Source organism: Polynucleobacter sp. AM-7D1 (assembly GCF_018688455.1).
In the GTDB taxonomy this organism is placed as follows: domain Bacteria; phylum Pseudomonadota; class Gammaproteobacteria; order Burkholderiales; family Burkholderiaceae; genus Polynucleobacter.
Window position 1 is genome coordinate 111754 of sequence record NZ_CP061319.1, and the last position, 115343, is coordinate 227096.

Consider the following 115343-nt stretch of genomic DNA (forward strand, 5'->3'; position numbering starts at 1 on the left):
TCGTGGTTCGCGACCAAATATATTTTCCAACAGGTGCGCACCCATACAGGTCAGTTATTTGGGTTATCCAGGCACTATGGGTGCTAAATATATTGATTACTTGGTTGCCGATAAAGTTTTAGTTCTGGATTGTTTTCAAGAATTTTATAGTGAAAAATTAATATACATGCCTTGTAGTTATCAGGTTAATGACTCACAAAAAAAAGTTTCTTCTAAAAAATTTACTAGGGGTGAGGCTGGCTTACCAAATGACGCTTTTGTGTTTTGTTGTTTTAATAATAGCTATAAGATCACCCCAGAAATTTTTTCTGCATGGATGAAAATTTTGCTTTCAGTTGATGGTAGCGTTCTTTGGTTGCTTCGAGATAACCATACTGCCTCTGATAATCTTAGGCGGGAGGCAAAAAAGTGGGGGGTTCTTGAAAGTCGGTTGATATTTGCCCCAAAACTTCCCATGGATCAACATCTAGCGCGGCACCAATTGGCAGATTTATTTCTGGACACATTTCCATACAACGCTCATACAACGGCCAGCGATGCTCTTTGGGTTGGGCTGCCGGTTCTTACTTATATTGGAAAATCTTTCGCAAGCCGAGTATCTGCTAGCTTATTACATGAACTGCAATTGGACGAATTGGTTGCGGATACGCTTGAGGAGTATCAGAATAAGGCTGTACAGTTAGCAAAAGACCCTAAGTTACTAAGTAAAATTGAGCAAAAACTAAAGCAAAATAGGCATATAAGTAATCTTTTTGATGCTGATTATTTTGCACGACACATCGAATCAGCGTATAAAAAAATTTATGCGAATTACATTTCAGATTTAAAACCTGAAAATATTGAAGTTCAATAGCACAAAAAGTTGCTGGCATCAATAATAATTAATCATTAATCCGTAGTTATCTTAGGTTTTTTTGCCCTTTAGGCTATCCCGAATTTCCCTCAATAAGACTATATCTTCTGGTGTGGGCGGTACAGGTGGCGCATCAATGGTGCGAATTCTATTGACCACTTTCACCATTTGGAAGATTGCAAAAGCCAGCAAGATAAAGTTAATTGAGATGGTGATAAAGTTGCCATAGGCAAATATGGGTACTCCAGCCTTCTTGAGGGCATCAAAGGTTCTTGGAACGCCCTCTGGAATCTTGCCCAACACCAAAAATAGGTTGGTAAAGTCAATATGACCCCCAAGTATGGTTGAAATAAAAGGCATGATGATGTCATTTACTAGGGAGTCCACGATCTTCCCAAACGCCCCACCGATAATCACACCAACCGCTAAATCAATGACGTTACCCTTGACGGCAAAGTCCCGAAATTCCTTTAAAACAGCCATAAATCCCTCTCATTTCAAATTGATTGGGATTATCTCAAGATTAACCACATAACTTTCTTGCATACCCCACTTTTTACTTTAAAATCTTATCTTTAAGCAATTTCCACCTATAAATGCTCTTCCGAGGAATTTTGTAAATGAGTGACAAGCCCTGTATGGACAAAGATCGCCGCAATTGGTTGATCGCTACTTCAGCGGTTGGCGGCGTTGGTGCAGCCACAGCCCTTTACCCTTTTGTTAATAGTTTTGAGCCTTCTGAGCGTGCCAAAGCCGCTGGAGCTGCTGTTGAGATCGATATTGCTGGGATGCAGCCAGACGAGATGCGAATGGTTGAGTGGCGCGGTAAGCCGGTCTGGGTGGTGCGTCGTACACCTGAGCAAGTTGCCGAGCTGTCTAAAATTGATTCTGAGCTCGCAGACCCTGATTCTTTAAGGGATCCAGCCCAATTTACCCCTCCTTACGCCCAGAACCAATGGCGTTCAATTAAGCCTGAATACCTTGTTGTAGTTGGTATTTGCACCCATTTAGGCTGCTCTCCAACAGCGAAATTTGAGTCAGGCCCACAACCTTCTTTACCAAATACTTGGCCAGGCGGCTTCTTGTGCCCATGCCATGGCTCTACATTTGATATGGCAGGCCGTGTATTTAAGAATAAACCAGCCCCAGACAATATGGAAGTGCCGCCACATATGTATTTGAGCGATACCAAGATTCTGGTTGGCGAAGACAAGAAGGCCTAAGGAGAGATAAATGGCATTTCACGAAAAAGAAGTCCCAGCAGATGCTTCTGGAGCACAGAAGCTAATGGCCTGGGTGGATTCACGCCTACCAGTAACAGAAGCGTTCAAGCGTCACATGAGCGAGTATTACGCTCCTAAAAACCTGAATTTCTTCTATATTTTTGGTGCGCTAGCTATCGTTGTTTTAGCAATTCAAATCGTTACCGGTATTTTCTTGGTAATGAACTACAAGCCTGATGCTGCTAAGGCATTTGAGTCTGTTGAATACATCATGCGTGAAGTTCCATGGGGCTGGTTGATTCGCTACATGCACTCCACTGGAGCATCCATGTTTTTTGTGGTGGTTTACATGCACATGTTCCGTGGCTTGATCTACGGTTCATATCGCAAGCCACGCGAGTTGATTTGGATTTTCGGTTGCGCGATTTTCTTGTGCTTGATGGGTGAGGCGTTCTTTGGATATTTGCTCCCGTGGGGTCAAATGTCCTACTGGGGTGCCCAAGTGATTGTGAACTTGTTCTCCGCCATTCCATTAATTGGCCCAGACCTATCTTTGTGGTTACGTGGTGACTATGTCGTTGGTGATGCAACCCTAAATCGCTTTTTTGCATTTCATGTAATCGCTATTCCATTGGTATTGATTGGACTAGTTGCAGCCCACATCCTTGCATTGCATGAAGTTGGCTCAAATAACCCAGATGGTATTGAGATTAAAGATAATCTTGATGCTAATGGACATCCTATCGATGGTATTCCATTCCACCCTTATTACAGCGTTCACGACGTCATGTACTTGGGCGGATTCCTGATGGTATTTGCTTGCATCGTGTTCTTTGCGCCAGAGATGGGTGGTTACTTCCTAGAAGCAAATAACTTTATTCCTGCAAACCCACTTGAGACACCAACGCATATTGCGCCAGTCTGGTACTTCACACCGTTCTACTCTATGCTTCGTGCAACAACAACTAACTTCCTATTGCCGCTGTGGATTTTCTTGGCAGTAATTTTGGGAATGTTTGCACTCAAGTCGAACAACATCAAACTTAAGGGTGCTTGTGCTGCAATTGCTCTGGTATTGGCTGTTGGCTTCTATGCATTCGATGCGAAATTCTGGGGCGTGGTGATTATGGGTGGTTCAGTAGTAATACTGTTCTTCTTGCCATGGTTAGATCACTCACCAGTGAAATCTATTCGCTATCGCCCACAATTCCATAAGTACATCTACGGTGTATTTATTGTGAGTTTTATAATTTTGGGTTACTTGGGTATCGAGCCACCATCACCTGTATTTGAAAAGATTTCTCAGATTTGTACTATTTATTATCTGGGCTTCTTCTTAGCAATGCCGTTCTGGAGCAAGCTTGGCACATTTAAGCCGGTTCCAACTCGCGTTACTTTTAAGTCCCATTAATTTAAGCCTGAGATATCAGTAAAGAGAAATTAGGAACTAGTATGAAACGAATTCTGCAAACTTTGATGGGCATCTGCCAGGCTACGGTTTTAGTTGCTGCGCTGGGTTTCGGTGTAGCGGCTAATGCCAGTGAAGGCGGCTTTCCTTTGGACGCAGCTCCAAACCGCGTAAGCAACAATGCATCATTGCAAAATGGTGCCAAGATATTTGTGAACTATTGTTTGAACTGCCATGCAGCTTCAAGCATGCGTTACAACCGCTTGCGTGACATTGGCTTGACCGACCAGCAAATCAAGGACAACTTGATTTTGAATGACGCTAAGGTTGGCGATCTGATGACGATCTCCATGACGCCGAAAGAAGGTAAAGCATTCTTTGGTAAGACCCCTCCTGACCTATCGGTAGAAGCTCGTGCACGTGGCACGGATTGGCTGTATACCTATTTCCGTACTTTCTACAAAGACGATACTACCCAGACTGGCTGGAATAATTTGGTTTATCCAAACGTTGGAATGCCCCATGTTCTCTGGGAGTTACAAGGTGAGCGCGCAGCAAAGTTTGAAGAACGTCCAGATCCACATGATGCAAGCCGTGTAGAGAAAAAGTTTGTTGGATTTGAGCAGTTGACTCCGGGCATTATGAAGCCGCAAGAGTATGACGACAATATTGCTGATTTAGTTGCGTTCATGTCTTGGATGGCTGAGCCAGTTCAACTTGAACGTAAGCGTCTAGGTGTTATTGTGCTGATCTTCTTGGCAATCTTCACTTTATTGGCATGGCGTTTGAATAAGGCTTATTGGAAAGATATTCATTAATCCAAGTACTTAGAGATTTAAAGTCGCAGTTGTATGTGCGTTTGTTGCATTGAAGTAGATATTTAAGGAAATAAATTTATGATGGTGTTGTACTCGGGTACTAATTGCCCATTCTCGCAACGCTGCCGTTTGGTGCTTTTTGAAAAAGGCATGGACTTTGAGATCCGTGATGTCGACTTGTTTAACAAGCCAGAAGACATTTCGGTCATGAACCCTTATGGCCAAGTTCCAATCTTGGTTGAACGCGATTTGATTTTGTATGAGTCAAACATTATTAATGAATATATTGATGAGCGTTTTCCACATCCACAATTGATGCCGCCTGATCCAGTTGCTCGCGCACGTGCGCGCCTCTTTCTCTTCAATTTTGAGAAAGAGTTATTTGTGCACGTCGCAGCTCTGGAGAACGAAAAAGGCAAAGCTGCTGAAAAGGTTCATGAAAAAGCGCGTTTAGCTATTCGCGATCGCTTAACTCAGCTTGCACCTATTTTTGTGAAGAACAAGTACATGTTGGGCGAAGAGTTTTCAATGCTGGATGTAGCTATTGCCCCGTTATTGTGGCGTTTAGAGCATTACGGCATCGACCTCTCACGTAATGCGGCCCCACTCTTGAAGTACGCTGAGCGTATTTTCAGCAGACCTGCTTACATTGAGGCTTTAACGCCTTCAGAAAAGGTAATGCGTCGCTAAGCGGCTCATTGTCCATGCTGGCAAGATAAGCATGTCTGATATCCCAAGTAATAAACCCTACCTAATCCGTGCCCTACATCAGTGGTGCACGGATTTTGGTTTTACGCCCTTCATGGCGGTCTTTGTGGACTCTAGCGTTGAAGTGCCTATGGAGTTTGTGAAGAAAGATGAAATCGTTTTAAACCTCTCTCTAGAGGCCTGCCATCAACTGAACCTAGACAATGACTGGATTAGTTTTCAGGCAAGATTTGGTGGGGTTCCAAGAAAAATTATGGTCCCCGTAAGCCATGTTTTGGCAATCTATGCCCGAGAAAATGGCCAAGGAATGTCCTTTCCTTTTGATGCTAGCCAATCCAATAAACCCAGAGATATCGATCCTGGGAAGGTTGAAAAGCCAAAGGCCGGCAGACCTTCCTTGACCATTGTGAAATAGGTTAAAATGTTATCCGTTGCCCCTTTAGCTCATCTGGTAGAGCAACTGATTTGTAATCAGTAGGTGGTCTGTTCGAGTCGGACAAGGGGCACCAACAATTTAAAACCTAGATTCTCGCGAATTTAGGTTTTTTCTATTTCTGACTTATATTTTCCAACGTTAGCTACTTTAATTGAGTAGGTTCGCTTTTCTAGTTTCCGGTAAATACAGTACTGCGGCTACCGCACCACTCGCCAAGAAAATAGTTGGATACCATAATCCTGCAACACTGCTTGCCCAGTGCTGATTAAGCCAGGTGACGATAAGAGGAAGAAGGCCACCAATCCAGCCTGCTGCCAAGTTGTGCGGAAGAGTGGCTGCACTATTTCTGGTCTTGGCAGGAAAGAGTTCGGCAAGTAGTGCTGTTTGTGGGCCAACTACCAGCGCCAGAATTCCGGACAAGCCAATAAGAACCATAGCTATTAATGCTGTTGAGTTTCCATCGCTCTGTAACAGATGAAATGCTGGCAATATGAATATAGCTCCAAGAGCTAGACCAGTGACAACCACTGGCTTTCTGCCAACTTTGTCTGATAGCCATCCAGCAAAGATAGTTAGTGGAAGTAGTGCGACTGTTGCATAAACACTTAATTGATCTACTAATTGCGGTGCAAGCTTGACCGAAGTTTTGAGAAAAATCGAGGTGTAAACCTGGACGCAAAAAAATAAGACTGCACCACCAGCAGAGATGCAAAAGAAAAGTAGGAACATTCTTTTTCTAGTTTCGGGGTCTTTGAAGTTGTCTCGAAGAGGGCTCTTTGATTGAGTCTCTGTTTGGCTTAGCTTTAAATAAATCGGCGTTTCCTCTAAAGCCATGCGAGCTTTAAATGCAATCAATAAAAGAATGAGTGAAATCCAAAATGGAACTCGCCAGCCCCAAGATAGAAATTCTTCTGGAGTGAGGTAGCTTTGAAGTAAGGCAATTTGCAGGGTGGATACCAGGATTCCTAGTGGCCCCATGAGCTGCAGGAAGCTAGTCTTAAAGCCGCGATTGGAGTCACCAGCATGCTCAGTTAGGTAGACTGCACTTCCTCCAATTTCACCGCCTGCGGAAAGGCCCTGAAGCAATCTTAGACCAACAAGCATGATGGGCGCCCAGATCCCAGCCTGGGCATAGGTCGGTAAAAATCCTACGCATACGGTGGCAATTCCCATAAGGGTAATGGTGATCATAAAGACAGGGCGCCTGCCAATGCGATCGCCGATACTGCCAAAAATAGCCGCCCCTATAGGCCTCACTACCATCCCAACTCCAAAGGTTGCTAGGCTAGCCAAAAGTGCTGTGCTGGGATCGCTAGAGGGAAAGAAGAGGGGGGCAAATACAACTGCAAGAGTTGCAAAGGTCAAAAAGTCATACCACTCCAGAAATGTTCCAAAGCAGGCAGCAATAGCTACTTTTCTATAGGAATGCGATGATGCTTGAGAGTCTGATGCGGTATTAGTCAATTTCAATTCTGCGTTTATTCTGTATCTGTTGACGATTCAATTAGGGGTGCAGAGATATTCTTGCTAGGCTTAACACCCAATTCGCGTACCTTTTCAGCAGCCCGAATGAGATTACCTTTACCTGATTTCAGCTTATTGAATGCATCGTGATAACTTGTTTGGGCTTGATCTAAACGCTGACCTAGTTTTTCAAGATCATCCACAAAGCCGACAAATTTATCGTAGAGCGTGCCACATTGCTTAGCAATTTCCAGTGCATTACGATTTTGTGAATCTTGACGCCATAGGTGCGCAACAGTCCTCAGGGTTGCCATCAAAGTACTTGGGCATACCAACACAATATTTTTGGCTAAAGCTTCTTGGTAAAGATTTGGCGCAGTTTTCAGTGCTAATAAGAAGGCAGGCTCAATCGGAACAAACATCAAGACAAAGTCTACTGAGCCAATGCCATACAAAGAACTGTAGTTCTTGCTCGAAAGCCCCTGAATATGTTGCCTTAGAGACTGAATATGGGCTGCCAACTCTTGTTCTGAGGCTGTCGGATCAGTTGCTTCAGCATGGCGTGAATACGCAGTGATAGAAACCTTACTATCGACTACCAGGCTTCTACCCTCTGGAAGTTTTACGACAACGTCTGGCTGCAGACGTGAACCATCCATTTGAGTATGGCTATCTTGTACAAGGTATTCCTCACCCTTGCGAAGACCTGAAGACTCTAGAATGGATTCGAGCACTAACTCACCCCAATTACCCTGTACCTTGGAGTCACCTTTTAGTGCTTGGGTGAGTGATCGGGTCTCATCTGACATACGCAGATTCAGATTGGCAAGACGTTCGATCTCGCTCTTGAGCGCAAAGCGCTCACGAGCTTCATTGCCGTAAGAGGTATTTACCTGCTCTTTAAATTCTGAAAGCTTGGTTTGGAGTGGTTTCAGTAGAGCATCTAGATTGGCGACATTCTGCTCAGTGAAGCGCTTAGACTTATCTTCCAGAATTTCATTGGCTAAATTTTTGAACTGATTAGTCAAAGCCTCTTTAGCCTCATTGAGGGATTCAATTCTGCCAAGGCCTTGTTTTCGCTCTGAATCCAATTCAGCTTCTAGACGAATTGCATTTTGTAAGGCTTGGTCTCTTTCAGTGCGCAAGCTGATAGTGAGTGCGGCTTCGGTCTGCGCTTGCTGTTCGCTTCGCTGAAGTGCGGATCTCAGATTAAGCGCATAAACCAAAAGGCCTGCGCATAAACCCAATGGCAGGCCAAACAGGAGAAGAGAGCTTAGGTCAAAAGTCACAAATGCAATCTATGCAAGCTATTGAATCTTAGCCTTGAACTAACTTTTGTAATTCACCACTTTGAAACATTTCAGTCATGATGTCTGAGCCGCCAATGAATTCACCATTGATGTAGAGCTGTGGAATGGTTGGCCAGTTGGCAAATTCTTTAATGCCCTGACGAATTTCTGCATCCTCCAATACGTTCACTGTATGCAATTTGTCTACGCCACAAGTGCGCAAAATATTGACTGCATTTCCAGAAAATCCGCATTGTGGAAATTGGGCATTGCCCTTCATGAACAATACAACGGGATGGCTGCTAACGATTTCTTGAATTCTTGCTTGGGTGTCCATAATTTTCTTCCTGAAGTGGCGCTATAAGATGATCTTGAATTGCAACTAACAATGGGGTAATTTTAAGGCTATCTGCAGAAAAGGGTTAATTCCCTATGCTGGTTCTAGAGCCTTTTTCGACCAGAAGCTGCTCGGTAGTGGCCCGCTAAATCGAGGTGAGCTTGCACATCGATTAGGGCCGCCTCCTTCATTATCCCCACCACTGCTTCGGATTGATCAAAGCCATGCTCTACAGCAATCAGCCCGCCAGGTTTCAGGTGCTTATCTGCCCCGGCAATAATGATCTCTAGGCAGCTTAAGCCGCTGGCATAGTCGGTTAGTGCTGAAGGCGGCTCAAATCGGAGGTCCCCTTGAGTGAGGTGAGGATCCTGGTCAGCAATATAGGGTGGGTTGCTAACAATCACATCAAACTGGTTTTTTGGGCTCAATGCCTCATACCAATTGCCTTGTGCAAACTGGACTTGCTCTGTCAGATTCAGAAAGTGGGCATTGTGCTTAGCGATTGCTAGAGCCTCAGCTGATCGATCTGTTGCAAGCAGTGACACCAGGGGTGCGGCACTGGCGATCGAAAGGGCGATAGCGCCGGAGCCAGTACCTAGATCTAACACTTTGGTGGGTTTATTGAGTTTGGCGATTTCACTAAGGGCAATCTCTACAAGAAGCTCAGTTTCTGGGCGAGGAATCAGTACTCCAGGCCCTACCTGTAGCTCAATATTATGAAAACCCTTCTTACCCAAGATGTAGGCAATGGGTTCTCCAAGAGCTCTTCTGGAGACGAGACTTTCCCACTCCTGAAAAGCTAGCGCATTCAAAATCATGTCATCACGGGAAAGCAGGGCGGAGCGTGGGAGTTTGTAGTGCTTCTCTAGTAGGTGGGCTAGCAATATCCGCGCTTCATTGGCTGGCAATGCACAGTTCTGAATTAATTCACGCAAAGACTGGCTGATACTCATCCTGCTTGTATTAACTATCACCAAGTGCTGCTAGAAGCTCGGCTTGATGTTCTGATGCCAAAGCATTGCACAGATCATCTAAATCGCCATCCATCATGGCATCAATCTTATAGAGTGTGAGATTAATACGGTGATCAGTAATCCGACCTTGAGGGAAGTTATATGTACGAATACGATCGCTGCGATCACCAGAGCCAATGAGGGATTTACGTGTTTGCGCTTCAAGTTGATGTTTTTCACGTTCGCGCGCATCCATGATGCGTGAGACTAGCACCTTCATCGCTTGTTCACGGTTGCGATGTTGGCTACGATCATCTTGACACTCAACTACTGTGCCGGTTGGCAGATGGGTAATACGCACTGCAGAATCGGTTTTATTAATATGCTGACCACCTGCACCTGAAGCCCTAAAAGTATCAATTCGTAATTCGGCAGGATTTATTTTGACTGCTTCTAGTTCATCTGCTTCTGGCATCACTGCGACCGTGCAGGCCGAAGTATGAATACGGCCCTGAGTTTCTGTTTGGGGGACGCGTTGTACGCGGTGACCACCAGATTCAAACTTGAGGCGCGAGTAAACAGATTGGCCTACTAAGCGGAGAACAACTTCCTTATATCCACCCAGGTCAGATTCAGCAGCATTGACCACTTCAACCTTCCAGCCTTGGCGTTCAGCAAAGCGCGTATACATTCGGAGTAAGTCACCAGCAAAAAGTGCACTCTCATCACCACCCGTACCCGCACGAATTTCTAAGAAGACATTGCGTTCATCATTGACATCTTTGGGTAGTAAGAGTTTTTGTAGAACGCCCTCAAGCTCCTCCATAGTGGCTTGTGCTTGTTTTTGTTCTTCGTCGGCAAAGTCCCTCATCTCTGGATCTTTGCGCATCTCTTCAGCTGCTTGAGCATCAGCCTCAGCTTGTTTGTATAAACCAAATTGCTCAACTACCATCGCAATATCAGAATGCTCGCGTGTGAGCTTCCGATAGTTGTCCATGTCTTTCGTGGACTCTTCGGTAGTTAATAGGGAATTGAGTTCGGCTAAGCGCGTGTCTAGGTGGTCTAGCTTAGCCCGCATGCTGGGCTTCATCTAATGGTCTTCTGGCTTGGAGTGTGAGGCGAATAGTTTGGGAAGCAACTTAATCAGGGCGTCACGCTCAGCGCCATTGGAGTGTTGTAAAGCATGCAATGAGCCGTGCAAGAACTTATTGGTTAAGCCTTGAGCCATTGCATTGAGAACTTCTTGGGGATCTTCACCACGCATCAATCGCTTCATTGCGCGGTCGAGCTCAAGTTGTCTGAGGTGTTCGCCTTGTTGCTGAATATCCTGAATCAACGGCACAGTCTTGCGACCTTGCATCCAATGCATAAAGTTACCAACGCGATCTTCAATAATCGCTTCGGCTTGGCTTACTGCAGCCTGACGAAGAGAGGCGCCTGTTTGAATCATCACACCTAAATCATCTACCGTATAAAGATAGATATCATTTAAACGAGCAATCTCAGGCTCAAAGTCACGAGGTACTGCTAAGTCAACCATCACCATCGGTTTATGGCGACGTTGCTTCAAAGCGCTCTCTACCATTCCTAAGCCGATGATCGGAAGCGAGGATGCTGTACTTGAAACAATGATGTCAAATTCATGCAATCGTGAGGGGAGTTCGGAGAGCTTGAATGATTCAGCTTCAATATCTTGAATCGAAATCGAGTCTGCTAATTCTTGGCCGCGTTCAATTGTTCGATTGGCGATTGCAACTGCTTTAGGTTTACGCGCTACAAAATGCGTTGCGCATAAGGTGATCATGTCGCCAGCGCCAATAAATAAAACACGTTGGTCGGTAATACTTTCAAAAATACGTTCGGCTAAGCGAACTGAGGCTGCTGCCATCGAGATTGAGTGAGCACCAATTTCTGTGGAGCCACGAACTTCTTTTGCAACTGCAAAGGTTTTCTGAAAGAGTTGATTGAGATACGTGCCTAGAACGCCTGCATCATTTGCAGTGCGCACAGCATCTTTCATCTGACCCAAGATTTGGGTTTCACCAATCACCATGGAGTCTAATCCACAGGCAACTCTAAAGGCGTGACGAACTGCATCGGATTGCGGCAATGAATAAATATGCGGCTCTAAACTACTTGGAGCGAGCTGTTGAGTTTTTGCCAACCAATCAAAAGTGGCTTCATGCAAAAGACTCGCTGCATCTGCATCATTAGCAGCGCAATACACCTCAGTGCGATTGCAGGTCGACAAAATTGTGGCTTCAGGTAGCCCAACCTGATTCGCGCCAACGAGATGTTGGCGAAGATCGTGCAACGCTTCTTGAAGAAACTCAGGGTCGAAGGCGACCTTCTCCCGAATGGCGACCGGCGCTGTGTGATGATTGATGCCGAGTGTCAACAACTTCATAATGGTGATTATAGATTTGATGGCAGCAACAATGGGGGTGGTAATGGGGTTTTTAGCTTTTCTAGTGATCGGCGGCTTAACGGGCCTATTTGCCCTGCTTTTTTATCCAGGACAACGCCGAACTAAGCCCAAAGCTAAGAAATTTCTTATTGCAGCCTTAATTGGCTTCTTGGCCGCTCTAGTCAGCTCCTATATCGGCCAATTTTCGGGCTTATTTCAATCGGGTCAGATGCTGGAATGGCTGAGCACGATAGTGGCTTCTTGCCTTGCAGGTTGCCTCTATGCGACAGTTAATAGTTAGTTAAATAGGGTGCTCTGAGGGCCAGTATCGATGTTTTCCTCATTTCGGGCAGTCCAGCTAATAGGGGTTTCATGGTGCTCTACCAGCCATTCATTAGCTTTAGTGAAATGCCCGCAACTTACCTTTGCGCCAGGCTGTAGAAATGGCTGATCTGTTTTGTAGACCCCCAGTCCAGAAGGGTGGGAGGATTGCAGAATCGATTGGTTTGGGGCGGTCTCAATCAGGGGCAACTTAGATTGAGCATGCCCACCCCAAAGCATCCAGACTAGATATGGCTTTTGGAGCGCTAAATTCTCGATAAGTCGATCAATAAGGGATTTCCACCCAAGATTAACATGGCTGCCCGCTTCACCCAATCTCACGCTAAGAGCCGTATTGAGGAGTAGCACTCCTTGCTCAGCCCACCCGTGGAGATCTCCATTGGGAATAGCACCAAAACCCTCGAGCGCCAGGGCTTTACTGATATTGCGTAAGGAGCTTGGAAATTGCCTGGAATTGATCGGAATATTGGCGGGAATCGAAAAAGCCAAGCCCTGGGCCAGTCCAGGGGAGTGATACGGATCCTGCCCCAAGACGACGACCTTGACCTGAGTAAGCGGGGTTAATGTCAGCGCTTTAAAAAAATTCTGGGGCTCAGGGCAAATTTTTTCTGCATCTTTATTTAGTTCAGACCGCAGATTGGTCTGCAGCATTTGCCACTCTATGGACTCAAAATAATCCCCGAGTAGGGTACGCCAGTCCTCTGGAATGTCAGCCGCAGAAAACGAATGCATTACTCAGCAGGTGTCAGGGTGTATTGAGTTGGAATTTGATCATCCTCAAGAACGGTCATGCACTCATGCTCTAAATCATCTCGGTAAAAGCAAATCTGGATGACTTGCCCTGTGATCAAACTAGATAGCACCTTATCCCAGCGGGCGGCAGTAATGCGTTCACCGTTGATGCTGGCCAATAGATCTCCAGGAGCTAGACCTGCTAATTGTGCAGCTCCACCATCAAGAATATGCGTCACCTTTAGCCAACCATTGCTATCACTATGACGCAATCCCAATTGCAGTTTGATCTTCTCAAGCTTGGAATGGGTTTTCTGTTTAACCGAAATCGTTTTTGGATCAATCCATTTTTGAATTGGAATATCTTGAGCGCCAAAAATATAACGAGACTTAAATTCATTCCAGGTTTTGGAGAATTCTGTCCCAAGCAATTTCAATATCAAGTCATCCAAACCATCTTCAGCAATGCCATCTAGCGTGACTCCATGAGTTTGCCAGATGAGGCGCATTAAATCATCCAAGGATTGACGGTTGCCTGTAAATGCGCGGATCTTGAGATCTAAGCCTAGGGCGACCAAGGCGCCTTTGCCGTAATAACTTACGACCGCATTTGGTGTGTTTTCATCAGCTTGATAGTACTTAGTCCAAGCATCAAAAGAGCTATCTGCAAGGCTTTGCTTTAGTCTTCCTGGGCCACGCAAAATACCATTCCAATTATTCGCAACTAGCTTGAGGTAAGCCTTTAGATCAATACGTTTGCTGCGGAATAATTGCAAGTCATCGTAGTAGCTAGTAAAGCCCTCGAACAACCAGAGTAATCGAGTATGGTTTCTGCGATCGAGTTGATAGGGTTGGAATGCGTTAGGCTGAATGCGTTTGACTAGCCAGGCATGAAAATACTCATGACTACAGAGACCCAAAAACTCACGATAGGATACTTCATCTAAGGGGGTATTTACTTGAGGAATTTGATCTCGACGACATAGTAGGGCAGTGCTATTACGATGCTCAAGTCCACCGTATCCAGAAAGAACGGCGTTAACTAAAAATAAATAATTCTGGAAGGGGGCTTTTTTAGTCTTGGGTTCAAAGAGGTTGATGGTGCAAGTACAGATAGCCTGAAGATCTGAGGCCAAGCGCTCAAGATCAACTTCATGAATACATCCTTGTATCGCCATGCTGTGTGATACACCATTGGATTTCCAATGGGCAATCTGAAACTCACCCATGGCAATTGGATGATCAAGTAAGTCATCATAGTTTTTGGCGAGATAAAAGCCGTAACCTTGACTATCAACCTTGGCAGGCTGCAAGCCTGTCTGAACGGCCCATGAGTTTGCACAAGCATCTTTTGGTGGAATCAACACGAAAGCGCAGGGTAAAGATTCTTGACCTTTGACTGCCAAACATAAGCTGCTTGGATTAATAAACGCACGTTCAGAATCTAGATAGGCTGCGCGCACAGAAGAATCAAATGCATAAACGGTTGTGAGGATTTCTACTGCACCAGCCACTTTGGGCAAACGCCACTGATCATTGTCAATCCGTTCTAACGGTAGCGCTTCATTTGGGTTATCAAGTGCGAATGCTTCAATCGTTTCAATTTGCTTGCTAAAGTCCCGAATCAAATAGCTACCTGGAATCCAGGCGGGCATTTGCAGAATTTGTCCATTGGGTAATGGGTTTTCAATATGCAACTTCACATGAAAGCGGTGGCCATGTAGATCAGCTGCCCAAATGGTGTATTGAATTACAGGTAGATCAGAGTTATTTAATTTGCTCATCAGTATTGCCTACAACTTAAGACTGCTAAATTTCTTTTCAATATCGGTAATTTGAACAGCACCTGGGAAGCGACTTCCATCAGTAAAGAAAATAGTTGGGGTCCCTGTTATTCCATAGGTTTTGGCAAAGGCCATATTCTTATCTAAAGGAGTGGCACAGTCGCTTTTGCCGCTGGGCGCAACACCATTAATCATCCAATCAACATAAGCTTTCTGGGGGTCAGCAGCGCACCAAATTTGTTTAGATTTCTGTGCAGAGTCGGCTGACAGAATTGGAATTAAGTAAGTGTAGATAGTCACGTTATCTAGTTGCTGCAACGATTTATCCAAACGCTTGCAGTAGCCGCAATTTGGATCGGAGAAAATGGCCAGCTGCCTACTGCCATTACCACGCACTACTTTTAATGCATTTGCTGGATTGAGCTCAGACCACTTAATGCGATTCAGATCTGCTTGCTTTTGTTCGGTAATATTTTTTCCTGTGGCTATCTCAATGATTTCACCCTGGATTAAGTATTTGCTGTTTGCATCGGTATAAAACACATCATTTCCAACCAAGACCTCATATATTCCCGGAATGGGTGATTGAGAGACGCCTTTGATTTTCGTGTTTGGGCCAATCTTTTTTTGTAACTCAGATCGGACTTGTTGCTCTGATTGTGCGTTGACTACTCCCGCTAAAAAAGTAAGAGAGCAAACTAAGGCAATAGTAGAAAATAATTTATTCAAAATCAGTATCTCCAAGAGCGCGTTCAATAAGGCGCCGTTTAATAAAGTGACTACGATTGACCATACCCAGTCCCCAATTGCGTAATTGCTTTTCAGTGCTGCTACTTGCTGAAAATAGCTTCTTCAGTTTGTCTGTCACCCAGAGCAGAGCGCTGGTATCGCCTTGACGTTGGCGCTCGTAGCGACGCAATAAAACTCTATCGTTTGGTAGTCGGAAGGATTCGCGTTGACTCAAGATGTGGAGCAGGGTTGCCACATCCCTTAATCCCAGGTTCAAGCCTTGACCAGCCAGGGGATGCATCACATGGGCAGCATCACCAATCAGCACAACCTTAGGATTTTCATCTGGGCCAATAAATCGACTTGCCCGAATTCTTTTAAGTGGAAAGGCAGCTGGCGTTGAATTAAGACTAAGAGCCCCAAGTTGAGCAAGAATTGCTCCGTGAGCAATTGAAGCAAACCGATCATTCCATGCTGCTTGATCTAGCTTTAAAAGGTCAGCGGCATTTTCTGGCGAAGTTGACCATACCATTGAGGCTTGCTTATTTGGTAAAGGCAGCATAGCCACAATATCGCCCCCAGGTAAAAACCACTGATAGGCAGTTTCGAGATGCGCGTTACTGCAAGTCCAATTAGCCACCACAGCGCTTTGTGAGTAGCTTTCTTCTTTTATAGAAATGCCCAGCCCAGTGCGAATTGGTGATTTAGCTCCATCAGCCGCAATGATGAGTTGAGCACGTAAGGCAGATCCATTTGTGATGTGAAGTGTTGCCCCATCGGAATCTACTTCAATACTTTCGACTGCATCGCTGATGCGCTCTAATTTATTTTGGAAGCGTGAGGCTTGATCTAGAGTGTGCTCGATCACATTCGATTCGCCAATCCAGGCTAATTGGGGTGTACCAGCCTCAAAAGCGGATAGGTGCAGTTGATCCTGTTTTTCTCCGCGATCGCCAAAAATCCGCATATCTCGAACGGGTTGCATGCGGCTGTGATCAATCGCATCCCAAATCTGTAGATGGGCAAGTAATTTTTGGGTACTGGGAGAAAAGGCGTAAATACGTTGCCCCCATTGATTACCCTGGGGTGTGGGAACCGCTTGCCCCAGGTCGGGGGCAATTTGAATGGTTTGAAATCCAAGCTGGGCTAGACCCAATGCGCAGGCCTTGCCTGCTATGCCTCCACCTACCACGACGACATCAACCCCCCGGATTTGGGAGGTATTTTTAGGCAACTTAGCGGAGGAATTTTGTTGAACTTCTGACATATCTCGATGATATCGAAACTAGCCCTTTACAATACGGCTATGTCTTTGAAATGTGGCATCGTCGGCCTGCCTAACGTCGGCAAATCTACCCTCTTTAACGCGCTTACCAAAGCTGGAATCGCGGCGGAAAACTATCCTTTCTGCACGATCGAGCCTAATGTGGGTGTGGTTGAGGTTCCTGACCCCCGTCTTGCCGCTTTGGCTGAGATCGTCAAGCCTGAGCGCATCCTGCCTGCTGCTGTCGAATTTGTCGATATTGCAGGTTTGGTGGCTGGAGCCTCTAAGGGTGAGGGCCTGGGAAACCAATTCCTGGCCAACATCCGTGAAACAGACGCAATCACCCATGTGGTCCGTTGTTTTGAGGATGCCAACGTGATCCACGTGGCTGGCAAGATTGACCCGATCTCCGATATCGCAGTGATCGACACTGAGCTAGCCTTATCCGACTTAACAACCGTTGAAAAAACCCTTCAACGCTCCAGTAAAGCTGCTAAGTCAGGGAATGACAAAGAGGCGGCAGCTCTCGTGGCTGTACTGACTAAGGTGCAAGCCCATTTAGATCAAGCTCAGCCTGTCCGCAGCTTGAAACTGACTGACGAAGAAAATTTGCTTTTAAAGCCACTGTGCTTAATTACCGCAAAGCCAGCAATGTATATCGCTAACGTCAAAGAAGACGGCTTTGACAATAATCCGCATTTAGAGGCAGTGATTCAGCATGCAGCTAAAGAGGGTGCGCCAGTGGTTGCAGTGTGTGCCGCAATCGAAGCCGAGATCGCTGATTTAGATGACGCTGACAAAGCTGAGTTCTTGGCAGACCTCGGTATGGAAGAGTCTGGATTGGATCGCGTGATTCGTGCAGGCTATAAGTTATTGGGCCTGCAGACCTACTTTACAGCTGGTGTTAAAGAAGTTCGCGCCTGGACAATTCATCAAGGTGATACTGCCCCACAGGCTGCCGGAGTGATTCATACAGATTTTGAGCGCGGCTTTATTCGTGCACAAACCATTGCTTTTGAGGACTTTATTCAATTCAAGGGTGAGTCTGGTGCCAAGGAAGCTGGAAAGATGCGTGCCGAGGGTAAGGAGTATGTTGTTAAAGATGGTGATGTTTTGAACTTCCTCTTTAACGTTTAAAAACAGTGCCTCTAAATGTAAAAAGCCCTTAGTGATAAGGGCTTTTTTATATTCTTGGGCTTGAATTAGCTTTCTTTAACAGCCCTTGCAAGGCACTTGGAAATTTCTTCATAGCGCTTGATGGCAATCTTGCTAGGAACTACTTCTTTTTTGCGTCCATCTTCATTCGCAGCCATCTTGATATAGCCCATAGCGCTGAGATTCTTGAGTCGCCCATGAAGCGTTGCTTGGGAGCCTAGCTCGGATAGGGAAATCAGGTCTCCCACCAAAATGGGCTTCTTGGCATCAAAGCTCAAAATAATTTTGTCGAGTAGACCTTCTTCAATTGAGTCGAGCTTTTTCCCAGGGTTGATGCGGTCAAGGACATCAATCAGGTTTAAAAATCGAATGTAGCAAGAAGATTTAACAGTGGACATATTTTTGTATCAATGGTGTTTAAGTCTATTGGCTTTAGGGTTAATCTTAGTATATTCCCTAATGCTTGGCTGGTAGTATGAACCGATATTTCACTAATAGCCATGCTGACAGTCATGAAAAGAATATTCTCGGAATCGACTACAGGCTTCCTGGTTAGCATTTTCTCTTATTCAGCCCTGTTTTATTTGAATGATTGGCTTACAAGTCATCTCGCTTATGGCCTGGGTGTAAATTGGATTTATCTTCCTGCTGGCTTACGTTTATTTCTGACGCTCATTTTTGGTTTACCAGGCGCCATTGGAATTGCACTCGCATCTTTCATGATTTGTTATTTTGGGCAATTTCCACCAGAGCTCATCACCTGCATCGGCATTGGATTGATATCTGGATTTGCGCCTTATTTAGCAAGAGTTTTTGTATTAAGGAATGTCAATATCTTGCCTGACTTGAGTAACCTGACCATACAGAACTTAGTGGTCTGCATCTTGATTTTCGCAGCTCTCAGTGCGGGTCTACATCAATGGTGGTTTGCGCTCAGAGGGCTTGATGAGGCTGGAAGCCTTAATCACTTCTTGGTAATGATGATTGGGGATGTTTTGGGAACAGTGCTGCTAATTGGCCTTATTAAATATGGCCTTGATCTACTTAAGGGCTTTAGGCTTGCTTAGTTAAATAGTTCGCTTAAAGCTGCGCCTGGATCATTTGCGCGCATGAAGGCTTCGCCGACCAAAAATGCGTTGACATGGTGATCGCGCATTAGCTGGACATCTGCTCGGCTCATGATTCCGGATTCAGTAACCAATGTTTTACCTGTTGGCACCATTGATAGTAAGGATAGGGTGGTTTGCAGGGTAACTTCAAAAGTCTTCAAGTTACGATTATTAATGCCGAGCAATCGGGTTTTCAATTCGAGGGCTTGCTCTAGTTCAGGTGCGTTATGTACCTCAACAAGCACATCTAGGCCCAGCTCATGTGCACAAGCTTCCAACTCTTTCATTTGATTGAGTTCAAGGCAGGCCACGATCAATAAAATCGCATCAGCACCAATCGCTCTTGCTTCGTAGACTTGGTATGGATCAATCGTAAAGTCTTTACGTAATACAGGAATACCGCATGCAGCTCTTGCTGCTTGAAGATAATCATTAGAGCCTTGGAAATAATCTTTATCTGTGAGAACGGATAGGCAGGCTGCACCATTGTTTTCATAGGACTGAGCAATCTCAGCAGGTTGAAAATTTTCGCGCAAGATTCCTTTGCTAGGACTCGCCTTCTTAATTTCAGTAATCACACCCGCTTTGCCTGCCGCAATCTTATTTTCGATAGATTGAATAAAGCCGCGTGGTTTTAAAAGAGCATCACGATTATTTTCTTCGGCCTGATCGCGTTGATTGCCTAAAGAGATTTTTTTTGAATCGGCAGCTACCTCAATCTTCTTGGTGGCAACAATTTTGTCGAGGATATCGCTCATGAAGATCTTAATTAGTTTTGGGTTGCGGCTACAAATTGGTCCAGCTTATGGCGGGCAGCGCCAGATGCAATAGCTGCTTGGGCCATCTGAATGCCACTAGCAATGCTTGGGGCTACATCCGCTACATACAGCACTGCTCCAGCGTTGAGACAAACAATGTCGCTCGCTGGGCCAGGAGTTTTATTGAGTACATCTAAAACAATGGCCTTAGACTCTTCAGCATCAGCCACCTTAAAGCCATTAGTCAGCGCAGTGTTCAAACCAAAGTCTTTTGGATGAATCTCATATTCACGAACCTGGCCATCTTTGAGTTCACCCACGAGCGTAGGACCTTCTAAAGAAATCTCATCTAAACCATCGCGTCCATAGACGACGAGTGCATGGTCCATACCCATGGCTTGCAATACACGTGCTTGGATGCCGACTAAGTCAGCATGAAAGACACCCATCAGAATACGCTTGGCATCTGCCGGGTTCGTGAGTGGACCTAGGATATTGAATATCGTGCGCACACCCAAATCTTTACGAATCGGTACGACGTTTTTCATTGCGGGGTGATGATTCGGAGCAAACATAAATCCAGCTCCTACTTCTGAAATACATTTCGCTACTTGTTCTGGGGAAAGCGATAGCTTCACGCCTAGCGACTCCAAAATATCTGCACTGCCAGATTTGCTGCTGACGCTGCGATTGCCGTGCTTAGCAATTTTGGCTCCGGCAGCTGCCGCCACAAACATGGCAGCAGTAGAAATGTTGAAGGTGTGAGCTCCGTCGCCACCAGTGCCCACCACATCCACTAAATTTTTTCTATCCTCAACAATTACTGGGGTGGCAAATTCCCGCATGACTTGAGCAGCTGCGGCAATTTCACCAACGGTCTCTTTCTTGGTGCGTAGGGCAACGAGCAGTCCTGCAACTAAAGTTGGCGGCATCTCACCACTCATAATCAGACGCATCATGGCAGTCATCTCATCATGAAAGAGCTCGCGATGTTCAATGCAACGTTGCAATGCTTGCTGAGGAGTAATAGACATAGAGCTTCTTAGAATACTTTTGGTTATTTTGCTTGGAGAAAATTCTTCAGCAGCGCATGGCCATGCTCAGAAAGAATGGACTCAGGATGAAATTGCACGCCTTCTACTGCAAGTTCCTTGTGGCGCACACCCATGATCTCGCCATCGGATGAGGTGGCTGTTATTTCAAGCATTGCTGGCAGCATACTCTTTTCAATAGCCAATGAGTGATAACGCGTCACCTTAAATGGGTTTGGTAAGTCTTTGAAAACGCCAACACCAGTGTGATGAATATCATCTGTTTTGCCATGCATTACTTTTTGGGCGCGAATAATCTTGCCGCCGAATGCTTCACCAATCGCTTGGTGTCCAAGGCAGACTCCCAAAATCGGAATTTGTCCAGCATAGCGTTGAATCGTCGCTACAGAAATTCCCGCTTCAGCTGGACTGCATGGCCCAGGTGAAATGCAAATACGCGCAGGATTAATTTTGGCAATCTCTTCAACCGAAATTTCATCATTACGAAAAACTTTTACTTCTTCACCTAGTTCTGCAAAATACTGAACGAGGTTATAGGTAAATGAATCGTAGTTATCAATCATGAGGAGCATCGAGTCCTCCTTGTACTAAATCAGCTGCCATTAATACTGCCCGGGCTTTGGCTTCGGTTTCTTTCCACTCAGCGGTGGGGTCAGAGTCTGCAACTACACCAGCACCAGCCTGGGAGTGCAATACACCATCACGAATCACGCCAGTGCGAATAGCGATGGCCACATCCATATCACCAGAGAAGGAAAGATAGCCAACTGCGCCTCCATAGACACCGCGTTTCACAATTTCCATCTCGTCAATAATTTCCATCGCCCGAATCTTTGGGGCGCCCGATAAGGTACCAGCAGGGAAGGTGGCGCGTAAAACATCCATATTGCTCATATTGTCTAGCAATTCACCTTCAACTGAGCTGACAATGTGTTGGACATGGGAATATTTTTCGATTGACATCGAGTCAGTCACTTTGACAGTGCCTGTCTTTGCAATGCGACCCACATCATTACGAGCTAGGTCAATCAACATGACATGCTCAGCAATCTCTTTTGGGTCGGCAAGTAATTCTGTAGCAAGACGCTCATCTTCTTCGGGTGTTGCGCCACGAGGGCGTGTGCCCGCTAGAGGGCGAATTGTCACAATCTTCTGACTCTCGCGCTGCTCTTGGCGCACCAAGATCTCTGGTGATGAGCCCACTACCTGTAAATCACCAAAGTCATAGAAGTACATATAAGGCGATGGATTCAGAGAACGTAATGCTCGATAGAGGGCGAGAGGTGAATCTGTGAATGGCTTGCTAATGCGCTGGCCGATGACGACCTGCATGCAATCGCCAGCCAAAATATATTCTTTAGTTTTGAGAACGGCATTTTCAAAATCAGCTGCTTTGAACTTACGGATCAACTCTGTTTTGGTGCTCGGCAATGAAGCAGGCATGCTTACAGGTTTGCTTAAGCAAGCAAGCAATTCTTTTAATCGAGCTTGAGCCTTTTCAAAGCTATCTGTGTCGCTGGTGTCTGCGTAGACAATTAAATAAATACGACCTGCAACGTTATCAATTACTGCCAACTCTTCAGTTAGCATCAATTGAATGTCGGGCACACCCAATTCATCTGGCAACTTGTGTTTTGCTAAGCGAGATTCAATATAGCGAACTGTGTCATAACCAAAGTAGCCTGCAAGTCCGCCACAGAAGCGTGGGAGCCCAGGTTGAACCGCCACCTTGAAGCGCTTGAAATAAGCATCAACAAAGTCGAGTGGATTGTCGTGATTGGTTTCAATGACTTTGTCATTGAATAAAACTTCAGTCAGTGGTGCCGTTGGTGTGCCAACTGTTCTTAAAACAGTTTTAGCGGGAAGGCCAATGAATGAGAAGCGACCAAAGCGCTCGCCACCTAAGACAGACTCAAGTAGGTAAGTATTCTTTTGTCCAAATGCTTGAGTGAGCTTGACGTATAGTGAGAGCGGAGTCTCTAAGTCGGCTAAAACTTCTTTGACCAATGGAATGCGATTGAAACCCTGTTTTGCTAGGGCTAAAAATTCTTCGTGCTGCATTACGCTTTTCCTGACGTCGCTAGTTCTGCGCGCATTTCTTTAATCACGTCAGCATAATTTTCTTTGCCAAAGATTGCGGAGCCAGCAACAAAAGTGTCTGCACCAGCCTTAGCTACTTCTGCAATGTTTTCGACTTTAATCCCGCCATCTACCTCTAGGCGAATGTGTCGACCAGTTTCTTGTTGATGGCGATCTAGTCGTGCACGAACTTGAGCAATCTTACTCAGAGTGCTTGGAATAAATGACTGCCCACCAAAGCCTGGATTCACAGACATTAGCAAAACAAGATCGAGTAATTCTAAGGTGTGATCTAAATGATGCAGTGGTGTTGCAGGATTTAACACTAGCCCTGCCTGACATCCTTGATCACGAATTAAATTAATAGTGCGATCCACATGAGGGCTCGCCTCTGGGTGAAAGCTAATGAGGTTTGCTCCTGCTTTTGCAAAATCAGGAATGAGGCGGTCAACCGGTTCAACCATTAAGTGGACGTCGATCATGGCTGGTTTGCCATTTTTTGTGGCGTGTGGACGAATTGCCTCGCACACCAAGGGTCCAATAGTGAGGTTTGGAACGTAATGGTTGTCCATCACATCAAAGTGAATCCAGTCTGCTCCAGCCAAGAGAACATCTTGCACTTCTTTGCCCAGGCAAGCAAAGTCAGCCGACAAAATGGAGGGTGCGATGACAAACTGGCTATCTGAGAGTGATTTCTGGCTATCCATCCCTAGATTCTAGCTTGCAGTTGGCCTTAGTATGGAGCAGAATTCGAGCATGAATCCTCACGAAATCAGCATTACGGTCAAAACCCAGTATTTGCCCGACCAGTCTGACCCCGATAACCGCCAGTTTGCGTTCGCGTATACCGTCACTATTCGCAATACCGGTACGGCCAGTATTCAGCTCATTGCCCGCCATTGGTTCATTACTGATGGGGATAATGATGTTCAGGAGGTCCGTGGCCTGGGGGTTGTAGGGCAACAGCCACTTCTGCGGGCGGGTGAGCAGTTTGAATACACCAGCTGGGCAACTTTACCGACGCCGGCAGGCACGATGCGCGGAGAGTACTTCTGCGTAACTGAGGAGGCTCAGTTTTTCCAGGCCCCCATCCCCGAGTTTGCCCTAGTGATGCCGAGAACCTTGCACTAGGCTCTCAAAAAATACTATTTTTTGCCCTTGCCGGTCCAAAGGACAATAAAGAGCAGGAGGGCTAAAGCAATGCCTCCCTCCACAGCAAACAAGATCATGGGGTATTCATCGAGTAAATTGGCAATCATGATTTCTATATCCAAATTAATAAGTCGCAAGAAAACCCCGCGAATCCTTGCTTGCAGTGTATTCGTTCTAGCAATTGCTGGTTTGTTGTCAGCTTGTTCTACGCCTTCAACTAGGGGGTCTGGTTACCGTACTAGTGGCAACGTCCCATCTCCTTATAGCTCTCCGATCGCTAGCTTTCAATCGGTCTCATGGCAAGACTTGCCTGGTTGGCAGGGGGATGATTTAACCCAGGCTTGGCCTGCTTGGCTCAAGAGTTGTGATGCCTTACGCAAACGCAATAGCGAGATTAACTGGCGTCAGGTATGCGCTCAAGCGAGCAGCATTTCAGGTCGTGATGGGCGCGCAATTCGCCAATATTTTGAGGGGAATTTTCAGGTATATGAAGTGCGTAACAGCACTACTGGCAAAGATTCTGGCTTGATAACGGGATATTACGAGCCTGTCATGAATGGCTCGCAGACTCGAACCGCTACTTATACCGTTCCCTTATACGGTCTTCCAAAGGTTTGGAGAGGTTCTAAGCCAGATCCTGCACCAGCGCGTGCAGAGCTGATGAGCTCTGGAGTTCTGAAGGGTTCTGAAATTGCCTGGGTACAAGATCCTGTTGCCGCCGCATTCATGCAAATCCAAGGCTCTGGAAAAATTCGTTTAGAAGACGGGCGCGTATTACGACTCGGTTATGCCGGTACCAATGACCAGCCCTTTAAGTCTTTTGCGCAGTGGTTGTTAGACCGTAAAGAAATTAATCGTAGTCAGGCCACTATGCAGGGCATTAGTGCATGGGCTAAACGTAATCCAGGCCAAGTAGAGGAAATGCTCAATGCCAATCCTCGCTTTGTATTCTTTAAAGAGTTGCCAGGTAATGTTAGTGCTGATCTGGGCCCTAATGGCGCATTGGGCGTGCCTTTAACAGCGGAGCGCAGCATTGCTATTGATTTGAAAGCGATGCCTTTGGGTGCCCCGGTATTTTTGAGTACGACTAGACCCTTGAGTACTCAAACCTTACAAAAATTAGTGATGGCACAAGATACAGGTAAAGCCATTGTAGGTGGGGTACGAGCGGATTACTATTGGGGATCAGGGGATGCTGCAGGTGAGTTAGCAGGACGCATGAAGCAAGATGGCAAGATGTGGTTATTGTTGCCGCGCTGAACAAATCATTTTTGAAAGAGATCGATGACTTACAACACCATATTGACTGAAGTGGATGGCAAGGTTGCCATCATTACCCTCAATCGCCCGCAAGTATTAAATGCTCTGAACGATGAGTTAATGGATGAGTTAGGTGCAGCGCTATTGAGCTTTGATGCGGATGACAATATTGGATGCATCATTGTGACTGGTAGTGAAAAGGCATTTGCTGCTGGTGCAGATATCGCGACGATGGCGAAGTATGGATTTGCGGATGTCTATCGCGGTGACTTTATTTCTCGCAATTGGGAAGAGATTAGAAAAGTACGTAAGCCAGTGATTGCAGCGGTATCTGGCTATGCCCTTGGAGGTGGATGTGAGTTGGCGATGATGTGCGACACCATCATGGCCGCTGACAGCGCTAAGTTTGCACAACCGGAAGTGAAATTGGGAATCATTCCTGGCGCTGGTGGGACCCAGCGTTTGCCACGTGCAGTTTCAAAAGCAAAAGCGATGGATTTGGCTTTAACGGGTCGCATGATGGATGCTGCTGAGGCTGAGCGCTCTGGCCTAGTTGCTCGCATTTTCCCCCAAGCCGATTTACTAAAAGAAGTCAAAGCAATTGCCAAGACGATTGCAGACATGCCATTACTAACTGCAATGATGGTGAAAGAAGCAATTAATACCGCTTACGAAACTACGCTCTCAGAAGGCATTCATTTTGAGCGTCGTTTGTTCCACTCTTGCTTTGCAACAAACGATCAAAAAGAAGGTATGGCAGCTTTTATAGAAAAGCGCCCAGCAAAATTTACGAACTCGTAAAAAAATTACTGCCAGGCTGAATTATTTTTCTAGGTAACGTTGCGCTAGCTTGACCCAGTAGCTGACGCCCACTGGGATCAGCGCATCATTGAAGTCATAAGAAGGGTTGTGAAGATGGCATGGGCCCATGCCATGACCTATCGCACGGTGATCACCATCACCATTGCCTAGGAATACATAGCAACCTGGTTTCTCCAGCAGCATAAATGCAAAGTCCTCTGCGCCCATCGTGGGGTCGATTGAGGTATTGACGTTTTGTGCACCAACTAAGTCGCTCATCACTTCACTGGCAAATTCAACTTCCTTGCTATGATTAATGAGCGGAGGGTAGTTTCGAGCAAAACTAATTTCTGCTTGGCAGTCAAATGCACTTGCTACGTTCTGAGAGATTTCTCGTAAACGTTGTTCAATTAAATCAAGCACCTCGATAGTGAATGTGCGAACGGTTCCGCCGATAAATGCACTATCCGGAATGACATTGCTCGTCTCACCCGCATGGAACTGTGTGACTGACAATACTGCGGCATCCACTGGACGTTTATTACGCGTAATGATGCTTTGTAATGCTTGTACAACTTGAGCGCCTGCAAGCACTGGATCAGCGCTGTTATGTGGCAAGGCAGCGTGACCACCTTTGCCACGAACGATGATTTCAAAGGAATTGCTGGAAGCCATCATCGGGCCAGAGGTCACGCCAAAATGTCCTTCAGCAAGCCCTGGCCAGTTATGTAGACCAAAAACAGCATCACAAGGAAATTGTTTAAATAGTCCATCGTTAATCATTTCTTGCGCGCCAGCACCACCTTCTTCTGCTGGCTGAAAAATGAAAATGACTGTGCCTTTGAATTCGCGATGATTGGAAAGGTATTGGGCTGCACCCAAGAGCATTGCTGTATGACCATCATGCCCGCAGGCATGCATCTTGCCGGGATTCTTTGAAGTGTGTTCAAAGGTGTTGTGTTCTTGTAGTGGCAGTGCATCCATGTCGGCTCGTAAGCCAATCATCTTGCCTTGACCTAAGTCACCATCAAGTTTGCCAACCACTCCTGTTTTGCCAAGGCCACGATAAACCGTGATTCCCCAACTCGAAAGTGCTTCAGCTACAAGATCAGATGTGCGGTTTTCTTCAAAGCGTAATTCTGGATGCGCGTGAATATTGCGACGAATTTCTTGGATGGCTGATGCGGAGTCGATGATTTCTGGAAGTAATCGCATAGCTTCATCTTATCTGAATTTACTCGGGCAGTTTTATATGCTCCGCAGCAAATCGTAATGACTCTATGGAGTAGGGGGCATTTTCCGGCTTCTGAATCTGCTGAGGAATGGTGGGAATAACACCTAAAAATGGTGCAAAAATCCGGTCTTTAAGTGTTTGAATATTTTCTTCCAGAAGAGGCATCTCCTCTGAAAGCGTATTCGCTACCCAGCCGGCAATCGTTAACTGGCGAGACTGAATTGCTTCACAAGTGAGTAGAGCGTGATTAATGCAGCCCAAACGCATGCCTACAACGAGGATGACTGGTAAATCAATTGCCTGAGCGAGATCGCCTAAATCTTCTTGTTCATTTAAAGGAACTAAAAATCCACCCGCCCCCTCAACAACAACCGCCTCAAATTTTTGATTTAGTGAATGCAAATCAGCCAAGATGATGGTGGAATCTAGGTAGACATCAGTTTCCTTAGCAACAAGATGGGGTGCTGCTGCTTGATCGAGAATGTAAGGACAAAGACTTTGTACTTGAGCATTTAATCCTGAAGCAATACGTAATGTCTCTAAGTCCTCATTGAATTTTTGACCGCTAGCATCCACATAAGTTCCGGCAACGACAGGTTTAAAGCCGACTGCGCTAATACCTGTTTCTCTCAGCTTCAGAATAAGTGCGCCGGCAACTAAAGTTTTACCAACTTCAGTATCCGTACCTGTTACAAAAAAACCAGTAGAAGCATTGATCGTCATGAATAACTTTCTACGTGTTTCTCAATAGACTTCAATGTCTTAATCAGTTCACGTAAATCATTAGCGCTGTGGTTTGCGGAAAAGGTAATGCGTAATCGAGAGCTACCAACTGGGACGGTGGGTGGGCGGATTGCGGGGATCCAATAACCTGCTTCATCTAAGAGTTTGGCTGCCGCTAATGCGTTGGCATTGCTTCCTAAAATCACCGGCTGAATAGGGGTAGATGAAGGAGTTTTCTCCCACCCTGAGAAAGTCATCTCCTCATTCCAAATCTGAATCAACTTATGAAGTTGTTTACGACGCGCAATGCCTTCATCACCTTCGATCAATTCAAGGCTGCTCAGTAAGGTATGGGCAATTGCTGGTGGTGTAGCCGTGCTGTAGATATAAGGACGTCCCTTTTGGATAAGCCACTCAATAAACGGTGCAGCTGCACAAATAAAAGCACCACTCACACCGGCTGCCTTGCCAAGTGTGCCGACATAAATAATTCTTTCTGAATGTACGTCGGCTTGCTCCAAAATACCGTGGCCTTTTTCGCCAAGCACGCCAAATCCGTGGGCATCATCGACCATTAAGAGTGCATCACATTGTTCGGCGATATGGAGCAGTTTTTCTACGGGTGCAATATCCCCATCCATGCTGAAGACACCATCAACCACAATTAATTTCAGTGGCAGAGTGTCTTGCTTTAATCCTTCTTCTAGCAAGTCAAGATTTTGGTGATCAAATAAAGTTATCTTGGCTTTCGTTTGTGCGCTAGCTAGGCGTACGCCATCAATCAAAGAGGCATGATTGAGTTTGGCAGAATAAATGCTGGCTTGACCTTGCTCAGCAAGCCTAGAAATTCCAGTAATGGCGTTGATGTTTGCAAGATAGCCGGTGCTGAAGAATAGCGCCCTCGCACTAGGGATATGTTTACTCTCACAGGCAGCTAATTTTTTTTCAAGCAAGTCATGTGCAATGCTATGGCCGCTAATTAAATGTGATGCGCCGCTACCAACCCCGTATAGTTTTGCGCCTTCTGTAAGTGCAGAAACTAATTCCGGATGATTTGCTAGCCCTAAGTAGTCATTGCTGCAAAATGCTTTCAGTTCTCGCTGACCAACGCGAGCCTTGGTGTCACAGGGTGACTCGGTGGTACGCAGTTTGCGTCTCAGCAATTGCTCATCTAGAGCGGCAATCTGTTGAGCCACCATCTCTCGAGCGGTAAATTTTGCACTCATGCCAGCACCTGATTAAGAGCTCTTTGCACAGAAGCGCCCATTTGCATGGCTTCCTTAGCGGTGAGGATGTAGGGTGGCATCACATAAATCGTATTGCCAATTGGCCTAATGAGGATACCCTCCGCCATGCTTGCTGAAAACATCTCTCGTGAAAACGTAGCAGGATTTTTTAGTGATTCAGGTTTGATATCAAAGGCTAAGATCATTCCCTGCTGGCGCCAATGTTCAATGCGAGGATCTACTTTTGCCCAGGCAAATGCCTTGGCAAGATATTGACTGCGTTCAAGATTTTTTTCGAGAACAGAGTCAGCTTCAAAAATCTCTAGACACGCAAGTGCTGCAGCGCATGCCAATGGATTGCCTGTGTAGGAGTGTGAGTGCAAGAAACCTTGTTGCATTTGATCGCCATAGAACGCACGATAAATCTTATCAGTCGTCATAGAAAGTGATAGGGGAAGATAGCCACCACTAATGCCTTTAGATAGTGTCAAGAAGTCCGGCCAAATTCCTGCGTGCTCACAAGCAAAAAACTTTCCTGATCGACCGCAACCTACTGCGATCTCATCGGCGATCAGATGAATGTTGTAACGGTCACAAAGTGATCGCACTAAGCATAAATATTCTGGAGAGTACATCGCCATCTGCCCGGCACATTGAACGAGTGGTTCCACAATGATGGCGGCAATATGCTGATGCTCTGCCTCTAGTAACCCTTCTAATATTTTTGCTGCGTGTTTGGCAACATCATCAGCGCTCTCACCAGACTTTGCTTTGCGCGCATCAGGTGATGGGACAGTGAAAACATCTTGTAAAAGTGAGCCGTATGATTCGCGAAAGATTGCAACATCTGTTACCGCAAGTGCACCTAAGGTTTCTCCGTGGTAACCATTCTCAAGGCAGACAAATTTTTTCTTTTGAGGCTGATTGTTGAGTCGCCAGTAGTGATGACTCATCTTTAAGGCGATCTCTACTGCTGAGGCGCCATCGGATGCAAAAAATACATGACCCAAATGACCTTGAGTTAAAGCTGATAATTTTTCGGAGAGAGCAACTACTGGCGCATGGGTAAATCCGGCGAGCATGACATGCTCAATTTTTTCCAGTTGACTCGTAATGGCTTGATTAATGCGTGGATTGGAGTGCCCAAAGAGATTGGTCCACCACGAGCTAATGCAATCGAGTAAGGCATTTCCCTGATCATCAAAGAGCCAAGCACCCTTACCCTTGGTAATGGCAATTAATGGCAATGATTCATGATGTTTCATCTGAGTGCAGGGATGCCATACGGCGTCTAGGCTGCGCTCAACCAGAGAGCTTTGAATAGGATCAGAAATAAGCTTCATGTTTGGTATTTGACCACTAGTTTTTCCTAATTTAGGCCTGTATCTGTTATGTTTATGCCTTGAATTAATCTATTTTCTGGAATTCGACCATGCAGGCCACCCAAACTACTGAAAAACCCCTTACCCAAGTCAAGTCTCAAAAGGATTTGCATAAGGAGGTCGATGCTTCGGGTGCTTGGTCAGTTGTCGAGATTGAGGCTTTATTTGCCCTCCCATTTAGTGAATTGATGTTCAAGGCGCAAGAAACCCATCGTGCTAACTTCCCTGATGGTGATGTGGAATTAGCTACCCTCTTGTCAATCAAGACTGGTGGCTGTCCTGAGGATTGTGGCTATTGCCCACAGGCAGCTCGTTATGACACTGACGTCAAAGCCAATAAGTTGATGGATCTAGATGAGGTTTTGGAGGCAGCTAAAGCAGCGAAAGCTGCTGGATCGAATCGTTTTTGTATGGGCGCTGCTTGGCGGGAGCCTAAGGACCGTGATATTGAAAAAGTCACTGCCATGATTAAGGGTGTCAAAGCCTTGGGCTTAGAAACCTGCGCCACTCTGGGGATGCTGGAAGCCAATCAGGCTCAAGCGCTTCAGGAGGCTGGCTTAGACTTCTATAACCACAATTTGGATACTAGTGAGGACTTCTATCGCTCAGTCATTTCCACCCGTGGGTACCAAGACCGTTTAGATACGATTTCTAATGTACGTGCTGCAGGCATGTCAGTGTGCTGCGGTGGCATTGTGGGCATGGGTGAATCCCGTGAACAGCGTGCAGCTTTCTTGGCCCGCTTGGCCAATTTAAGCCCATATCCAGAATCAGTTCCGATCAATCATCTGGTTCCTGTAGCAGGAACCCCATTGGCAGATCAGAAGCCATTGGATCCTTTGGAGTTTGTCAGAACTATTGCTGTAGCCCGCATCACTATGCCGCGTGCACGCGTGCGTTTGTCAGCCGGTCGCCAAGAGCTCGGCAGGGCGGTTCAGGCCATGTGCTTCCAAGCTGGCGCCAATTCTATTTTCTATGGTGAGCAATTACTCACTACCGGTAATCCGGAAGCAGAACAAGACCGTGAACTGTTGGCCGAGCTAGGTTTAAAGACCAAACAAAGCTGTAAAGCCGAGGTTCTAGTCTAGTTTAAATCCCCTCATGGCTCTAATTGATCGCGTCATTATTGAGTTTGATACAGCCTTACGCTCGGTAGTGGGGGGTGCTCATGCCCATCGCCTAACCCCGGGTTTAGATAAGCAATCTACCGCTTTATTGGACGCAAAAGATCGGGAGCATGCCGCTGGATTGATGCGTGTAAATCATGTGGGTGAGGTTTGCGCCCAAGCCCTGTATCAATCTCAAAAATTAGTAGCTCGCAACCCTGAAATTCGTCAGATGCTGGATCACTCTGGTCAAGAGGAAATGGATCATTTAGCTTGGTGCGAAACGCGTCTTCAAGAGTTGGGTTCGCACACGAGTTATCTCAATCCAATTTGGTATGCAGGATCCTTTGCAATCGGCTTGGCTGCTGGCTTAGCGGGTGATAAGTGGAGTTTGGGATTTGTTGCTGAAACCGAAAAGCAGGTTGAAAATCATCTGGAGAGTCACATCCAAAAATTACCCGCAGAAGATGAGCGTTCTCGTGCCATAGTTGATCAAATGCGTATTGATGAAATTGAGCATGGACAGGCAGCAATTTCAGCGGGTGGAGCGGTCTTGCCGGAACCGATTCAGAAGCTAATGCAGGCGATGTCCAAAGTTATGACAAGCACTGCTTACAAAATCTAGTCATAAATTAATCATTCCACATATTTTTATTAAGAACACTGTTTATTAATACAGTATATTTATCTATTATTAGGTTAAATAGCTAAGACCTATTCTTAAGTATATTTTCCAAGCCCTTGTTTCAAGTAGTAATTTTATAAGCACCATTTTATTAACAGATAACGCTAAGTGTTTGTAATCACTAGGAAATTTCCTAAAAAATTACCCAAAAACACTTGACCCTCTTATTACGATCCTCTAAAGTGGGAGGAAGTGTGAAAAAGTGGGGTAAATGGTGTTTCAGGGTGCTTCAGCTCTCAATTTAGATGCAAAAGGCCGCATGTCTGTGCCGGCAAAGCATCGTGACGCCTTGTTGGTTCAAGGTGAGGGTCGTATCACGCTCACAAAACACCCGGATGGATGTCTATTGTTATTCCCCCGTCCCGAGTGGGAAACTTTCCGTTCACGTGTCGCGCAATTACCCATGGATGCCCATTGGTGGCGTCGAATCTTCCTTGGCAATGCTGCAGAAGTTGATTTGGACAGTGCTGGAAGAATTCTGGTGAGCCCAGAGCTGCGATCAGCTGCTGGTATTGAAAAGGAAGTGATGCTACTCGGCATGGGTAGTCATCTAGAGTTGTGGGACGCCGCTACTTACGCTACAAAAGAACAGGCTGCCATTGCACAAGGTATGCCTGAAGCCCTGAAGCAATTTAATTTTTGATGACAGGGTGCCATGAACATAACTCATCGCCCAGTATTACTGGCCGAGGCGGTGACGGCGCTGATCAGTGGTCCACGCATCAACTCTCCCGAGGCTTCACAAAACCTGCTCCTGATCGATGGAACATTTGGGCGCGGTGGTCACACGCAAGCGCTACTCTCGCAATTGCCTCAAGGCGCGCGAATGATTTCTTTCGACAAAGATTTAGATGCGATTGCAGTCGCGGAAAAAATCAACGACTCTCGTTTGAGAATTGTGCACGACAGTTTTGCGCAGATGGATCAATACGCGGAGTCAGAATCTGTCGACGGTATTTTGTTAGACCTGGGTATCAGCTCTCCACAGGTGGACGAAGCGCATCGTGGCTTTTCCTTTCGCAAGGATGGTCCACTCGATATGCGCATGAACACGGATCAAGGTTTGACGGCAGCGGAATGGTTGGAGCAAGCATCACAAGAGGACATCACGCGCGTGATTAAGACTTATGGTGAGGAACGTTTTGCATTTCAGATCGCTAAGGCTATTGTGGCAAAGCGAGAGGAAGGCTTGCCCCCAAAAACAACCTTGCAATTAGCAAGCTTAGTAGCCAGCGTAGTTCGTACAAGAGAAGTAGGTCAAGATCCAGCTACTCGCACTTTTCAAGCGCTCCGTATTTTTATTAATCGTGAATTAGAAGATCTAGAGCTTGGATTAAAAGCGGCGTTAAGTTTGTTAAAGCCAGGCGCACGTTTGGCAGTGATTAGTTTTCATTCGCTCGAAGATCGCATCGTGAAGCAATTCATGCAGTCGCATGCGAAGGTTGAAGTACCACGCGGTTTACCTGTCCGCGATCGAGATTTGCCACAAAGCGCCTTAGAGATTATTGGGCGCGTTAAACCTAGTGATGAGGAGATTCGAGAGAACCCTCGCGCTCGTTCGGCCATCATGCGTGTTGCTGAAAAGCGCACAGGAGTATTCGCTTGAATCGAGCCACGCTAACTTTACTCGTTTTATTGTTGATCTGTGCCCTATCGCTGGTCGCAGCCCAGCAGCGTGCGCGTAAATTATTTATCGCTTTAGACCGTGCGCAAATTGAAGAGCGTAAGCTAAATCAAGACTGGCTACGTCTAGAGTACGAGCAGCGGAATCTATCGAAGTCTGCACGGATACGAGATGTTGCTCGCAATCAGTTACGAATGGTTCCTATATCTCCAGAGCGTACTTTGTATCTGAAGGAGACTAGATGAGGACGGTAGGCTTCTCTACTACGCCGAATTTAGTGTTGCGTCTGCCTATGTGGCGGTCGCGCCTCATGCTGTTCATACTTTTTTTTGTATTCATGCTGCTGCTGATTCGTGCGTTTTGGATTCAAGGCCCAGGGAATGCATTCTATGAAGCAAAGGGTGTGCGCGGTACACAACGTGAGTTGGAGCTACCTGCTTCCCGCGGAAAAATATTGGATCGTAATGGCCAAGTGATTGCTACGAGCTTGGAGGCAAAGTCAGTGATCGCCTATAACGACACTGTACCGGATGACTTGGCTGCAGATAAAGTGCAAAAGTTAGCAAGACTATTGCAGATTAGCGAAGCAGATTTACGTAAAAAGTTAAAAGAAGATCGTAAGCAAATTTTCTTAAAGCGCCAAGTAGATCCAGAAGTGGCGCAAAAAATTAGGCAATTAGAAATCCCAGGTATTGGTTTAAATAATGAGTACCGTCGCTTTTATCCAGAGGGCGAGGCGATGGCACACGTAGTTGGCTTTACTAACGTGGAAGATCGTGGCCAAGAGGGCATGGAGCTCTCGAGAGAAAAAGACTTGGCTGGACATCCAGGTGCACGTCGAGTAGTTGTGGATCGTCTCGGGCGTGTTGTTGAAGAAGTTTCGATTTTGCAGTTACCGCAAAATGGGAAGGATTTGCAGCTCTCGATTGATAGCAAGATTCAGTTTTTGGCTTATAACGCCGTCAAGAGTGCGGTTGAGCAACATCGAGCAAGTGCTGGTGGTGCAGTCGTCTTGGATACCCATACTGGGGAGATCTTGGCATTGGCGAATTACCCAAGCTATAACCCCAACGATCGCAAGAAGTTAACTGGTGAGCAACTGCGTAATCGTGTATTAACTGACACCTTTGAGCCTGGCTCAACAATGAAGCCATTGACCGTGGCGATTGCATTGGAAAAAGGTGTTATTTCTCCGAATACCAATATGGTGATTGGTGCAAAATATTTGGTTGGTCCCAAGCCGATAACAGATACACATCCTTATGGAAATTTGACGGTATCTCAAATCATTCAAAAATCAAGCAATATTGGTACGGCTAAAATTGCGATGAATGATTTAACCGCTGAAGAGATGTGGAATTTTTATACATCTGTCGGTCTGGGTCAGGCACCGAAGATTGGCTTTCCGGGTGCTGTAGCCGGTACGGTACACCCCTATAAAAAATGGATGCCAACTGATCAGGCGCGAATTGCATTTGGTTATGGCATTTCAGGTTCACTCTTTCAGGTGGCTCGTGCTTACACCATCTTTGCTCGTGACGGCGAATTGGTCCCGCTCACGATTGAGCGTAGTCCAGAGTTCAAATCTGGTACACACATTATTTCTGCTAAAACAGCGCTCGAGATGCGCAGCATGATGGAATCTGTTACAGAGCCTGGCGGTACTGCAATCAAAGCGCAGGCTGAAGGTTATCGCGTTGGTGGAAAAACAGGTACAGCTCATAAATTAGTGGGTAAGGGCTACGGCAATAAATACCGCGCTTACTTCGCTGGTCTCGCACCAATCAGTGCGCCACGCATTGTGGTTGCTGTGATGATTGATGAGCCTACTGGCGGCAGTCACTATGGTGGTGATGTTGCCGCACCAGTGTTTTCTACTATTGTGAGTGAGACTTTGCGCACACTCAATGTTGCTCCTGATAGCAATATGAATCAGGCAGTATTGGAAAATAAAAATAGTGCAGAGATTCAAAGTGCTGCAGTCAAAACAAATGCAGCGGTTTTGAAGAGATGATGACAATGGTCAATATTGAGCCCCATCTCTTGATCTCGCATTTACGCGATCTCACATCTGTGCATGCAAAAGTTACTGCAGATAGTCGTCAAATTGAATCTGGCGATATCTTCTTTGCATATCCTGTTGGTCATGGGAATGCTTTGCGGGATGGTCGTGATTACATTGCCGCTGCCTTGGCAAATGGTGCTGCGGCAGTTGTATTTGATCCTGTAGATGGTGTTGCTAATGAATACCTAGATCGCCCAGAATGTTTTGCTATTGATAATTTATCTAGCTTAGCTGGAGAGTTGTGTGCAGAGTGGTACGGTTACCCTAGTAAGCAGTTGAATATTATCGGCGTTACCGGTACCAATGGAAAAACTAGTATTACCCAGTGGGTCGCACAAGCTTTGGATGAGTCAAGTCATCGAACAGCAGTATTGGGCACTTTAGGCACTGGATTTCCAGGAGCATTAGTTCGGACTGGTTACACCACGCCTGATGCTCCGAGATTGCAAACAGAATTAAAAGAATTACTTGATGCAGGTGCGCAGCAGGTGGCCATAGAGATTTCTTCTCATGCACTCGATCAGGGTCGGGTTGCTGGCTTGGATGTACGTACTGCCGTATTTACCAATTTGACTCAAGATCACTTGGATTATCACGGCACGATGGGTGAGTACGCTGAGGCCAAGGCAAAGCTGTTCCAACTGCCCCAGCTTGAAAATGCCATTATTAATTTTGATGATCCTTTTGGTCGCGAATTAGCCATCAAGCTTCTCGCTGGAGATGGACCAAGTGTGTGGGGCTATGCACTAAGCAGTAATGCATTTGCTGGATTTGAAAAATTTGGCGATCGTCTGAAACGGAACTACGCAAAAGACACGGTATTTGCAACAGCGGGTTATGAATCTGAATTTAGCTGTGATACATCCAGCTCGAACACTGTTCAGCTTGCAGTATTGGGTGAATTCAATCTCAGTAATTGTCTTGCGGTTTGGACAGTTCTATTGGCTCAAGGATTGAATCCAACCGAGGCCTCCAAACGTATGAGCAAATTGAGCTCTGTTCCAGGCCGAATGGAATTGATTCGCGTGCAAAAAACTCAAAGAACTGAGGGCCCCTTGGTAGTTGTGGACTATGCACATACACCAGATGCTCTCACTAAAGTATTGAATGCCTTGCGCCCTATTGCAAATCAACGCGATGGAAAAGTTTGGTGTGTCTTTGGTTGTGGTGGTGATCGAGATTCAGGTAAACGCTCGCAAATGGGTAAGCTTGCTCAGGAGTTTGCCGATTACATTGTCATTACAAGTGATAACCCAAGATCTGAAGATCCAGAATCCATCATTGCCATGATTCAATCTGGCATGACTGGCAGCTTGGCAAATGTGCAAGTACTGCCTGATAGAGCTGCTGCCATCATGGCTGCAGTTCGACATGCTGATATAAAAGATATTGTTTTGGTTGCAGGCAAGGGACATGAGTCCACTCAAGAAATCAACGGCAAGAAATTTGATTTTTCTGATCAAGAGCATATTCGTTTAGCAGCAGGGGGTGGTTTATGACTACTTTGGTTGCTACCCCAATGACCACGCTTGCTCAGGTACATGCTATGTTGCCAGGCAGTCAGTTGATTCATGCTGATTTGCAGTCTGCGTCATCGATTTCTATTGATCATGTGGGTAGTGATAGTCGTCAGGTTCAGCCCGGTGAATTATTTATTGCCTTGTCGGGCGAACGTTTTGATGCACATCATTTCTTGGGGGAGGTGGCCACAGCAGGAGCAAGTGGGGCGCTCATTAGTGATAAAGCAGCATGCCCAGAAAATTTAGCGGCAGTTTGTGTCAAGGATGTTAAACAATCTTTGGGTGAGCTAGCAAAGGCATGGCGTGCACAGTTCTCTATTCCGGTGGCTTTAGTAACAGGATCCAATGGTAAGACCACTGTAAAAGAAATGATTGCCTCCATCTTTAAAGCTGCTGTTGGTGAGAAATGCACTCTAGTTACTAAAGGTAATTTCAATAACGATATTGGACTGCCTTTAACTTTGTTACGCATGCGCTCGACTGATCGTTTGGCAGTAATTGAGTTAGGCATGAACCATCCCGGCGAAACAGCAGAGTTAGCTGTCATTGCTCAAGCCAATATTGGGCTGATTAATAATGCTCAGCGCGAGCATCAAGAATTTATGGCAACCGTAGAAGCTGTTGCACAAGAACATGCAACTGCCTTGAGCTCACTTCCTGCGGACGGAGTCGCAGTATTTTCGGCGGATTCTGAATTTTCTAAAGTTTGGTATCAAGCTGCGGCAGGACGTAAGGTGATTGATTTTGCTTTGTCTACAGATACTGCTTCAACTAAAGCCTCTGTAGTTGGTAAGTTATTGCCCAGCGGGCGAATTGAGATTTCAACTGATCGTGGCAAGCTTGAGGTTCAACTGAATACATTAGGAGCCCACAATGTTCGCAATGCATTAGCGGCTAGCGCAGTCGCATTGGGTGCTGGCTTAAGTTTGGAGCAGATAAAGACTGGCCTGGAATCTTTTGTTCCAGTAAATGGACGCATGCAATCAAAGCCTTTAAGTGTTGGACGCACTTTGATCGATGATAGTTACAACGCCAACCCGGATTCGGTTAGAGCTGCTATTGATGCACTCAAACAGTCTGGAAATAATTCTTGGTTAGTGTTGGGCGATATGGGTGAGGTAGGTGATCAAGGTCCTGCGTTTCATGAAGAAGTCGGTGCCTATGCTGCTGAGCAGGGCATTAGTAAGTTATTCGCCTTAGGAGAACAGTGCAAATTTACTGTTCAGGGATTTAACGAATCAGAGAAGGTCTTAGCTACAAGCAGGGCCACTCACTTCACAACTTTAGATCGCTTGCTCGAAGAGCTCAATTTGGCACTAGCAGACCACGAGTCGAGCAAGCAAATGCATTTAGATATTTTGGTTAAGGGATCGCGTTTTATGCGTATGGAGCGGGTAGTACAGGCCTTATTAGAGGAGGCTAAAACATGCTCTTAATATTGGCGCAATGGTTACAGGATGATTTTGGATTTTTCCGAGTCTTTAACTACATCACCTTTAGGGCGGTGATGGCAACGGTGACAGCTTTGCTAATCGGGTTAGCAGCTGGCCCGTGGGTTATTCGGAAGTTGACTGCATTAAAGATGGGTCAAGCAGTTCGTACAGATGGCCCACAAACCCATTTAGTGAAATCAGGCACACCAACCATGGGTGGTGTATTGATTCTTTTGGGTATTTTTATTTCCTGCATGCTGTGGGCTGATCTGAGCAATCGCTTTATATGGATTGTGATGATTGTGACTTTCGGATTTGGCTTGGTAGGCTGGGTTGACGATTACCGTAAGGTTGCACGTAAAGATCCTAAGGGAATGGCTTCAAGAGAAAAATTCTTTTGGCAGACTTTGATCGGATTATTCGCTGCTATTTACTTAGCCTTCTCTGTATCGGAAGTGAATAATTTCAAAGTGTTACAGCTATTCTTCGATTGGCTTAAAAGTGGCTTTGCTTTAGATCTGCCAGCTAAATCGAACTTACTGATTCCCTTTATGAAAGAAGTGAGCTATCCCTTGGGTGTGATGGGGTTCATCATTTTGAGTTACTTAGTAATTGTTGGCAGTAGTAATGCTGTGAACTTAACCGATGGTCTTGATGGTTTAGTCATCATGCCGGTGATATTGGTTGGTGCCGCTCTAGGCGCTTTTGCTTATGTGATGGGTAATGCAATTTACGCAAAGTATTTGTTATTCCCCTACATTCCTGGTGCAGGTGAGCTCATGATCTTCTGTGGTGCCATGGGTGGTGCGGGATTAGCATTCCTTTGGTACAACACACATCCTGCCCAAGTATTTATGGGCGATGTTGGCGCACTTGCTTTGGGTGGCGCACTTGGAACTATTGCCGTGATTGTTCGCCAAGAAATCGTGCTCTTTGTCATGGGCGGAATCTTTGTGGCAGAAACACTGTCAGTAATGCTGCAAGTGTTTTGGTTCAAATTTACCAAGAAGCGTTTTGGCGAAGGCCGTCGCATTTTTAGGATGGCCCCACTGCATCACCATTTCGAATTGGGTGGCTGGCGCGAAACACAAGTAGTAGTTCGCTTCTGGATCATCACCATTTTATTAGTACTCATTGGCCTCTCCAGCCTGAAATTAAGGTAAGCCAAAGAATATGCATAACTTAGACCAAGCCTTCGCTAACCCAGCTCTCATCGCAGAAGAGGGCTATCAAGCGCCTCAGCATTTCTTAATTCTAGGATTGGGAGAGTCTGGTTATGCTATGGCTAAGTGGTGCTTGAGGAATGCCGCAAAAGTCAGCTTGGCCGATACACGTGATCGTGAGCAATTAAATGAGCGCCAAAAAGCATGGTTGGCGGATCTTGAATTTGCGGGACTCGAAGAGGCTTACTTTGGACCTCTTGATGACGCTCATTTAAAGGGTGTCGATGTCATCGGAATCAGTCCTGGCCTATCACCACTGCAAGAGCCAATAGCTTCTTTCTTGGCTAAGGTGCAAGAATCTAATATTGATATCTGGGGAGAGTTGGAGTTCTTTGCGAGAGCGATTGCTGCATTGGATCGTATGGCTCAGGTTGAAGAATCTCAATATAAGCCAGCTCTATTGGCTATCACTGGAACTAATGGAAAGACAACAACGACTGCGCTAACAGGCCAGTTATGTGAGCGTGCTGGCAAGCGTGTTGCGGTAGCTGGAAATATCAGCCCAGCCGCTTTAGACAAATTAATGTCTTGCTTGGATGAGTCTGATCAAGTTGCCGATATGCCGGAGATTTGGGTGCTTGAACTCTCCAGCTTCCAACTGGTGTATACGAGCACTTTCAATGCAACGGCAGCTACTGTATTAAATATTACGCAAGATCATTTGGATTGGCATGGGGATATGCAGGCCTATGTTGATGCAAAAGCTAATATCTTTGGACAAGACACAATCTGTATCTTGAATCGTGACGATTCACTAGTCATGAATCTACTCACTGATGAGCAAAAAGCCAATAAATCAGTCATTACTTTTGGCGCTAGTCGTCCTGATGAACAGGGCGCTTTTGGCATAGAGCATGATCTGCGTGCTGGTGGAATTGATTGGCTGGTCTGGGCCGAGGTGGATGAAGATGTTGAGCCACAGCCAAAACGCCGTCGTAAAGTGGCCGTTATAGAAGACGAGCCATTAAGACTAAAGCGTTTAATCCCTGCTGATGCCTTACGCATTCGTGGTCGTCATAACGCTTTGAATGCACTGGCCGCACTAGCCTTAGCGCGAGCAGCTGGTTTGCCGATGAATATGCTCTTGCATGGATTGCGTGATTACCAAGGTGAGCCTCATCGCGTTCAAAGTGTGTCCATTGTGTCCAATGTTGAATATGTGGACGATAGTAAGGGCACCAATGTAGGAGCAACAGTAGCTGCATTAAATGGCTTAAGCGCCAATGAGTCTGGCAAGCGGATCTGGTTAATTGCTGGTGGAGAAGGCAAGGGCCAAGACTTTAGTCCCTTACGCGATCCTGCACTACGTTTTGTAAAAGGTGTTTTCCTAATTGGCAAGGACGCTCCAATTATTGCTGAGGCTTTGACCGACTCAGTCCCCTGTGTGATGAGTGAGACTTTACAAAATGCAGTGACTGCAGCTGCACAACAAGCTCAGTCTGGCGATATTGTTTTGCTCTCACCGGCTTGCGCCAGCTTTGACCAGTTTAGTGATTACGTAGAACGCGCAGAGGCGTTTGTTGCTGAAGTTGAAGAGTTGGGAATGCAATTCCAAGGAGCGGATGCATGAGTTTGAAGGAAAAACTTTTTCCTGAGAATAGGTTGGGCCTTGGCCGCTTCTGGAATTTCTCCAGAGGTGGGATAGACAATTTCCGAAGCGGCTTGAGAGACGCAGTTTCTGGTGTTGAGCAAACTCGCTCACGCATGATGGACTATGACCAGTTGTTAGTTTGGGCGGTATTGTCACTAGCCTTAATTGGTTTAGTGATGGTCTACTCGGCTTCGATTACTTTGGCTGATGGCCCTAAGTATGCAAACTACAGCAGCAATTATTTCTTGATTCGCCATTGCATTTCATTAGCCATTGCCATTGGTGTTGCTATTTGGGTATTCAAAATCCCAACCCATGTTTGGGATCGTTATTCCCCAATTATTTTCGGCTTTACGGTTCTCCTGTTAATTGCCGTACTTATTCCTGGCGTTGGAAAAGGAGTAAATGGTGCTAAGCGTTGGATCCCATTGGGTCTCATGAATTTCCAGCCATCTGAATTAATGAAATTTGCTGCAGTGATTTTTGCTGCAAGTTATACGGTACAGCGCCAAGAGTATCTCCACTCATTTGTCAAAGGCATGTTGCCAATGGGTATTGCGGTTGCCTTGGTTGGTGGCTTGCTCATGGCTGAACCCGATATGGGTGCATTTGTTGTGGTTGCCTTAATTGCCTTTGGAATTTTGTTCTTGGGTGGCATTAATGCCAAGTTATTTGGTGGTTTGATTTTGGTTGGTCTCATGAGTGGCGCCATCATGATTGCACTCTCACCATTCCGTCGCGGCCGCATGTTGGCATTTATGGATCCATGGCAAGTCGATAACGCAGCAAATAAGGGCTATCAATTAACGCACTCACTTATGGCATTTGGTCGTGGTGAATGGTTTGGTGTAGGTCTAGGCGGAAGTGTTGAAAAGTTACATTACCTTCCCGAGGCGCATACCGATTTCATCATGGCGGTGATTGGTGAAGAGCTTGGTTTTGTTGGTGTAGTGGTAATGATTTTCTTGTTCTACTGGATCGTACGCCGCGCATTCCTCATCGGCCGCACTGCCTTGCAATTGGATCGCAGCTTTGCTGGTCTCGCCGCTAAAGGTGTGGCGATATGGATTGGTTGGCAGGCATTTATCAATATGGGTGTGAACTTGGGCTTACTTCCAACCAAAGGCTTAACTCTTCCTTTAGTCAGTTATGGTGGCTCAGGGATTTTGATGAATGCAGTCGCAGTAGCAATGCTGCTTCGTATTGATTATGAAAACCGAATCTTGATGCGGGGAGGTAAGTTATGACCAAACCATCCATCTTGATCATGGCTGGAGGTACTGGCGGACATATTTTCCCAGGTCTAGCAGTGGCTGAATATTTGCGCGTTTGTGGATGGAATGTATCTTGGCTTGGTAATCAGAGCGGTATGGAGTATCGACTAGTCAAAGCTTGTGATTTTCCATTTGAAGCCGTTGATTTTGGTGGCTTGCGTGGCAAAGGCATCAAAGCCAAACTGATGCTGCCATTTAACCTGGCAAGGGCCAGCTTCCAGAGTTTGAAGATCATGCGCCGCATTAAGCCAAATGTGGTGTTGGGTATGGGTGGATACATTACATTTCCTGGCGGCTTGATGACTAAGCTTTTGAAGAGGCCGCTGGTTTTACATGAAGCCAATTCTGTGGCGGGAAGTGCGAATCGCGCTTTAGCCAAAATTGCTATGCGTACCTTGACTGGTTTCCCAGATACGATGGCTCATGCTGAGTGGGTCGGAAATCCAATCCGTGAAGAATTCGACGCTATGGCTGCGCCAGCAAAACGTTATGAAGAGCGCACGGGACCTCTGCGCATTTTGGTGGTTGGTGGAAGTTTAGGTGCGGCTGCCTTAAATGAAGCAATTCCATCAGCCTTGGCATTGATGGATAAAGATGCGCGTCCATATGTGATGCACCAGGCTGGAGAGAAGCATCTCGCAGATCTACAGCAGCGATATGCTGACTTAGGTGTTACTGCCGATATCCGTTCCTTTATTGATGATATGCCAACCGCCTACGGTCAAGCAGATCTTGTCATTTGTCGCTCGGGCGCAATGACTGTTTCAGAAATTGCAGCATGTGGTGTAGCTTCTTGTTTAATCCCATTTCCATATGCGATTGATGATCACCAAACTGCCAATGCACGATTTTTATCAGATGCAGATGCCGCCATTTTGTTACCGCAACAAGATCTCAATCCACAAGATCTTGCATCCATGATTCAAAATTTCAATCGTCAAGATTTACAAGTGATGGCTGAGCGTGCTCATGCTTTGGCTAAGCCTCATGCTACTCAACGTGTAGCTGAAGTATGTGCAGACTGTGCAGGAGTAGGTATATGAAACATATCGTTCAGCAAATCCATTTTGTTGGTATCGGTGGCGCAGGCATGAGCGGTATTGCCGAGGTGCTTCTGAATCTGGGATATCAGGTGTCTGGATCTGATTTAGCTGAAGGCGCAGTAACGAAGCGCCTTACAGATTTGGGTGCTGTAATTCATATTGGGCATGATCCTAAAAATATTGGTACTGCAGAGGCAGTGGTAATTTCTACAGCAGTTGCAGGTAATAACCCAGAGGTTCTGGCTGCTCGTGCAGCCAAAGTGCCTGTGATTCAGCGCGCTGTAATGCTTGGTGAGCTCATGCGTTTAAAGCAGGGTATAGCGATTGCAGGAACTCATGGCAAAACAACGACCACCAGTTTGGTTGCCTCAGTCTTGGCTGAGGGCGGTTTAGACCCAACCTTTGTAATTGGTGGGAAGTTAAATTCTGCTGGCGCCAATGCCCGCCTAGGTCGGGGCGATTTCATTGTGGTCGAGGCAGACGAGTCTGATGCTTCTTTCTTGCAACTATTTCCAGCGATGGAAGTAGTTACTAATATTGATGCTGATCATATGGATACCTACCAGCATGACATGGCAAGGTTAAAGCAAGCATTTGTTCAGTTTATTCAGCGTATGCCTTTTTATGGTGTGGCAGTGCTCTGTATTGATGATGCCAACGTTCGAGACATTATTCCGTTCGTATCTCAGCCGGTATTGCGTTACGGCTTGTCTGAAGATGCAGATATTCGTGCAAGTAATGTACGTGCTGACGGTACACGTATGCACTTTACGGTGGATCGTAAAACAGTACGTCGCCATGGCAATAAGCCGGGTCGTCTTGAGGTGCAACTCAATTTACCTGGTTTACACAATGTACGAAATGCATTAGCAGCAATTGGTATTGCTACGGAATTAGGTGTTGGTGATGAAGCCATAGTGAAAGCTTTATCTGAATTTAGTGGTGTTGGCCGTCGCTTCCAAAGATATGGAGAGATTCCGCTGGCATCTGGTGGAAGTTTCACCTTGATAGATGATTACGGACACCACCCTGTTGAGATGGCGGCTACTTTATCTGCAGCGCGTGGTGCTTACCCAGATCGTCGATTGGTACTAGCGTTTCAACCACATCGCTTCACAAGAACTCGCGATTGTTTTGGTGAATTTGTGCAAGTCCTGAAAAACTTCGATGCACTTGTGCTTACTGAAGTGTATCCAGCTGGTGAAGCGAAGATTCCAGGTGCAGATGGCCAAAGTCTCATGAAGGCAGCACTCTCCGCTGATAAGACTGTAAATGGCTCCTTAGATAGTGCAGCCGTGGCCTTTGCACCAAGCATCGCAGAAATGCCAGAAAAACTCAGCACTTTATTGCGTGATGGCGATGTCTTAATCACGATGGGCGCAGGCTCTATAGCTGGCTTGCCTCATGTATTAGCGGAGTCAAAACATGTCTAAGCAAAATCAACCATTACTTTCTTGGGGTGAGCGAGTGAAGCAAGAGCTCGCAAACTTAGATATTAAGTCCCTTGGTCGGGTCGGCGTGTTGCTAGGCGGCCGCTCTGGTGAGCGCGAGATTTCCTTAATGTCAGGAAATGGTGTGTTGGAAGCGCTGCTCTCTAAAGGGGTTGATGCGTATCCATTTGACCCTGGATTACGTTGTCCAACTGAATTGGCGAATGAAAAATTTGACCGTATCTTTATTTCATTGCATGGACGCTATGGTGAAGATGGCACGATCCAGGGATTACTTGAACTTTTGGGTTTGCCTTATACCGGTAGCGGTGTACTAGCCTCTGCATTGGCAATCGACAAAATTGCGACAAAGCTTGTCTGGCTCAGTAGCGGTCTTTCAACACCAGAGTTTCAGGAGTTGAAAGCTGATAGTGATTGGAATGCAGTGGTGAAGCATTTGGGTCTACCGTTGATTGTGAAGCCTGCACATGAAGGCTCTTCACTCGGCTTAACTAAAGTGAAATCCGTCGACGAGTTGCCTGCAGCTTATAGGCTGGCTGCTGGAATGGATAAAAAAGTCATTGCCGAAACTTGTATTGTTGGCGATGAGCTCACTTGCCCATTGGTTGGATTTGGCGCTGATGTTGAGGCTTTGCCGGTGATCAAAATTATTCCACCAGAAGCTAACTACGATTTCCATAATAAGTATTTTTCTGATGAGACTAAGTACTTGTGCCCAACTGACTTAGCACCAGAGGTCAATCAAGCAGTTCAAGAACTAGCGTTAGCTGCTTATCGTGCTCTCGGCTGCAGGACTTGGGGTCGCGCTGATGTGATGTTAGATAAGCAAACTGGAAAACCCTATCTTCTAGAAATGAATACTTCCCCAGGGATGACTTCGCATTCTTTGGTACCTATGGCGGCAAAAGCAGCTGGTGTTGAATATGCCGAGCTAGTGCTGTGGGTCATTAGCCAAACCCTAAAAAGTAAAGGGGATGGGCAAGCATGAGTCGGATGAGCGCCTTCTTAAACGGCTTCGGTGAGATATTTGCTTCACTGGCATCTCCGCTTTGGAATCATCCAGAGCGGATGCAAAAGTTGAGCCGATTCTTGATGCGCTGTTTTGCAGTCATGGTTTGCGTTGGAATTTTGGTGTGGTTAAGTCAGCGCCCAGTTTTTGCCTTGCGCCAAGTCGTAATAGAGCCGGTAGCTGGTGAAACACTGAAACATATTAATAAGCCTGTAGTGAAGCAGCAGGTTTTAGAAACTGTCCAAGGCAATTTTTTCAGTGTGCGGCTAGAAGATGTGAAGCGTGGTTTCGAGTCAATGCCATGGGTGCGTCATGCCAATGTTCGTAGGGTCTGGCCTAACGGATTGATTGTGAGCATTGAAGAGCAAAAGCCATTTGGTACTTGGGGTGGGGCTGATAGCCATACCTTAATGAATACCCACGGTGAGCTTTTTGCTGGCCGTGTTTCTGATGTAGGGGACGGAATTCAGTTGGTTGATTTCTCAGGTCCAGAAGATGCAAGCAAAGAAGTTATGCGCTTGTATGAGAGAGCGAATGCCTGGTTTAAGCCTTGGAGTGCCGAAGTCAAAAGCTTAACCCTTTCTGAACGGTATGCCTGGCATGTGAAGTTATCCAATGGCATGAAGGTGGAGTTCGGCAGGGATGAAGAGAACTCCGACAAAACATTAACTGAGGATCGTGTGGCACGCCTCTTTAAATATTGGCCAGAGGTTCAAGAGAAGTGGGCTAATCGCGTAGACGCAATTGACTTGCGATATGCAAACGGTTTTGCGGTACATCTTGCTTCGGCAAATTTGAAAAAGAATGAAGTAGACGGCAAAAAAAGTGAGCAGAAGCAATGAGGAATGAGAATGAGTAAAGACAACCGCGATTTACTAGTCGGATTGGATATTGGAACCTCCAAGGTGGTTGCTTTGGTTGCTGAACTGGGTGTTGATGGCCAATTCAATGTCGTTGGTGTCGGTCAAACTGCATCCAAAGGCTTGAAAAAAGGTGTTGTTGTCAATATCGAGGCAACTGTTCAATCTATTCAAAAGGCGCTTGAAGAAGCTGAGGTGATGGCTGATCGTCAGATCGTTCAGGTCTTTACTGGTATCGCTGGAAATCATATTGTGAGCTTTAACTCTAGCGGTATGGTGGCCATTCGAGATAAAGAGGTCAGTGCTGGTGATGTTGAGCGTGTTTTAGAGACCGCTAAAGCAATCAATATTCCAACGGATCAACAGATCCTTCACATTCTTGTTCAAGAATTCATTATTGATGGACAAGAAGATGTTCGTGAGCCAATTGGTATGAGCGGTTTACGCTTAGAGGTGAAAGTACATATTGTTACTGGCGCCGTTAGTGCTGCGCAAAATATTGTGAAATGTGTGCGTCGTTGTGGCTTGGAAGTCAATGATCTGATCTTGCAGCCGCTCGCATCTAGCTTAGCTGTACTAACTGAAGATGAAAAAGAACTGGGCGTCGTTTTAGTGGATATTGGTGGCGGAACAACTGATATCGCAATTTATTGCCAAGGCTCTATTCGTCATACAGCGGTCATCCCAATTGCAGGTGATCAAATCACTAATGACATTGCAATGGCCTTGCGCACCCCAACTATTGATGCAGAAGATCTAAAAATTCAGTACGGCATCGCTCGCCAGGATATGGCAGACCCGACCACCATGATTGATGTACCCGGTGTAGGTGATCGTGAGCCGCGACCTATGTCTAAGCAGGCCTTAGCCGCAGTGATCGAGCCACGTGTTGAAGAGTTATTTACTTTGGTGCGAGGAGTGGTACGTGATTCTGGGTACGAAGATATGGTGTCTTCAGGAATCGTGCTCACTGGTGGTACCGCGTTAATGCCAGGAATGGTTGAACTTGCCGAACAAGTGTTCTTACGCCCTGCGCGTATTGGTACGCCTGAATATCGTGGCCACTTACATGAGGTCTTACGTAGCCCGAGATTTGCTACCAGCATCGGTTTATTAATGGAAGGTCAGGCGCAACTATTGCGTGGCCGTCGAGTATCTCAGTCAGGCGCATTGCAAAGTGTTATCTCGCGCATGAAGGAATGGTTCGCAGGAAATTTTTAAGTTTTTCGTCGTCGTCAATGTAGTACTTATTACCTAGGAGGGTATATGGAATTTGAAATGTTAGATCAAGAAACAGCCGGCAAAACCATTATTAAAGTGGTTGGAGTTGGTGGTGCAGGTGGTAATGCAGTTCAGCACATGATTCGTCGCGGTGTTAATGGCGTAGAGTTTATTTGCATGAACACCGATGCTGGCGCTTTACAGCGTTCTGAGGCATCTGTGAATTTGCAACTAGGCTCTAGCGGACTTGGTGCTGGTGCAAAACCTGAAATCGGTGCAGCTTCTGCTGAAGAAGCGCGTGCACGTATTGCAGATACATTGCAAGGTGCGCATATGGTATTCATCACTGCTGGTATGGGTGGTGGTACAGGTACTGGCGCAGCTCCAATCGTTGCTCAAGTTGCTAAAGAGATGGGTATTTTGACGGTAGGTGTAATTAGCAAGCCATTTGATTTTGAGGGTGTTAAGCGTCTCAAGGTTGCTGAGAATGGTGCGGCTGAACTCGAGTCTTATGTAGATTCATTGATCGTAGTTCTCAATGAGAAACTCTTTGAGGTGATGGGTGAGGATGCTGAGTTCGATAAGGCATTCGCATGTGCTGATGATGTATTGCATAACGCTGTTTCGGGTATTGCAGAAATCATTAACGTTCAAGGTTTGATCAACGTCGACTTTGAGGATGTGAAAACAGTGATGGGCGAGCAAGGCAAGGCGATGATGGGAACTGCAACAGTTTCTGGCATGGATCGTGCGCGTTTGGCTGCTGAAGCTGCAGTAGCTTCACCATTGCTTGAAGGTGTGGATCTATCTGGCGCACGTGGCGTATTGGTCAACATCACTGCTAGCCGCTCACTCAAATTGTCTGAGACTCGTGAAGTGATGGCTGCAATTCGTGGCTATGCTGCGGATGACGCTACTGTGATCTTCGGTACCGTGTATGACGAGAGTTTGGGTGATGCCTTACGCGTTACTGTGGTGGCAACAGGCTTGAATAATCCACAAGCTCGTCAAAAACATCAACCTGAGGTAGTTTGGAGACAGGCTACTGGTACCCATGATGCAATGCCAACCATGGCTGACTTAAACAGCTTTGCTCCAGCAAGCGCTTCAGCAGCAATGAGTAAAGTAGGTTTGGACTCAGCTCTGAGCACTAGTGCTGGTTTGGCAATGACAGGTGCTGGAAGTGCGCCATCAATGACCACTCAGCCAGCTACTAGCAGTGTTGATTACAGTCAATATGATTTGCCACGGGTATTCCGTAGTTCTCGTGAAGCTACACCAGCCCCTACTTTAGGTGCTGATAGCTCTCCACAAGCTAAGTCCATGTTGGAAAAAGGGGCTGATTACTACGAAATCCCAGCTTTTTTACGTAAGCAAGCAGATTAATTAACTGCTTAATACAATAGGTAGTTGCAGAATGCCAGCGCGGCGCCCCTCCGGACGACGAATCCCGCGCTAGCGTTGGCAAACTTATTACAACTATCTTATTGGAGGCTATATGATCGCAGTCGGACAAAAATTACCAAACGCCACTCTTTATGAGTTTTTAGATGAAGCGAGTGAAGGTTGCGCTATTGGGCCAAATGCATTTGAAGTTGAAAAATTGACCGCTGGTAAAAAAGTGGTGATCTTTGCATTACCTGGTGCATTTACACCTACTTGCTCAGCAAAGCATGTTCCTAGCTATGTTGAACACTTTGATGCAATCAAAGCAAAAGGTGTTGATGAAATTTGGTGTATTTCGGTAAACGACCCATTTGTTATGGGCGCGTGGGGCCGGGATCAAAAGGTTGGCAAAAAGATTCGCATGTTGGGTGATGGTAGTGCTGAGTTCACTAAGAAACTTGGCCTCGAGTTAGATTTAACTGCTCGCGGCTTGGGCGTTCGCTCAGATCGCTATGCCATGATTGTTGAAAATGGTGTAGTGACAACTTTGGATCGTGAAGCTCCTGGCAAGTTTGAAGTGAGCGATGCAGCTTCCATTTTGAAGAAGCTGTAAGAGAATTATTCCTGAATTTAGATAAAGCCATGATGAAGCAACGCACAATCGCCACCCCAATTAAAACTGTGGGGATTGGCTTGCATTCAGGGCGTAAGGTGACTTTATCTATTAAACCTGCGCCGGTAAATTCGGGAATTCTATTTGTACGTGTAGACACCCCAGAGCAATCAGTCGTACCGGCAACTGCTCTGGCGGTTTGCGATACTCGCCTAGCATCAGTGATTCAAAAGGATGGAGTGCGCGTCTCTACGGTAGAGCATTTACTCTCCGCTTGTGCAGGCCTGGGGCTTGATAATTTATTGATCGAGCTTGATGGCGAAGAAGTTCCCATCATGGATGGTAGTGCAGCCTCCTTTCTGTTCTTGATGGAATCAGCTGGTATTGCTGAGCAAGAAGCTCCTAGACAATTTGTGGTGATTAAAAAACCTATAGAGGTAAAGGAAGGCGACAAGCTCGCGCGCCTAGAACCTTTTTTTGGTTTTAAGTTGGATTTCACAATCGATTTTAAGCACCCAGCGGTCGACAAGACTGGTCAGCGCTTTGTAGTAGATTTTGCAGAACATGCTTATCGAAGTGAGATTGGTCGTGCCCGTACTTTTGGCTTTGCTCATGAAGTTGAAGCATTGCGAGAAATGGGATTAGCGCGGGGTGGAAGTTTGGATAATGCGATTGTGCTCGATGAGCATCGCATCCTGAATAACGAAGAATTGCGTTACGAAGACGAATTTGTTCGTCACAAAATTCTGGATGCGATTGGCGATCTATATTTAGTCGGACATCCAATAGTAGGATCTTACGTCGCTGAAAAATCAGGACATGCCTTAAATAATGCGCTTTTACGCAAGCTTTTGGAGGATCCAAGCGCTTATGAAATCAGTGGTTTTGCCGAAAATAAGGCTCCATCAGCTTATTCAAAAGAGAGTCAACCCCTCTTTTTCTAGGCTATTTAGGCTTGCTGTGAAGAAGACGTTCAACCGCCTTCCGCAGATCGGAATCCGGTGCCAACTTATCCAATAATGATTCCCAAGAAGCCCTTGCTACAGAGTTAAACCCTCTTGGCTTCTGACTTGCTTGATGCCCCTCACGAGGTTTAATCTCCCAGGTCGGTGGTGCCGGCTTGAGGCGTACCTTAATGCCGGTACAGACCACCCCTTTTTTAGCTAACTCATTGATTAAGCTAGGTAATATTTGCTGAAGACGGGTGGCAACACTTGCCCCGTTGACTAGCAAAAACAGTTCATCCTGACCGCCAGAACGCCATCCAGGCTCAATTTTGGGTGCCAAGTTATCTAAATCTAATTCAAACAGAGCAGCTTTGAGCGTAATTTTGAGTTTGGCCAGATCTTCTGTTTTAGCTAGGATTCCGCCCAAACCTTCAGAGTCACGCAAATACTCTAGCCACTCATGGGCGGCTTTAGTGCGGACAGGTTTAGGGGCAAAGTTCATATAAAAAGAGGGTGCGGGTGATAAACTCAAGGTCTTAATTTACTTCAATATCCCATGGTAATCGGTCTTCTTAAAACCCTGGTCGGCAGTCGAAACGACCGCCTCTTAAAACAGTATCGCAAAGTGGTTGCTAAGGTTGGTGCTTTCGAGCCTAGCCTGCAAGCTTTGGATGATGCCGCATTGCAAGCAAAAACTGCTGAGTTCAAGTCGCGTTTAGCTGCGGGCGAGTCATTAGATGATATTGCACCAGAGGCTTTTGCAGTAGTTCGTGAGGCCAGCTCACGGGTGATGAAAATGCGCCATTTTGATGCGCAGATGATGGGTGGACTTGCATTACATCAAGGCAAGATTGCTGAGATGGGAACAGGTGAAGGTAAAACCTTAACTGCTACGCTTCCTGTGTACTTAAATGCCCTAACCGGTAAGGGCGTTCACGTCATTACAGTAAATGATTACTTGGCTCAGCGAGATGCTGAGTGGATGTCAACGCTCTACAACTTCTTGGGTATGAAGGTGGGCGTCAATCTGTCCCAGATGGATCACACGACTAAGCAAGAAGCGTATGCTGCTGATATCACCTACGGTACTAATAATGAGTTTGGTTTTGATTACCTCCGTGACAATATGGTGCAAGATTTAGGTCAACGTGTTCAGCGTGGCCTGGCTTATGCGATCGTTGATGAGGTTGACTCTATTCTGATTGATGAGGCGCGTACCCCATTAATCATTTCTGGTCAGGCTGAAGATCACACTGATCTGTACATCAAGATTAATGCATTACCAACGTATTTAGAGCGTCAAATTGGTGAAGAAAAAGCCGATGGCACTGGTGTTGAAAAGGCAGGCGATTACTGGGTAGACGAAAAGTCCCAGCAGGTCTATTTAACAGAGCGTGGCCATGACAAAGCAGAAACTGTTTTAGTTGAGTTGGGCGCTTTAAATGATGGCGATTCTTTGTACTCCCCACAAAATATTACTTTGATGCATCACGTGTACGCAGCATTACGCGCACACTCTTTGTATCACCGTGACCAACATTATGTTGTCCAAAATAAGGAAGTCATCATTGTTGATGAGTTCACTGGCCGCTTAATGCAGGGTCGTCGCTGGTCTGATGGCTTGCATCAAGCAGTTGAAGCTAAAGAGGGCGTTCCGATTCAGAATGAGAATCAAACGCTAGCCACAATTACTTTCCAGAATTACTTCCGTATGTACGGCAAGTTGGCCGGTATGACTGGTACTGCTGATACAGAGGCATATGAGTTCAAGGAAATTTATAACCTTGAGACAGTGGTGATTCCGCCAAACCGTATTAGTCAAAGAAAAGATCGCCAAGATCAGATCTACAAGACATCGCGAGAGCGCTACGATGCAGTGATCAAAGATATTGAGGATTGTTATGAGCGTGGCCAACCTGTATTAGTTGGAACGACTTCAATCGAAAACTCAGAGTTAATCGCAGGCCTACTGAGTCAGCGTAAGTTACCGCATCAAGTTCTGAATGCGAAGCAACATGCTCGGGAAGCGGAGATCATTGCTCAAGCCGGTAGACCAAAGATGATCACCATTGCTACCAATATGGCTGGTCGTGGAACGGATATTGTTTTGGGTGGAAACGTTGGCAAGCAATCTTCTTTGATTGAAGCAGATGCCGCGCTTTCAGATGCGGAAAAAGCCGCCAAGATTAAGATTCTGCAAGATGAATGGCAAAGTTTGCACGATCAAGTTTTAGCAGCGGGTGGTTTGCATATTATTGGTACAGAGCGTCATGAGAGTCGACGTATTGATAATCAGCTGCGCGGTCGTGCTGGTCGTCAAGGTGACTCAGGCTCTTCCCGTTTTTACCTTTCTTTGGACGATGCACTTCTGCGTATTTTTGCTGGAGAACGTCTACGCGCTGTGATGGATCGTCTCAAAATGCCAGACGGTGAGCCAATTGAAGCAGGTATGGTGACTCGCTCGATTGAGTCTGCCCAGCGTAAGGTTGAAGGCCGTAACTTTGATATTCGTAAACAGTTGTTGGAGTATGACGACGTTGCTAATGATCAGCGTAAAGAAACCTATCGCCTTAGAAATGAAGTATTGGAAAGCGCCGATGTTGGTGATCTGATTGCCAATTTACGTGAAGATGTATTGCGTGGCGTTTGTGCGATTTATGTTCCATTGGAATCCATGGAAGAGCAGTGGGACTTAGTTGGCCTGGAGAATGTATTGGCTAGCGATTGGGGCTTAACTGTCGACCTGAAAAATTGGGTTGAAAATGCGGAATCTATGGACGATGAGCAAATCGTTGATCGCGTTCTAGAGGCGGCAAAAGAGTCATATGATGCAAAAGTGGAGCTTTCTGGACGCCCATCTTTTGCTGGATTTGAGCGCTCTGTTTTACTCTACAGCTTAGATACCCATTGGCGCGAGCATTTGGCTGCCTTGGATCATTTACGTCAAGGCATCCATTTACGTGGCTATGCTCAAAAAGATCCAAAACAAGAATATCGCCGCGAAGCATTCGAGCTGTATGGTGAGCTGCTCAATGTCATTAAGAATGACGTTGTAAAAAACATCATGACAGTCCAAATTCGTAGTGCAAGTGAGTTAGATGAAGCCTCTGAGTCAATGAATGAGGACTTGGCTAAACTCTCAGACGTACAGTACCAGCATGCTGATGCAGATCTTGAGGTGGCGGGGTCAACTGGCGATCGTGGCGCAGCAATTGAAATAGTTCCAGCACCCATTCGAAGTGGCCCTAAGGTTGGGCGCAATGACCCTTGCACCTGCGGTAGTGGCAAGAAATACAAGAACTGCTGCGGCGCATTAGGCTAAATAGCGTTTAAAAAGAGCTGCCATAGCCGGCAGCTCTGCAGTGCCTCATCTACAATTGTCAGATCATGACAGTCAACTTACCACTCCCCCAAAAAGACCAACTAAAGCCTGTGAAGGGTTTTCAGATGGGCATCGCCGAAGCTGGAATCAAGAAGGCTAATCGCAAAGACTTATTGGTGATGACTTTGGTGCCTGGCTCTCAGGTTGCCGGTGTTTTTACTTTAAATCGATTTTGTGCTGCTCCAGTTCAAGTTTGTAAAGAGCATTTAGCCCTGGATGGTGTAAAGGGTGAGATTCGTGCTTTGGTGGTGAATACAGGTAATGCGAATGCGGGAACTGGTGAGAGGGGCATGAAGGATGCCCTATCCACTTGTGCCGAATTAGCAAAAGAACTTAAGCTCAATCCAGAACAAATTTTGCCGTTTTCAACTGGTGTGATTCTGGAACCACTGCCGATCGACAGATTAATTGCTGGATTGCCTAAAGCAGTTGCTAGCCTAGGCGAAGACCATTGGCTTGATGCTGCAGAAGCCATCATGACGACAGATACTCAGCCTAAAGCTGCGTCCATGACGGTAGAAACTCCATCTGGACTGGTGACCATTACCGGTATTTGTAAGGGTGCCGGCATGATTCATCCTAATATGGCAACGATGTTGGGGTTTATTGCAACTGATGCTGGTTTTGCTCCAGGCCTGCTTAATCAACTGACGCGTGAGATTGCCGATCTTTCATTTAACGCGATCACGATTGATGGCGATACCTCAACTAATGATTCTTTCATCATCATGGCGACTGGCCAGTCAGCGCTACAGATTCAATCAACTAGTGATGCTAGTTATAACTTAGTTCGAGCCGCATTAATCGATCTCGCCCGTAAGCTTGCTCAAATGATTGTGAGGGATGGTGAAGGAGCAACTAAATTTATTACGATTGATGTGCAGGGCGGTAAGACGGAGGAGGAGTGCCGTTTAGTAGCAGAGGCTGTAGCCCATTCACCATTAGTAAAGACAGCTTTCTTTGCAAGTGACCCCAATCTAGGTCGCATTCTCGCGGCGATTGGTTACGCTGGAATCACTGACCTCGACGTGAACCAAGTGCAAATGTGGCTTGGGGATGTTTGGGTTGCTAAGAATGGTGGCCGACATCCTGATTACCAAGAAGCTGATGGTCAGAGAGTTATGCAGGCTGAAGAAATTACCGTCAAGATTGACTTGGGTCGTGGATCGGCACAGCAGACGATGTGGACTTGTGATTTGTCACATGACTACGTTTCCATTAATGCTGATTACCGCTCATAGGAATTCGTGAAATGAATGAAAAATTGGAGCAACTCCTCAGTCATCTCGAAACGTTTTTGCCTAAAGTATTGACGGAAGAGCAGTGGAAATCTTCAACTGCTTTTAGGTGGCGTCGTCGCGATAGCGTCTTCGGAAGCATTGGTTTTTTGCAGCCAGTCAAGCATGTTTCAGATATCACCTTTGAGGATCTAAAAAATATCGATCGTCAACGTGATGCGATTCATGACAATACTAAAAACTTTATTCAGGGCAAGCCTGCTAATAATATTTTGCTAACGGGTGCGCGTGGAACAGGAAAGTCCTCACTCATTAAAGCAAGCTTGCATGAGTTTGCTAGTCAAGGATTGCGTTTGGTCGAGGTAGAAAAAGAGCATTTGGCAGACTTGGCTGACATTACAGATTTATTGGCTGAGCGTCCAGAGCGCTTTATTATTTTTTGTGATGACCTCTCATTTGAAGATGGGGAATCTGGCTACAAGGCTATGAAGTCTGCTTTGGATGGCTCTGTATCAGCACAAGTCGACAATATTTTGATTTATGCAACCTCTAATCGACGTCACCTCTTGCCTGAGTATATGAAGGACAACGAAGGTTACGTTCATGGGGATGATGGAGAAATTCATCCGGGTGAAGTGGTTGAGGAAAAGATTTCGCTCTCAGAGCGTTTTGGTTTATGGCTTTCTTTCTATCCGCCAAAGCAAGATGAGTATCTAGAAATTGTTGCCCATTGGTTGCGCCATTTTGGTTTAAGTGACGCGCAGATTGAGGGTGCTAGAGCTGAAGCATTGGTTTGGGCATTAGAGCGAGGTTCGCGTTCTGGTCGTGTTGCTTGGCAGTTTGCTAAGCATTGGGCTGGCTCGCACGCGGCTTAATCATTCCATGAGTGACTCTAACCGCCCTGTGACGGAAGTCGCTGCTGGGATTCTATTAGACGCAGAAGGACGCTATCTTTTGGGTCAGCGTCCAGAAGGCAAGCCTTATGCTGGCTATTGGGAAGTTCCCGGTGGAAAAATTGAATCCGGTGAATCTGTATTCGCAGCACTCAAGCGTGAATTACAAGAAGAGCTCGGGATTGATATTGAGTCTAGCGAAGAGTTGGTTGTCTTGGAACATGACTATCCACATGCTTATGTTCGTTTGCATGTCAGCATTATTCGAAAATGGAGCGGAACACCTAAGGGGTGTGAAGGTCAAGCGCTGTCTTGGCAACTAGTTAGCGATACGCTTCCGACCGTAGAGCCTTTATTACCGGCTGCCTGGCCCATGCTGGAAAAGTTAAAGCTACTAAAGACTTAGAGCTGGCAGAGGGTCAGTCTAAAAGATACATCCTCATTCAGGATCCGAGGTTTTTTATCTTGATCAATTTTCAGAAAGCGAATCGATAAAAGATATTTATTGGCGCTGATTTCTGAAAAGAGGCTGTCATCTTCTACAGCGATGCGCATCAATTGATAAACCTTACCAGAAGGTGCTTGTTGATATGCGCCTTGATGTGCAACAACATCTTTTGTTTCTCCAGATTGACGGAGCAATCTTAAGAAAATTTGGCAAGCTTCATGCCATGGCAAAAGTGGGTCAATATATTTTTCTAATAACTCCCTGCGCTGAGTCGAGGGGGTATTTTTCCAGGCATGGTAACTTGGCAAATCAATCGGACTTGTTCCACCTGGAATATTTAATCGAGTACGAATAGCATTTAGCCATTCACTCTCAGTAATTGCAGAATTAGGCTTACCCATCGATTGATTGATATTCAGTGCAGCTTTATCAATCTCTGAAAGCGTTTGCGTTAACGCTTCTTGATCTACCTTTTGCGAAGACTTTAAACCATTTAGAGCATATTTTTGACGCTCAAATTCTTTTAGCAATAAGGATTTGATATCACCTCGTGAACCAATATCGCCCAAGTCAAACAACATCGCAATTGCATTGTGATGTAGCTCTGGATCATCAGAACGGAGGAAGTGATTGAAGCGGGCGAACAAATACTCCAGCCGAAGCATGCTTCGAACTAATTCATTGAAAGGGTATTCGTAGACAATCACAAGCCTATATTCTATGATGAACTTAGAGGCTTCTTCTTAAATTTTGAGCAATTCTTGGTGCAACCTCAGAACCTCTGATTTGAGCTCATCTAGACTGCCTTGATTTTCAATAACGGCGTTAGCTGCTGCTAGACGGACTTTGCGGCTTGTTTGCGCTTTGAGAATATTCTCCACGTCTAAGCGGGTCATATTGCTGCGGTGCATCACTCTTTGGATTTGGGTCTCTTCTGGACAATCAACTACGATGAGGTAGTCAATCAGATTTACCCAAGATCCAGACTCAATGAGCAGTGGGACTACAAAAACAAGATAGGGAGCTCCAGATTTGGCCAACCCAAATGCTTGTTTGGCGGTTTCTTGCTGAATTAAGGGGTGGGTTAATTTCTCTAAAGCTTGACGGGCATTTGAATCTGCAAAGACTAGGGCCCGCATTTTGGGTCGATCCAGGGCTCCCTGGGGGTCTATGAAGTCAGCCCCAAATTCTTTGGTAATCAATGGAATCGCTTTTCCGCCGGGCGCAGTAATTTGATGGGAAATCAAGTCTGTATCAATCACCCCGGCCCCAAGCTTACCTAGTAAATCGCTCACTGCCGTCTTGCCAGAACCAATGCCGCCAGTTAAGCCAATTAATGGAATTTCACCCTTTAAGGCTTTTAGATCGGCTTGGGCAGAATCAAAGTTGGAATGAGTTGAGGCCATAACAGCTCAATGATGCCAGCAATAACTAAAAAAGGGCCAAAAGGAAAGGCTTGCTGCAAATGATGTCCGCGTAACTGAAGCCAGACGAGGCCGCCGACAATTCCAGTGGCAGAGGCAATAAGGAGAATGCTAGGCAGAGCACCCCAGCCCAACCAGCCACCCAGCGCTGCTAAGAGTTTGGCATCACCCATGCCAATTCCATTGCGGTTTTTCAGAAGACGATAGCCAGCATTTAATGCCCAAAGTGAGGCATATCCTAGAAGCGCTCCGATAAATGCCGAGCTTAGGGTAGTAAGACGAAGGTCTGAGATTAAGTTAAAAGTAATACCTAAAAAAATTAAGGGCAATGTAATGGCATTCGGTAGACGCAAGGTCCGCCAATCAATATAGGCCAAGTAAAGCAAAGCCAGTACTAATAGGGATTTAACTATCCAGATGCTTGCCATGGGATCCACTAAACAATTTGCCCTAAATTAAAGATGGGTAAATAAAGGATTATGACCAAACTGCCAATAATGGCACCAACAAAAAGAATAAGTGCTGGTTCCAAGCTTTGGCTGAGTGCATTGAGTTGGCTGCTCAGCTGAGCTCCTAATGAAGTGGCACGCTTATTAAGCATCTCGGCTAATGCGCCACTTTCAGCCCCGATATGAAGTAGTAGCAATGTCTCTATATCTAGAAGTCGTGATTTAGGGTCTGCTCTTTTGAGCGATTCCCCCAATGGCCAGCCACGAGTGAGATGTTTAAATATCTCGGCACTAAAGTCATGGCTCACCCAATGATTTGAAGATTGTGCGGTCACTCTCAGGGCATCCGGAAGTGGTAAACCAGTTTCCAGCAAATGCCCTAGGGTTCGACACCAATGACTGAGTGTTGCGAGCCTAAATAGATTACCAAAAAATGGCGTGCGTAATAAGAGAGCATCACAATATTTTTGGAGAGTGCTTGATTTGAGCCAGGAGTAGATAAAGCCTGCGGTTATTACGAGCGCGCTGAGTAATATTTCCAGAAAGTAATTTTGGATCTCTGTGGAAATAGAAATCAGAATTTTGGATGGTGCCGGTAGCTCAGCCTGAAAGTTCGCAAAGACCTCCTTAAATACAGGTACAACCCAAATCATCATCACCAGCACCAATAGGAAGGAGGTGGCGAGTGTAATTACAGGATAAGTCAGAGACTGCTGAACTTTTCTTCTCAGCTCAATCTGAGCTTCTAGTTGCTGTGAAATTGTCCTGAGTGCCAAGCTGAGATCACCTGTTCTCTCGCTGACTCTAATGAGATTAAAAAACTCTGGAGAAAATTTGCCATCTTGTGCACTTAAGCAAAAAGAAAAGCTATTGCCTTTCTGAAGTAGGGTGCGGATATTCTCTAGCCAAATTTGCCAAGATGCAGGTGCGGACTGAATCAATAGCTGTATGGCATTGAGTAAGGGAAGACCAGCCTGAAGAAGTGCGAGCATCTGTTGTGCAAAATGCAGTTGTTCAGATTGGCTGAGTTTTCTAGTTAAAAGTTTTTGCACTAATGCCAAGACCCAAGCTCTGCATCTAGGGATGCCTGATCTACTATGCCAGACTTCAGTAGTTGCGTACCCGCTGAGTAGATGTCCAGAGCTTGGGCTGATGCAAATAACTGGTCACTTCCCAAAACTTCATGAACGCCAATGCGACCGAAATAGCCCGATCCTTTGCATAGATTGCAGAGCATTTTGCTTTGCATTAAATTGCATTCTTTGCAGCGTTTTCGAATTAACCTTTGAGAGCTGACGCAACGAAGACAGGATTCAATAGACTCTTGATCTATGCCTAGGCTTTTGAGTCTTGCTAAAGCACCAATAGCATTGCGCGTATGTAGCGTGCTTAAAACTAAATGACCTGTTTGGGCTGCCTGGATGGCAAGTTGACCGCTTGCTGAATCACGTATTTCACCAATCATGATGACATCCGGATCTTGGCGTAGAAGGGCGCGAATAATGCTTGGAAAGTCTAAGCCTGCTTTTGGGTGATAGGCTACCTGATTTACTCCTGGAAGCCGAATTTCAATAGGATCTTCAACAGAGCAAATATTACGTTGCACTTGGTTCAGTGCGCTCAAGCAGCTATATAAAGTACGTGTCTTGCCACTCCCTGTGGGGCCTGTTACCAGAATCAATCCATTGGTTTGACTAATAGCACCTCGGACTATTTCAAGCTGCTTTGGCAGTAAGCCAAGTTGATCTAGCGCTAACTCCTCTAGACAACTAGGTAAGATGCGAACAACAGCTTTTTCACCATGCAGGGTCGGAAGAATCGATACCCGGCAATCAATGTTCGGATAGCTAAAGTCATGACCAATGAGGAGGCGTCCATCTTGAGGTAAACGCTTTTCTGCGATATCTAGACGCGACAAGATTTTGATCCGCGTGATTAATCTCTCATGCAAATCAATAGGGTATTGGTTTTGTAGAGTGAGACGACCATCTATTCTCGTACGTATGATGGTTTCTTGAGATCTCGCCTCAATATGAATATCCGTTGCCCGATTATTTAATGCATTAACAGCAATGTCATGCCAGGTCCGAATAATGTGAGAGTCATGCAGTAGCTCGCTCAATCTTGGGTCGGTTGGATGAGTGGTTGGTATAGCTTGACTGTTTTTACTCCATGCTCATCAAACTGAACAATTTCCATTACTACGCCAGCAATCCGAATGCTGACATCGTAGTCCGGAATTGCTTCAAGCTTTTCTAAAATGAGACCATTTAAAGTACGCGGTCCGTCAAGTGGCAACTCTAGTTTTAGAAGACGATTTAAATCTCGCAATGATGCGCTACCGCTAGCAAGATAAGTGCCATCGGCTAACCAATGAGGATCATTAGAAAGATTTGAGAATGAAGTGGTGAACTCACCAATCAGCTCTTCAACTATGTCTTCAAAAGTCACTAGACCAAGCACTTCACCGTATTCGTTTACAACCAAACTCAAGCGCTGTTGATTGTCCTGAAAAAATTGCATCTGTTGAAGAACGGGCGTCCCGCTGGGGATGAAATAAGGCTCATTTAGTAATGACCTGAAGTCTTCATGGTGAAGCTCTGCATTACCTAGCAAGGAGAGTGCTTTTTTAACCGAGAGAATGCCAACGATACGCTCAGAGTCGCCATCACAAACTGGGAGCTTGTTGTGATAACAAGTTTCTAGTTGCTCAATCACCTCATCAATCGGTCTTGAGAGATCTAATATCTCAATCTTAGATCGGGGCGTCATCACATCATCAACCAAGATATTTTCAAGGTTAAAAAGATTGAGCAAGATATTGCGATGGTGAGCTGAAACAAAACGATTGGATTCCAGTACTAGGCTACGTAACTCTTCTTTACTCATTACTCGATTTTCATTCGAAGTTTGAAGGCCAAAAACCTTCATCAAGCCAGACACAAAACTATTGATAAACCAGAGCAAGGGTTTAAGTATGAAAGTGAGGGGCAGAATAAACCAGCCAACATTGCTGGCAATTTTCTCGGGGAAGGCTGCGCCAATAACTTTTGGGGTGATCTCACTAAAAATAATGATGAGTAGTGCTACGACTAAGGTGGCTATCGACAGCACTAGGCCGCTATCACCAAAAATATGTAGAGCAATGCCGGTAACTAAGATTGGTAGGATGGTATTGATGAGGTTGTTGGAAATCAACAATACAGAAAGCAGGGAATCAATACGCTTTAACAATCTTTCAGCAAGAGCTGCTCCAGCATTGCCGCCGTTGGCCATGGCGCGTAGGCGATGGCGATTGGAAGAGAGCATGCTAGTTTCGGCCATGGAAAATAAGCCAGAGAGGGCAAGCAGGAAGATGACTAATGCGACTTGACCAATAAAAGGCCAATCATCAAAAAAAGTGTCCATCAGTGATGTCCGCAAAGAATAAGGAATATCCAATATAGCAAAGTGCTACTTCACTAGCTATAGCCTTATTGGAATCCTGCGTGAATTTATACCTCAATGTGTGTCAGAATCTTCAGCATGGTCATCTCTATATCAGCCGATTATTGCGTGATATCTGCCCCTTTTGGGTGCCTAGGTGTGCAAACAGAGTTGGTAGACGGTAGTTTGATGATCTCCAAAATTGATTATCTGCCTCCAGGTACTGCGCTAATTTCCCCCAAAAATGCTTTGGCTAAGGTATTTTCAAAACAGTGTGCGCAGTATTTCAAGCATGCCTCCTCAGTGTTTGATGTTCCCCTAAAACCTACGGGAACACCACATCAGCAAAAGGTGTGGAATGCGACACTAGGTATTGGAGTGGGAAAGACTAGCACTTATGGTGAGATTGCCAAAAAGATTAAAAGTGGACCTCGTGCCGTCGGGACTGCTTGCGGTGCTAATCCCTATCCTTTGGTCACTCCGTGTCATAGAGTAGTTTCTGCCCAAGGTCTTGGAGGTTTTATGAAAGAAGATGCTCCAGGTTTTTATCGCCAGATCAAAATTTGGCTTTTAAAGCATGAGGGTGTGCTTTAAGGATTCTTTGTAGATAGTTTTCTGAGATGACTGGATGCTGCAAAAAAGAATGCTTTCATCAAGAAAGTATTGCTGGCGGCAAGTTTGGTAAATGCATAAAAAATCCAAACGGAATTTCTAGACAACTTGACTTCCGATTTGTTGCTAAATTCTTTTCTGTTAGCAATTTTTTCAAGCGTCATGACTGCAAGACCGAAAGCAAGAAAGCAGAAGCGTCTCATACCTGTTTCATTTTCTGGAATCAGGAGAATATAGCTCATGGAGTCTTGCAGTTTTTTGTAAGCAATATTGAGTAGCGCCGTTTGACTTATGCCTACGGGTTTCCAAGAGACGCCACGTGCACGATCTTCTGGTGAGTCCTTCAAAATATTAGTCATTTGTAAAGCCTGACCAAAGGCGATAGCCAATTGCTCATGCCCTTCAATCTGCTTTGCAAATCCGGAAGAGTAGTTGCTAAAGATGGTTGTCAATAGTTCTCCTACGACACCAGCCACTACATAGCAATACTCCTCAAATTCTGCGAGATCTTTTAGCCCTTCTTGCGTTTGCCTTCCATGGAAATGGGACATGCCATCGGACATGATTGAAACGCAACGGCTAATCGCAGCCTGATCTGTATCGGGAAAGGTGTGCAGAATTCTGAGGACGGTTGGGGTATGCGCGATTAAATCGAGCTCATCAACATTGGAGTAGCCTTTTAATGCTTCTAGGCAGGGGTTTACAAATGCCTCCACCGAAATAGTGCCCAAAACTGCTTCTAAAAATAGCCTAGATAAGCGCTGCTTCTCTGTTGGACTCAGTTCAGTCGCATCCTCAATCGTGTCGACAATCCGACACAGTAAGTAGGTGTTTCCGACCACAACCTCAATTGCTGGGGGAAGTAGGGGGATAGTGAGTGCAAAAGTGCGCGATACGGAACCCAAAATCGCCTTTTGATAGGCTAGATCGCTATTGGGGTTCTCTATCGGCTGTATGGCGGAATTCACCCATGAATTATGTCAGACCAGCTGACTCAAATTTGGCCCTGATTGATTAAATGTCATAAGTGACAAGGCCATATAATTTGAGCAAATTCTGAAGGAGTAATTGGGCGATGTTGATTTGGTTTGTCATCATCTACTGGGTGGTATCTGTAGGTATCGGTCTTTGGGCTGCGCTACGGGTCAAAAACACAGCTGACTTTGCTGCAGCAGGCCATAGCCTTCCTTTGCCTATCGTCACCGCTACAGTCTTTGCTACCTGGTTTGGCTCCGAAGCGGTGTTAGGTATTCCAGCCACCTTCCTTAAGGAAGGGCTTGGCGGGATTGTTTCCGATCCTTTCGGATCTTCCCTGTGCCTGATTTTAGTAGGACTCTTTTTTGCTCGTCATCTCTATAACCGTCGCATGCTCACTATCGGCGATTTCTTTCGGGAGAAATATGGCCGCACTGTAGAGGTTTTGGTAACGCTCTGTATTGTGGTTTCTTATTTGGGATGGGTAGCCGCGCAGATTAAAGCGCTGGGCCTTGTTTTTAATGTTGTGTCTGAAGGTGGCATTACACAAACAGCCGGCATGTTAATTGGCGCTGGTAGCGTTCTGATTTATACACTTTTTGGTGGAATGTGGTCGGTGGCAATTACCGACTTCATTCAGATGATCATCATTGTGGTGGGCATGCTTTATATCGGTGGCGAGATAACAGCCCAAACTGGTGGTGTTGGTGTAGTTTTTGAGCATGCAGTTGCTGCCGGCCAGTTTTCCAATTTCTGGCCTGATATGAATCTCGCTTCTATCCTTGGCTTTACAGCCGCCTTATGCACAATGATGTTGGGCTCTATTCCACAGCAAGATGTGTTTCAGCGAATTACATCGTCTAAGAATGTGAACATTGCAGTTCAAGCCGCTTTGTTAGGAGGAGTGCTGTACTTTGTCTTCGCGTTTGTTCCGCTGTATTTGGCTTACTCTGCAACCATTATTAGTCCAGATCTAGTGAAGCAGTATTTATATACAGATCCACAAATGATCTTGCCAAAACTGATTTTGAACCATGCCCCACTGATCGCGCAGGTGATGTTTTTTGGTGCCCTACTGTCAGCCATCAAGAGTTGTGCCAGCGCTACATTGCTCGCGCCATCCGTCACTTTTGCGGAGAACATTGTGCGTGGCTTTTTTAAGCATCTATCAGATCAGGATTTGCTAAAAGTCATGCGCATTACGGTTCTCTGTTTTACAGCGGTAGTTACCTTTTTTGCTATCAACTCGAATTTATCAATTTTTAAGATGGTTGAGAATGCCTACAAAGTGACTTTAGTTGCGGCTTTTGTACCACTGGCTTTTGGGGTCTACTGGTCCAGGGCAAATTCTTTAGGTGGTTTGTTATCAGTGGTCTGCGGTCTTGTTGTTTGGATCAGCTGCGAAGTACTTGCCCCTGAAGCTATTCTCCCCCCTCAATTAGCAGGGCTTTTAGCTAGTATTGTCGGCATGCTTTTGGGTGGAATGGTTCCCAGGGCTAAATTGATTGCAAGTTGACCTAAGTTGCTTAAATATTAGGCACAATATCCTGTTGCACCGCAAAATGTTCACCTCTAAAATGGCACCAATTCAAAATTTTTTATCTTTATGGAGTTTTTATGAAAATCTGTGTGATCGGTGGAGGGGGCGCGATTGGCGGTTACCTTGCTGTCATGTTGGCGCGAGCCGGCAATGATGTCACGGTAGTTGCGCGTGGCGCCACTTTGGCGGCAATTAAAGAGCGTGGCCTTGCATTAATTATGGATGACCAACCTGAGCCTTTGGTGGCACAGGTGAAAGCGGTTGAAAAAATTCGTGATGCAGAGACTCCAGATGTTGTGATTTTGGCAGTGAAGGCGCACCAAGTTGAGCCGATCATTGAGGATCTCGCTGCAATCATGGGCCCAGAAACGATTTTGATTCCAATGCAAAACGGAATTCCTTGGTGGTACTTCCAGAAGCTGGGTGGCGACTATCAAGATCATTCTGTCGAAACAGTTGACGCTGGTGGTGTTGCGAAGAATGCAATTAATCCAAACAACATCATTGGATGCGTGGTCTATCCGGCAACCTTTACTCAGGCGCCTGGTGTGATTCGTCACGTTGAAGGCAATCGCTTCCCATTGGGCGAGTTAGATGGCAAACAGACTGAGCGTATTCAGAAGATGTCAGAAATGATGTCTGCAGCTGGATTTAAGTCACCAATCCTGGAAGACATTCGCTCTGAGATTTGGTTGAAGTTGTGGGGCAATATGACTTTCAATCCAATAAGCTCTTTGACGCATGGAACTTTGGAGGGCATTTGCCAGTATCCACTGACTAAAGAGTTGGCACGCAATATGATGGCTGAAGCGCAAACGATTGCCGAGAAGTTGGGCGTCACTTTCCGTGTGGATATTGAGCGTCGTATTGCTGGTGCTGAAAAAGTCGGTAAGCATAAAACATCGATGTTGCAGGACTTGGAGGCGGGTCGTAGCTTAGAGATCGATGCTCTATTGGGTTCCGTAATTGAGCTTGGAAAGATTACCGAAACACCAACACCTTGCCTCAATACCGTCTTTGCTTTAACAAAGTACCTTGATGAAAACGTTCAAGCTTCTAAAGGTAGCTTGGCCTTGCCATCTGTTTCTGGTTACTAAGCGTCTTTAGCAATAGGTAGATTCAACAGCTAAAGTAATTGAGTATTAAAAAACCCTCACCACTAAATATGGTGAGGGTTTTTTTGTTTTGGGGTGTTGGAATTAGTCCAACAACCTTAATGACCTATTCGAAGCGATTATCTAAGCGTCCAACACCATCAATGATGATGCTGACCTTACTGCCGGGCTTCATTGAACCAACCCCAACAGAAGTTCCGCAAGCAATGATGTCGCCAGCTTGCAGTGGGACATCTTGTGAGATCAGGCTAACCAATTTTGCTGGTGGGAAAATCATGTCGGCGATGGGGTAGTTCTGACGCTCTTGATCATTCAATATAGTTTTAATTGTTAACTTGCTTGGATCTACATCGGTGGTGATGTAAGGGCCAAAGACTCCAAAAGTATTGAAGCTCTTAGAGCGTGTCCACTGCGCATATCCAGGATCGCGATTCAAAATCTCAATTGCAGTGACATCGTTAATGCAGGTGTAACCAAAAATGGCAGCGGCCGCTTGCGCTTCATCTACTTCATGACAGGCTTTCCCGATGACGATGCCGAGCTCGCCCTCATAAACGACTTTTCCAGAGTAAGACTTTGGAGTGCGAATAACTTGATTGGCTGCCAAGAAAGAGTTATTGCCTTTCAGAAAATACAAAGGCTCTGCCGGCACGGCATGCTCCAGTTTGGTAACCAGCGCATGAAAGTTATCCACCATGGCAACCATTTTGGATGGAGTGCATGGGATATCGATAGTGACATCGGATAGCTTTAATGTCTCTCCAGTAGCTTGAGGATTGTTAAATAGATCGCCTGTGTACACAGCAATCTGATCCCCTTGAACTTGTCCTAAGCCGGATTTGCCTTGATGTTGAAATCTGAGCCATTGAGCCATAATGAATTCTCCTGATAGTTAATATTTGATAAGCAATATCTTACAGGGATCAATTGATGACTAAGAATTCTGAACTGCAATTTGCACCTGAATTGGACCGGCCAGTTCGTTATATTGAGCGTACCCGCAATTACTATTTAGGTTTGGGATATGAAACACCCTATGTTTGGGCACACTACATTGAGGTGCCTTTTGCCCCACTGCAAAAGCCACTTAAACATTCAATTCTAGGTTTAGTTACTACTGCAGTCCCGTTTGATGCCAGTAAAGGCCCTCAAGGACCTGGTGCTCCCTATAACGCAGCCGCTAAGTTTTATGACCCCTACACTCGCTCAATTGATGAGGATGCAGACTTACGTATTGCACATGTCGGGATTGATAGGCGCAATGCTGACATGCAGGATAGCAATTGCTGGTTTCCACTGGGCGCAGCGAAGCGCGCTGCTGCAAACGCACGCATTCAGTCCCTGTCGAAATATTTTTATGGGCTACCCACCAATCGCAGTCAACGTCATACCTTGGAGATTGATGCGCCCTTGATTCTGAGTAAGCTGCGCGAAGATCATGTTGATGTTGCAGTGCTGATTCCCAATTGCCCTATTTGCCATCAGAGCCAAAGTTTATTGGCGCGATATTTGGAGGCTGCTGGTATTCCCACGGTAATCATGGGTGCGGCAAAAGATATTGTGGAATATTGCGGTGTCCCTCGCCTGCTCTTTAGTGACTTTCCCTTAGGCAATGCTGCAGCTCTTCCCAACAATATTCAATCGCAAGACTCTAATTTTGAATTGGCTCTTCGCTTGTTAGAGGGTGCTCCAGCAGCCCGAACAACAGTGCAATGCCCTTTGGTTTGGGCTTCAGACCCTTCGTGGAAATTGGACTATTCCAATTTAGAGCGACTCAGTGCAGAGGAAATTTTGCGCTTACGTGATGAGGCAGAAAAGGCCCGCATCACTGCACGCGATATCAGAGTAAAAAGCGTTGGAGCCTAGGTTTGCCTAGATAAAGAGTATTTGCACAGAGCGTGTAACGCTGTTGTTGATTCGTTTTGAGGAAAGTCTTTGAGACATTCCAGCGCAAGATCTACTTCTCGCTTTGCGGCAGCTTGGGTGTAATCCAAAGCCCCAGAATTTTGTACTGCGCTCAGAATCTGCTGGAAGACGTCATCAGGTAAGTCTTGATTTTGCTCGATCGCTGCACGAACCAGTAATTGCTCTTCAGTACTACCGTTTTCAAGAAGATAAATGAGCGGAAGCGTAGGCTTTCCTTCTCTCAAATCATCGCCAGCATTTTTCCCCATTTGGGATGCGTCAGCCGTGTAATCCAATAGATCATCCATTAATTGGAAGGCGGTACCAATGTGGCGACCAAAAGCAGCAGCCTGCTCTCGATAACTATCCGATGCTTGCGCCAAAATTGCCCCAAGCTCTGTGGATGCTTCGAATAATTTGGCGGTTTTATAGCGAATCACCCGTAAATAACTCTTTTCATCAACTTCGGGGTCATTCATATTGAGGAGCTGTAAAACTTCCCCCTCTGCAATCGTATTGGTTGCATCGGACAGGATTTCCATGACTCTTAGGTCATTTGGCCCCACCATCATCTGAAAAGCTCTGGAATAGAGGAAATCGCCCACTAGCACGCTCGCAGCATTGCCAAAAGCGGCATTGGCAGTCTCGCGACCCCTTCTTAGAGTGGATTCATCGACGACATCATCATGGAGTAGGGTGGCTGTGTGGATAAATTCCACTACGGCTGCCAGCTCTAAGGCATGGGGAGTTTCTTTACCATTGGCTAAGGCTTTGCTGACTAGTAGCAAAAGGGCTGGTCGGACCCGTTTTCCGCCTGCTTGGATGATGTAAGTGGAGATTTGGTCAATTAAGGCTACTTTTGAGGCTAATCGAAGGCGAATTACTTCATCTAAGGCCTTGAAATCTAAGGCAATAGGAGCCAAAATTTGGCTTAATTCATTGGTTTTGACAGTGCTCGTCATGCAAGATATAATAATGGGCTTAGCTCATCCAGGGTGGATTAGCTTAAATGTAGATATTAATTGAGGTTTCAAACCATGTACGCGGTCATAAAAACCGGTGGCAAACAGTATAAAGTTGCTGCAGGCGAAAAATTGAAAATAGAACAGATACCAGCGGAAATCGGCAGCGAAATCACTCTTGACCAAGTCTTAGCCGTAGGCGAAGGCACTTCACTCAAATTGGGTGATCCATTGGTTAATGGTGCAGCTGTGATGGCCACTGTCGTCTCCCAGGGACGTCACGATAAAGTGACAATCTTTAAGATGCGCCGTCGCAAGCATTATCAAAAGCACCAAGGCCATCGTCAGAATTACACAGAAATTCTGATTAACACGATCAAAGCCTAATTTAGGCTAACGGCTAAATAGCAGGAGAAAGATATGGCACAGAAAAAAGGCGGCGGCTCGACACGAAATGGCCGCGACTCAGAATCGAAACGCTTGGGCGTTAAAGTTTTTGGCGGCGAGCAAATCAACGCTGGCAGCATCATCATTCGTCAACGTGGTACACGAGTACATCCGGGTATGAACGTTGGTATTGGTAAAGATCACACTTTGTTTGCCTTGGTTGACGGACAAGTGGAATTTGGCGTGAAGGGTGCTTTGAAGAAGGCCCAGGTTTCAGTTCTCCCGCGTTCATAAGGCGCCTGACTGAGACACGTTTGATTCAGATTTATTCCGAATTTAACTCTTAGGAACAGGCCTCGCTAAGCGAGGCCTTTTTTATTCATGAAATTTATAGACGAAGCTCGTATTGAAGTCATAGCTGGCCAAGGTGGCGCCGGGAGTGCCTCCATGCGCCGCGAAAAGTTTATTGAATTCGGTGGTCCTGATGGTGGCGATGGCGGTAAAGGCGGAAGCGTATGGGCAACCGCTGATCGCAACATCAATACGCTGATTGACTATCGTTACGCCAAAACGCACACTGCAAAGAATGGTGAGCCTGGTCGTGGCGCCGACTGTTATGGTCGCGCAGGCGACGATATTGAGTTGCGTATGCCAGTTGGAACCATCATTTCTGATTATGAAACTGGTGAACCGATTGCCGACTTAACCACGCACGGTGAGCGCCTTTGTTTGGCGCAGGGCGGTGTTGGGGGATGGGGAAATATTCACTTTAAGAGTAGTACGAACCGCGCTCCTCGCCAAAAGACGAATGGCAAAGAGGGTGAGCGTCGTAAGCTCAAACTTGAATTAAAAGTATTGGCTGATGTTGGTTTATTAGGTATGCCGAATGCCGGTAAATCGACTTTGATCACCGCTGTGTCTAACGCGCGACCAAAGATTGCGGACTATCCGTTTACAACCTTACATCCAAATTTGGGTGTGGTACGTGTAGGCGCTGAGCGTAGCTTTGTGATTGCAGATATTCCGGGATTAATCGAAGGTGCCGCAGAAGGTGCTGGCTTGGGTCATCGCTTCTTAAGACACTTGCAGCGCACTGGTGTGCTCTTGCATTTAGTCGATATTGCTCCATTTGATGAGAATATTGATTCAGTGGCAGATGCTGTTGCTATCGTGAATGAGTTACGTAAGTACGATGAAGCCTTGGTTGAGAAGCCGCGCTGGTTAGTGCTGAACAAAGTCGACATGATTCCCGAGGAAGATCGCAAAAAAGTGGTTGCAGACTTTATTAAACGCTTTAAGTGGAAGGGTCCTGTTTTTGAGATCTCCGCTTTAACAGGCTTGGGCTGCGATAAGTTGTGCTATTCATTGCAAGACTACTTGGACTCTATTCGTAAAGATAGGGATGATGAAGATGAGCGTGCTGCTGATCCGCGTTATCAAGAACAAGCCCAGACAGAAGATAAAACTCCAGATTAAGCGGTAGTCATTTGAGACCTGAATTTGATATGAGCACTCAGCAAGCTAAACGAATCGTAGTAAAAGTAGGTTCAAGCCTAGTCACTAATAATGGTGAGGGTTTGGATCGCGCTGCAATCGGTATGTGGGCAGAGCAAATGGCTGCCCTGCTAGCTGCTGGGCATGAGGTGTTGATGGTCAGTTCCGGTGCGATTGCTGAAGGCATGCAACGTCTTGGCTGGAGTAAGCGTCCGCAGGAAATTCATCAACTACAAGCTGCAGCTGCAGTTGGTCAGATGGGTTTAGTGCAGGTTTATGAAAGTTGTTTTGCGCGTTTTAATTTGCGCAGTGCGCAAGTGTTGCTAACAAATGCAGACTTAGCCCATGCAGAACGCAATGCCAATGCCAAGGCGACATTAGATACTTTGCTAAAGCTTGGCGTTGTCCCCATCATTAATGAAAACGATACCGTTGTTACTGATGAAATTAAATTTGGTGATAACGATAGCCTGGCCGCATTAGTCACGAATTTAATTTATGCGGACTTACTAGTGATCTTGACTGATCAAGGCGGATTGTTTACTGCTGATCCGCGTCAAGATGCTACCGCCACTCTTTTGAGTGATGCTACTGCTGGTGATCCTGCTTTAGAAAAGATGGCTGGTGGTGCTGCAAGTGAGTTGAGTAAGGGTGGCATGTTGACCAAAGTGTTGGCTGCGAAAGTTGCCGCGCAAACAGGGGCTGCAACTATCATTGCCTCTGGGCGCGAGCCTCAAGTTCTCACTCGCCTGCTAAATGGTGAAAAAATTGGTACCTACCTGACTGCTGCTTAAGCACCACAATGAAACGTAATCAGCTCAATACTTTTCAACGGATTACATTACTCCATATGAATTAGTAGGTTTTGTGCCACCAGTGAATCCATTTGGGTTCAGTGACTGAATAACGTTTTTGATACTCTTTTCTTGAGTGTTGAAGTTGCAAAATGCTCCTTGAGCTAAAGCAGCTTGATAACGATTTGGTGTGTGATCCTTTATTGGATTCCAGCTAGAAAGAGGGTTTTCTTTCCAAGTATTGGATTCAAAGGTGCCATAGAGTCGCCATTGGAAAGAGTCGCAACGAATACCTTCGTATTGAACTTGGCTGTTTCCATTGGGACTAGTCAAAATAACAATGTATCGCGTGATGCCGTCATTACCGATCAAAATCGAGTCAGTGTCGATTGCAAACTTGAAAATTGTTTGCTGTGATACGTAAAAGGGTTGAATGGTTGATTTATTGGGAGGGTTCAATGGCATTGCTGTTGCACCTTCTTTGAAGACCATTGGTGCAAAAGGGTCGACCCCGCTCTCCAGTGGATCACCTGCACATCCTGCTAGGACTACGCTGATAGCTAAGCCAAGGGTTGAGAGTCTAAGACTGCGAATGGATGGTTTCATCATGGCTTATTAGTGGGATTTACTTCTTTTGGCTCATCTTCTTCACCCCCATACAGGGATTGAAATAAATCGAGTGGAGATCCCCAGGCAAGTTGCTGCATACGTATACCGCGGGACAAGTAGCGCGCAAGCTCGGAGAGGGCTAATTGATAGACTTCGCGTTTGAAGTCAATTACGGTATCTAGTTGAATCCAAAATGGAACCCATCGCCAGGCATCAAATTCTGGATGTTCTGAAGCGCGCAGCTGAATATCGGTATCTAAACCCACTAAGCGCAGCAAAAACCAGATTTGTTTTTGACCGCGATAGCTGGCTCGATGCGTTTTAGAGGCATGTTGACGACGCAGGAACTCCTCTGGGACGTCGTAACGAAGCCAGTCCCTAGTACGTCCAATAATTTGGACATGTTCTGGCATTAAGCCCACTTCCTCATGCAATTCGCGGTACATGGCCTGCTCTGGGCTTTCACCATGCTGAATCCCGCCCTGCGGGAACTGCCACGAATGCTGCCCAACGCGTTTTCCCCAGAAAACCTCGTTATGGCTATTGAGGAGGACTATGCCGACATTGGGTCGATACCCTTCACGGTCAAGCATGAGATCGTGCCTCAAATCCTTTAAAATCAATGATTTGATTATATCCATACATGAAAGCTTCACAGTCATTTCTCGCCACACTAAAAGAAGCCCCTTCCGACGCTGAGGTGGTTTCGCACAAACTCATGGTGCGTGCCGGTTTAATTCGTAAGCTCAGCGCTGGCATCTACAACTATTTGCCTTTGGGATTGAAGTCCATTCGCAAGGTAGAAAACATCATCCGTGAAGAAATGAATCGCGCTGGTGCAATCGAATTGCTGATGCCAATGGTTCAGCCTGCAGAGCTGTGGCAAGAGACGGGCCGCTGGGAAAAGATGGGACCCGAGTTGCTTCGCATTAAGGATCGTCATGATCGTGACTTTTTAATTCAGCCAACATCCGAAGAGGTGGTGACTGATTTAGCGCGTAATGAAATTAAGAGTTATAAACAGCTGCCGGTGAACTTTTACCAAATTCAGACTAAGTTTCGTGATGAGCGTCGCCCACGTTTTGGAATCATGCGTGGTCGTGAGTTCAGTATGAAGGATGCTTACTCCTTTGATCGCGATACTGAGGGATTGAAGAAGTCTTATCAAATTATGTTTGATGCTTACACTCGTATCTTCAAGCGTATGGGCTTGAAGTTTCGCGCAGTAACGGCAGATAACGGTGCTATTGGCGGATCAGGTAGTCAAGAGTTTCATGTGATTGCAGATACTGGTGAAGATGCCATTGTGTATTGCCCAAATTCTGATTACGCTGCCAACCTTGAGGCTGCTGAGTCAGTCTCATTAATTGCGGTACGCAGTGCTGCAACTCAGGAGCTGACTAAAGTTGCGACACCAAATCAAACAAACTGCGCTGAGGTTGCCAAATTTTTAAACCTGCCGCTAGAGCATACTGTGAAGTCATTATTGTTTGCTGCTGATCAAGAAGAGGGCTCAGCCAAATTATTTATGCTGTTAGTGCGCGGTGATCATGAGCTAAATGAAATCAAGGCGAGCAAGATTCCTGGAATGGCAGAGTCACGTTTTGCCAGTGAAGCTGAAATCATGCAGGCATGTAATGCACCAGCGGGCTATTTAGGGCCAGTTGGAATTGCTGCTGATGTGACTGTAGTTGCAGATCGTACTGTTGCCAATATGGCTGATTTTGTGTGCGGCGCTAATGATTCTGGTCATCACTTAACCGGTGTGAATTGGGGTCGTGATTTACCAGAGCCTTTAGTGATGGATTTGCGTAATGCCGTAATCGGTGATCCGTCCCCTGATGGTAAGGGTGTTGTGGATATCTGCCGCGGCATTGAAGTGGGCCATGTATTTCAATTGGGCACACGCTACTCTGAAGCAATGGGTTGCACCTATCTTGATCAACAAGGCAAAGCACAGCCTATGGTGATGGGTTGTTACGGTATTGGTGTAACTCGTTTATTGGGCGCTGCAATTGAGCAGGGTAATGATGAGCGCGGAATTATTTGGCCGATTTCGATGGCACCATTTGAAGTGGTAATTTGTCCAATGGGTTACGATAAATCAGAGGCAGTGAAAGTTGCTGCTGATCAATTACATGATGAGTTGATTGCTGATGGAGTCGATGTGGTGTTGGATGACCGAGGTGAAAGACCGGGTGCAATGTTTGCAGACTGGGAATTAATTGGTGTTCCGTTCCGCGTGGTGATCGGTGATCGTGGTCTTGCAGATGCTCAAGTCGAATTCAAGGGTCGTACCGATGCTGAATCAGAAAATATCCCGCTATCAGAAATTAAAGCAAAAGTGATTGCTGCAATTGAGTCCGCTAAGAAACTCGTTTCTTAAGCCAAATAGTTTTTAAGTATTATTTTTTAAAGAGTCCGCCAATGCCCTTGGCGGCTCCTTTGGCTGCCATGGATGCCATAGTGCGCGCCATCTTGCCGCCCTTGAACTGTTTCATCATGGTTTGCATTTGTTCAAACTGTGCAAGCAGACGATTGACTTCTTGAACCTCAACACCTGCGCCCGCTGCAATCCGACGTTTGCGCGTGGCTTTCAATAACTCCGGTTTCGCACGCTCTTTGGGTGTCATGCTATCGATGATTCCGCGCATGCGCTTGGTTTGTTTATCGGCAGCGCTTAAATTGGTTTTGGAGGCAGCTTGTGCCATATGACTTGGTAGTTTATCCATCAAACTTGCCATGCCTCCCATCTGTTGCATCTGCACCAGTTGATCACGGAAGTCGCCCAGATCAAACCCGCCTTTAGAAATCTTACTCGCTAACTTTTCTGCTTTCGCAACGTCAACGTTTTGTTGGGCTTGTTCAACCAGTGCAAGAATGTCGCCCATACCCAAGATACGGGTTGCCATGCGGTCAGCATCGAATGCTTCGAGGCCATCCATTTTTTCAGCAACACCAATGAACTTGAGTGGCACACCTGTAACTTGACGTACAGAGAGTGCGGCACCACCTCGTGAGTCACCATCGAGTTTGGTGAGGATTACACCAGTGAGTGGGAGTGCCTCATGGAATGCTTTGGCTGTATTAACAGCATCTTGACCCAACATCGCATCAACAACAAACAAGGTCTCGATCGGATTGAGATTGGCGTGCAAGGTTTTAATTTCTTGCATCAGCGCTTCATCAATACCAAGCCGACCAGCTGTATCTACCAAGAGCACATCAAAATAATGGCGGCGAGCCCAATCAAGAGCGGCAGCAGCAATTTCACTTGGCTTTTGATTAATATTGCTTGGGAAAAATTCAGCGCCAACTTGTTTAGTGACGGTTTCTAGCTGTTCGATAGCTGCAGGGCGATAGACGTCACAAGAAACAGTTAACACCTTCTTTTTCTTCTTTTCTTGAAGAAACTTGGCTAACTTACCTACCGAGGTAGTTTTACCGGCACCCTGCAAGCCAGCCATCAGAATAACTGCTGGAGGTTGAGTAGCTAGATTCAGTTCACCACTTTGCGCGGTATCTCCACGCATGACTTGGGCTAGCTCACGTTGCACCACCCCAACAAGCGCTTGGCCGGGGCTAAGGCTTCCAACCACTTCTTCGCCAAGGGCTTTAAATTTAATTTGCTCAAGCAAAGATTTAACGACTGGAAGTGCAACGTCCGCCTCCAGCAAGGCCAGCCGGATCTCCCGCAGCATTTCTGCGGTGTTTTCTTCGGTAAGGCGAGCTTGCCCCCGCATTGTTTTCACAACACGAGATAGGCGATCGGTGAGATTCTCTAGCATTTATCGATTAGACTTTCCAGATGGATATTTTAGGTTACTCAGGCTCGGGATGGCTCCCATCTGCACTTTATTTACTGCTTTTGGTCTTTTTAAGTTCGCGACCAAAGGGAAAAATTGAATCGCCAGCTTTTACAGGCTTGGTTCAGGCACTCATCTTATTGATTTTGCTGGTACATGGAATTGTGCTGCACGACTCGGTCTTTACCCCTGAGGGATTTGTTTTTGGTTTTGCCCAGGATTTGTCACTAATCGCTTGGGTTGGCCTTGCTTTTTATTGGTTCCAGTCTTGGTTTTTGCCGATCTCTAGCTTGCGTTGGCTAGTTTTGTGTTTTGCACTGACCTGCTCGGCATTGCCTGCCCTTTTCTCAGGCACCTTAATTTCTCCAAAGGCCGTCTCTGATCCTTGGTTTAAAGGGCATTTTATTGTGGCTACGATCTCAGTTGGATTATTGAGTTTGGCGGCGATGCATGCCATGTTGATGAGTATTCAGGACCGAGCATTACATCGTCAGTTAGCCATTCTCCCCAATAGTCGTATAGCCCACTGGCTTGAGGATTTGCCGCCCTTGATGACAATGGAAAGTCTGTTGTTTAACTTACTGTATGTGGGTGTTGCACTTCTGAGTTTGACAGTATTTTCAGGCCTACTTTTTTCACAAGCATTATTTGGTAAGCCGCTTGTTTTTGATCACAAGACCATCTTTGCATTGATTTCCTGGCTCTTGTTTTCTGGGCTTCTCATAGCCCGTTGGCGTGTTGGTTTACGTGGGCGTGTGGCCGTTCGTTGGGTCTTGAGTGCTTATGTCGTCTTGCTACTGGCTTATGTTGGCAGTAGATTTGTTTTGGAAGTAATTCTTCAGAGAGTATGACGTTTTGATTAAGTGGCTTTTACTAATTGCTGGCGCAGGCGCTTTGTACCTTTGGATAAAAGGAAAAAAACAAACAAAGCTCAATAGCGATGAGGCTGCCAAGATAAAGGCTGAGCGAAACAAAGTTGTTGAGCCAGAAGTGATTGTCCAGTGCCGCCATTGTTCAGTACACCTTCCAAGGCCCGAGGCAATTAGGCAAGAGGATCGCTATTATTGTTCTCAAGAACATCTTGATTGCTTGGATGATCAGGGTTGGCTGGGTTCTGCCGCTTGGCTAATTTCACCAAATCAGGATATTCGGCCAGAAGGTGTCGCTCCTGATTTAGTGGTGATTCATCACATCAGTCTTCCGCCCGGCGGTTTTGCAGATCGCAACTCAACGCAATTCATTGTGGATTTTTTCCAAAATAGGCTTGATTCATCACTTCACCCTTATTTTGAAGAAATTGCTGATCAAAAGGTATCGAGCCATTTTCTGATTGCACGTAATGGTGAGGTCTATCAGTTTGTCTCTACTCAGAAGAAAGCCTGGCACGCCGGTGTTTCATCTTTTTTAGGTCGCGAGAAGTGCAATGATTTCTCTATTGGAATTGAGTTGGAGGGTGATGATGAACATCCTTTTGAAGATATTCAGTATTCCATCCTGGCTAAATTAAGCGCTCAACTAAGTGCTGCCTACCCTAATCTGCAATTTGCTGGCCATAGCGATATTGCCCCCGGCAGAAAAACGGACCCCGGCATTCAATTTAGTTGGCAAAAGTTCCAAGCCAAAACCGGCATTTCAGCTAAAAAAATACCCTTTGGTTTGGACCCGCGTTAGGGCACCTAAGTAGTATGTGAGCACACGCTCACTTTCTTGCCCTTTAGTTAAAAAGGGCTATTAATTTCGCACCAAAATAGCCCTTAAATTCCTGGAATGCCTAGGAAAAATACTTATAAATATTCGTCAGAAATATCTTACCAAATTCCAAATATTTCCCTATACTTAGTGTCAAATGCACTTCGAGACACTAGATGTAGTGTTTGAATTCGGCAATACCCTATTGTTTTTTAACGATTTTTTGTCCAAATAACTATATATAAGTAGGAAAAATATGACATACGCTAACCCCCAGACAGCAGGACAGACTGCCGGCACAAATAATCCAGGGATGCACCCTTCGGAATCCATGAATCAAACCCCGTCTGCTGGCTTTGTAGCTGGGGGAGTTGGCGGTGGTCAAGCCACTCAATTGTCTGACTACAAAATCATTCGCCGAAATGGCTCAGTAGTGGCATTTGAGCCATCAAAGATTGCGATTGCGGTGACTAAAGCTTTTCTGGCGGTTAATGGCGGTCAGGGAGCAGCATCTGCACGTGTTCGTGAACAAGTAGAGCAATTAACTCACTCAGTAGTGCGTGCCTTGTTGCGTAGCCGTCCGAATGGCGGCACATTCCATATTGAAGATATTCAAGATCAGGTTGAGTTGGCTTTGATGCGCAGTGGTGAACACAATGTTGCGCGTGCGTATGTTCTCTACCGCGAGAAGCGCAATCAAGAGCGTGCAACACAACAGGGTATCGCACAAGAAACACAGGCAGCTACTCAAGCTGGTGAATCTGGCCTGAAGGTTACCGACGATGGGGTAGAGAAATGGCTGGATATGGCTGCTTTGCGCACCATTATTGAGGCAGCATGTGAAGGGCTTGGTAACAATATTGATGCAAGCCCAATCATTACTGAAACTATCAAGAATTTGTACGATGGTGTGCCGATGGCACAGGTGTATGACTCAGCGATTTTGGCGTCACGCACTTTGATTGAAAAAGATCCTGCATACAGTCAAGTGACCGCACGCATCTTAATGCACGTGATTCGTAAAGAAATTTTAGGTCGCGAAGTACTGCAAGGCGATATGCAGGCTGAGTACGCCACCTACTTTGCCAAGTACATCAATGAAGGTATTTCTGCTGAGCTCTTGGATCCACGCATGCGTGAGTTTGATCTACCAAGATTAGCGGCAGCCTTGAATGCAAGTCGTGACTTGCAGTTCAATTACCTTGGCTTGCAAACTTTGTATGACCGCTATTTCTTGCATATTGAAGACCGTCGTATTGAAATGCCACAGGCTTTCTTCATGCGCGTTGCAATGGGCTTGTCTTTGAATGAGTTGGATCGCGAGCGTCGTGCAATCGAGTTCTATGAAATTCTCTCTACATTTGATTTCATGTCCAGTACGCCAACATTGTTTAACTCAGCGACAACACGTCCTCAGTTATCAAGCTGCTACTTGACAACGGTGGATGATGATTTGGACGGCATCTATGAAGCATTGAAAGAAAATGCACTCTTGTCTAAGTTTGCTGGCGGTTTAGGTAATGACTGGACAAACGTGCGCGCCTTGGGAAGTCATATCAAAGGCACTAACGGTAAGTCACAAGGTGTGGTGCCATTCTTAAAAGTGGTGAACGACACAGCAGTTGCGGTGAACCAAGGTGGTAAGCGTAAGGGTGCAGTTTGTGCTTACCTAGAGACATGGCACTTAGATATTGAAGAGTTCCTCGAGTTGCGTAAGAACACCGGTGATGACCGTCGCCGTACGCATGATATGAATACGTCTAACTGGATTCCAGACTTATTCATGAAGCGTGTAATGGAGGGTGGTGAGTGGACATTGTTCTCGCCTTCAAATACGCCTGACTTGCATGATAAATATGGCAAGGCTTTTGAAGAGGCCTATGTTGCCTATGAGAAAAAAGCGGATGCTGGTGAATTGAAACCATTCCGCCGCATTCCTGCGCAGCAATTATGGCGCAAGATGTTGGGCATGCTGTTTGAAACTGGTCACCCATGGATTACATTTAAAGATCCTTGCAATATTCGTAGCCCACAACAGCATATTGGTGTGGTCCACTCTTCTAATTTGTGCACTGAGATTACTCTGAACACAAACGAAAGTGAGATTGCTGTGTGTAACTTGGGTTCTGTGAACTTAACAGCCCATATGACTACCGATGCATCTGGCAAGATGATTTTGGATCACGAGAAGCTCCAGAAAACAATTCGTACTGCAATGCGTATGTTGGATAACGTCATTGATATCAACTACTACGCTGTTGCTAAAGCCCGTAACTCCAACTTGAAGCATCGTCCAGTTGGTATGGGCATCATGGGCTTCCAGGATTGCTTGCATATGCAACGCATTCCTTACGCTAGTGATGAAGCGGTGAAGTTTGCTGATTCCTCTATGGAGGCAGTGTGCTACTACGCCTATCAAGCATCCAATGAGTTGGCTGAAGAGCGTGGCGTGTACAGCACTTACAAAGGATCTTTGTGGGATCGCGGCATTCTTCCGCAAGACTCAGTAGCTTTGTTGGCAGCAGAGCGTGGCGGTTACCTTGAGGTGGATAGCTCATCTACGATGAACTGGGATGGTTTGCGTGCCCGCATCAAGCAGCATGGTATGCGCAACTCCAATTGCGTAGCAATTGCACCAACCGCAACGATTTCCAACATCATTGGCGTTTCAGCTTGTATAGAGCCTACATTCCAGAACTTGTTTGTGAAATCTAACCTTTCGGGTGAGTTCACAGTAGTAAACGAGTATTTAGTTCGTGATTTGAAGGATCGCGGCCTTTGGGATGAAGTGATGATTGCCGATTTGAAGTACTTTGACGGTACTTTGTCTAAGATTGATCGTGTTCCACAAGATTTACGTGACTTGTATGCCACTGCATTTGAAGTGGAGCCAAGCTGGTTGGTTGAGGCAGCTTCACGTCGTCAGAAGTGGATTGACCAAGCGCAGTCACTCAATATCTACATGGGCGGTGCATCAGGTAAGAAATTAGATGACACTTACAAACTGGCTTGGTTGCGTGGTCTGAAAACTACGTATTACCTCCGCACAATGGCTGCAACTCACGTTGAGAAGTCAACTGTTTCAAGCGGTCAGTTAAATGCAGTTTCCAGCGGTGGTGGTGTGAATGGTACAGATGCATCAGCAGCGCAAGAATTGGATGGCCCAGCATGCACAATGCGCCCGGGCGATGCTGGATTTGAAGAATGCGAAGCTTGTCAGTAAGCATTTGATTGCTGATCTATAAAAGAAAAGAATTTAGGAGATTGTTATGTTGAATTGGGAAGAAGAAGTTGCGCCGGCACTAGCAAGAGCAGGTCTCGCACAGCAACCAGTTGTGGCAGAACCACAGCGCCCACAAGCAGACGAAGTCGCAATTGCGCCTCAAGTCGCCGCACCTACACAAGCCGCTTCATTAGGCGGTGGCGCAGCTTTGCGTGTTAATGCTGCTGATAAGCGTGTAATTAATGCAAAGACTGACGTAAATCAGCTGGTTCCGTTTAAATATAAGTGGGCTTGGGAGAAATATCTTGCTGGTTGTGCAAACCATTGGATGCCGCAAGAGATTAATATGAATCGCGATATCGCGCTTTGGAAGGATCCCAACGGCTTAACTGAAGATGAGCGTCGCATTATCAAGCGCAACCTTGGTTTCTTCACAACAGCAGATTCTTTGGCGGCAAATAATATTGTTTTGGGTACTTATCGCCACATCACTGCTCCAGAATGCCGTCAATATCTATTGCGTCAAGCGTTTGAGGAGGCAATTCATACTCATGCCTATCAATATATTGTGGAATCTTTGGGCTTAGATCAGAGCGAAATCTTTAATGCGTACAACGAGATTGAGTCTATTCGCGCTAAAGATGAGTTCTTAATTCCTTACATTGACGTATTAACTAACCCTAATTTCAAAACTGGAACATTAGAAACTGACCAAACTTTGCTGCGATCACTCATTGTTTTTGCATGCGTGATGGAAGGTTTGTTCTTTTATGTTGGTTTTACGCAAATACTTGCGATGGGTCGTCAAAACAAAATGACGGGTGCAGCTGAGCAGTATCAATACATCCTTCGTGACGAGTCTATGCACTGCAATTTTGGTATTGATTTAATTAATCAAATCAAGCTGGAGAACCCGCAGTTATGGACTTCTGCGTTCAAAGATGAGATCAAATCTATCTTCGAAAAAGCAGTGGAATTAGAGTACCGTTATGCAGAGGATACGATGCCTCGCGGAGTGCTCGGATTGAACGCGCCGATGTTCAAAGGTTACCTAAGATACATCTGTAATCGCAGATGTTTGCAAATAGGACTTGACGCAATGTTCCCAAATGAAGAGAATCCATTCCCATGGATGTCAGAAATGATTGATCTGAAAAAAGAGAGAAACTTTTTTGAGACACGCGTTATTGAGTATCAAACTGGCGGTGCGCTAAGTTGGGAATAGTAGTCAGGTAGAAAGCGCATAGCCGGCTAAATAGGAGATTAGACGGTTGGATAGTTTTAAAAGTCAGCAAAACCAGACTCAAATCCGAAAATCCTTGTCCAAGGGTGTCTGGTCTACTCTCCCTATTTTTTCCAGCAAATTTAAGAAGCCGTTGTCCTTTGGGGCCACGGCTTTTTTTCCAGGATTCATTAGCGTGCAGCACTTAGCATCAAGCCGCGCGCCGATGAATGGCTCGCTCGTCGGCTCCAATCGGTTGCAAAACCAAGCGGAAATGAATTGGTCGGGTCTTCTTAATCGGTAGTTTGTACTAATCCTCACGTGAAGGAGCATTACTATGGCAATCGCCAAGAAAAAAGTTGCTGCAAAGAAACCTGCTGCTAAAAAAGCTGCTGCTAAGAAGCCTGCTGCTAAAAAAGTAGCTGCTAAGAAGCGTCCTGCTGCTAAAAAAGCTGCTGCTAAGAAGCCTGCTGCTAAAAAAGTAGCTAAGAAGAAGCCTGCTGCTAAAAAAGCTGCTGCTAAGAAGCCTGCTGCTAAAAAAGTAGCTAAGAAGAAGCCTGCTGCTAAAAAAGCTGCTGCTAAAAAGCCTGCTGCTAAAAAAGTAGCACGTAAAGTAGCAAAAAAAAAGTAAGTAAGCCTGCTGCGAAGAAAGCGGGCAAGGCTGCAAAAAAGCCCGTGGCTAACAAAGCTGCTACTTCAACTGCGTTGAATCCAGCTGCTGCTTGGCCCTTCCCAACTGGCACGCGCCCATAAGCTCTGCTTGTAGGCGGGTGAAGTTCAAAGGGATCTCTCACGAGATCCCTTTTTTATTAGCTCTTTTGAGAAGAGTTTTATCTAGAAGGTAAATCCGAACGCGGATTTGAACTGAGCGGCGATTTCATCTTTGCTCATTTGGTGATTTTGTGGTCCCTGATGGGTAATTTTGATTGAGCCCATCAAACTGGCTAAGCGGCCAGTGGTTTCCCAATCCATGCCATTTTCCAATCCAAATAGCAATCCACCTCGGAATGCATCACCGCAACCGGTTGGATCAACTACTTTTGCTGCAGGTACTGGCGGAATTGCGATGCATTTACCTTCAAAGTAAATATCTGCACCCTCAGCACCCTTGGTCACGATTAATGCTTTCACCCTTTCGGCCACTTTGGCCAGGCTCAAACCGGTCCTTTGAGAAAGCATTTCACCCTCATAGTCATTTACAGCGAGAAAACTCGCAATATCCACCAGCTCTAATAGTTCTGGGCCATTGAACATTGGCAAACCCTGGCCTGGATCAAAAACAAATGGGATGCCTGCTTCAGCTAACTGATGGCAGTGTTCCCACATTCCTTGACGACCGTCTGGGGCGACAATGCCGAACTTTGCTGCGTCTTTAGCATTCTTATTGCGTTCTGCCACTACTGCAGAAACTTGGTTTAGATGGGATTCGCCCATTGCACCGGGATGAAAAGCAGTAATTTGATTATTGGCTTGATCAGTTGTGATCATGGCTTGGGCAGTAAATGCCTGCTCAATCTGCCGAATATGTGTCGCATCAATCTTCAGCTGCTTAAGGCGATCAAAGTAAGGGGTGGCATCACCACCTACTGTTGCCATAATGATTGGGTCGCCACCGAGAAGACTGAGGTTATAGGCAATATTGCCTGCACAACCACCAAATTCACGGCGCATTGTAGGGACCAAGAATGCAACGTTGAGGATGTGAATTTGCTCAGGCAGGATTTGATCGGCAAATTTGCCTTCAAAGTTCATGATGGTGTCGTAAGCGATGGAACCGCAGATCAAGCTGGCCATAAATAATTACTTTCTAATAAAAATCAATTGAAATGAGTGTGAAGTGGAGTCTGGAGTCTACTTTTCAGGGTAAAAAATTCTGACGCGATAGCCTGCAGCATTTTGCGGAAGAGAAATTGGGAGTTCAGAAGAAAAAATTTCACCAGAAGGTGCGCCTTGGTTTAAAAAATCAGTATGTGATTCTTGCCAAGCGCTTGATAACCATTCTTGCGGTGTAAATTGAATCGATTTAATCTCGGCTTCCTCTGCATCTGTGAGAGTAATTTCTAAATTTGGAAATAAAACTGATAATGCGAGACGATTTTGCAACTGAACTTGCATTACAAATTGATTTAAATCGTTTTTAAGGCCCTCTCGCGCGTTTTCAGGCGAAAGAGTGACTGAAGTTATTTTCCATGCAGCAAAATCGCTTACAGAGCGATTTACGCACCTTAGTGCACGACACAATTGCTCGTCCAATTTCTGTAATAGAGAAAAAGCGCTGCTTGCTATCGGAGAAGAGCTGCCATCAACGCGTGTTGCTAATGCAGGCAACAAAGAATTTCTAGAAAGATGCTCACCAAAAATAATGAGCAGGATTAAAAATAGGCTGAGAAGAATTAATTTAAGACTTTTTTTTTGAGCCGGCACAGAGGCATCTGTGTTTTTGCTGGTCAAATTTGCTGTATTGCCCATTTCAGGAAGGGTGCCGTGCAAACAGACCCAACCTTCACTTTCTTTCCAGACGGAAAGGTTTAACCATTGGCTATAGGTGGCAATAACTTCTTCTGCTTGACGAGCTAGCACCCCAGACAACACAATTTTTCCACCCGGACGCATTTTATTTACCAAGGCTGGGGCTAAAACTTGTAGCGGATTTGCCAAAATATTGGCCATCACGATGTCGTATTTAGTTTCTGCAGCAAGTTCTGGCGCATTTTCATTGGGCAGAACAAAACGAATCACCGTATTGTTGATTTCTGCATTGCTACTTGCCGCAACCATGGCTTGTGGATCAATGTCGGTTCCAACAACGGGATTGCAGCCCAGTTTTGCAGCAGCTATTGCCAGAATTCCAGATCCGCAACCATAATCCAAGAGACTTTGGTTTTGTAGTTGTGTATTTTGTTCCAACCAAAGAAGGCAGAGATGGGTTGTTGGGTGACTGCCAGTGCCAAATGCTAAGCCTGGATCTACCGCTAAACAAATTGCATTCGGGTCAGTAGGCGCATCATGCCAGGAGGGTACTACCCAAATGCGCTCGCCAATCTGAATTGGAGCAAATTGGCTCTGGGTTAAGCGTACCCAGTCCTGCTCCTCAACAATCTTTTGTTCTGGAGTGGGAAGATTGAATCCTGCTTCCTTTAGGGATGCGAGCAGCTCAGGAATGAAATTCACCGCTCCTGAGTCGTCTAACTCAGGATTAAACAGCGCGGTGACTGAAGAGCGGTCCCAGGCTTGAACCTCTGGCGAGAGCCCTGGTTCACCATAAAGTGGGTTTTCATCATAGCCACCCGCAGCATCGTCTTCAACAGTGACAGAGAGTGCGCCCACTTCCAGCAATGCATCACCCAAAGGTTCCGCAATTTCTGCAGGTACCGTGAAAACAAGCTCACGATAAGACATGCTTACTCCAAATCAACATCACTTGACGGCGGCTTAGGGCTTGCCGCGACTGGCGGCTTGCTCTTCTAGACGGTGCTCCAGATAGTGAATGCTGGTTCCGCCTTCTATAAAGTTTGGATCGAGCATGAGTTCGCGATGGAGTGGCACATTAGTCGTAATCCCATCAATCACCATCTCAGAAAGCGCAATCTGCATACGACGAATCGCTTGTTCGCGAGTGTTGCCGTAAGAAATCAATTTACCAATCATCGAATCGTAATTGGATGGCACTACATAGCCACTGTAGGCATGTGAGTCAACACGAATGCCAGGGCCACCTGGCATATGGAATGAACCAATTTTTCCTGGGCTTGGTGTGAACTTGAATGGATCTTCTGCATTGAGACGGCATTCGATAGCGTGACCACGGAAAACGATATCTTTCTGGCGATAGCTGAGTTTTAAGCCAGCGGCGATGCGAATTTGTTCCTGAACAATATCCACGCCAGTAATCATTTCAGTAACTGGATGCTCAACTTGAACGCGGGTATTCATCTCAATGAAGAAGAATTCACCGTCTTCATACAAGAATTCAAAAGTACCAGCACCGCGATAACCAATTTTTCTACAAGCTTCTGCACAGCGTTCGCCAATCTTAGCAATCAAACGGCGATCAATGCCAGGTGCTGGAGCTTCTTCAATGACTTTTTGATGGCGACGTTGCATCGAGCAATCACGCTCACCTAACCAAATGGCATTTCCATGGGTATCAGCCAAAATCTGAATCTCTACGTGGCGAGGTTTTTCTAAAAACTTCTCCATATAGACTTCTGGGTTGCCAAAAGCACGGCCAGCCTCTTCTTTGGTCATATTGACCGCATTCAGAAGAGCGGCTTCGGTATGTACTACGCGCATACCGCGGCCACCACCACCGCCAGCGGCTTTAATGATGACTGGATAGCCAACACGTTTTGCCGTAGTAATAATTTCTTTTGGATTGTCTGGCAAAGCGCCTTCTGATCCAGGAACACAAGGAACGCCTGCTTTGATCATGGCGCGCTTGGCTGAAACCTTATCGCCCATCAGGCGAATTGAAGCGGCAGTTGGGCCAATAAATGCAAAACCGGATTTTTCAACGCGCTCAGCAAAGTCAGCATTCTCAGACAGAAAGCCATAGCCAGGATGAATCGCTTCAGCATCTGTTACTTCCGCTGCTGAAATGATGGCAGGCATATTGAGATAGCTCAGCGGTGACGGGGCCGGCCCAATGCAGACTGCTTCGTCTGCAAGCTTCACGTATTTAGCTTCTTTATCTGCGGTTGAGTAGACCACCACAGTTTTAATTCCCAACTCGCGGCATGCGCGTTGGATACGGAGAGCAATTTCTCCGCGATTGGCAATCAGAATCTTATCGAACATGTCGGCTCTGAGTTAAGTAACGGTGGATTGGAATAGATCTAAAAGGGATCTATTAAGCGATGATGAACAGAGGCTGGTCAAACTCAACACCTTGGCCGTTCTCACACAGAATTTGCTTAATAACACCGGCTTGCTCGGATTCGATCTCATTGAGTAGTTTCATCGCTTCAATGATGCACAGCGTTTGCCCCACTTTGACTGTATCGCCAACTTTGACAAAGTCAGGAGACTCAGGATTTGGTGCGCGATAGAAGGTTCCTACCATTGGTGAACGAGCTACAAAACCAGTTTCAGCAGGCGCCTCTTCAGCAGTCGGTGCAGTAACTGCTGGCGCTGCGGCAGGAGCAGCTTGCATTGCCTGAGCTGGGGCTGGATTGGCGTAAACCACTTGACCAGCTGGAGCTGGAGATCCGGCATTCACAATGCGAACACGATCTTCACCTTCATTCACTTCTAGTTCAGAAATTCCTGATTCAGAAACAAGGTCGATTAGGGTTTTCAGTTTTCTCAGATCCATGGAAGGGCTTCCTCTCTTGTAATTCTTAATTAGTCTTTATTTTTGTAAACGTGCGATTGCTGCTTGTAAGGCCAATTCGTATCCAATTGCCCCTAGTCCGCAGATCACGCCAGTGGCGATATCCGATAGATAGGAATGTTTGCGGAATTCTTCACGCTGGTGAATATTGGACAGGTGTACTTCTGTGAATGGGATGGCTACTCCAGCCAAGGCATCACGTAAGGCAACGCTAGTATGGGTAAAGGCGCCTGGATTAATGATGATGAAATCCACCTCATCTTGTTTGGCTTTTTGAACTCGGTCAATGAGCTCGCCTTCGTGATTACTTTGGAAGGTGGATAAATCGACTGAGTGGGACTTGGAGATTGCGCCAAGCTTCGTATGAATATCTTCTAGAGTAGTTTTGCCATAAACCTCTGGCTCACGGGTGCCCAATAAGTTGAGATTAGGGCCTTGAATAACAAGAATTGAAGTATTTTTCGACATAGATCGATATTTTTAGAGGCAGTTAGGTTTAATTACGCAAATACAGCTTTTCTCTAAAACTGCTTACTTCATGAAGAGTCCCCCTCATGTAGCACAGGCAAAGTATACCCCTAGAGCTTGATGATCAGTCCAAAAAATGGGGCAAAAATGAGCTATTTTTTTATGATTTTAAGAGCAAATGTTGAAAATATGAATAGAAAATGCCTAATTCCTGCTCGAATCTTATTTGGTAACAGTAATTAAAATACCTTATAAAGCAGATTTAATTGATTTTCTGAGCTCTTCTTCGCTTATCTTGCCTAATTTGCTGCTGGTTGACTTACCTTGACTGTTGATGATGATGGTGTAGGGTAAGGCGCCTTGAGAGTTGCCCATTTGCTTAGATAGATTGCTGCCTTCTAGTCCGCCAATCACAATGGGATAGGAAACTGGGGTCATTTCTAGGAATTGACGAATATTAGAGGGTGAATCAATACCGATACCGACAAATAAGACATTTTGACTCTTAAACTCGGCTTGTAATTTGTCTAAAGTGGGCATTTCTTCAACACAAGGAGGGCACCAAGAGGCCCAAAAGTTGACTACAAGTACTTTTCCTTGCCATTGCGCCGTGTCAACTGGCTTGCCATCAGCCGTTTGCCATGGGTTGGCAAAAAAGGCTTTGATAGCTGGATCACTTGCCAGGCCAGTTTTGTAAATCCATTGCGAAGTCAATACTCCTGCAAGCAGGGCTACTAGACTAATTCCGGCGATATTAATCCACTGTCTTCGGTTCATTGCTACTCCTTAGCTAAAATTCCCCAATGCATATTCATATCTTGGGCATTTGCGGTACTTTCATGGGCGGCATTGCCGCAATCGCTCGGCAGGCCGGACATCGCGTAACTGGCTGTGATGCCAACGTCTATCCACCAATGAGCACGCAACTTGAGGCTCAGGGTATTGAGCTCATTGAGGGATTCTCGCCCGACCAATTATTACAGTTTGAGACTATGCCTGATTTATTTGTAATCGGTAACGTCGTTTCTCGTGGCAATCCGCTGATGGAGGCCATCCTGAATCAAGGGCTTCCTTACACATCTGGACCCCAGTGGCTTGGTGAGCAAGTATTGTTAAATAGGCATGTATTGGCTGTTGCTGGCACTCACGGTAAAACGACTACCTCTGCCATGTTGGCCTGGATCTTAGAATTTAATGACTATATGCCAGGCTATTTAATTGGCGGAGTGCCATTGAATTTCACGGTATCAGCTCGTCTGGGTGAGAGCAAATACTTTGTGATTGAGGCGGATGAATACGACACCGCCTTTTTTGATAAACGCAGTAAGTTTGTCCACTATCGTCCGCGCACCGCTTTATTAAACAATCTTGAGTTTGATCACGCCGATATTTTTGCTGATCTTGCTGCAATCGAAACGCAGTTTCATCATTTAGTCCGTACGGTACCGGGTAACGGTCTTGTTGTGGTGAATGGTGAGGAGCCTGCCCTAGAGAGGGTTATTGCAAGAGGCGCTTGGGCGCCTGTTGAAAAGTTTGGCCAAGATAAAAATAATGCCTGGTCATTAATTTCTCAAGCGGCAGATGGCTTCGTTGTTCTGCAGGATGGTAAAGAAGTTGCAGCGGTGACCTGGGCCCCAGACTCTGGTGTCATGGGTCGACATAATCAACTCAATGCATTGGCAGCGGTTGCTTCTGCAAACCATATTGGCATTTCTCCATCTGATGCAGCACGTGCTCTTGCTGAGTTTAAGAATGTGAAACGTCGCTTAGAAACGATTGGCGTAGCAAATGAGGTGACGGTCTACGATGATTTTGCGCATCACCCAACTGCAATTATTACTACGGTAGATGGCTTGCGTCGTCGCGTAGGGCAGTCTCGAATTTTGGCGATATTAGAACCGCGTTCTAATACGATGAAACTCGGCGTCATGAAGGCGCAACTACCCAATAGTCTAGAGGCAGCCGATAAGATTTTTGCTTATGGGGCTAGTGCTGGTAAAGATTCCTTAGGTTGGGACTTAAATGAAGTCTTAGCACCATTAAATGCCAAAGAAAAAGATCGTGCATTGGCCTTTGATGATCTATCTGCTTTGGTCAAAGCTGTTGCCAATGAAGCAAAGCCTGGAGATCACATTTTGGTGATGAGTAATGGTGGTTTTGGTGGTGTGCATCAAAAAATATTGACCGCAATACAAGAGAAAGCAAAGTAATGAGTATGAGACTAAAAGATAAAGTAGCCATCATTACTGGGGCCGCAAAAGGGATTGGCTTTGCAACGGCGAAGCGCTTTGCACAAGAGGGTGCAAAAGTCATGATCACGGATGTGAACCCTGATGTAGTGAAGGCTGCAGTTGATCTCATTCCTGGCTCGGAAGCTTTTGTCATGAACGTGACTGATCGTGCAAGTGTTGAAGCAGCTGTTGATCAAATCATGCAGCGTCACGGGCGTATTGATATTTTGATTAACAATGCTGGCATCACACAAGATGCACGCTTAGTCAAAATGACGGAAGCGCAATTTGATACGGTGATTGATGTCAATCTCAAGGGTGTATTCAATTGCACGCAATTGGTTGTACCGCATATGTTGGAGGCAGGCAAAGGAGCGGTCGTTAATGCTTCTAGTGTTGTGGGTATTTATGGAAACTTTGGACAGACAAACTATTCAGCAACGAAGTTTGGTGTGATTGGATTCACTAAAACTTGGGCGCGTGAATTAGGTCCAAAAGGTATTCGGGTAAATGCAGTGTGCCCAGGCTTTATTGCCACTGAGATGGTCAAAGCCATGCCAGAAAACATCCTAAAAGATATTGAAAGACGCAGCTGGCTGGGTCGCCTAGGTACTCCCGAAGAAATGGCAAACGTGTATTTATTCTTGGCGAGCGATGAAGCTAGTTATGTCAATGGCGTTGCACTTGAGGCCAGCGGCGGGATCTCTCTCTAAGCATGCATCTTTTATATGAAGAGGGTGGTGACATCAAGGTCGCCACAGTCCAGTCCGCCTCGGGCGCTGGTGACGCTGAGTCTTGGCAAGCGACTAGCCTATCCGGTAAAAAGATCAAACTAAAAGCTAAAGAAGTTTGGCTACGCTTTGATAAGCCAGAGCCACAGACATTAATGGATGAGGCAAATGCTTTATCTCAAGAGATTGATCTGCAGTTCTTATGGGACTGTGCACCTGATGAAGAATTTGGTTTAGTCGATGTTGCTCATGAGTACTTTGGTGCACAGGCAAGTATTCCACAACAAACTGCATTAGCAATTGCCTTACAAGGTGCCCCGGTATTTTTCCGTCGCAAAGGGCGTGGGCGTTTTCAGCGAGCGCCATTAGAGCAGTTGCAAGCCGGTTTGGCTGCGCTTGAGCGCAAGCAAAAGGAACTGGAGCAGCAAGCTGCATGGCAACAAGAGTTGGTGGCTGGCGTGTTTCCAGAGACGCTCAAGTCTCAAGCAAATCAGTTATTGTTTTCTCCCGATAAAAATACCTCAGCTTACAAAGCATTAATTGCTGCTTGTACTGAGGCAGGAGAATCCCCTGCCCAATTGATGATCCGCTGTGGCGCTATTGATTCGCTATTGCAATATCACCAAGGCATGTTTTTAAAGGCCCATTTCCCTCAGGGTGCTGCACATAATCCAAGCTTGGTAGTGGACCAGGCTGTATTAGACGTCATCATTTCAGAGTTACCGTTAGCTGAAGTGAGTGCTTTCTCGATTGATGATTCGGGCACTACTGAGATTGATGATGCTTTATCGGTTACTGCACTTGAGGGTGGCGGACATCGTATTGGCATTCATATTGCTGCCCCTGGTTTGGTGATCGCTAAGGATGATGCTTTAGATAAGGTCGCACGCACGCGTATGTCGACCGTGTACTTTCCTGGCGACAAAATTACGATGTTGCCCGATGCGGTGATTGCGCAGTTCTCATTGGATGAGGGCGCCGCTCGCCCAGCTTTATCGATTTATGTGGATATCGATTCGACTGGAATAGTGGATAAGGAATCTTTGCAATTACGTGCCGAGATGGTTCCGATGGGATCAAATCTTCGTCTGGAAAATTTAGAGCATTTGGTGACGGAAGAAAGTCTGGCTGATGAATCATCTGACTATGCGTATCGTCAAGAGCTCAGTGTGTTGTGGACTGCAGCAAAGTTATTACATGCGGGACGTCAAGAGCAGCGCGTAGCTAGTGGATTGCGTGCCGAGCAATTAGGAGTCTTAGATCCCAAGGCCTTAGCGAGAGACTTTCATTTTCAAATCAAAGAAGTAGATGGATCGCAGCGAGTAGATATTACTCCCCGTCAGCGCGGCTCCATCCTCGATACCATCGTTGCCGAGTGGATGATTTATTGCAATAGTGCCTCAGGGCGCTTGCTGGCAGATCATGGGGTACCTGGTTTGTTCCGCACCCAAAAGGGTTGGGGCCCGTTGCGTACACGCATGCAGACGACACCTGGTCCTCATGAAGGGCTGGGTTTGGAGTATTACGCTTGGTGTACATCGCCATTGCGTCGCTATTCAGATTTAGTGAATCAGTGGCAGTTAATTGCGATAGCAAAACATGGCATCACCGCCAAAATGGTGGCACCATTCCCGCCGCGAGATGCCGCCTTGATGGGTATCGCAGCGGATTTTGAAGCTTGCTATTCAGCCTATGGTGAATACCAGGACCGTCTTGAGAAATATTGGTGCTTACGTTGGGTTTCTCAGGATGAAGTTCCTAAGCAGGTATTCGTAAGGCACCTTAAAGAAGGAATGTCGCGTGTTGAACCTATTCCACTGCATTTACCAATCCCAGAATTGGCTACCCACCCGCGTATGACCAGAGCCGAAGTAAATATTGCTGATGTAGATCTCCTGCAACTGACTGCGGGGGTAAGAGTGCTTCATGTCGAGACACCAGAAGTTCCTGAGAGTGATGCAAGTCCAACCTAAGTTTGCTCAGTTAGTGGCGCGCTTAGATGGGGGTTGGTATCGCTATCCATTTGCTTATGCGCTAGGCCTCTCTATTCTGGCTCACCTTATCTTTTTATCCTTTCGCTGGGGCATTGGAGAAATAGAAAATCGTCGTTTAAATACACCGCTGAGCGTTGTTTTGGTGAATGCTAGCAATCAAGTGGCACCCAAGGAGGCCAATAAATTGGCGCAAGCGAATTTGCATGGAGGAGGCAATACTGCCAAGCAAGATGCCAGTGCGCTTCATCGCGCAAGACTTGGTGCAGATGCCCGCCTAGAAGTTTTAGAGAAACAGCAAAAACAAATGCTAGCTAAGCTTGAAGCAGATCGAGCACTGGCAGGTGGTCGTAAAAGTGGTGATGAGCAAAAAGCAGTATCCCAACTGAACTCTTTAGAAGCAGAGCTGGCTAAGCGTTTGCAGGCCAATGGCCGCGAACCCCGACGTAAGGTCTTGACTGGAGCTAGCACCAAGGCGGTTGTATTTGCGCAGTATTACGATGCTATGCGTCAAAAAATCGAGGCCTATGGGAGTGCATTTTTCCCACGAGCTAACGGACGTCCTCTATATGGCAGTTTGGTGATTGTGGTGAGTGTCGATGCCCAGGGACGGATTGCGAATAATGCTCAGGGTAAAGATGGTCTGAGTATTGGGCGTAGTTCTGGCAATCCCGAGTTAGATCGTCAGGCCTTAGCGATTGTGCGTGCTTCTGCCCCCTTCGGAGTTTTCTCTGCAGAAATGCGCAATCAGATCGATATCTTGGATTGGGTGTCTACTTTTGATTTCACAAGAGATGGATCTAATCGCTTAGATCTACGTCCTTAATTCAGTAGACGCCACTCAATTTCGCTTATCCTGTAGTCACTATGAGTCAAGCTACTTCCGCCGATTTGCATATCAATCCTACCGACTTTCACGGAGTGGATGTTTATGCGGTCGCGGGTAATCCAATTTCGCACAGTAAATCACCCGTCATCCATAAGCGGTTTGCTGAGCAGTCAAATCAAAAAATGCACTACGGTTGTTTACAGCCTTCACTTGATCAATTTAAAACCGCTGCACAAGCCTTCTTTGCTGCTGGCGGCAAAGGTATGAATGTCACTGTGCCATTTAAATTGGATGCTCAGGCTCTTGCAGATGTATTAACACCTCGTGCGCAGCTCGCTGGCGCTGTAAATACTCTACGCATTGAAGATGGAAAAATTTTTGGTGACAATACTGATGGCGCTGGTTTAGTTAGAGACCTATTGGCGCAGGGTATTCAGATTAAAGGAGCTCGAATCCTATTATTGGGGGCGGGTGGCGCTTGTCGCGGAGTGCTTGGCCCATTGCTAGAGCAGTCACCAAAAGAGCTAAAAATTGCCAATCGATCCAATGCCAAGGCCGATGAACTGGTTCACTTGTTTAGTGATGTAGCTGGCTCATTTAATGTTGCGCTACAAGCAGTCTCTTTAAGTGTTCTTGAGGATGCTGGTAAGACCACATCCCCTTTTGATCTTATTATTAACGCTACTGCAGCAGGCTTATCCGATGCATCACCGATTAGCGATGCGGCAGCAAGCAATATTTTTACTCCAAAATCTTTCGCCTACGATATGGTCTACGGCAAGATCACCGCCTTTATGCAGCAAGCATTACATCGCGGTGCACGGGTAAGCGATGGCTTGGGCATGCTAGTAGAGCAGGCTGCTGACGCCTTCTTAATTTGGCGTGGTGCTACGCTTGCTAATGCGATTGATCCTCGCGTCGTATTGGCAGAACTTCGTACTTCCTAGTTTTTAGCTGAGCTTCGATGCGCTGGCTTTCTTACCTTCTGAAATGCTTGTTGGGTAGTTTTATTGCCATGCAGATTTACTTTGTCATTCAGCTTGGTTTGTGGGTAGTACTGGACCCAAGCAGGACTGCATTTCAGAGGGCAGAGCGTTGGCGCCTTTGCGGTCTGTCTTGGTCTTGCCCTGTGCAGTCAAGCTGGGTTCCTTACGACAAAATCTCTGCCAATCTCAAACGTGCTGTTTTAGTGAGCGAAGACGATATCTTTTTTCAGCATATGGGTGTTCGGGTGGAGGATATGAAAAAAGCTTGGACTAAGAACTCACAGCTTAATCAGCAGGGTGGTAAATCCAAAACCGCTTTACGTGGTGGTTCCACAATCACACAGCAACTAGCGAAGAATCTTTTTCTCTCTTCCGAACAGAATTATTTTCGCAAAGCGCAAGAGCTGATTATTACGGGCCTACTTGAGGTTATGCTATCTAAGCAGAGGTTGTTCGAGATTTATCTAAATTCAGTAGAGTGGGGCGAGGGCATTTTTGGTATTGGTGCGGCTTCTCAACATTACTACGGAATAAAACCGGCATCACTGAATCGCGAACAGGCGGCAGCCTTAGCCTCTGCATTACCAGCCCCAAAATGTTTCGACAAAGCGCAGTATTGCCGCAAAGCTAATATTCATTTCCCAACAAGACAAGACTTTATTTTGGAAAATATGGATAGAGTGGCTCTAGCGCCAACTCCAAAACCAAAGATGCGTTAGGTCTGCTGTAGGTTGACCCGACTTCTTTTATTTGCTGGCTGCTGCTCTTAATGCGTCTCTCGTAGTGATGGCCACTTTTCTAGCTGCTGCAGCAAAATCACTACCTGAGCTTGCATACAAGATTGCTCTGGAGGAGTTGATCATCATCCCTATGCCCGGTTTGTCGGAGATTTTTCCGGCCTGAACAGTAGCATCGATATCACCACCTTGAGCGCCAATACCTGGAATAAGCAAAGGCATTTCGCCCACAATCACTCGCACCTTGGCAATTTCCTCGGGGAAGGTTGCGCCAACCACGAGGCTGATTTGGCCTGAGTTATTCCACTCTTTTGCAGCGAGTTTGGCAACGTGCAGATAAAGCGGTTCACCATTCGGGCCCACATTCAAGAACTGAAGGTCTGACCCTCCCGGATTGGAGGTGCGACATAAAACAATCACGCCCTTGCCGGCATGTTTTAAATAAGGCTCTATTGTGTCAAAGCCCATATAGGGGTTGACGGTAACCGCATCTGCACCATAACGTTCAAAAGCCTCTAAGGCATAGTGGTCGGCAGTGCTGCCGATGTCACCACGCTTAGAGTCCAAGATGACTGGGATATGGGGGTACTTATCTTTCAGGTATCTAGTCAGCTTTTCTAGTTGGGCTTCAGCCCTTTGCGAAGCGAAGTAGGCAAACTGGGGCTTAAAGGAGCAAGCGGTATCCGCAGTGGCATCAGCGATCTCGCGGCAGAACTCAAAAATCCCTTCAGGCTTACCCTGAAGTACAGTGGGTAAGCGCTTCGGATCTGGATCAAAGCCCACGCACAACATGCTGCCTTGGGAAGCCCATGCGGACTGGAGTTGCTGGCTAAAGGTATTTGGGCTTGAGTTCATTGGAATTGAGCTTATTTTAGTGAAACTGTCATGATCTATAGGATAAACTAGCGACCATTCCTTAGGAGTTCACCATGATCAACTTGTTCGTCCTGCAAAATGGCCGCCTCTCTCAAGAGCAAGTGGAAGATCGCAATGAATTGTTGCAATACTCCAACCCTATCTGGATCGATGTGGTTGACCCTGAAGAGGAAGAGCTCCTGTGGATTAAAGAGGCTTTTGGCGTTCTTTTGCCTGAATTAGATGATTTGGGTGACTTAGAAGCTTCTGCGCGGTATTTCGAGGCTGATGACGGCCATCTCCATATTCGTACCGACTTCTTGTTGGATGAGGAAGAAACTTCTCGCAACGTGCGAGTCGCTTTCGTGATGACCAAGCAAGTCTTGTTCTCTATTCATGATGAAGATTTGCCGGTATTCCGTTTGGTGCGTTTGCGTGCTCGTTTGCGCCCAGGTTCAGTGAGTAATGCAAAAGACGTTTTGCTGGATTTGTATTCCACTGATGCTGAATATTCTGCCGATGCTTTGGAAGAGGTTTATGAAAACCTCGAGCAAGCCGGTAAGCGTGTTCTGCAAGATGACATTACTGATAATGATGCAGAAGAAGTGCTCGAAACGATTGCTAAGGAAGAGGATACCAACGGACGTATTCGTCGTAATGTGATGGATACCCGCCGGGCATTATCTTTTTTAATGCGTAGCAAATTATTGTCTGATGAGCAGCAAGAAGAAGCGCGTCAGATTTTGCGAGATATTGACTCACTTGAAAACCATACCGCGTTCTTGTTCGATAAGATTAACTTCTTAATGGATGCGACAGTTGGTTTTATTAATTTGAACCAAAGTAAGATCATCAAGATATTCTCGGTGGTATCCGTCGCCTTAATGCCACCTACTTTATTGGCGAGCGTATGGGGTATGAACTTCCGCTACATGCCTGAACTAGAGCAGACTTGGGGTTATCCAGTTGCCATTATTTCTATGGTGATCTCTGCGATGATTCCATTGGGCTACTTCCGCCATAAGGGCTGGCTAAGCTCACGCTAATTCTGTAGTGCTGCCTTATTAGGCGTTTTTGGGTTTCAGTATTTCCAAGAATTGAGATAAGGCAAAATCCCGCGCCTGTTCTCGTACGATTTGACGATCGCCCTTGAAGTGTTTGGTCAGTGTGACGGTATTGATGACATCATTTCCAATACTCTCTTTAATTGCCCAGCCAAAGCAGACGGTACCAATCGGTTTTTCTGGTGAGCCACCTGTTGGCCCAGCAATGCCAGTAATAGAGATAGCGGCATTGACATGTGCATTGTGTAGAGCTCCCTCAGCCATCGCTTTAGCAACTTGCTCGCTGACCGCGCCAAAAGATTCAATTATTTCTACTGGAACATCTAAGCATTCAGATTTTGCAGCATTGCTATAGGTGATGTAGCCTCGCTCAAGCCAATCGCTGGAACCGGCTAAATCCGTTAGGGTAGCGCAGACAAGGCCTCCAGTACAGGATTCAGCTAAGGCAATTTTCCAACCCCGGCTTGTTAAGGTAAGTGCAACAGCTCTCGCTAGTTCATGCTGGGGATCGTTATTATTTTTCATAAGATATAGCTCAATCCTATATGTAAAAGCGTCAGGGCGATGAGAGTGAAAAAAGCTGCAGCTAAATCGTCAGCAATGATTCCAAAACCACGCCAAAGCTTTAAACCAAAACTGGAAGGGGTGGAATTATCACTATCCTCTAATTGTTTAAAGTGACGATCAATCATTCCAATCGGTCCTGGCTTGACGGCATCAAAAAATCGGAAGAGTGAAAATGCCACAATTTGCACCCATAAGCTTGCCGGCATGATGAAAGCCAATACGAGCCAAAAAGCGACAACTTCATCCCAGACAATTCCACCAAAATCTTTTTTACCCAACTCTTCGCTAACTTGTCCGCAGATCCAGCAACCCAGCGCAATTCCTATGCCAATGGTCCACAGCCAGGCTTCGGTAGATAGAAAATACTCACCCACTAAGAATGCGGCCCAGGCCCACAGGGTTCCTGCGGTACCAGGTGCAAACGGCGCTAAACCGCTGCCCATGCCAAACGCCAAGGCGCGGCTGGGTTTGCTAAACACCCACTTAAAACTGGGGATGAATGTGGAGGCGCTGGGTGTATTGGCTTGGGTATTCATGCAAAGTGATCAAAGGACTTCATGAGTAAATTGGCTTCTTGAGTATCCAACTCTTTTGCATCCTTATCGATGATGCGTATCTCAGGTGTTGCGTGTTGCATGGATTTGATGCTGCCAATTTGTGTGAGTGGAAGATTGAGGTCGGCACTGATTTGGGTAATGACATTCCGTTTGCTAATTGGGGCGGTGAAGCACAGCTCGTAATCATCTCCTCCATTTGCGGCGAATTGGTTTTGGATTACCTGCGATTGCTTGAGTAGCGTGCTGGATTTTGGAATCCGGTCTAAAAAGATTTCGGCACTTTTTCCAGACTCCTCTAGGATGTGTTTGAGATCGCCCAATAGGCCATCAGAGACATCTAAAGCAGAATTGGCTAAACCTCTTAAGGCAATGCCTAAATCCAGTCTAGGAGTTGGGCGATGCATATGCGCTTCAATTTCCCTCAAATCTTCTTTTGTTAATTCAATTTCATGACGCAGTGCAGCAAGAGTAAGTCGGGCATCACCCACAGTTCCTGAAACCCAAATGTCATCGCTTACTAATGCCCCCGATCTACAAATGGCTTTGCCTTTTGGGATGCTGCCAAAGGCGGTGATGCAAATATTGAGTGGACCAGCAGTGGTGTCACCACCAATCAATGGACAGTTATATTGATTTGCAATAGCAAATAAGCCCTTGCTAAAGGCTTCTAGCCAGGCTGAATCAGGCCCTGGTAAGGCTAGTGCCAAAGTGAAGCCCAAAGGCTTGGCGCCCATGGCTGCTAGGTCTGAGAGGTTAACAGCTAGGGCTTTCCAGCCTAGCCACTCTGGATTGGCGTCAGGGAAAAAGTGTCGTCCTGAGACCAGCATGTCGCTGGTGATAGCAATTTCTTCAGTAGGGTCAATTTTGAGTAGCGCACAGTCATCACCAATTCCCAATTTCACCGAGCCGGGATTGTTCGCAAGCATGAGTTCTGACTGCGTTTTAAAGAAACGCTGAATCAGGTCAAATTCGCCAAGTCGAGAGATTTGAGATTGCATGCCCCATTTTATGGCTCTTGGGACTCTTTCATCTGAGAGGAATAGAATTAGAAGCTTGAATACGTCTGATAGATGAGTGAACTGATGAGCAAACCAAGCAATAGCAGCAAAGAACAACAAATAGCGGATTTAAGAGCAGCCGCCCTCCACTATCACGAGTTTCCCGTTCCTGGAAAAATCGAAATTGCTCCAACTAAGCAGTTAACTAATCAGCGAGACTTAGCGCTTGCCTACACCCCTGGCGTTGCAGCAGCCTGCGAAGAAATTGCCAAGGATCCTGCCAATGCATTTCGTTACACAGCACGCGGCAATTTAGTAGGCGTGATTACGAACGGTACCGCAGTATTAGGTTTGGGAAATATTGGACCATTGGCAAGTAAGCCAGTGATGGAAGGTAAAGCAGTTCTCTTTAAGAAATTTGCTGGCATTGATGTTTTCGATATCGAGGTTAATGAAAACGATCCAGATAAATTAGTTGAGATCATTGCTGCACTTGAGCCTACTTTTGGCGGTATCAATTTAGAGGACATCAAAGCACCAGATTGTTTTGTAGTTGAGCGCAAACTACAGGCTCGCATGAAGATCCCAGTTTTTCATGATGATCAACACGGAACTGCGATTGTGGTCGCTGCTGCAATTCTGAATGGTTTGAAAGTAGTTGGTAAAGATGTCGCTAACGTGAAGCTAGTAACTTCAGGTGCTGGTGCTGCTGCATTAGCTTGCTTGGATTTGTTAGTTGACCTTGGCATTCCTCGTAAAAATATTTGGGTTACTGATTTGGCTGGTGTTGCATACAAGGGTCGCAAAGAACTTATGGATCCGGAGAAAGAGCCATTCTGTCAAGAGACTGATTTGCGCACTTTAGATGAAGTGATTGAAGGCGCTGATATTTTCTTAGGCCTTTCTGCTGGTGGTGTATTGAAGCAAGACATGGTGAAAAAGATGGCTAATAAGCCATTGATCTATGCCCTAGCAAATCCAACCCCTGAGATTCTTCCTGAAGAAGTAAAGGAAGTTCGTCCTGATGCAGTGATGGCAACTGGCCGTACTGATTATCCGAACCAAGTGAATAACGTATTGTGCTTTCCATTCATCTTCCGCGGTGCACTGGATGTTGGTGCTACCACCATCACTCGTGGCATGGAAGTCGCAGCAGTTAAGGCTGTGGCGGAGTTAGCGCAAGCAGAGCAAAGCGAAGTGGTGACCTCTGTATATGGTATTGAGAATTTGTCTTTTGGCCCAGAGTATTTGATTCCGAAGCCATTTGACCCTCGTCTGATTACTGTTATTGCACCTGCGGTTGCTAAGGCTGCAATGGATGATGGTGTTGCTCAACGTCCGATTAAAGATTTTGACGCTTACCGTAATCAGTTACAACAATTTGTGTACCACTCTGGTACTTTGATGAAGCCACTATTTAGCATTGCTAAACGTGTGCCTGCCGCACAAAAACGTATCGTGTTTGCTGAGGGTGAGGATGAGCGTGTATTGCGTGCAGTACAAATCATCATTGATGAGCATTTAGCGACGCCAATTTTGATCGGACGCCCAGCAGTTATTGAGCATCGAATTGGCAAGTTTGGGTTGCGTATTAAAGCTGGCGAAGACTTTGAGATCGTCAATCCTGAGAACGATCCACGCTATCGTGATTTTTGGCAAACCTATCTAGGTTTAACGGAGCGCAAAGGCGTTACTGAATCTTTTGCTAAGTTAGAAATGCGTCGTCGCAATAGTTTAATTGGTTCAGTGATGATTACCAAAGGCATGGCAGATGGCATGATTTGTGGAACTGTCGGTAACTTAGCAACCCATTTGAAATACATTGATGAGGTGGTGGGTCAAGAGCCGGGCGCCAATGTTTATGGCGCCATGTCTGGATTGATTTTGCCAGGTCGCCAAGTGTTCTTGGTGGATACCCATGTCAACATCGATCCAAGTGCAGAGCAATTGGCTGAATTGACATTGATGGCGGCAAGTGAAATGCGTAAATTAGGTCTAGCGCCTAAAGTTGCACTATTGTCACACTCCAATTTTGGTTCAAGCAGTGCGCCTTCCGCAGTGAAGATGCGTGAAGTATTGGCATTGATTCAAAAAGCAGATCCAACCCTTGAGGTTGATGGTGAAATGCATGGTGATAGCGCTTTGGATGAAACTATTCGTGCCAGCGCCGTTACTTCATCTCCATTAAAGGGTGATGCTAATTTGCTAGTGTTGCCAAATATTGATGCCGCAAACATTTCCTACAACTTGCTAAAGACAGCTGCTGGTAACGGCATTGCAATCGGACCATTACTACTCGGTGCCGCTAAGCCGATTCATATCTTGACGCCATCAGCTACTGTGCGTCGCATCGTCAACGTCACTACTTTGGCGGTAGTTGAAGCGGCAAGTAACGCCAGGGGCGTGGCTTAAGAAGTAAGAGTAAGCTTTTATTTATGTTAGTTAGCGATAACTAACATAAATAATTATTATATAAATCAATGGTTTATATAAAATGTGCTGTAATTGGGCTTGATTTGATGGCGTGTTAAGGGTAACCTAGCACCCATCATGAATAATCGCTCTGAAAACGGCACTACAGTAAGCTTCGACGAACACAGTCGCGCTGAAAGTTGGGATAGTAATGATCGACTTGAAACCGAGTCCTCTGCTGCCAATATATATGCCGAGGGTGGCTTATCTCGTTTACAAACCTATGCAGCAAATCAAGTTTCGGGGAAAAAAGTGACAGCTTCTTGGCGTGCCGCTTTGGCCGTTCGCGATGCCGGACCGCCGGCAATGTTGCGCAGTGTGCGCCCTAATATTGTGCAATCTATCCGTGCTTTCCGTACTCCTGACCTCCAGGAGGCTGCTACAGAGCTTGGCCAACACTTCATTTACGCCAATTGCGCAAATGCAATGACTAAAGGCGAAGTATTGGAAGCGATTGCTATTGCTTATACATTTACCAAGCAACAAGCGAAGAATTTCGATCCTTTGCTAGATGCTTTGACAACCACGGTTGATAAGTCTGGTCCACAACCAGGTTTCGTTGTAGTGCTCGAAGGCCTGCCTTGTACACAGAAGTTCGACAAAGAGGCTCGTGAAACTTTACTAGATGTATTTCGTGATGCCGTGGACTTTTGGTCTGAGCGTCGCACACCGTATCGCGTGTTCTACTCTTTTGCCTAAATCAGTAACTCAGTAATTATTAAGCTTAGTACCAAGAAAACAGCATAAATCGCCTCTATTTGAGGCGATTTTGCATTTCTGGATCCCAAATGCTGTGAACGGCAGTGATCGCCACAATTCCAGCAGTCTCGGTTCGCAATACCCGGTCACCTAGAGAAACAATCTGATATCCAGTGGCTTGAGCTTGAGCCTCTTCCTCTGGAGAATGCCCACCCTCGGGCCCGATCATCAAAATAATATCCTGCGGTGGACTCTCAATTAATACTGAATACAAGCTTTTGTCAGTATCTGGGCTTAATAGTAGCTTAAGTGGGGCTTTTTGTGGCTTTTGTAGATAACTTTCAAAACTTTGAACGGGCTCTACTGAAGCTAAAACTGTGCGATCACATTGTTCGCAGGCCGCCTGAATAATACCCTCCCAGTGGAGGAGGCGTTTTTGCGCCCGCTCGGCATCGCTAGAGCGCGTCAATTTAATCACTGAGCGCTCGCACTGCAGCGGTGCAATCACTTGAGCGCCGGTCTCTATGGCCTTCTCAACGACCCAATCCATCTTGTCGCCACCAGCCAGACCTTGCGCCAAAGTAATGGCATAGGGGCTCTCACGATGGGTGTCGAGGCGAATATCACTCAACTCTGCTTCCCCAGATTTATTGCTCAGGGAAAGGAGTTTTGCCTGGGCAACTTGGCCTTTGCCATCGAAGATGGGGAAGAATTCACCAACCTGGATGCGGCGTACCCGCAAATGATGGGCGAGCTCAGGGGTGAGGGTATTTGGCTTTTGGGTTTCCCATGGCCCGGGAAGATAAAATTGAGGCATTACTGAAATATAGCTAATTAATTTCCTAGAGACCCAATTTACGATGTCAAACCTTCAAATTCGTATGGCAAATGCCATTCGCGCTTTATCCATGGATGCAGTTCAACAAGCCAATTCTGGCCACCCTGGAATGCCAATGGGTATGGCTGATATTGCGGTTGGTCTTTGGAATGAGCATTTGCAACATAACCCAACAGATCCACATTGGATGAATCGCGATCGCTTTGTTTTATCAAACGGTCATGGCTCCATGTTGTTGTATTCCTTATTGCACCTCACGGGTTACGACTTGCCGATGAGCGAGTTAAAAAATTTCCGTCAATTGCATAGTAAAACTGCTGGCCATCCTGAATATGGAATTACTCCTGGAGTAGAAACAACTACCGGACCATTAGGTCAGGGTATTTCAAACGCAGTGGGTATGGCGCTGGCAGAGAAATTATTGGCAGAAGAATTTAATCGCCCTGGCCATGACATTGTTGATCACTACACCTATGTATTTTTAGGTGACGGTTGTTTGATGGAGGGCATCAGTCATGAAGTCTGTTCACTAGCCGGCACACTCAAGCTTAATAAGTTGATAGCGCTGTGGGATGACAACGGCATCTCAATTGATGGCAAGGTCGTTTCTTGGTTTAACGAAGATACGCCAAAGCGTTTTGAGGCATACGGTTGGAATGTGATTCGTGATGTTGATGGTCATGATGCAGAGGCTGTATCTACCGCAATCGCTAAAGCGAAGAAGAGTGACAAACCAACCTTGATCTGTTGCAAGACAGCGATTGGTCAAGGCTCGCCGAATATGGCTGGTAGCGATAAGGTGCATGGCTCCCCATTGGGTGCAGCTGAAATTGCAGCAACCCGTGTTGCATTGAACTGGCCGTATGCCCCGTTTGAAATTCCAAATGATATTTATGAAGCTTGGGACTTTAAGAAACGCGGTCAAGCTGCTGAGCATGAGTGGAATAAAGAATTCCAAGCCTACAAAAATAAATACCCAGAACTGGCTTCTGAATTACAGCGTCGCATGCAAGGTGACTTATCTAAAGATTTCTCTAAAACATTAGATGCTTATTTAAAAACTTGCGAAACCAAAGCAGAAACCATTGCTACTCGCAAGGCAAGTCAAAATGCCATCGAGGCATTAGCTCCTGCATTACCGGAATTCATGGGCGGCTCTGCTGACTTAACAGGCTCTAATTTAACCAACTGGCCTTCATGCAAAGCGGTGCGTGGTGATCAGTGGGGGAACCACATTAATTACGGTGTGCGCGAGTTTGGTATGAGTGCGATCATGAACGGTATTGCTTTACATGGTGGTTACATCCCATTTGGCGGTACGTTCTTAACTTTCTCTGATTACAGTCGTAATGCATTGCGCATGGCTGCATTGATGAAGTTGCGTAGCATCTTTGTCTTTACGCATGACTCTATTGGCTTGGGTGAAGACGGCCCAACCCACCAGTCTGTTGAGCACGTAGCAAGCTTGCGCCTTATTCCAAATCTGATGGTTTGGCGTCCATGTGACACCACTGAGAGTGCGGTTGCATGGGGTGCTGCGATTGAACGTAAGCATGGTCCAAGCGCTTTGATTTTCAGTCGTCAAAACTGCCCATTTGTATCGCGCAATAGCCAGCAAGTAAAAGATATTGCACGCGGTGGATATGTCTTGCGTGATCCGAAGAAATCCAAAATCGATGCAGTGATTATTGCTACGGGATCTGAAATTGCTTTGGCATTACAAACTGCAGAGCGTTTAGAGAATGAAGGTTTTGGAATTCGCGTGGTGTCAATTCCATCAACTACCGTGTTCGATCAACAAGATGCTGCTTACAAAGCAAAAGTATTGCCGGCTGACGTTCCGCGCATTGCTGTTGAAGCCGGTGTGACTGATTTCTGGTGGAAGTATGGTTGTGCAGCTGTGCACGGCGTTGATACCTTTGGTGAGTCAGCTCCAGCGCCAGTGCTCTATGAATATTTTGGTTTAACAGTCGATCAGATTGCTAAAACAGTGAAGCAATGCATCGCAAAGAAATAGAAAAGACAAGAAGCAAAGTATCGATTTAAGAATTCAAAATTAGCAAGGGGAATGGAATGACAATTCGTGTCGCAATTAACGGTTATGGCCGTATTGGCCGCATGGTCTTACGTGCATTGTATGAAGATCAAGTCAATGGCAAACCAAGACGTGATATCAAAATCGTGGCGATTAATGCTATGGGCGATATCGATATCAATGCACACTTAACGCAATATGATTCTGCGCACGGTCGTTTTCCTGCTGAAGTAAAAGTAGATGGTGATTGCATGGTAGTTAATGGCGATCGCATCAAAATGTTCTCGACCCGCAATCCTTTAGAAACACCTTGGGGTGAGTTGGGTGTGGACTTGGTGCTCGAGTGCTCCGGCAAGTTCACCTCAAAAGAAAAAGCCATGGTGCATATCTCTCAGGGCGCGAAGAAAGTATTGATCTCTGCTCCCGGTGAAAAAGATGTGGATGTCACAATTGTTTACGGTGTAAATCAGCAAGTTCTCAAACCAGGCGACGTCGTGGTTTCTAACGCGAGCTGCACGACTAACTGTTTAGCGCCTTTGGTTAAGCCATTGCTGGAAAAAATTGGCATCGAGTCAGGCTTGATGACAACGATTCATGCATTTACAAATGACCAGGTTCTGACTGACGTGTATCACAAGGATATGCGCCGTGCGCGTTCTGCTGTGAGCAGCATGATTCCAACCAAGACCGGTGCTGCAAAAGCGGTTGGTTTGGTGTTGCCAGCTTTGGCGGGACGCTTTGATGGTTTTGCAATGCGCGTGCCCGTTATTAACGTTTCTGTCGTAGATTTAACCTTTGCTGCCAGCCGCGCTACTAGCGTGGACGAAGTGAACTCTATCCTCAAAACAGCGAGCGAGGGCGAATTGAAGGGTATTTTGGGTTTCAATACATTGCCTCTGGTGTCAATTGACTTCAATCACGATCCACGCCCAAGTATTTATGACGCTTCCCAGACTCGCGTGTCAACAGACGGCAAGTTGGTCAAAGTCTTGGCTTGGTACGACAACGAGTGGGGCTATTCAGTCCAAATGCTTAATGCCGCTGAAGCATTGATGGCTGTAAAGTAAGTAATTGATGGGGTTTTATGGCTAAAAGAGCTTAAAATCTTACTTTGTAGTTCAAAAAGACCTCAATTGAGGTCTTTTTTCATTATCTGAGCTTATCTTTCAAAGATTAGACTTTTAATTTATTGCGGCAATTCTTCTTTTGGCAGTGGCCATACATCGCTAAAGAGTGCTCCTGGAGCTTAAAGCCCAGGTTTTTGGCAATATCGCGCTGCCTTTTCTCAATTGCCTCATCGACAAACTCTTCAACATGGCCGCAATCCAGGCAAACCAAATGATCATGGTGCTGACCCTCATTTAGCTCATAAATAGCCCTGCCATCCCCTTTGCTTGACTCAAAATGACTGCGGAGCAAGAGCCCTGCCTGTTCAAACTGGGTGAGTACCCGATAAACCGTGGCTAAACCAATTTCTTTGTCATCCTTAGCTAGGGCCATAAAGACATCTTCGGCGCTAAAGTGCGTGCCACTATTTTGATGAAAAAAGTCCAGGATTTTCATGCGTGGACCGGTTGCCTTGAGGCCAATGTCGCGTAAATCTGCTGGAGTCGGATTTTGGTTCATATTCATGGGTTTGGGAGCTAAAATCAATGTCTTAATGATACGGCCTGCCATGCAAAATTGCCCTCAACTGTTTACCCGTCTATTGAACTCCATTTTTGGGGCTCTTGACCTTGCTCGATCAGGGCTGGTTATTGTTGCTGTGAGTTCAGTAATGATCGCTACGGGCTGCACCAGCGCCGTTGATGACACGCAACGCGCCTGGATGAATAAAGTCTTTAGACCTTATGTTCCTGATGTGGTGCAAGGCAACTTTATTTCTAGCGAGCAATACGCCAAGCTCTCAGTGGGCCAAAGTCGCGAACAAGTCCGTCAAATTTTGGGCACACCTTTACTGGCTAGTTATTTCCATGCCAATCGCTGGGACTACGTTTTTGAATTTAAGCGTGCTGGTCAGCAAATGAGTAAAGAGCGTCGTGTCACTGTATTTTTCGAGGGCGATAAATTGGTGAAGTTCCAAGGCGATGCCTTACCAACCGAGGTTGAATTGGTTGCTGAGATTGATGGCTATGCAAAAACCAAGCGCTCATTCTGGGATGTCATGACCGGATCAAATAAACCCCCGGTAACCCCGCCTTTGCAGCAGCCAGAGTTGCTGGTGCCTAGCCCAACAAATAACCTGCCTGCTGGCGCGCCAGTTCCTGCGGCTCCTGCAAGTAGTTCTTTTTGGGACTTTTTTAGCTTCTCAAAAAAATCGTCAGATGCCCAGCCTGAGCCCCAACCCTTAGGCCCAGGCACTCTCAATATTCCGCAGGCTACTGAAGCGAAGTAAAGATAAAGTTGTATTGATGTCGAATGATTTTTTCGACAACCTTGAATAAGAAACGAAGATACAAATGATGAAAATCGCAATTGCTGGTGCAACCGGCCGCATGGGAAAAATGTTAATCGAGGCTGTGCTCAATTGCGCAGATGCTGAGCTCGTGGGCGCGCTTGAGCATGAGTCTTGCTCGCTGTTAGGTGAAGATGCTGGCGCATTCTTAGGTAAAAAAACTGGCGTAACTATTACATCGGATATTTCAAAGGCTTTGAATGGTGCTGAGTTCTTAATTGACTTCACACGACCAGAAGGAACGATGGCTCACTTAGCTGTGGCGCAAAAGACGGGCAGCAAAATGATTATTGGTACCACTGGTTTGAGCTCAGAACAAATTGGTAGTCTGAAAAAAGCATCTGCCAATTTAGCGATCGTATTTGCGCCAAATATGAGTGTGGGTGTCAATGCGACATTTAAGTTGCTAGAGATTGCTGCCAAGATGTTGAACGAGGGTTACGACATTGAAATCATTGAAGCGCACCATCGCCATAAGGTAGATGCCCCATCAGGTACGGCACTGCGAATGGGTGAAGTGATTGCAGATGCGCTTGGTGAGAAATTAGATGATGTAGCTGTGTATGCTCGCGAAGGCCATACCGGCGAGCGCAAAGCTGGCTCAATTGGTTTTGCCACTATTCGTGGTGGAGATATTGTGGGTGATCACACTGTCTTATTTGCAGGCGAGGGTGAGCGCATTGAGATTAGCCATAAGTCTTCTAGCCGCCAATCTTATGCGCAAGGATCATTGCGTGCCGCACGTTTCTTGCAGGCTCAGAATTCCGGCTTGTATGACATGCAAGATGTTCTTGGCCTGCGTAAGTAAAAAACAAGTAAGTTGAGTAAATCAGAATAGAAGAAAAGAGTTGTATTGAATGAGCAAGGATTACGATCACCGCAGAATTGAAGCTGCAGCACGCGCTGATTGGGAAAGCGCGCAAGCTTACAAGGTAGCTGAGAACGCAGTTGATGCTTCTGGCAAGCCAAGACCAAAATACTACGCTTGCTCCATGCTGCCTTACCCATCCGGTAAGTTGCATATGGGTCACGTTCGCAACTACACCATCAACGATGTGATGGCGCGACAACTGCGCATGCAGGGCTATAACGTACTCATGCCAATGGGCTGGGATGCGTTTGGTATGCCCGCTGAAAATGCAGCGATTCAGAATAAAGTGCCGCCAGCTAAATGGACATACGACAACATTGCTTACATGAAAAAGCAAATGGCAGCGATGGGTCTTGCGATTGATTGGTCGCGTGAAGTGGCTACTTGTAGTCCTGACTACTATCGTTGGAACCAATGGCTCTTTTTGAAGATGCTTGAAAAAGGTATTGCCTACCGCAAAACCCAAGTCGTGAATTGGGATCCCATCGATCAAACCGTATTGGCAAATGAGCAGGTGATTGATGGACGCGGCTGGCGCTCCGGCGCTTTGGTGGAAAAGCGCGAAATCCCGGGCTACTACTTCAATATCACTGCTTATGCAGAACAATTGCTTTCTGGTCTAGATAATTTAGGTTGGCCTGAGCGCGTCAAGACGATGCAGCAAAATTGGATTGGAAAAAGCCGCGGTGTCCGTTTTGCTTTTAAGCATGAGATTGCTGATGCAAACGGTAATTTTGTTCAAGATGGTCAGCTACATGTCTTTACAACCCGTGCTGACACCATCATGGGTGTTACTTTCTGCGCCGTTGCTGCGGAGCATCCATTAGCAACATTGGCGGCAACCAATAATCCTGAGTTATCTGCATTTATTGAGAAATGCAAAACCGGTAGCGTAATTGAAGCTGATCTTGCTACTCAAGAAAAAGAAGGTATGTTCACGGGTCTATATGTGACGCATCCGCTGACTAATGAGCCAGTACCGGTTTGGGTTGGTAACTACGTACTGATGTCCTATGGTGATGGCGCTGTCATGGGTGTGCCTGCGCATGATGAACGCGACTTTGCATTTGCCCTCAAATATGACTTACCTATTAAGCAAGTGATTGCTTTGCGCACTCCATCGGATATGTTCAACACTAGCCACTGGCAAGATTGGTATGCGCAGAAGGATGATGTCGTTTGTCTCAATAGTGGCAAATACGATGGCTTATCGCACGAAGAGGCAGTTGAGGCAGTGGCAAAAGATTTAGAGCAAATGGGTATTGGTGAAATCAAAACCACTTACCGTTTGCGCGATTGGGGTATCTCACGCCAGCGTTATTGGGGTACACCAATTCCGATTATTCATTGTGGCGATGAGAGTAATCCTGGTTGCGGTGCTGTGCCAGTGCCCGAGGCAGATTTACCAGTAGTGTTGCCCGAAGATTGCGTGCCAGATGGGAGTGGTAATCCGCTCAATAAGCGTGCCGACTTCCTGAATGTGAAATGTCCAAAATGTGGCAAGCCTGCACGTCGTGAGACTGACACTATGGACACCTTCGTGGATTCTTCTTGGTACTTCATGCGTTACACCGGCCCAGATGCGAATACCATGGTCGATGAGCGTAACGAATACTGGATTCCAATGGATCAGTACATTGGTGGTATTGAGCATGCGATTTTGCATTTGCTCTATGCACGCTTCTGGACTAAGGTCATGCGTGATCTCAATCTCATTACTTTTGATGAGCCGTTTCAGAATTTGTTGACGCAAGGTATGGTGCTCAATGAGACTTATTACTCTGAAGAAGCATCCGGTAAAAAGACTTGGTTAAATCCTTTGGATGTAGAGCTCGAGTTGGATGAAAAAGGCCGCCCTCAAAGCGCAAAATTGAAGGGTGATGCTTCTAGTGCCCCCGTCATTATTGGTGGCGTTGAGAAGATGTCTAAGAGTAAGAATAACGGCGTTGATCCTCAAGCTTTGATTGATCAATATGGCGCGGATACTGCGCGTTTATTTGTGATGTTTGCTGCCCCTCCTGAGCAACAGCTGGAGTGGTCTAGTGCCGGTGTAGAGGGTGCCTCACGCTTCTTGCGCCGTGTTTGGATGTATGCCAGCAGTCAGGCTGATGCAATCCGCGCTGCCTCTGAAGTATTGCCAAGTGATTTAAATAATGCTGAAAAAGAATTGCGTCGTGAAGTGCACACCATTCTGAAGCAGGCTAACTTTGATTATCAGCGTCGTCAATACAACACAGTAGTTTCTGCAGCAATGAAGATGCTGAACGTCTTAGAGCCTGTGAAATTAGGCGACAAGACTACAGTGAGGCCCGCCGTACTGCGTGAGTGTTTAAGTATTTTGATCCGAGTGCTGTATCCAGTGGTTCCGCACTTGACGCATGCTCTCTGGAATGAAATTGCTTGCGATCAATCTTTTGGCAGTCTATTGGATGCACCATGGCCTGCAGTAGATGAAGCTGCGCTGATAAAAACTGAGCTGACCATCATGTTGCAAATCAATGGCAAGTTGCGTGGCGATATTCGTGTGCCTGCGGATGCCACTAAAGAGCAAATTGAGGCTTTGGCATTACAAAGTGAGCCTGCTATGAAAGCATTAAACGGCGCAGCTCCTAAAAAGGTGATTGTGGTACCAGGTCGCTTAATCAATATTGTTGCCTAGATACTTGCAAATTACTTTGAATAGAAACTAAACACATGCGCGTAAATCAACTTCGACGTACTCTGCTTGGGTTTCTCGCTCTAGCCCCAGTCAGCGGGCTGATCGCCTGTGGCTACCGCTTACGTGGCATGGTGGATTTGCCCTACAAAGTCATCGCGATTACTGGTAGCCCATCACCCCCTCTGAGAACGGATCTACAGACAGCTATCTTGACTGGTACTGATGCAAAGGTGGCCATCAACCCTAAAGATGCTGACCTTACTTTAGAAATCACGAGCGATCTGAATGGTCGTGAGATCTTGGCTTATAACTCGAATGGTCAAGTTTCTGCCTATCGCTTAAATATACGTGTTGGGTTTAGGGCTTATGACAATACTGGGGCAGATGTCGTACCCGAAGCAGAAATTTATATGACTCGTGATATGGACTTCTCGGTATCGACTGTTTTGGCAACCGATGTCCAAATGCAACAATTTCTGTCTTTGATGCGTCGAGATCTTGCTGTGCAAATTCTGCGTCGTGTTGCTGCAACTGCCCGAGCTCCACGGCCTAAAAGTTTTTAAAGAATGACGATCCAATCGCATGGTTAAGAGCGATGCCCTACAGGTTCACTTGAAGTCTCTGAATTCAGTCGCTTCATTAAAGCCCCTGTACATATTTAGTGGTGATGAGCCTCTCCTCATGATGGAGGCGATGGATCAATTACGTGCCACTGCGAAAAAAATGGGTTACACCGACCGTGAAGTTTTATTGCAAGAGCGCGGGTTTGATTGGACCGCCTTATTAAGTGCGGGCCAAACTATGTCTTTGTTCGGAGATAAGCGCTGGGTTGAGTTACGTATACCAATAGGTAAGCCTGGCCGCGATGGTGCGGACGCACTCAAGCAGTTCTCCGCTCAAATCGAGTCTCAGCCAGTTGGACCCGAGGGGCCGGATACGATTTTTTGCATCATCCTGCCTAAATTGGATGGCAAGACTAAAACTTCTGCTTGGTTTACTGCTTTGGATGAAGCAGGTATGGCGATTCAGTTGGATTCCTTGGATCGCAGTCAATTGCCGCAATGGATTGCGGGACGACTCAAGAAGCAGGGTCAAGAAGTGCAGTCAGGTCCAGATGGGCAGCGTGCCTTGGCTTTCATTGCTGAGCAGGTAGAGGGAAATCTTATTGCCGCTCATCAAGAAATTCAGAAGCTGGGTTTATTGCATCCTGCTGGCGTACTTACCGAGGAACAAATTCGGTCAGCAATCCTGAAGGTGGCTCGCTATAACGTTTTTGAACTAACTGAAGCGATGTTGGCTGGTGATCTGCCTCGCCTCAATCGCATGCTAGACGGCCTCAAAGGCGAGGGTGAGCCTTTGGTTTTAATTCTGTGGAGCGTAACTGAAGAGCTTCGGATACTATCGAAACTAAAGGCAGCAAGCGATGCTGGAGAGTCTGTGCAGAACTTAATGCGCACTAACCGCATTTGGGGCAATAAAGAGCGTTTATATCCGATGGCCTTAAAACGGGTGCAGCCTTTAAAGTTGCGCAGAGCAATGCAGCTAGCTGCAGGTTTAGATCGTCAGGCTAAGGGATTGCATGCGGCGGAATTGCCAGCAGATCCTTGGGATGGCTTGCGTTTAGTAGGCAATTTATTGCGCTAGATACATCAATATTAATTTTGACATACTAAATATATGAGTAATTCAACAAATACCATTCAGCAAATGATGCAAGATATTGGCCGACGTGCTCGTCACGCATCACGCTCAATGGCGCGGGCATCTAGCGAACAGAAAAATAAAGCCTTATTGCATATCGCCAAGTTGGTTCGTGAGCGTTCTGAAGAAATTTTGCGAGTAAATGGGCTTGATGTTGCTCGCTCAAAAACTAACGGTCAAGATGCCGCCTTTATTGACCGTCTCACTATGACTCCCAAGACGATTGAGTCTATGGCCTTGGGTTTAGAGCAAATTGTTTCTTTGGAAGATCCGATTGGCAAAATAACGCCATTGCAAAAACAGGCCTCTGGTATTGAACTCGGTCAGATGCGTGTTCCGCTCGGTGTGATTGGTATTATTTATGAGTCTCGTCCAAATGTGACAATTGATGCCGCAGCTCTTTGCTTAAAGTCAGGTAATGCGGTGATTTTGCGTGGTGGCTCAGAGGCGATTGACTCAAATGCCTTATTGGCGCAATTGATTCAAGAAGGCTTAGATGCGGCTAATTTGCCAATGGATGCAGTTCAGGTTGTGACCACTACAGATCGTGCCGCTGTCGGTGAAATGATCACCATGACTGAATATATTGATGTGATAGTGCCACGCGGTGGCAAGAGTTTGATCGCCCGCCTCATGGCAGAGGCACGTGTGCCGATGATTAAGCATTTGGATGGAATTTGTCATACCTATATTGATGCTGGCGCAGATATCGCGATGGCGATTAAGGTTTGCGATAACGCCAAGACCCAGCGCTATGCCCCTTGCAATGCGATGGAAACACTCCTGGTCAACAAAACCATTGCACCTCAAGTCTTGCCAGCGCTTTGTAAGATCTACCAAGAGAAGGGTGTGGAATTACGTGTTGATGACCAAACCCGAAATACTCTTGAGGCGGCGGGTTTTAAAGACTTAGTCAATGCCACTGAAGAGGATTGGCAAACAGAA

110 protein-coding genes, 1 tRNA gene and 3 pseudogenes (2 of these 114 only partly in view) are annotated in these 115343 nt (G+C 46.1%); 67 read left to right on the top strand and 47 right to left on the bottom strand.

What is annotated here, in order from left to right:
* Window positions 1–853, top strand: the 3' portion of a protein-coding gene (locus tag GQ359_RS00645) for a glycosyltransferase family 41 protein (RefSeq protein WP_215387068.1). 1544 nt of this gene lie to the left of the window's left edge; 853 of the gene's 2397 nt are visible here — the last part of the coding sequence; the start codon falls outside the window, past its left edge; it ends in the stop codon at window positions 851–853.
* A gap of 51 nt (window positions 854–904) precedes the next feature.
* Here the strand turns inward: GQ359_RS00645 and mscL are convergent, their stop codons facing one another.
* The gene (gene mscL / locus GQ359_RS00650; protein WP_215387069.1) at window positions 905–1336 is read right to left on the bottom strand and encodes a large conductance mechanosensitive channel protein MscL; all 432 of its coding nucleotides are present in this window, start codon (window positions 1334–1336) and stop codon (window positions 905–907) included.
* A 137-nt stretch (window positions 1337–1473) separates the two neighbouring features.
* Here mscL and petA point away from each other — a divergent pair, with 137 nt between their 5' ends.
* From petA to GQ359_RS00680, 6 genes are all read left to right on the top strand, one after another.
* Window positions 1474–2076, top strand: a complete 603-nt coding sequence (gene petA, locus GQ359_RS00655) for a ubiquinol-cytochrome c reductase iron-sulfur subunit (protein WP_215387070.1) — start codon at window positions 1474–1476, stop codon at window positions 2074–2076.
* Window positions 2077–2086: 10 nt separating this feature from the next.
* Complete coding sequence (locus GQ359_RS00660; protein ID WP_215387071.1) at window positions 2087–3487, top strand: cytochrome bc complex cytochrome b subunit; 1401 nt, start codon at window positions 2087–2089, stop codon at window positions 3485–3487.
* A 41-nt stretch (window positions 3488–3528) separates the two neighbouring features.
* Entirely contained in the window at window positions 3529–4302 is a 774-nt protein-coding gene (locus GQ359_RS00665) for a cytochrome c1 (RefSeq protein WP_371822446.1), read from the top strand.
* A gap of 78 nt (window positions 4303–4380) precedes the next feature.
* Window positions 4381–4992 carry a glutathione S-transferase N-terminal domain-containing protein gene (locus GQ359_RS00670; RefSeq protein ID WP_215344472.1) on the top strand — a complete coding sequence of 204 codons (612 nt, stop codon included), beginning with the start codon at window positions 4381–4383 and terminating at the stop codon, window positions 4990–4992.
* A 31-nt stretch (window positions 4993–5023) separates the two neighbouring features.
* On the top strand, window positions 5024–5425 hold the full coding sequence (locus tag GQ359_RS00675; protein ID WP_215387072.1) for a ClpXP protease specificity-enhancing factor: 402 nt from the start codon (window positions 5024–5026) through the stop codon (window positions 5423–5425).
* A gap of 18 nt (window positions 5426–5443) precedes the next feature.
* Window positions 5444–5519: transfer RNA gene (locus GQ359_RS00680), tRNA-Thr, on the top strand.
* 74 nt (window positions 5520–5593) lie between these two features.
* Here the strand turns inward: GQ359_RS00680 and GQ359_RS00685 are convergent.
* The 6 genes from GQ359_RS00685 to hemA all read right to left on the bottom strand — a co-directional run bounded on the left by GQ359_RS00685 (window position 5594) and on the right by hemA (window position 11896).
* Window positions 5594–6910 (bottom strand): MFS transporter, encoded by a 1317-nt coding sequence (locus GQ359_RS00685; RefSeq protein ID WP_251367885.1) that lies wholly within the window; start codon window positions 6908–6910, stop codon window positions 5594–5596.
* Between the two features lie 14 nt (window positions 6911–6924).
* Entirely contained in the window at window positions 6925–8199 is a 1275-nt protein-coding gene (gene rmuC, locus GQ359_RS00690) for a DNA recombination protein RmuC (RefSeq protein ID WP_215387074.1), read from the bottom strand.
* Between the two features lie 28 nt (window positions 8200–8227).
* The gene (gene grxD, locus GQ359_RS00695; protein WP_215302393.1) at window positions 8228–8536 is read right to left on the bottom strand and encodes a Grx4 family monothiol glutaredoxin; all 309 of its coding nucleotides are present in this window, start codon (window positions 8534–8536) and stop codon (window positions 8228–8230) included.
* Window positions 8537–8640: 104 nt separating this feature from the next.
* The gene (gene prmC, locus GQ359_RS00700; RefSeq protein ID WP_215387075.1) at window positions 8641–9489 is read right to left on the bottom strand and encodes a peptide chain release factor N(5)-glutamine methyltransferase; all 849 of its coding nucleotides are present in this window, start codon (window positions 9487–9489) and stop codon (window positions 8641–8643) included.
* Window positions 9490–9499: 10 nt separating this feature from the next.
* Complete coding sequence (gene prfA, locus GQ359_RS00705) at window positions 9500–10579, bottom strand: peptide chain release factor 1 (RefSeq protein WP_215387076.1); 1080 nt, start codon at window positions 10577–10579, stop codon at window positions 9500–9502.
* Window positions 10580–11896 carry a glutamyl-tRNA reductase gene (gene hemA / locus GQ359_RS00710; protein ID WP_215387077.1) on the bottom strand — a complete coding sequence of 439 codons (1317 nt, stop codon included), beginning with the start codon at window positions 11894–11896 and terminating at the stop codon, window positions 10580–10582. It abuts the gene before it with no gap.
* 1 nt (window position 11897) lies between these two features.
* Between hemA and GQ359_RS00715 the strand changes: the two genes are divergently transcribed.
* A complete protein-coding gene (locus GQ359_RS00715; RefSeq protein WP_251367886.1) occupies window positions 11898–12197 on the top strand; it encodes a hypothetical protein in 300 nt (99 codons plus the stop codon).
* Here GQ359_RS00715 and GQ359_RS00720 read toward each other — a convergent pair.
* The 4 genes from GQ359_RS00720 to GQ359_RS00735 are packed head-to-tail and all read right to left on the bottom strand — an operon-like array spanning window position 12194 to window position 16750.
* Complete coding sequence (locus GQ359_RS00720; RefSeq protein ID WP_215387078.1) at window positions 12194–12970, bottom strand: uracil-DNA glycosylase; 777 nt, start codon at window positions 12968–12970, stop codon at window positions 12194–12196. The genes GQ359_RS00715 and GQ359_RS00720 overlap by 4 nt on opposite strands.
* Complete coding sequence (locus GQ359_RS00725; RefSeq protein ID WP_215387079.1) at window positions 12970–14754, bottom strand: M61 family metallopeptidase; 1785 nt, start codon at window positions 14752–14754, stop codon at window positions 12970–12972. Before GQ359_RS00725 ends, GQ359_RS00720 begins: the two co-directional genes overlap by 1 nt.
* A gap of 9 nt (window positions 14755–14763) precedes the next feature.
* A complete protein-coding gene (locus GQ359_RS00730) occupies window positions 14764–15483 on the bottom strand; it encodes a DsbC family protein (protein WP_215387080.1) in 720 nt (239 codons plus the stop codon).
* The gene (locus GQ359_RS00735) at window positions 15476–16750 is read right to left on the bottom strand and encodes an FAD-dependent monooxygenase (RefSeq protein WP_215387081.1); all 1275 of its coding nucleotides are present in this window, start codon (window positions 16748–16750) and stop codon (window positions 15476–15478) included. Before GQ359_RS00735 ends, GQ359_RS00730 begins: the two co-directional genes overlap by 8 nt.
* A 39-nt stretch (window positions 16751–16789) precedes the next feature.
* Between GQ359_RS00735 and ychF the strand changes: the two genes are divergently transcribed.
* Entirely contained in the window at window positions 16790–17884 is a 1095-nt protein-coding gene (gene ychF / locus GQ359_RS00740; RefSeq protein WP_215387082.1) for a redox-regulated ATPase YchF, read from the top strand.
* A gap of 65 nt (window positions 17885–17949) precedes the next feature.
* Here the strand turns inward: ychF and GQ359_RS00745 are convergent, their stop codons facing one another.
* A complete protein-coding gene (locus tag GQ359_RS00745) occupies window positions 17950–18300 on the bottom strand; it encodes a hypothetical protein (RefSeq protein WP_215387083.1) in 351 nt (116 codons plus the stop codon).
* Window positions 18301–18414: 114 nt separating this feature from the next.
* Between GQ359_RS00745 and GQ359_RS00750 the strand changes: the two genes are divergently transcribed.
* Window positions 18415–18969, top strand: a complete 555-nt coding sequence (locus GQ359_RS00750; protein ID WP_215387084.1) for a hypothetical protein — start codon at window positions 18415–18417, stop codon at window positions 18967–18969.
* Here GQ359_RS00750 and trpC read toward each other — a convergent pair.
* From trpC to rpe, 5 genes are read right to left on the bottom strand one after another with little or no spacing between them, the layout of a single operon-like run.
* Window positions 18966–19769, bottom strand: a complete 804-nt coding sequence (gene trpC, locus GQ359_RS00755) for an indole-3-glycerol phosphate synthase TrpC (protein ID WP_215387085.1) — start codon at window positions 19767–19769, stop codon at window positions 18966–18968. The two genes, GQ359_RS00750 and trpC, sit on opposite strands and share 4 nt — an antisense overlap.
* A gap of 11 nt (window positions 19770–19780) precedes the next feature.
* Window positions 19781–20803, bottom strand: a complete 1023-nt coding sequence (gene trpD / locus GQ359_RS00760) for an anthranilate phosphoribosyltransferase (protein WP_215387086.1) — start codon at window positions 20801–20803, stop codon at window positions 19781–19783.
* A gap of 23 nt (window positions 20804–20826) precedes the next feature.
* A complete protein-coding gene (locus GQ359_RS00765) occupies window positions 20827–21393 on the bottom strand; it encodes an aminodeoxychorismate/anthranilate synthase component II (RefSeq protein WP_215387087.1) in 567 nt (188 codons plus the stop codon).
* Window positions 21377–22882 carry an anthranilate synthase component I gene (gene trpE / locus GQ359_RS00770; protein WP_215302409.1) on the bottom strand — a complete coding sequence of 502 codons (1506 nt, stop codon included), beginning with the start codon at window positions 22880–22882 and terminating at the stop codon, window positions 21377–21379. Before trpE ends, GQ359_RS00765 begins: the two co-directional genes overlap by 17 nt.
* A complete protein-coding gene (gene rpe, locus GQ359_RS00775; RefSeq protein ID WP_215387088.1) occupies window positions 22882–23607 on the bottom strand; it encodes a ribulose-phosphate 3-epimerase in 726 nt (241 codons plus the stop codon). Before rpe ends, trpE begins: the two co-directional genes overlap by 1 nt.
* A gap of 49 nt (window positions 23608–23656) precedes the next feature.
* Here rpe and apaG point away from each other — a divergent pair, with 49 nt between their 5' ends.
* From apaG to GQ359_RS00790, 3 genes are all read left to right on the top strand, one after another.
* Window positions 23657–24031 (top strand): Co2+/Mg2+ efflux protein ApaG, encoded by a 375-nt coding sequence (gene apaG, locus GQ359_RS00780; RefSeq protein WP_015420328.1) that lies wholly within the window; start codon window positions 23657–23659, stop codon window positions 24029–24031.
* A gap of 126 nt (window positions 24032–24157) precedes the next feature.
* The gene (locus GQ359_RS00785) at window positions 24158–25312 is read left to right on the top strand and encodes a murein transglycosylase A (RefSeq protein WP_215387089.1); all 1155 of its coding nucleotides are present in this window, start codon (window positions 24158–24160) and stop codon (window positions 25310–25312) included.
* Window positions 25313–25336: 24 nt separating this feature from the next.
* Window positions 25337–26113 (top strand): enoyl-CoA hydratase, encoded by a 777-nt coding sequence (locus GQ359_RS00790; protein ID WP_215387090.1) that lies wholly within the window; start codon window positions 25337–25339, stop codon window positions 26111–26113.
* Between the two features lie 21 nt (window positions 26114–26134).
* Here the strand turns inward: GQ359_RS00790 and GQ359_RS00795 are convergent, their stop codons facing one another.
* Genes GQ359_RS00795 through bioA form a run of 4 tightly spaced genes read right to left on the bottom strand, consistent with a single transcriptional unit; the run spans window position 26135 to window position 30639 of the window.
* Entirely contained in the window at window positions 26135–27328 is a 1194-nt protein-coding gene (locus tag GQ359_RS00795; RefSeq protein ID WP_215387091.1) for a M20 aminoacylase family protein, read from the bottom strand.
* A 19-nt stretch (window positions 27329–27347) separates the two neighbouring features.
* Entirely contained in the window at window positions 27348–28070 is a 723-nt protein-coding gene (gene bioD / locus GQ359_RS00800; RefSeq protein ID WP_251367887.1) for a dethiobiotin synthase, read from the bottom strand.
* Complete coding sequence (locus GQ359_RS00805) at window positions 28067–29296, bottom strand: 8-amino-7-oxononanoate synthase (RefSeq protein WP_215387092.1); 1230 nt, start codon at window positions 29294–29296, stop codon at window positions 28067–28069. The genes bioD and GQ359_RS00805 overlap by 4 nt, the downstream gene beginning before the upstream one ends.
* Window positions 29293–30639 (bottom strand): adenosylmethionine--8-amino-7-oxononanoate transaminase, encoded by a 1347-nt coding sequence (gene bioA / locus GQ359_RS00810; RefSeq protein ID WP_215387093.1) that lies wholly within the window; start codon window positions 30637–30639, stop codon window positions 29293–29295. The genes GQ359_RS00805 and bioA overlap by 4 nt, the downstream gene beginning before the upstream one ends.
* A gap of 89 nt (window positions 30640–30728) precedes the next feature.
* Between bioA and bioB the strand changes: the two genes are divergently transcribed.
* The 19 genes from bioB (at window position 30729) to lpxC (ending at window position 51726) form a co-directional block, all read left to right on the top strand.
* Window positions 30729–31766, top strand: a complete 1038-nt coding sequence (bioB, locus tag GQ359_RS00815; protein WP_215387094.1) for a biotin synthase BioB — start codon at window positions 30729–30731, stop codon at window positions 31764–31766.
* A 22-nt stretch (window positions 31767–31788) separates the two neighbouring features.
* Window positions 31789–32409, top strand: coding sequence for a 2-polyprenyl-3-methyl-6-methoxy-1,4-benzoquinone monooxygenase (coq7, locus tag GQ359_RS00820; protein WP_371822464.1), 621 nt, complete (start codon window positions 31789–31791; stop codon window positions 32407–32409).
* A 274-nt stretch (window positions 32410–32683) separates the two neighbouring features.
* Entirely contained in the window at window positions 32684–33112 is a 429-nt protein-coding gene (gene mraZ, locus GQ359_RS00825) for a division/cell wall cluster transcriptional repressor MraZ (RefSeq protein WP_215387830.1), read from the top strand.
* A 12-nt stretch (window positions 33113–33124) separates the two neighbouring features.
* Complete coding sequence (rsmH, locus tag GQ359_RS00830; protein ID WP_215387096.1) at window positions 33125–34075, top strand: 16S rRNA (cytosine(1402)-N(4))-methyltransferase RsmH; 951 nt, start codon at window positions 33125–33127, stop codon at window positions 34073–34075.
* Window positions 34072–34338, top strand: coding sequence for a cell division protein FtsL (ftsL, locus tag GQ359_RS00835; protein ID WP_215387097.1), 267 nt, complete (start codon window positions 34072–34074; stop codon window positions 34336–34338). The genes rsmH and ftsL overlap by 4 nt, the downstream gene beginning before the upstream one ends.
* Entirely contained in the window at window positions 34335–36107 is a 1773-nt protein-coding gene (locus GQ359_RS00840; RefSeq protein ID WP_215387098.1) for a penicillin-binding protein 2, read from the top strand. Before ftsL ends, GQ359_RS00840 begins: the two co-directional genes overlap by 4 nt.
* Window positions 36104–37657, top strand: coding sequence for a UDP-N-acetylmuramoyl-L-alanyl-D-glutamate--2,6-diaminopimelate ligase (locus GQ359_RS00845; RefSeq protein ID WP_215387099.1), 1554 nt, complete (start codon window positions 36104–36106; stop codon window positions 37655–37657). Before GQ359_RS00840 ends, GQ359_RS00845 begins: the two co-directional genes overlap by 4 nt.
* Entirely contained in the window at window positions 37654–39114 is a 1461-nt protein-coding gene (gene murF, locus GQ359_RS00850; protein WP_251367888.1) for a UDP-N-acetylmuramoyl-tripeptide--D-alanyl-D-alanine ligase, read from the top strand. Before GQ359_RS00845 ends, murF begins: the two co-directional genes overlap by 4 nt.
* Window positions 39105–40274: a phospho-N-acetylmuramoyl-pentapeptide-transferase gene (gene mraY, locus GQ359_RS00855; RefSeq protein WP_215302422.1), complete on the top strand. Its 1170-nt coding sequence runs from the start codon at window positions 39105–39107 to the stop codon at window positions 40272–40274. The genes murF and mraY overlap by 10 nt, the downstream gene beginning before the upstream one ends.
* Window positions 40275–40284: 10 nt before the next feature.
* Entirely contained in the window at window positions 40285–41904 is a 1620-nt protein-coding gene (gene murD, locus GQ359_RS00860) for a UDP-N-acetylmuramoyl-L-alanine--D-glutamate ligase (RefSeq protein WP_215387100.1), read from the top strand.
* Window positions 41901–43172, top strand: coding sequence for a putative lipid II flippase FtsW (gene ftsW / locus GQ359_RS00865; protein WP_215387101.1), 1272 nt, complete (start codon window positions 41901–41903; stop codon window positions 43170–43172). The genes murD and ftsW overlap by 4 nt, the downstream gene beginning before the upstream one ends.
* Window positions 43169–44242: an undecaprenyldiphospho-muramoylpentapeptide beta-N-acetylglucosaminyltransferase gene (gene murG, locus GQ359_RS00870; protein ID WP_215387102.1), complete on the top strand. Its 1074-nt coding sequence runs from the start codon at window positions 43169–43171 to the stop codon at window positions 44240–44242. The genes ftsW and murG overlap by 4 nt, the downstream gene beginning before the upstream one ends.
* The gene (gene murC, locus GQ359_RS00875; RefSeq protein ID WP_215387103.1) at window positions 44239–45675 is read left to right on the top strand and encodes a UDP-N-acetylmuramate--L-alanine ligase; all 1437 of its coding nucleotides are present in this window, start codon (window positions 44239–44241) and stop codon (window positions 45673–45675) included. Before murG ends, murC begins: the two co-directional genes overlap by 4 nt.
* The gene (locus GQ359_RS00880) at window positions 45668–46681 is read left to right on the top strand and encodes a D-alanine--D-alanine ligase (RefSeq protein WP_215387104.1); all 1014 of its coding nucleotides are present in this window, start codon (window positions 45668–45670) and stop codon (window positions 46679–46681) included. Before murC ends, GQ359_RS00880 begins: the two co-directional genes overlap by 8 nt.
* Entirely contained in the window at window positions 46678–47544 is an 867-nt protein-coding gene (locus GQ359_RS00885) for a cell division protein FtsQ/DivIB (protein WP_251367889.1), read from the top strand. The genes GQ359_RS00880 and GQ359_RS00885 overlap by 4 nt, the downstream gene beginning before the upstream one ends.
* Window positions 47545–47553: 9 nt before the next feature.
* The gene (ftsA, locus tag GQ359_RS00890) at window positions 47554–48783 is read left to right on the top strand and encodes a cell division protein FtsA (protein WP_215334244.1); all 1230 of its coding nucleotides are present in this window, start codon (window positions 47554–47556) and stop codon (window positions 48781–48783) included.
* Window positions 48784–48828: 45 nt separating this feature from the next.
* On the top strand, window positions 48829–50169 hold the full coding sequence (gene ftsZ, locus GQ359_RS00895; RefSeq protein ID WP_215387105.1) for a cell division protein FtsZ: 1341 nt from the start codon (window positions 48829–48831) through the stop codon (window positions 50167–50169).
* A 112-nt stretch (window positions 50170–50281) separates the two neighbouring features.
* Window positions 50282–50782, top strand: coding sequence for a peroxiredoxin (locus GQ359_RS00900; RefSeq protein ID WP_215387106.1), 501 nt, complete (start codon window positions 50282–50284; stop codon window positions 50780–50782).
* A gap of 29 nt (window positions 50783–50811) precedes the next feature.
* Window positions 50812–51726 carry a UDP-3-O-acyl-N-acetylglucosamine deacetylase gene (gene lpxC / locus GQ359_RS00905; protein ID WP_215387107.1) on the top strand — a complete coding sequence of 305 codons (915 nt, stop codon included), beginning with the start codon at window positions 50812–50814 and terminating at the stop codon, window positions 51724–51726.
* A 1-nt stretch (window position 51727) separates the two neighbouring features.
* Here lpxC and GQ359_RS00910 read toward each other — a convergent pair whose 3' ends face one another.
* On the bottom strand, window positions 51728–52261 hold the full coding sequence (locus GQ359_RS00910) for a hypothetical protein (RefSeq protein WP_251367890.1): 534 nt from the start codon (window positions 52259–52261) through the stop codon (window positions 51728–51730).
* 24 nt (window positions 52262–52285) lie between these two features.
* Between GQ359_RS00910 and secA the strand changes: the two genes are divergently transcribed.
* The 4 genes from secA to GQ359_RS00930 all read left to right on the top strand — a co-directional run bounded on the left by secA (window position 52286) and on the right by GQ359_RS00930 (window position 57648).
* A complete protein-coding gene (secA, locus tag GQ359_RS00915; protein WP_215387108.1) occupies window positions 52286–55051 on the top strand; it encodes a preprotein translocase subunit SecA in 2766 nt (921 codons plus the stop codon).
* A 65-nt stretch (window positions 55052–55116) separates the two neighbouring features.
* Window positions 55117–56352 (top strand): bifunctional glutamate N-acetyltransferase/amino-acid acetyltransferase ArgJ, encoded by a 1236-nt coding sequence (gene argJ, locus GQ359_RS00920; RefSeq protein ID WP_215387109.1) that lies wholly within the window; start codon window positions 55117–55119, stop codon window positions 56350–56352.
* Between the two features lie 11 nt (window positions 56353–56363).
* Window positions 56364–57224: an ATP-binding protein gene (locus tag GQ359_RS00925; RefSeq protein ID WP_215387110.1), complete on the top strand. Its 861-nt coding sequence runs from the start codon at window positions 56364–56366 to the stop codon at window positions 57222–57224.
* Between the two features lie 7 nt (window positions 57225–57231).
* Complete coding sequence (locus tag GQ359_RS00930; RefSeq protein WP_215387111.1) at window positions 57232–57648, top strand: NUDIX domain-containing protein; 417 nt, start codon at window positions 57232–57234, stop codon at window positions 57646–57648.
* Here the strand turns inward: GQ359_RS00930 and zapD are convergent.
* The 6 genes from zapD to GQ359_RS00960 are packed head-to-tail and all read right to left on the bottom strand — an operon-like array spanning window position 57645 to window position 62971.
* Entirely contained in the window at window positions 57645–58397 is a 753-nt protein-coding gene (zapD, locus tag GQ359_RS00935; RefSeq protein ID WP_215387112.1) for a cell division protein ZapD, read from the bottom strand. The genes GQ359_RS00930 and zapD overlap by 4 nt on opposite strands.
* A 36-nt stretch (window positions 58398–58433) precedes the next feature.
* A complete protein-coding gene (gene coaE / locus GQ359_RS00940; RefSeq protein WP_371822447.1) occupies window positions 58434–59096 on the bottom strand; it encodes a dephospho-CoA kinase in 663 nt (220 codons plus the stop codon).
* Window positions 59051–59542 (bottom strand): A24 family peptidase, encoded by a 492-nt coding sequence (locus GQ359_RS00945; protein WP_215387113.1) that lies wholly within the window; start codon window positions 59540–59542, stop codon window positions 59051–59053. The genes coaE and GQ359_RS00945 overlap by 46 nt, the downstream gene beginning before the upstream one ends.
* 8 nt (window positions 59543–59550) lie before the next feature.
* Window positions 59551–60615, bottom strand: a complete 1065-nt coding sequence (locus GQ359_RS00950) for a type II secretion system F family protein (protein WP_251367892.1) — start codon at window positions 60613–60615, stop codon at window positions 59551–59553.
* A complete protein-coding gene (locus tag GQ359_RS00955) occupies window positions 60615–61685 on the bottom strand; it encodes a GspE/PulE family protein (RefSeq protein WP_215387114.1) in 1071 nt (356 codons plus the stop codon). The genes GQ359_RS00950 and GQ359_RS00955 overlap by 1 nt, the downstream gene beginning before the upstream one ends.
* Window positions 61682–62971, bottom strand: coding sequence for an HlyC/CorC family transporter (locus GQ359_RS00960; RefSeq protein WP_215387115.1), 1290 nt, complete (start codon window positions 62969–62971; stop codon window positions 61682–61684). The genes GQ359_RS00955 and GQ359_RS00960 overlap by 4 nt, the downstream gene beginning before the upstream one ends.
* 117 nt (window positions 62972–63088) lie before the next feature.
* Between GQ359_RS00960 and GQ359_RS00965 the strand changes: the two genes are divergently transcribed.
* Window positions 63089–63583 carry a methylated-DNA--[protein]-cysteine S-methyltransferase gene (locus GQ359_RS00965; RefSeq protein WP_215387116.1) on the top strand — a complete coding sequence of 165 codons (495 nt, stop codon included), beginning with the start codon at window positions 63089–63091 and terminating at the stop codon, window positions 63581–63583.
* Here GQ359_RS00965 and GQ359_RS00970 read toward each other — a convergent pair.
* Window positions 63580–64569: a squalene/phytoene synthase family protein gene (locus GQ359_RS00970; RefSeq protein WP_215387117.1), complete on the bottom strand. Its 990-nt coding sequence runs from the start codon at window positions 64567–64569 to the stop codon at window positions 63580–63582. The two genes, GQ359_RS00965 and GQ359_RS00970, sit on opposite strands and share 4 nt — an antisense overlap.
* A gap of 107 nt (window positions 64570–64676) precedes the next feature.
* Between GQ359_RS00970 and GQ359_RS00975 the strand changes: the two genes are divergently transcribed.
* Both GQ359_RS00975 and GQ359_RS00980 read left to right on the top strand, forming a co-directional pair.
* Entirely contained in the window at window positions 64677–66092 is a 1416-nt protein-coding gene (locus GQ359_RS00975) for a sodium:solute symporter family protein (protein ID WP_215302446.1), read from the top strand.
* Window positions 66093–66193: 101 nt separating this feature from the next.
* The gene (locus GQ359_RS00980) at window positions 66194–67213 is read left to right on the top strand and encodes a 2-dehydropantoate 2-reductase (protein ID WP_215387118.1); all 1020 of its coding nucleotides are present in this window, start codon (window positions 66194–66196) and stop codon (window positions 67211–67213) included.
* Window positions 67214–67337: 124 nt separating this feature from the next.
* On the opposite strand, the gene GQ359_RS00985 is transcribed toward GQ359_RS00980, so the two are convergent.
* Complete coding sequence (locus GQ359_RS00985) at window positions 67338–68105, bottom strand: fumarylacetoacetate hydrolase family protein (protein WP_215387119.1); 768 nt, start codon at window positions 68103–68105, stop codon at window positions 67338–67340.
* 56 nt (window positions 68106–68161) lie between these two features.
* On the opposite strand from GQ359_RS00985, the gene GQ359_RS00990 reads away from it, so the two are divergent.
* Entirely contained in the window at window positions 68162–69097 is a 936-nt protein-coding gene (locus GQ359_RS00990; protein WP_215387120.1) for a reductase, read from the top strand.
* Here GQ359_RS00990 and GQ359_RS00995 read toward each other — a convergent pair.
* Window positions 69094–70098 (bottom strand): polyprenyl synthetase family protein, encoded by a 1005-nt coding sequence (locus GQ359_RS00995; RefSeq protein WP_215387121.1) that lies wholly within the window; start codon window positions 70096–70098, stop codon window positions 69094–69096. The two genes, GQ359_RS00990 and GQ359_RS00995, sit on opposite strands and share 4 nt — an antisense overlap.
* Window positions 70099–70173: 75 nt before the next feature.
* Between GQ359_RS00995 and rplU the strand changes: the two genes are divergently transcribed.
* The 4 genes and pseudogenes from rplU to proB form a co-directional block, all read left to right on the top strand.
* A complete protein-coding gene (gene rplU, locus GQ359_RS01000) occupies window positions 70174–70485 on the top strand; it encodes a 50S ribosomal protein L21 (RefSeq protein ID WP_215387122.1) in 312 nt (103 codons plus the stop codon).
* A 33-nt stretch (window positions 70486–70518) separates the two neighbouring features.
* Window positions 70519–70779 carry a 50S ribosomal protein L27 gene (gene rpmA, locus GQ359_RS01005; RefSeq protein ID WP_015420374.1) on the top strand — a complete coding sequence of 87 codons (261 nt, stop codon included), beginning with the start codon at window positions 70519–70521 and terminating at the stop codon, window positions 70777–70779.
* Window positions 70780–70866: 87 nt separating this feature from the next.
* Window positions 70867–71961: a GTPase ObgE gene (gene obgE / locus GQ359_RS01010; protein ID WP_215387123.1), complete on the top strand. Its 1095-nt coding sequence runs from the start codon at window positions 70867–70869 to the stop codon at window positions 71959–71961.
* A gap of 29 nt (window positions 71962–71990) precedes the next feature.
* Window positions 71991–72767 (top strand): annotated as a pseudogene (gene proB / locus GQ359_RS01015) (glutamate 5-kinase); the annotation flags it as partial.
* A gap of 48 nt (window positions 72768–72815) precedes the next feature.
* Here the strand turns inward: proB and GQ359_RS01020 are convergent.
* Together GQ359_RS01020 and GQ359_RS01025 are read right to left on the bottom strand one after the other, a co-directional pair.
* Window positions 72816–73382, bottom strand: coding sequence for a CNP1-like family protein (locus tag GQ359_RS01020; RefSeq protein WP_251367893.1), 567 nt, complete (start codon window positions 73380–73382; stop codon window positions 72816–72818).
* The gene (locus GQ359_RS01025; protein WP_215387125.1) at window positions 73379–73975 is read right to left on the bottom strand and encodes an RNA pyrophosphohydrolase; all 597 of its coding nucleotides are present in this window, start codon (window positions 73973–73975) and stop codon (window positions 73379–73381) included. Before GQ359_RS01025 ends, GQ359_RS01020 begins: the two co-directional genes overlap by 4 nt.
* Before the next feature lie 50 nt (window positions 73976–74025).
* Here GQ359_RS01025 and GQ359_RS01030 point away from each other — a divergent pair, with 50 nt between their 5' ends.
* Window positions 74026–75768, top strand: coding sequence for a proline--tRNA ligase (locus tag GQ359_RS01030; RefSeq protein ID WP_215387126.1), 1743 nt, complete (start codon window positions 74026–74028; stop codon window positions 75766–75768).
* 19 nt (window positions 75769–75787) lie between these two features.
* On the opposite strand, the gene ffh is transcribed toward GQ359_RS01030, so the two are convergent.
* A complete protein-coding gene (gene ffh / locus GQ359_RS01035) occupies window positions 75788–77170 on the bottom strand; it encodes a signal recognition particle protein (RefSeq protein WP_215387127.1) in 1383 nt (460 codons plus the stop codon).
* A 20-nt stretch (window positions 77171–77190) separates the two neighbouring features.
* On the opposite strand from ffh, the gene GQ359_RS01040 reads away from it, so the two are divergent.
* The 5 genes and pseudogenes from GQ359_RS01040 to GQ359_RS01060 form a co-directional block, all read left to right on the top strand.
* Complete coding sequence (locus tag GQ359_RS01040) at window positions 77191–78039, top strand: inner membrane protein YpjD (RefSeq protein WP_215387128.1); 849 nt, start codon at window positions 77191–77193, stop codon at window positions 78037–78039.
* Window positions 78040–78043: 4 nt separating this feature from the next.
* Window positions 78044–78859 carry a 1,6-anhydro-N-acetylmuramyl-L-alanine amidase AmpD gene (ampD, locus tag GQ359_RS01045; RefSeq protein ID WP_256442528.1) on the top strand — a complete coding sequence of 272 codons (816 nt, stop codon included), beginning with the start codon at window positions 78044–78046 and terminating at the stop codon, window positions 78857–78859.
* A 274-nt stretch (window positions 78860–79133) separates the two neighbouring features.
* The gene (locus GQ359_RS01050) at window positions 79134–82100 is read left to right on the top strand and encodes a ribonucleoside-diphosphate reductase subunit alpha (protein ID WP_215302457.1); all 2967 of its coding nucleotides are present in this window, start codon (window positions 79134–79136) and stop codon (window positions 82098–82100) included.
* 46 nt (window positions 82101–82146) lie between these two features.
* Window positions 82147–83325 (top strand): ribonucleotide-diphosphate reductase subunit beta, encoded by a 1179-nt coding sequence (locus tag GQ359_RS01055; protein WP_215302458.1) that lies wholly within the window; start codon window positions 82147–82149, stop codon window positions 83323–83325.
* Between the two features lie 343 nt (window positions 83326–83668).
* Window positions 83669–84075 (top strand): annotated as a pseudogene (locus GQ359_RS01060) (histone H1-like DNA-binding protein); the annotation flags it as partial.
* Window positions 84076–84156: 81 nt separating this feature from the next.
* On the opposite strand, the gene GQ359_RS01065 reads toward GQ359_RS01060, so the two are convergent.
* From GQ359_RS01065 to GQ359_RS01090, 7 genes and pseudogenes are all read right to left on the bottom strand, one after another.
* Window positions 84157–85116, bottom strand: coding sequence for a carbohydrate kinase family protein (locus tag GQ359_RS01065; RefSeq protein ID WP_215387129.1), 960 nt, complete (start codon window positions 85114–85116; stop codon window positions 84157–84159).
* A 57-nt stretch (window positions 85117–85173) separates the two neighbouring features.
* Window positions 85174–85791, bottom strand: coding sequence for a DUF3426 domain-containing protein (locus GQ359_RS10115; RefSeq protein ID WP_251367943.1), 618 nt, complete (start codon window positions 85789–85791; stop codon window positions 85174–85176).
* Window positions 85792–86721 (bottom strand): annotated as a pseudogene (gene prmA / locus GQ359_RS10120) (50S ribosomal protein L11 methyltransferase); the annotation flags it as partial.
* A gap of 33 nt (window positions 86722–86754) precedes the next feature.
* A complete protein-coding gene (accC, locus tag GQ359_RS01075; RefSeq protein WP_215302461.1) occupies window positions 86755–88119 on the bottom strand; it encodes an acetyl-CoA carboxylase biotin carboxylase subunit in 1365 nt (454 codons plus the stop codon).
* 52 nt (window positions 88120–88171) lie between these two features.
* Window positions 88172–88636, bottom strand: coding sequence for an acetyl-CoA carboxylase biotin carboxyl carrier protein (gene accB, locus GQ359_RS01080; RefSeq protein ID WP_215387131.1), 465 nt, complete (start codon window positions 88634–88636; stop codon window positions 88172–88174).
* A 36-nt stretch (window positions 88637–88672) separates the two neighbouring features.
* Window positions 88673–89122, bottom strand: a complete 450-nt coding sequence (gene aroQ, locus GQ359_RS01085; protein ID WP_215387132.1) for a type II 3-dehydroquinate dehydratase — start codon at window positions 89120–89122, stop codon at window positions 88673–88675.
* A gap of 249 nt (window positions 89123–89371) precedes the next feature.
* A complete protein-coding gene (locus GQ359_RS01090) occupies window positions 89372–89899 on the bottom strand; it encodes a TlpA disulfide reductase family protein (protein WP_215387133.1) in 528 nt (175 codons plus the stop codon).
* Between the two features lie 26 nt (window positions 89900–89925).
* Here GQ359_RS01090 and mpl point away from each other — a divergent pair, with 26 nt between their 5' ends.
* From mpl to mtgA, 6 genes are read left to right on the top strand one after another with little or no spacing between them, the layout of a single operon-like run.
* Window positions 89926–91332: a UDP-N-acetylmuramate:L-alanyl-gamma-D-glutamyl-meso-diaminopimelate ligase gene (mpl, locus tag GQ359_RS01095; protein WP_215387134.1), complete on the top strand. Its 1407-nt coding sequence runs from the start codon at window positions 89926–89928 to the stop codon at window positions 91330–91332.
* Window positions 91333–91337: 5 nt separating this feature from the next.
* Entirely contained in the window at window positions 91338–92066 is a 729-nt protein-coding gene (gene fabG / locus GQ359_RS01100) for a 3-oxoacyl-ACP reductase FabG (protein ID WP_215387838.1), read from the top strand.
* A 2-nt stretch (window positions 92067–92068) separates the two neighbouring features.
* The gene (locus GQ359_RS01105; protein WP_215387135.1) at window positions 92069–94057 is read left to right on the top strand and encodes a ribonuclease catalytic domain-containing protein; all 1989 of its coding nucleotides are present in this window, start codon (window positions 92069–92071) and stop codon (window positions 94055–94057) included.
* Window positions 94011–94901 carry an energy transducer TonB gene (locus GQ359_RS01110; protein WP_251367894.1) on the top strand — a complete coding sequence of 297 codons (891 nt, stop codon included), beginning with the start codon at window positions 94011–94013 and terminating at the stop codon, window positions 94899–94901. The genes GQ359_RS01105 and GQ359_RS01110 overlap by 47 nt, the downstream gene beginning before the upstream one ends.
* A gap of 41 nt (window positions 94902–94942) precedes the next feature.
* The gene (gene aroE / locus GQ359_RS01115) at window positions 94943–95851 is read left to right on the top strand and encodes a shikimate dehydrogenase (protein WP_215387136.1); all 909 of its coding nucleotides are present in this window, start codon (window positions 94943–94945) and stop codon (window positions 95849–95851) included.
* A gap of 17 nt (window positions 95852–95868) precedes the next feature.
* Complete coding sequence (gene mtgA, locus GQ359_RS01120) at window positions 95869–96609, top strand: monofunctional biosynthetic peptidoglycan transglycosylase (protein WP_215387137.1); 741 nt, start codon at window positions 95869–95871, stop codon at window positions 96607–96609.
* 27 nt (window positions 96610–96636) lie between these two features.
* Here the strand turns inward: mtgA and pyrF are convergent, their stop codons facing one another.
* The gene (gene pyrF, locus GQ359_RS01125) at window positions 96637–97482 is read right to left on the bottom strand and encodes an orotidine-5'-phosphate decarboxylase (protein WP_215387138.1); all 846 of its coding nucleotides are present in this window, start codon (window positions 97480–97482) and stop codon (window positions 96637–96639) included.
* A 74-nt stretch (window positions 97483–97556) separates the two neighbouring features.
* On the opposite strand from pyrF, the gene corA reads away from it, so the two are divergent.
* Window positions 97557–98528 carry a magnesium/cobalt transporter CorA gene (gene corA / locus GQ359_RS01130; RefSeq protein WP_015420400.1) on the top strand — a complete coding sequence of 324 codons (972 nt, stop codon included), beginning with the start codon at window positions 97557–97559 and terminating at the stop codon, window positions 98526–98528.
* 18 nt (window positions 98529–98546) lie between these two features.
* Here corA and GQ359_RS01135 read toward each other — a convergent pair whose 3' ends face one another.
* From GQ359_RS01135 to thiL, 3 genes are read right to left on the bottom strand one after another with little or no spacing between them, the layout of a single operon-like run.
* Window positions 98547–99071 (bottom strand): CinA family protein, encoded by a 525-nt coding sequence (locus GQ359_RS01135; protein ID WP_215387139.1) that lies wholly within the window; start codon window positions 99069–99071, stop codon window positions 98547–98549.
* Window positions 99068–99649, bottom strand: coding sequence for a phosphatidylglycerophosphatase A (locus GQ359_RS01140; protein WP_215387140.1), 582 nt, complete (start codon window positions 99647–99649; stop codon window positions 99068–99070). The genes GQ359_RS01135 and GQ359_RS01140 overlap by 4 nt, the downstream gene beginning before the upstream one ends.
* Entirely contained in the window at window positions 99646–100668 is a 1023-nt protein-coding gene (gene thiL / locus GQ359_RS01145) for a thiamine-phosphate kinase (RefSeq protein ID WP_215387141.1), read from the bottom strand. The genes GQ359_RS01140 and thiL overlap by 4 nt, the downstream gene beginning before the upstream one ends.
* An 84-nt stretch (window positions 100669–100752) precedes the next feature.
* Between thiL and GQ359_RS01150 the strand changes: the two genes are divergently transcribed.
* Together GQ359_RS01150 and GQ359_RS01155 are read left to right on the top strand one after the other, a co-directional pair.
* A complete protein-coding gene (locus tag GQ359_RS01150; RefSeq protein WP_215387142.1) occupies window positions 100753–103080 on the top strand; it encodes an NADP-dependent malic enzyme in 2328 nt (775 codons plus the stop codon).
* A 138-nt stretch (window positions 103081–103218) separates the two neighbouring features.
* Complete coding sequence (locus GQ359_RS01155) at window positions 103219–103839, top strand: barstar family protein (protein WP_215302474.1); 621 nt, start codon at window positions 103219–103221, stop codon at window positions 103837–103839.
* Window positions 103840–103894: 55 nt separating this feature from the next.
* On the opposite strand, the gene GQ359_RS01160 is transcribed toward GQ359_RS01155, so the two are convergent.
* A complete protein-coding gene (locus GQ359_RS01160) occupies window positions 103895–104656 on the bottom strand; it encodes a 16S rRNA (uracil(1498)-N(3))-methyltransferase (RefSeq protein WP_215387143.1) in 762 nt (253 codons plus the stop codon).
* A 43-nt stretch (window positions 104657–104699) separates the two neighbouring features.
* Between GQ359_RS01160 and tkt the strand changes: the two genes are divergently transcribed.
* Together tkt and gap are read left to right on the top strand one after the other, a co-directional pair.
* The gene (gene tkt / locus GQ359_RS01165) at window positions 104700–106694 is read left to right on the top strand and encodes a transketolase (RefSeq protein WP_215387144.1); all 1995 of its coding nucleotides are present in this window, start codon (window positions 104700–104702) and stop codon (window positions 106692–106694) included.
* A 56-nt stretch (window positions 106695–106750) separates the two neighbouring features.
* Complete coding sequence (gap, locus tag GQ359_RS01170; protein WP_215387145.1) at window positions 106751–107779, top strand: type I glyceraldehyde-3-phosphate dehydrogenase; 1029 nt, start codon at window positions 106751–106753, stop codon at window positions 107777–107779.
* Between the two features lie 106 nt (window positions 107780–107885).
* On the opposite strand, the gene fur is transcribed toward gap, so the two are convergent.
* Window positions 107886–108338 (bottom strand): ferric iron uptake transcriptional regulator, encoded by a 453-nt coding sequence (fur, locus tag GQ359_RS01175; RefSeq protein WP_215387839.1) that lies wholly within the window; start codon window positions 108336–108338, stop codon window positions 107886–107888.
* Window positions 108339–108387: 49 nt separating this feature from the next.
* Here fur and GQ359_RS01180 point away from each other — a divergent pair, with 49 nt between their 5' ends.
* From GQ359_RS01180 to GQ359_RS01205, 6 genes are all read left to right on the top strand, one after another.
* The gene (locus GQ359_RS01180; protein ID WP_215387146.1) at window positions 108388–109107 is read left to right on the top strand and encodes an outer membrane protein assembly factor BamE; all 720 of its coding nucleotides are present in this window, start codon (window positions 108388–108390) and stop codon (window positions 109105–109107) included.
* A 67-nt stretch (window positions 109108–109174) separates the two neighbouring features.
* Window positions 109175–109975: a 4-hydroxy-tetrahydrodipicolinate reductase gene (dapB, locus tag GQ359_RS01185; RefSeq protein WP_215387840.1), complete on the top strand. Its 801-nt coding sequence runs from the start codon at window positions 109175–109177 to the stop codon at window positions 109973–109975.
* A gap of 49 nt (window positions 109976–110024) precedes the next feature.
* A complete protein-coding gene (gene leuS, locus GQ359_RS01190) occupies window positions 110025–112697 on the top strand; it encodes a leucine--tRNA ligase (RefSeq protein ID WP_215387147.1) in 2673 nt (890 codons plus the stop codon).
* Between the two features lie 35 nt (window positions 112698–112732).
* Window positions 112733–113260, top strand: coding sequence for an LPS assembly lipoprotein LptE (gene lptE / locus GQ359_RS01195; RefSeq protein ID WP_215387148.1), 528 nt, complete (start codon window positions 112733–112735; stop codon window positions 113258–113260).
* Between the two features lie 19 nt (window positions 113261–113279).
* A complete protein-coding gene (gene holA, locus GQ359_RS01200; RefSeq protein ID WP_215387149.1) occupies window positions 113280–114341 on the top strand; it encodes a DNA polymerase III subunit delta in 1062 nt (353 codons plus the stop codon).
* 33 nt (window positions 114342–114374) lie between these two features.
* Window positions 114375–115343, top strand: partial view of a glutamate-5-semialdehyde dehydrogenase gene (locus GQ359_RS01205; RefSeq protein WP_251367895.1) — the 5' portion only. It continues 318 nt past the right edge of the window; only the first 969 of its 1287 coding nucleotides appear in the window; its start codon is at window positions 114375–114377; its stop codon lies beyond the right edge, outside the window.

Excerpts from the sequence above, each read along its gene's own strand:
- mscL (WP_215387069.1), bottom strand. The coding sequence starts at position 1,336 with ATGGCTGTTTTAAAGGAATTTCGGGACTTTGCCGTCAAGGGTAACGTC.
- petA (WP_215387070.1), top strand. The coding sequence starts at position 1,474 with ATGAGTGACAAGCCCTGTATGGACAAAGATCGCCGCAATTGGTTGATC.
- GQ359_RS00660 (WP_215387071.1), top strand. The coding sequence starts at position 2,087 with ATGGCATTTCACGAAAAAGAAGTCCCAGCAGATGCTTCTGGAGCACAG.
- GQ359_RS00665 (WP_371822446.1), top strand. The coding sequence starts at position 3,529 with ATGAAACGAATTCTGCAAACTTTGATGGGCATCTGCCAGGCTACGGTT.
- GQ359_RS00670 (WP_215344472.1), top strand. The coding sequence starts at position 4,381 with ATGATGGTGTTGTACTCGGGTACTAATTGCCCATTCTCGCAACGCTGC.
- GQ359_RS00675 (WP_215387072.1), top strand. The coding sequence starts at position 5,024 with ATGTCTGATATCCCAAGTAATAAACCCTACCTAATCCGTGCCCTACAT.
- grxD (WP_215302393.1), bottom strand. The coding sequence starts at position 8,536 with ATGGACACCCAAGCAAGAATTCAAGAAATCGTTAGCAGCCATCCCGTT.
- prmC (WP_215387075.1), bottom strand. The coding sequence starts at position 9,489 with ATGAGTATCAGCCAGTCTTTGCGTGAATTAATTCAGAACTGTGCATTG.
- prfA (WP_215387076.1), bottom strand. The coding sequence starts at position 10,579 with ATGAAGCCCAGCATGCGGGCTAAGCTAGACCACCTAGACACGCGCTTA.
- hemA (WP_215387077.1), bottom strand. The coding sequence starts at position 11,896 with ATGAAGTTGTTGACACTCGGCATCAATCATCACACAGCGCCGGTCGCC.
- GQ359_RS00715 (WP_251367886.1), top strand. The coding sequence starts at position 11,898 with ATGGTGATTATAGATTTGATGGCAGCAACAATGGGGGTGGTAATGGGG.
- GQ359_RS00720 (WP_215387078.1), bottom strand. The coding sequence starts at position 12,970 with ATGCATTCGTTTTCTGCGGCTGACATTCCAGAGGACTGGCGTACCCTA.
- GQ359_RS00725 (WP_215387079.1), bottom strand. The coding sequence starts at position 14,754 with ATGAGCAAATTAAATAACTCTGATCTACCTGTAATTCAATACACCATT.
- GQ359_RS00735 (WP_215387081.1), bottom strand. The coding sequence starts at position 16,750 with ATGTCAGAAGTTCAACAAAATTCCTCCGCTAAGTTGCCTAAAAATACC.
- ychF (WP_215387082.1), top strand. The coding sequence starts at position 16,790 with ATGTCTTTGAAATGTGGCATCGTCGGCCTGCCTAACGTCGGCAAATCT.
- GQ359_RS00745 (WP_215387083.1), bottom strand. The coding sequence starts at position 18,300 with ATGTCCACTGTTAAATCTTCTTGCTACATTCGATTTTTAAACCTGATT.
- GQ359_RS00750 (WP_215387084.1), top strand. The coding sequence starts at position 18,415 with ATGAAAAGAATATTCTCGGAATCGACTACAGGCTTCCTGGTTAGCATT.
- trpC (WP_215387085.1), bottom strand. The coding sequence starts at position 19,769 with ATGAGCGATATCCTCGACAAAATTGTTGCCACCAAGAAGATTGAGGTA.
- trpD (WP_215387086.1), bottom strand. The coding sequence starts at position 20,803 with ATGTCTATTACTCCTCAGCAAGCATTGCAACGTTGCATTGAACATCGC.
- GQ359_RS00765 (WP_215387087.1), bottom strand. The coding sequence starts at position 21,393 with ATGCTCCTCATGATTGATAACTACGATTCATTTACCTATAACCTCGTT.
- trpE (WP_215302409.1), bottom strand. The coding sequence starts at position 22,882 with ATGCAGCACGAAGAATTTTTAGCCCTAGCAAAACAGGGTTTCAATCGC.
- rpe (WP_215387088.1), bottom strand. The coding sequence starts at position 23,607 with ATGGATAGCCAGAAATCACTCTCAGATAGCCAGTTTGTCATCGCACCC.
- apaG (WP_015420328.1), top strand. The coding sequence starts at position 23,657 with ATGAATCCTCACGAAATCAGCATTACGGTCAAAACCCAGTATTTGCCC.
- GQ359_RS00785 (WP_215387089.1), top strand. The coding sequence starts at position 24,158 with ATGATTTCTATATCCAAATTAATAAGTCGCAAGAAAACCCCGCGAATC.
- GQ359_RS00790 (WP_215387090.1), top strand. The coding sequence starts at position 25,337 with ATGACTTACAACACCATATTGACTGAAGTGGATGGCAAGGTTGCCATC.
- GQ359_RS00795 (WP_215387091.1), bottom strand. The coding sequence starts at position 27,328 with ATGCGATTACTTCCAGAAATCATCGACTCCGCATCAGCCATCCAAGAA.
- bioD (WP_251367887.1), bottom strand. The coding sequence starts at position 28,070 with ATGACGATCAATGCTTCTACTGGTTTTTTTGTAACAGGTACGGATACT.
- GQ359_RS00805 (WP_215387092.1), bottom strand. The coding sequence starts at position 29,296 with ATGAGTGCAAAATTTACCGCTCGAGAGATGGTGGCTCAACAGATTGCC.
- bioA (WP_215387093.1), bottom strand. The coding sequence starts at position 30,639 with ATGAAGCTTATTTCTGATCCTATTCAAAGCTCTCTGGTTGAGCGCAGC.
- bioB (WP_215387094.1), top strand. The coding sequence starts at position 30,729 with ATGCAGGCCACCCAAACTACTGAAAAACCCCTTACCCAAGTCAAGTCT.
- rsmH (WP_215387096.1), top strand. The coding sequence starts at position 33,125 with ATGAACATAACTCATCGCCCAGTATTACTGGCCGAGGCGGTGACGGCG.
- GQ359_RS00840 (WP_215387098.1), top strand. The coding sequence starts at position 34,335 with ATGAGGACGGTAGGCTTCTCTACTACGCCGAATTTAGTGTTGCGTCTG.
- GQ359_RS00845 (WP_215387099.1), top strand. The coding sequence starts at position 36,104 with ATGATGACAATGGTCAATATTGAGCCCCATCTCTTGATCTCGCATTTA.
- murF (WP_251367888.1), top strand. The coding sequence starts at position 37,654 with ATGACTACTTTGGTTGCTACCCCAATGACCACGCTTGCTCAGGTACAT.
- mraY (WP_215302422.1), top strand. The coding sequence starts at position 39,105 with ATGCTCTTAATATTGGCGCAATGGTTACAGGATGATTTTGGATTTTTC.
- murD (WP_215387100.1), top strand. The coding sequence starts at position 40,285 with ATGCATAACTTAGACCAAGCCTTCGCTAACCCAGCTCTCATCGCAGAA.
- ftsW (WP_215387101.1), top strand. The coding sequence starts at position 41,901 with ATGAGTTTGAAGGAAAAACTTTTTCCTGAGAATAGGTTGGGCCTTGGC.
- murG (WP_215387102.1), top strand. The coding sequence starts at position 43,169 with ATGACCAAACCATCCATCTTGATCATGGCTGGAGGTACTGGCGGACAT.
- murC (WP_215387103.1), top strand. The coding sequence starts at position 44,239 with ATGAAACATATCGTTCAGCAAATCCATTTTGTTGGTATCGGTGGCGCA.
- GQ359_RS00880 (WP_215387104.1), top strand. The coding sequence starts at position 45,668 with ATGTCTAAGCAAAATCAACCATTACTTTCTTGGGGTGAGCGAGTGAAG.
- GQ359_RS00885 (WP_251367889.1), top strand. The coding sequence starts at position 46,678 with ATGAGTCGGATGAGCGCCTTCTTAAACGGCTTCGGTGAGATATTTGCT.
- ftsA (WP_215334244.1), top strand. The coding sequence starts at position 47,554 with ATGAGTAAAGACAACCGCGATTTACTAGTCGGATTGGATATTGGAACC.
- ftsZ (WP_215387105.1), top strand. The coding sequence starts at position 48,829 with ATGGAATTTGAAATGTTAGATCAAGAAACAGCCGGCAAAACCATTATT.
- GQ359_RS00900 (WP_215387106.1), top strand. The coding sequence starts at position 50,282 with ATGATCGCAGTCGGACAAAAATTACCAAACGCCACTCTTTATGAGTTT.
- lpxC (WP_215387107.1), top strand. The coding sequence starts at position 50,812 with ATGATGAAGCAACGCACAATCGCCACCCCAATTAAAACTGTGGGGATT.
- secA (WP_215387108.1), top strand. The coding sequence starts at position 52,286 with ATGGTAATCGGTCTTCTTAAAACCCTGGTCGGCAGTCGAAACGACCGC.
- argJ (WP_215387109.1), top strand. The coding sequence starts at position 55,117 with ATGACAGTCAACTTACCACTCCCCCAAAAAGACCAACTAAAGCCTGTG.
- GQ359_RS00925 (WP_215387110.1), top strand. The coding sequence starts at position 56,364 with ATGAATGAAAAATTGGAGCAACTCCTCAGTCATCTCGAAACGTTTTTG.
- GQ359_RS00930 (WP_215387111.1), top strand. The coding sequence starts at position 57,232 with ATGAGTGACTCTAACCGCCCTGTGACGGAAGTCGCTGCTGGGATTCTA.
- coaE (WP_371822447.1), bottom strand. The coding sequence starts at position 59,096 with ATGGCCTCAACTCATTCCAACTTTGATTCTGCCCAAGCCGATCTAAAA.
- GQ359_RS00945 (WP_215387113.1), bottom strand. The coding sequence starts at position 59,542 with ATGGCAAGCATCTGGATAGTTAAATCCCTATTAGTACTGGCTTTGCTT.
- GQ359_RS00960 (WP_215387115.1), bottom strand. The coding sequence starts at position 62,971 with ATGGACACTTTTTTTGATGATTGGCCTTTTATTGGTCAAGTCGCATTA.
- GQ359_RS00965 (WP_215387116.1), top strand. The coding sequence starts at position 63,089 with ATGGTCATCTCTATATCAGCCGATTATTGCGTGATATCTGCCCCTTTT.
- GQ359_RS00975 (WP_215302446.1), top strand. The coding sequence starts at position 64,677 with ATGTTGATTTGGTTTGTCATCATCTACTGGGTGGTATCTGTAGGTATC.
- GQ359_RS00980 (WP_215387118.1), top strand. The coding sequence starts at position 66,194 with ATGAAAATCTGTGTGATCGGTGGAGGGGGCGCGATTGGCGGTTACCTT.
- GQ359_RS00985 (WP_215387119.1), bottom strand. The coding sequence starts at position 68,105 with ATGGCTCAATGGCTCAGATTTCAACATCAAGGCAAATCCGGCTTAGGA.
- GQ359_RS00990 (WP_215387120.1), top strand. The coding sequence starts at position 68,162 with ATGACTAAGAATTCTGAACTGCAATTTGCACCTGAATTGGACCGGCCA.
- GQ359_RS00995 (WP_215387121.1), bottom strand. The coding sequence starts at position 70,098 with ATGACGAGCACTGTCAAAACCAATGAATTAAGCCAAATTTTGGCTCCT.
- rplU (WP_215387122.1), top strand. The coding sequence starts at position 70,174 with ATGTACGCGGTCATAAAAACCGGTGGCAAACAGTATAAAGTTGCTGCA.
- rpmA (WP_015420374.1), top strand. The coding sequence starts at position 70,519 with ATGGCACAGAAAAAAGGCGGCGGCTCGACACGAAATGGCCGCGACTCA.
- obgE (WP_215387123.1), top strand. The coding sequence starts at position 70,867 with ATGAAATTTATAGACGAAGCTCGTATTGAAGTCATAGCTGGCCAAGGT.
- GQ359_RS01020 (WP_251367893.1), bottom strand. The coding sequence starts at position 73,382 with ATGATGAAACCATCCATTCGCAGTCTTAGACTCTCAACCCTTGGCTTA.
- GQ359_RS01025 (WP_215387125.1), bottom strand. The coding sequence starts at position 73,975 with ATGCTTGACCGTGAAGGGTATCGACCCAATGTCGGCATAGTCCTCCTC.
- GQ359_RS01030 (WP_215387126.1), top strand. The coding sequence starts at position 74,026 with ATGAAAGCTTCACAGTCATTTCTCGCCACACTAAAAGAAGCCCCTTCC.
- ffh (WP_215387127.1), bottom strand. The coding sequence starts at position 77,170 with ATGCTAGAGAATCTCACCGATCGCCTATCTCGTGTTGTGAAAACAATG.
- GQ359_RS01040 (WP_215387128.1), top strand. The coding sequence starts at position 77,191 with ATGGATATTTTAGGTTACTCAGGCTCGGGATGGCTCCCATCTGCACTT.
- GQ359_RS01050 (WP_215302457.1), top strand. The coding sequence starts at position 79,134 with ATGACATACGCTAACCCCCAGACAGCAGGACAGACTGCCGGCACAAAT.
- GQ359_RS01055 (WP_215302458.1), top strand. The coding sequence starts at position 82,147 with ATGTTGAATTGGGAAGAAGAAGTTGCGCCGGCACTAGCAAGAGCAGGT.
- GQ359_RS01065 (WP_215387129.1), bottom strand. The coding sequence starts at position 85,116 with ATGGCCAGCTTGATCTGCGGTTCCATCGCTTACGACACCATCATGAAC.
- GQ359_RS10115 (WP_251367943.1), bottom strand. The coding sequence starts at position 85,791 with ATGGGCAATACAGCAAATTTGACCAGCAAAAACACAGATGCCTCTGTG.
- accC (WP_215302461.1), bottom strand. The coding sequence starts at position 88,119 with ATGTTCGATAAGATTCTGATTGCCAATCGCGGAGAAATTGCTCTCCGT.
- accB (WP_215387131.1), bottom strand. The coding sequence starts at position 88,636 with ATGGATCTGAGAAAACTGAAAACCCTAATCGACCTTGTTTCTGAATCA.
- aroQ (WP_215387132.1), bottom strand. The coding sequence starts at position 89,122 with ATGTCGAAAAATACTTCAATTCTTGTTATTCAAGGCCCTAATCTCAAC.
- GQ359_RS01090 (WP_215387133.1), bottom strand. The coding sequence starts at position 89,899 with ATGAACCGAAGACAGTGGATTAATATCGCCGGAATTAGTCTAGTAGCC.
- mpl (WP_215387134.1), top strand. The coding sequence starts at position 89,926 with ATGCATATTCATATCTTGGGCATTTGCGGTACTTTCATGGGCGGCATT.
- fabG (WP_215387838.1), top strand. The coding sequence starts at position 91,338 with ATGAGACTAAAAGATAAAGTAGCCATCATTACTGGGGCCGCAAAAGGG.
- GQ359_RS01105 (WP_215387135.1), top strand. The coding sequence starts at position 92,069 with ATGCATCTTTTATATGAAGAGGGTGGTGACATCAAGGTCGCCACAGTC.
- GQ359_RS01110 (WP_251367894.1), top strand. The coding sequence starts at position 94,011 with ATGTCGAGACACCAGAAGTTCCTGAGAGTGATGCAAGTCCAACCTAAG.
- aroE (WP_215387136.1), top strand. The coding sequence starts at position 94,943 with ATGAGTCAAGCTACTTCCGCCGATTTGCATATCAATCCTACCGACTTT.
- mtgA (WP_215387137.1), top strand. The coding sequence starts at position 95,869 with ATGCGCTGGCTTTCTTACCTTCTGAAATGCTTGTTGGGTAGTTTTATT.
- pyrF (WP_215387138.1), bottom strand. The coding sequence starts at position 97,482 with ATGAACTCAAGCCCAAATACCTTTAGCCAGCAACTCCAGTCCGCATGG.
- corA (WP_015420400.1), top strand. The coding sequence starts at position 97,557 with ATGATCAACTTGTTCGTCCTGCAAAATGGCCGCCTCTCTCAAGAGCAA.
- GQ359_RS01135 (WP_215387139.1), bottom strand. The coding sequence starts at position 99,071 with ATGAAAAATAATAACGATCCCCAGCATGAACTAGCGAGAGCTGTTGCA.
- GQ359_RS01140 (WP_215387140.1), bottom strand. The coding sequence starts at position 99,649 with ATGAATACCCAAGCCAATACACCCAGCGCCTCCACATTCATCCCCAGT.
- thiL (WP_215387141.1), bottom strand. The coding sequence starts at position 100,668 with ATGCAATCTCAAATCTCTCGACTTGGCGAATTTGACCTGATTCAGCGT.
- GQ359_RS01150 (WP_215387142.1), top strand. The coding sequence starts at position 100,753 with ATGAGCAAACCAAGCAATAGCAGCAAAGAACAACAAATAGCGGATTTA.
- GQ359_RS01155 (WP_215302474.1), top strand. The coding sequence starts at position 103,219 with ATGAATAATCGCTCTGAAAACGGCACTACAGTAAGCTTCGACGAACAC.
- GQ359_RS01160 (WP_215387143.1), bottom strand. The coding sequence starts at position 104,656 with ATGCCTCAATTTTATCTTCCCGGGCCATGGGAAACCCAAAAGCCAAAT.
- tkt (WP_215387144.1), top strand. The coding sequence starts at position 104,700 with ATGTCAAACCTTCAAATTCGTATGGCAAATGCCATTCGCGCTTTATCC.
- gap (WP_215387145.1), top strand. The coding sequence starts at position 106,751 with ATGACAATTCGTGTCGCAATTAACGGTTATGGCCGTATTGGCCGCATG.
- fur (WP_215387839.1), bottom strand. The coding sequence starts at position 108,338 with ATGAACCAAAATCCGACTCCAGCAGATTTACGCGACATTGGCCTCAAG.
- GQ359_RS01180 (WP_215387146.1), top strand. The coding sequence starts at position 108,388 with ATGCAAAATTGCCCTCAACTGTTTACCCGTCTATTGAACTCCATTTTT.
- dapB (WP_215387840.1), top strand. The coding sequence starts at position 109,175 with ATGAAAATCGCAATTGCTGGTGCAACCGGCCGCATGGGAAAAATGTTA.
- leuS (WP_215387147.1), top strand. The coding sequence starts at position 110,025 with ATGAGCAAGGATTACGATCACCGCAGAATTGAAGCTGCAGCACGCGCT.
- lptE (WP_215387148.1), top strand. The coding sequence starts at position 112,733 with ATGCGCGTAAATCAACTTCGACGTACTCTGCTTGGGTTTCTCGCTCTA.
- holA (WP_215387149.1), top strand. The coding sequence starts at position 113,280 with ATGGTTAAGAGCGATGCCCTACAGGTTCACTTGAAGTCTCTGAATTCA.